General features: G+C 40.4%; 117 protein-coding genes, 1 other RNA gene and 1 pseudogene (1 of these 119 running past the window's edge). 25 read left to right on the top strand and 94 right to left on the bottom strand.

Annotation, left to right across the window (positions count from 1 at the left end):
• The 10 genes from parE to ACTWP7_RS04815 all read left to right on the top strand — a co-directional run.
• Positions 1 to 315 carry the 3' portion of a DNA topoisomerase IV subunit B gene (gene parE / locus ACTWP7_RS04860; RefSeq protein ID WP_443122238.1) on the top strand. Its footprint begins 1,641 nt before the window's first position, so only the last 315 of its 1,956 coding nucleotides appear in the window; its start codon lies off the left edge, out of view; the stop codon is at positions 313 to 315.
• A gap of 15 nt (positions 316 to 330) precedes the next feature.
• On the top strand, positions 331 to 2,790 hold the full coding sequence (parC, locus tag ACTWP7_RS04855) for a DNA topoisomerase IV subunit A (RefSeq protein ID WP_443122237.1): 2,460 nt from the start codon (positions 331 to 333) through the stop codon (positions 2,788 to 2,790).
• 137 nt (positions 2,791 to 2,927) lie between these two features.
• Positions 2,928 to 3,560 carry a TetR/AcrR family transcriptional regulator gene (locus ACTWP7_RS04850; RefSeq protein WP_443122236.1) on the top strand — a complete coding sequence of 211 codons (633 nt, stop codon included), beginning with the start codon at positions 2,928 to 2,930 and terminating at the stop codon, positions 3,558 to 3,560.
• A 70-nt stretch (positions 3,561 to 3,630) separates the two neighbouring features.
• On the top strand, positions 3,631 to 4,773 hold the full coding sequence (locus tag ACTWP7_RS04845) for an acyl-CoA dehydrogenase (protein ID WP_443122235.1): 1,143 nt from the start codon (positions 3,631 to 3,633) through the stop codon (positions 4,771 to 4,773).
• 24 nt (positions 4,774 to 4,797) lie between these two features.
• Positions 4,798 to 6,438, top strand: coding sequence for an AMP-binding protein (locus ACTWP7_RS04840; protein WP_443122234.1), 1,641 nt, complete (start codon positions 4,798 to 4,800; stop codon positions 6,436 to 6,438).
• A gap of 16 nt (positions 6,439 to 6,454) precedes the next feature.
• Positions 6,455 to 7,810 (top strand): acetyl-CoA carboxylase biotin carboxylase subunit, encoded by a 1,356-nt coding sequence (locus ACTWP7_RS04835; protein ID WP_443122233.1) that lies wholly within the window; start codon positions 6,455 to 6,457, stop codon positions 7,808 to 7,810.
• 13 nt (positions 7,811 to 7,823) lie between these two features.
• Complete coding sequence (locus ACTWP7_RS04830) at positions 7,824 to 8,036, top strand: acetyl-CoA carboxylase biotin carboxyl carrier protein subunit (protein ID WP_443122232.1); 213 nt, start codon at positions 7,824 to 7,826, stop codon at positions 8,034 to 8,036.
• A 14-nt stretch (positions 8,037 to 8,050) separates the two neighbouring features.
• Positions 8,051 to 8,953 (top strand): hydroxymethylglutaryl-CoA lyase, encoded by a 903-nt coding sequence (locus ACTWP7_RS04825; protein WP_443122231.1) that lies wholly within the window; start codon positions 8,051 to 8,053, stop codon positions 8,951 to 8,953.
• 16 nt (positions 8,954 to 8,969) lie between these two features.
• The gene (locus ACTWP7_RS04820) at positions 8,970 to 9,752 is read left to right on the top strand and encodes an enoyl-CoA hydratase (protein WP_014643404.1); all 783 of its coding nucleotides are present in this window, start codon (positions 8,970 to 8,972) and stop codon (positions 9,750 to 9,752) included.
• A 12-nt stretch (positions 9,753 to 9,764) separates the two neighbouring features.
• Positions 9,765 to 11,294: an acyl-CoA carboxylase subunit beta gene (locus tag ACTWP7_RS04815; protein ID WP_443122230.1), complete on the top strand. Its 1,530-nt coding sequence runs from the start codon at positions 9,765 to 9,767 to the stop codon at positions 11,292 to 11,294.
• Positions 11,295 to 11,336: 42 nt separating this feature from the next.
• Here ACTWP7_RS04815 and ACTWP7_RS04810 read toward each other — a convergent pair whose 3' ends face one another.
• Positions 11,337 to 13,298, bottom strand: a complete 1,962-nt coding sequence (locus tag ACTWP7_RS04810; RefSeq protein WP_443122229.1) for an AMP-binding protein — start codon at positions 13,296 to 13,298, stop codon at positions 11,337 to 11,339.
• A gap of 463 nt (positions 13,299 to 13,761) precedes the next feature.
• On the opposite strand from ACTWP7_RS04810, the gene ACTWP7_RS04805 reads away from it, so the two are divergent.
• From ACTWP7_RS04805 to ACTWP7_RS04795, 3 genes are all read left to right on the top strand, one after another.
• Positions 13,762 to 14,910, top strand: coding sequence for an NAD-dependent epimerase/dehydratase family protein (locus ACTWP7_RS04805; RefSeq protein ID WP_443122228.1), 1,149 nt, complete (start codon positions 13,762 to 13,764; stop codon positions 14,908 to 14,910).
• 13 nt (positions 14,911 to 14,923) lie between these two features.
• On the top strand, positions 14,924 to 16,087 hold the full coding sequence (locus ACTWP7_RS04800; RefSeq protein WP_443122227.1) for a glycosyltransferase family 4 protein: 1,164 nt from the start codon (positions 14,924 to 14,926) through the stop codon (positions 16,085 to 16,087).
• 1,913 nt (positions 16,088 to 18,000) lie between these two features.
• Positions 18,001 to 18,480, top strand: coding sequence for a site-2 protease family protein (locus ACTWP7_RS04795; protein ID WP_041601330.1), 480 nt, complete (start codon positions 18,001 to 18,003; stop codon positions 18,478 to 18,480).
• Here ACTWP7_RS04795 and ACTWP7_RS04790 read toward each other — a convergent pair.
• On the bottom strand, positions 18,477 to 19,349 hold the full coding sequence (locus ACTWP7_RS04790; RefSeq protein ID WP_443122226.1) for an aminoglycoside 6-adenylyltransferase: 873 nt from the start codon (positions 19,347 to 19,349) through the stop codon (positions 18,477 to 18,479). The two genes, ACTWP7_RS04795 and ACTWP7_RS04790, sit on opposite strands and share 4 nt — an antisense overlap.
• A gap of 102 nt (positions 19,350 to 19,451) precedes the next feature.
• On the opposite strand from ACTWP7_RS04790, the gene ACTWP7_RS04785 reads away from it, so the two are divergent.
• Positions 19,452 to 20,018 (top strand): hypothetical protein, encoded by a 567-nt coding sequence (locus ACTWP7_RS04785; RefSeq protein WP_443122225.1) that lies wholly within the window; start codon positions 19,452 to 19,454, stop codon positions 20,016 to 20,018.
• A gap of 19 nt (positions 20,019 to 20,037) precedes the next feature.
• On the opposite strand, the gene ACTWP7_RS04780 is transcribed toward ACTWP7_RS04785, so the two are convergent.
• From ACTWP7_RS04780 to msrB (ACTWP7_RS04755), 6 genes are all read right to left on the bottom strand, one after another.
• Entirely contained in the window at positions 20,038 to 20,955 is a 918-nt protein-coding gene (locus ACTWP7_RS04780; RefSeq protein ID WP_443122224.1) for an exonuclease domain-containing protein, read from the bottom strand.
• A gap of 242 nt (positions 20,956 to 21,197) precedes the next feature.
• Positions 21,198 to 21,755 (bottom strand): nitroreductase family protein, encoded by a 558-nt coding sequence (locus ACTWP7_RS04775; RefSeq protein ID WP_443122223.1) that lies wholly within the window; start codon positions 21,753 to 21,755, stop codon positions 21,198 to 21,200.
• Between the two features lie 73 nt (positions 21,756 to 21,828).
• The gene (locus ACTWP7_RS04770; protein ID WP_443122222.1) at positions 21,829 to 22,284 is read right to left on the bottom strand and encodes a GNAT family N-acetyltransferase; all 456 of its coding nucleotides are present in this window, start codon (positions 22,282 to 22,284) and stop codon (positions 21,829 to 21,831) included.
• Between the two features lie 31 nt (positions 22,285 to 22,315).
• Positions 22,316 to 22,720 (bottom strand): VOC family protein, encoded by a 405-nt coding sequence (locus ACTWP7_RS04765; RefSeq protein ID WP_443122221.1) that lies wholly within the window; start codon positions 22,718 to 22,720, stop codon positions 22,316 to 22,318.
• Between the two features lie 112 nt (positions 22,721 to 22,832).
• On the bottom strand, positions 22,833 to 23,846 hold the full coding sequence (locus ACTWP7_RS04760) for an ABC transporter substrate-binding protein (protein WP_443122220.1): 1,014 nt from the start codon (positions 23,844 to 23,846) through the stop codon (positions 22,833 to 22,835).
• Between the two features lie 173 nt (positions 23,847 to 24,019).
• Positions 24,020 to 24,604 carry a peptide-methionine (R)-S-oxide reductase MsrB gene (gene msrB, locus ACTWP7_RS04755; RefSeq protein WP_443122219.1) on the bottom strand — a complete coding sequence of 195 codons (585 nt, stop codon included), beginning with the start codon at positions 24,602 to 24,604 and terminating at the stop codon, positions 24,020 to 24,022.
• Between the two features lie 152 nt (positions 24,605 to 24,756).
• Between msrB (ACTWP7_RS04755) and ACTWP7_RS04750 the strand changes: the two genes are divergently transcribed.
• Positions 24,757 to 25,206, top strand: a complete 450-nt coding sequence (locus ACTWP7_RS04750; protein ID WP_443122218.1) for a YusW family protein — start codon at positions 24,757 to 24,759, stop codon at positions 25,204 to 25,206.
• 93 nt (positions 25,207 to 25,299) lie between these two features.
• Here ACTWP7_RS04750 and ACTWP7_RS04745 read toward each other — a convergent pair whose 3' ends face one another.
• The 16 genes from ACTWP7_RS04745 to ACTWP7_RS04670 all read right to left on the bottom strand — a co-directional run bounded on the left by ACTWP7_RS04745 (position 25,300) and on the right by ACTWP7_RS04670 (position 43,421).
• Positions 25,300 to 26,169 (bottom strand): CvfB family protein, encoded by an 870-nt coding sequence (locus ACTWP7_RS04745; protein WP_443122217.1) that lies wholly within the window; start codon positions 26,167 to 26,169, stop codon positions 25,300 to 25,302.
• A gap of 150 nt (positions 26,170 to 26,319) precedes the next feature.
• Positions 26,320 to 26,406, bottom strand: a complete 87-nt coding sequence (locus tag ACTWP7_RS04740) for a YjcZ family sporulation protein (RefSeq protein WP_087946078.1) — start codon at positions 26,404 to 26,406, stop codon at positions 26,320 to 26,322.
• A gap of 72 nt (positions 26,407 to 26,478) precedes the next feature.
• Entirely contained in the window at positions 26,479 to 27,489 is a 1,011-nt protein-coding gene (locus ACTWP7_RS04735) for an LLM class flavin-dependent oxidoreductase (RefSeq protein ID WP_443122216.1), read from the bottom strand.
• A gap of 41 nt (positions 27,490 to 27,530) precedes the next feature.
• Positions 27,531 to 27,911: a helix-turn-helix transcriptional regulator gene (locus ACTWP7_RS04730; protein ID WP_443122215.1), complete on the bottom strand. Its 381-nt coding sequence runs from the start codon at positions 27,909 to 27,911 to the stop codon at positions 27,531 to 27,533.
• Positions 27,912 to 28,076: 165 nt separating this feature from the next.
• The gene (locus ACTWP7_RS04725) at positions 28,077 to 29,078 is read right to left on the bottom strand and encodes a zinc-dependent alcohol dehydrogenase family protein (RefSeq protein ID WP_443122214.1); all 1,002 of its coding nucleotides are present in this window, start codon (positions 29,076 to 29,078) and stop codon (positions 28,077 to 28,079) included.
• A gap of 1,219 nt (positions 29,079 to 30,297) precedes the next feature.
• Positions 30,298 to 31,092, bottom strand: a complete 795-nt coding sequence (locus ACTWP7_RS04720) for a LysM peptidoglycan-binding domain-containing protein (RefSeq protein ID WP_443122213.1) — start codon at positions 31,090 to 31,092, stop codon at positions 30,298 to 30,300.
• A gap of 304 nt (positions 31,093 to 31,396) precedes the next feature.
• Entirely contained in the window at positions 31,397 to 33,016 is a 1,620-nt protein-coding gene (locus tag ACTWP7_RS04715) for an ABC-F family ATP-binding cassette domain-containing protein (RefSeq protein ID WP_443122212.1), read from the bottom strand.
• 75 nt (positions 33,017 to 33,091) lie between these two features.
• Positions 33,092 to 34,438: a DUF2252 domain-containing protein gene (locus ACTWP7_RS04710; protein WP_443122211.1), complete on the bottom strand. Its 1,347-nt coding sequence runs from the start codon at positions 34,436 to 34,438 to the stop codon at positions 33,092 to 33,094.
• 96 nt (positions 34,439 to 34,534) lie between these two features.
• A complete protein-coding gene (locus tag ACTWP7_RS04705; protein ID WP_014643428.1) occupies positions 34,535 to 34,741 on the bottom strand; it encodes a cold-shock protein in 207 nt (68 codons plus the stop codon).
• 74 nt (positions 34,742 to 34,815) lie between these two features.
• The gene (locus ACTWP7_RS04700; protein ID WP_014643429.1) at positions 34,816 to 35,016 is read right to left on the bottom strand and encodes a cold-shock protein; all 201 of its coding nucleotides are present in this window, start codon (positions 35,014 to 35,016) and stop codon (positions 34,816 to 34,818) included.
• 241 nt (positions 35,017 to 35,257) lie between these two features.
• A complete protein-coding gene (locus ACTWP7_RS04695; protein ID WP_443122210.1) occupies positions 35,258 to 35,761 on the bottom strand; it encodes a superoxide dismutase family protein in 504 nt (167 codons plus the stop codon).
• Between the two features lie 233 nt (positions 35,762 to 35,994).
• Positions 35,995 to 39,588 (bottom strand): dynamin family protein, encoded by a 3,594-nt coding sequence (locus ACTWP7_RS04690; RefSeq protein ID WP_443122209.1) that lies wholly within the window; start codon positions 39,586 to 39,588, stop codon positions 35,995 to 35,997.
• A 78-nt stretch (positions 39,589 to 39,666) separates the two neighbouring features.
• Positions 39,667 to 40,707: a C45 family autoproteolytic acyltransferase/hydolase gene (locus ACTWP7_RS04685; RefSeq protein ID WP_443122208.1), complete on the bottom strand. Its 1,041-nt coding sequence runs from the start codon at positions 40,705 to 40,707 to the stop codon at positions 39,667 to 39,669.
• 18 nt (positions 40,708 to 40,725) lie between these two features.
• Positions 40,726 to 41,559 carry an alpha/beta hydrolase gene (locus ACTWP7_RS04680; protein ID WP_443122207.1) on the bottom strand — a complete coding sequence of 278 codons (834 nt, stop codon included), beginning with the start codon at positions 41,557 to 41,559 and terminating at the stop codon, positions 40,726 to 40,728.
• Positions 41,560 to 41,572: 13 nt separating this feature from the next.
• On the bottom strand, positions 41,573 to 42,445 hold the full coding sequence (locus tag ACTWP7_RS04675; RefSeq protein ID WP_443122206.1) for a gamma-glutamylcyclotransferase: 873 nt from the start codon (positions 42,443 to 42,445) through the stop codon (positions 41,573 to 41,575).
• 34 nt (positions 42,446 to 42,479) lie between these two features.
• On the bottom strand, positions 42,480 to 43,421 hold the full coding sequence (locus ACTWP7_RS04670) for a P1 family peptidase (RefSeq protein WP_443122205.1): 942 nt from the start codon (positions 43,419 to 43,421) through the stop codon (positions 42,480 to 42,482).
• A gap of 78 nt (positions 43,422 to 43,499) precedes the next feature.
• Here ACTWP7_RS04670 and ACTWP7_RS04665 point away from each other — a divergent pair, with 78 nt between their 5' ends.
• Complete coding sequence (locus tag ACTWP7_RS04665; RefSeq protein ID WP_443122204.1) at positions 43,500 to 43,772, top strand: acylphosphatase; 273 nt, start codon at positions 43,500 to 43,502, stop codon at positions 43,770 to 43,772.
• A 47-nt stretch (positions 43,773 to 43,819) separates the two neighbouring features.
• Here the strand turns inward: ACTWP7_RS04665 and ACTWP7_RS04660 are convergent, their stop codons facing one another.
• The 7 genes from ACTWP7_RS04660 to ACTWP7_RS04630 form a co-directional block, all read right to left on the bottom strand.
• Positions 43,820 to 44,560 (bottom strand): SDR family oxidoreductase, encoded by a 741-nt coding sequence (locus tag ACTWP7_RS04660; protein WP_443122203.1) that lies wholly within the window; start codon positions 44,558 to 44,560, stop codon positions 43,820 to 43,822.
• 135 nt (positions 44,561 to 44,695) lie between these two features.
• The gene (locus ACTWP7_RS04655; protein ID WP_014643438.1) at positions 44,696 to 44,935 is read right to left on the bottom strand and encodes an indolepyruvate ferredoxin oxidoreductase subunit alpha; all 240 of its coding nucleotides are present in this window, start codon (positions 44,933 to 44,935) and stop codon (positions 44,696 to 44,698) included.
• A gap of 153 nt (positions 44,936 to 45,088) precedes the next feature.
• Positions 45,089 to 45,643 (bottom strand): histidine phosphatase family protein, encoded by a 555-nt coding sequence (locus tag ACTWP7_RS04650; protein WP_014643439.1) that lies wholly within the window; start codon positions 45,641 to 45,643, stop codon positions 45,089 to 45,091.
• 83 nt (positions 45,644 to 45,726) lie between these two features.
• Positions 45,727 to 47,322 (bottom strand): amidohydrolase, encoded by a 1,596-nt coding sequence (locus ACTWP7_RS04645; RefSeq protein WP_443122202.1) that lies wholly within the window; start codon positions 47,320 to 47,322, stop codon positions 45,727 to 45,729.
• 102 nt (positions 47,323 to 47,424) lie between these two features.
• Entirely contained in the window at positions 47,425 to 47,628 is a 204-nt protein-coding gene (locus ACTWP7_RS04640) for a DUF6501 family protein (RefSeq protein WP_041601333.1), read from the bottom strand.
• Positions 47,629 to 47,712: 84 nt separating this feature from the next.
• On the bottom strand, positions 47,713 to 48,321 hold the full coding sequence (locus tag ACTWP7_RS04635) for an alpha/beta hydrolase (RefSeq protein WP_443122440.1): 609 nt from the start codon (positions 48,319 to 48,321) through the stop codon (positions 47,713 to 47,715).
• 97 nt (positions 48,322 to 48,418) lie between these two features.
• On the bottom strand, positions 48,419 to 49,483 hold the full coding sequence (locus tag ACTWP7_RS04630) for an AbrB family transcriptional regulator (protein WP_443122201.1): 1,065 nt from the start codon (positions 49,481 to 49,483) through the stop codon (positions 48,419 to 48,421).
• Between the two features lie 57 nt (positions 49,484 to 49,540).
• Between ACTWP7_RS04630 and ACTWP7_RS04625 the strand changes: the two genes are divergently transcribed.
• Positions 49,541 to 50,209, top strand: coding sequence for a GNAT family N-acetyltransferase (locus tag ACTWP7_RS04625; protein WP_443122200.1), 669 nt, complete (start codon positions 49,541 to 49,543; stop codon positions 50,207 to 50,209).
• 38 nt (positions 50,210 to 50,247) lie between these two features.
• Here ACTWP7_RS04625 and ACTWP7_RS04620 read toward each other — a convergent pair whose 3' ends face one another.
• The 17 genes from ACTWP7_RS04620 to ACTWP7_RS04540 all read right to left on the bottom strand — a co-directional run bounded on the left by ACTWP7_RS04620 (position 50,248) and on the right by ACTWP7_RS04540 (position 65,020).
• Positions 50,248 to 50,829: a TetR/AcrR family transcriptional regulator gene (locus ACTWP7_RS04620; RefSeq protein ID WP_014643445.1), complete on the bottom strand. Its 582-nt coding sequence runs from the start codon at positions 50,827 to 50,829 to the stop codon at positions 50,248 to 50,250.
• 105 nt (positions 50,830 to 50,934) lie between these two features.
• A complete protein-coding gene (msrB, locus tag ACTWP7_RS04615; RefSeq protein ID WP_443122199.1) occupies positions 50,935 to 51,894 on the bottom strand; it encodes a peptide-methionine (R)-S-oxide reductase MsrB in 960 nt (319 codons plus the stop codon).
• A gap of 89 nt (positions 51,895 to 51,983) precedes the next feature.
• Positions 51,984 to 52,412: a VrrA/YqfQ family protein gene (gene vrrA / locus ACTWP7_RS04610; RefSeq protein WP_443122198.1), complete on the bottom strand. Its 429-nt coding sequence runs from the start codon at positions 52,410 to 52,412 to the stop codon at positions 51,984 to 51,986.
• Between the two features lie 153 nt (positions 52,413 to 52,565).
• On the bottom strand, positions 52,566 to 53,252 hold the full coding sequence (locus ACTWP7_RS04605) for a uracil-DNA glycosylase (protein ID WP_443122197.1): 687 nt from the start codon (positions 53,250 to 53,252) through the stop codon (positions 52,566 to 52,568).
• A gap of 129 nt (positions 53,253 to 53,381) precedes the next feature.
• Positions 53,382 to 53,630: a DUF2584 domain-containing protein gene (locus tag ACTWP7_RS04600; RefSeq protein ID WP_014643449.1), complete on the bottom strand. Its 249-nt coding sequence runs from the start codon at positions 53,628 to 53,630 to the stop codon at positions 53,382 to 53,384.
• A gap of 25 nt (positions 53,631 to 53,655) precedes the next feature.
• Positions 53,656 to 56,772 carry an AAA family ATPase gene (locus ACTWP7_RS04595; RefSeq protein ID WP_443122196.1) on the bottom strand — a complete coding sequence of 1,039 codons (3,117 nt, stop codon included), beginning with the start codon at positions 56,770 to 56,772 and terminating at the stop codon, positions 53,656 to 53,658.
• A 3-nt stretch (positions 56,773 to 56,775) separates the two neighbouring features.
• Positions 56,776 to 57,930: an exonuclease SbcCD subunit D gene (locus ACTWP7_RS04590; RefSeq protein WP_443122195.1), complete on the bottom strand. Its 1,155-nt coding sequence runs from the start codon at positions 57,928 to 57,930 to the stop codon at positions 56,776 to 56,778.
• Positions 57,931 to 57,966: 36 nt separating this feature from the next.
• Positions 57,967 to 58,188 (bottom strand): YozE family protein, encoded by a 222-nt coding sequence (locus ACTWP7_RS04585; protein ID WP_014643452.1) that lies wholly within the window; start codon positions 58,186 to 58,188, stop codon positions 57,967 to 57,969.
• 114 nt (positions 58,189 to 58,302) lie between these two features.
• Complete coding sequence (tatC, locus tag ACTWP7_RS04580) at positions 58,303 to 59,061, bottom strand: twin-arginine translocase subunit TatC (protein WP_014643453.1); 759 nt, start codon at positions 59,059 to 59,061, stop codon at positions 58,303 to 58,305.
• Positions 59,062 to 59,141: 80 nt separating this feature from the next.
• Positions 59,142 to 59,336: a twin-arginine translocase TatA/TatE family subunit gene (tatA, locus tag ACTWP7_RS04575; RefSeq protein WP_443122194.1), complete on the bottom strand. Its 195-nt coding sequence runs from the start codon at positions 59,334 to 59,336 to the stop codon at positions 59,142 to 59,144.
• 50 nt (positions 59,337 to 59,386) lie between these two features.
• A complete protein-coding gene (locus tag ACTWP7_RS04570; protein WP_443122193.1) occupies positions 59,387 to 59,572 on the bottom strand; it encodes a twin-arginine translocase TatA/TatE family subunit in 186 nt (61 codons plus the stop codon).
• 129 nt (positions 59,573 to 59,701) lie between these two features.
• Positions 59,702 to 60,298 carry a molybdenum cofactor guanylyltransferase gene (gene mobA, locus ACTWP7_RS04565; RefSeq protein ID WP_443122192.1) on the bottom strand — a complete coding sequence of 199 codons (597 nt, stop codon included), beginning with the start codon at positions 60,296 to 60,298 and terminating at the stop codon, positions 59,702 to 59,704.
• Positions 60,295 to 60,789, bottom strand: coding sequence for a dihydrofolate reductase (locus tag ACTWP7_RS04560; protein ID WP_443122191.1), 495 nt, complete (start codon positions 60,787 to 60,789; stop codon positions 60,295 to 60,297). The genes mobA and ACTWP7_RS04560 overlap by 4 nt, the downstream gene beginning before the upstream one ends.
• Positions 60,790 to 60,809: 20 nt before the next feature.
• Complete coding sequence (locus ACTWP7_RS04555; RefSeq protein ID WP_443122190.1) at positions 60,810 to 61,769, bottom strand: thymidylate synthase; 960 nt, start codon at positions 61,767 to 61,769, stop codon at positions 60,810 to 60,812.
• Positions 61,770 to 61,795: 26 nt separating this feature from the next.
• Positions 61,796 to 62,395 carry an HD domain-containing protein gene (locus ACTWP7_RS04550; protein ID WP_443122189.1) on the bottom strand — a complete coding sequence of 200 codons (600 nt, stop codon included), beginning with the start codon at positions 62,393 to 62,395 and terminating at the stop codon, positions 61,796 to 61,798.
• 8 nt (positions 62,396 to 62,403) lie between these two features.
• On the bottom strand, positions 62,404 to 63,258 hold the full coding sequence (locus ACTWP7_RS04545; protein WP_443122188.1) for a DUF72 domain-containing protein: 855 nt from the start codon (positions 63,256 to 63,258) through the stop codon (positions 62,404 to 62,406).
• 91 nt (positions 63,259 to 63,349) lie between these two features.
• The gene (locus ACTWP7_RS04540; RefSeq protein WP_443122187.1) at positions 63,350 to 65,020 is read right to left on the bottom strand and encodes a formate--tetrahydrofolate ligase; all 1,671 of its coding nucleotides are present in this window, start codon (positions 65,018 to 65,020) and stop codon (positions 63,350 to 63,352) included.
• Positions 65,021 to 65,439: 419 nt separating this feature from the next.
• Between ACTWP7_RS04540 and ACTWP7_RS04535 the strand changes: the two genes are divergently transcribed.
• The 3 genes from ACTWP7_RS04535 (at position 65,440) to ACTWP7_RS04525 (ending at position 66,881) form a co-directional block, all read left to right on the top strand.
• Positions 65,440 to 65,640, top strand: a complete 201-nt coding sequence (locus ACTWP7_RS04535; protein WP_014643463.1) for a cold-shock protein — start codon at positions 65,440 to 65,442, stop codon at positions 65,638 to 65,640.
• Between the two features lie 144 nt (positions 65,641 to 65,784).
• Positions 65,785 to 66,465, top strand: a complete 681-nt coding sequence (locus ACTWP7_RS04530; protein WP_443122186.1) for a queuosine precursor transporter — start codon at positions 65,785 to 65,787, stop codon at positions 66,463 to 66,465.
• A 14-nt stretch (positions 66,466 to 66,479) separates the two neighbouring features.
• Positions 66,480 to 66,881, top strand: coding sequence for a ribonuclease HI family protein (locus ACTWP7_RS04525; RefSeq protein ID WP_443122185.1), 402 nt, complete (start codon positions 66,480 to 66,482; stop codon positions 66,879 to 66,881).
• A gap of 318 nt (positions 66,882 to 67,199) precedes the next feature.
• Here the strand turns inward: ACTWP7_RS04525 and ACTWP7_RS04520 are convergent, their stop codons facing one another.
• The 4 genes from ACTWP7_RS04520 to ACTWP7_RS04505 form a co-directional block, all read right to left on the bottom strand.
• Positions 67,200 to 67,490 (bottom strand): DUF6123 family protein, encoded by a 291-nt coding sequence (locus ACTWP7_RS04520; RefSeq protein WP_443122184.1) that lies wholly within the window; start codon positions 67,488 to 67,490, stop codon positions 67,200 to 67,202.
• 476 nt (positions 67,491 to 67,966) lie between these two features.
• Positions 67,967 to 68,476 carry an isoprenylcysteine carboxyl methyltransferase family protein gene (locus ACTWP7_RS04515; RefSeq protein WP_443122183.1) on the bottom strand — a complete coding sequence of 170 codons (510 nt, stop codon included), beginning with the start codon at positions 68,474 to 68,476 and terminating at the stop codon, positions 67,967 to 67,969.
• Entirely contained in the window at positions 68,476 to 69,561 is a 1,086-nt protein-coding gene (locus tag ACTWP7_RS04510; RefSeq protein WP_014643469.1) for a type III polyketide synthase, read from the bottom strand. The genes ACTWP7_RS04515 and ACTWP7_RS04510 overlap by 1 nt, the downstream gene beginning before the upstream one ends.
• A 127-nt stretch (positions 69,562 to 69,688) precedes the next feature.
• On the bottom strand, positions 69,689 to 70,456 hold the full coding sequence (locus ACTWP7_RS04505) for an SDR family NAD(P)-dependent oxidoreductase (protein ID WP_443122182.1): 768 nt from the start codon (positions 70,454 to 70,456) through the stop codon (positions 69,689 to 69,691).
• 128 nt (positions 70,457 to 70,584) lie between these two features.
• Here ACTWP7_RS04505 and ACTWP7_RS04500 point away from each other — a divergent pair, with 128 nt between their 5' ends.
• Positions 70,585 to 71,145 (top strand): hypothetical protein, encoded by a 561-nt coding sequence (locus ACTWP7_RS04500; RefSeq protein ID WP_443122181.1) that lies wholly within the window; start codon positions 70,585 to 70,587, stop codon positions 71,143 to 71,145.
• 56 nt (positions 71,146 to 71,201) lie between these two features.
• Here ACTWP7_RS04500 and ACTWP7_RS04495 read toward each other — a convergent pair whose 3' ends face one another.
• The 7 genes from ACTWP7_RS04495 to ACTWP7_RS04465 all read right to left on the bottom strand — a co-directional run bounded on the left by ACTWP7_RS04495 (position 71,202) and on the right by ACTWP7_RS04465 (position 76,723).
• Positions 71,202 to 72,695: a carboxypeptidase M32 gene (locus ACTWP7_RS04495; RefSeq protein WP_443122180.1), complete on the bottom strand. Its 1,494-nt coding sequence runs from the start codon at positions 72,693 to 72,695 to the stop codon at positions 71,202 to 71,204.
• A 107-nt stretch (positions 72,696 to 72,802) separates the two neighbouring features.
• Entirely contained in the window at positions 72,803 to 73,939 is a 1,137-nt protein-coding gene (locus ACTWP7_RS04490) for a THUMP domain-containing class I SAM-dependent RNA methyltransferase (protein WP_443122179.1), read from the bottom strand.
• A 110-nt stretch (positions 73,940 to 74,049) separates the two neighbouring features.
• Positions 74,050 to 74,432: RNase P RNA component class B (gene rnpB / locus ACTWP7_RS04485), an RNA gene on the bottom strand.
• A gap of 98 nt (positions 74,433 to 74,530) precedes the next feature.
• A complete protein-coding gene (gene gpsB / locus ACTWP7_RS04480; RefSeq protein ID WP_422165329.1) occupies positions 74,531 to 74,839 on the bottom strand; it encodes a cell division regulator GpsB in 309 nt (102 codons plus the stop codon).
• A gap of 78 nt (positions 74,840 to 74,917) precedes the next feature.
• The gene (locus tag ACTWP7_RS04475) at positions 74,918 to 75,481 is read right to left on the bottom strand and encodes an SLOG family protein (RefSeq protein ID WP_443122178.1); all 564 of its coding nucleotides are present in this window, start codon (positions 75,479 to 75,481) and stop codon (positions 74,918 to 74,920) included.
• Between the two features lie 91 nt (positions 75,482 to 75,572).
• A complete protein-coding gene (locus tag ACTWP7_RS04470; protein ID WP_443122177.1) occupies positions 75,573 to 76,088 on the bottom strand; it encodes a CotD family spore coat protein in 516 nt (171 codons plus the stop codon).
• A gap of 227 nt (positions 76,089 to 76,315) precedes the next feature.
• The gene (locus ACTWP7_RS04465; protein ID WP_443122176.1) at positions 76,316 to 76,723 is read right to left on the bottom strand and encodes a cytidine deaminase; all 408 of its coding nucleotides are present in this window, start codon (positions 76,721 to 76,723) and stop codon (positions 76,316 to 76,318) included.
• A 199-nt stretch (positions 76,724 to 76,922) separates the two neighbouring features.
• Between ACTWP7_RS04465 and ACTWP7_RS04460 the strand changes: the two genes are divergently transcribed.
• A complete protein-coding gene (locus tag ACTWP7_RS04460; RefSeq protein ID WP_443122175.1) occupies positions 76,923 to 79,997 on the top strand; it encodes an efflux RND transporter permease subunit in 3,075 nt (1,024 codons plus the stop codon).
• A gap of 194 nt (positions 79,998 to 80,191) precedes the next feature.
• On the opposite strand, the gene ACTWP7_RS04455 is transcribed toward ACTWP7_RS04460, so the two are convergent.
• The gene (locus ACTWP7_RS04455) at positions 80,192 to 80,551 is read right to left on the bottom strand and encodes a YppE family protein (RefSeq protein WP_443122174.1); all 360 of its coding nucleotides are present in this window, start codon (positions 80,549 to 80,551) and stop codon (positions 80,192 to 80,194) included.
• A 58-nt stretch (positions 80,552 to 80,609) separates the two neighbouring features.
• Positions 80,610 to 80,870: a hypothetical protein gene (locus tag ACTWP7_RS04450; RefSeq protein ID WP_443122173.1), complete on the bottom strand. Its 261-nt coding sequence runs from the start codon at positions 80,868 to 80,870 to the stop codon at positions 80,610 to 80,612.
• A 485-nt stretch (positions 80,871 to 81,355) separates the two neighbouring features.
• On the opposite strand from ACTWP7_RS04450, the gene recU reads away from it, so the two are divergent.
• Both recU and ACTWP7_RS04440 read left to right on the top strand, forming a co-directional pair.
• Positions 81,356 to 81,967 (top strand): Holliday junction resolvase RecU, encoded by a 612-nt coding sequence (recU, locus tag ACTWP7_RS04445; RefSeq protein ID WP_443122172.1) that lies wholly within the window; start codon positions 81,356 to 81,358, stop codon positions 81,965 to 81,967.
• Positions 81,968 to 84,670 carry a PBP1A family penicillin-binding protein gene (locus ACTWP7_RS04440; RefSeq protein ID WP_443122171.1) on the top strand — a complete coding sequence of 901 codons (2,703 nt, stop codon included), beginning with the start codon at positions 81,968 to 81,970 and terminating at the stop codon, positions 84,668 to 84,670.
• A gap of 43 nt (positions 84,671 to 84,713) precedes the next feature.
• On the opposite strand, the gene nth is transcribed toward ACTWP7_RS04440, so the two are convergent.
• The 16 genes from nth to ACTWP7_RS04360 all read right to left on the bottom strand — a co-directional run bounded on the left by nth (position 84,714) and on the right by ACTWP7_RS04360 (position 99,320).
• On the bottom strand, positions 84,714 to 85,376 hold the full coding sequence (nth, locus tag ACTWP7_RS04435; protein WP_443122170.1) for an endonuclease III: 663 nt from the start codon (positions 85,374 to 85,376) through the stop codon (positions 84,714 to 84,716).
• Between the two features lie 10 nt (positions 85,377 to 85,386).
• Positions 85,387 to 86,091 carry a DnaD domain-containing protein gene (locus tag ACTWP7_RS04430; RefSeq protein WP_443122169.1) on the bottom strand — a complete coding sequence of 235 codons (705 nt, stop codon included), beginning with the start codon at positions 86,089 to 86,091 and terminating at the stop codon, positions 85,387 to 85,389.
• Between the two features lie 78 nt (positions 86,092 to 86,169).
• Positions 86,170 to 87,462: an asparagine--tRNA ligase gene (asnS, locus tag ACTWP7_RS04425; RefSeq protein WP_014643486.1), complete on the bottom strand. Its 1,293-nt coding sequence runs from the start codon at positions 87,460 to 87,462 to the stop codon at positions 86,170 to 86,172.
• Positions 87,463 to 87,483: 21 nt separating this feature from the next.
• Positions 87,484 to 88,668, bottom strand: coding sequence for a pyridoxal phosphate-dependent aminotransferase (locus ACTWP7_RS04420; RefSeq protein WP_443122168.1), 1,185 nt, complete (start codon positions 88,666 to 88,668; stop codon positions 87,484 to 87,486).
• A gap of 16 nt (positions 88,669 to 88,684) precedes the next feature.
• Positions 88,685 to 89,215, bottom strand: a complete 531-nt coding sequence (locus tag ACTWP7_RS04415) for a cell wall elongation regulator TseB-like domain-containing protein (protein ID WP_443122167.1) — start codon at positions 89,213 to 89,215, stop codon at positions 88,685 to 88,687.
• On the bottom strand, positions 89,172 to 89,342 hold the full coding sequence (locus ACTWP7_RS04410; RefSeq protein WP_065814010.1) for a YpmA family protein: 171 nt from the start codon (positions 89,340 to 89,342) through the stop codon (positions 89,172 to 89,174). Before ACTWP7_RS04410 ends, ACTWP7_RS04415 begins: the two co-directional genes overlap by 44 nt.
• A gap of 103 nt (positions 89,343 to 89,445) precedes the next feature.
• The gene (dinG, locus tag ACTWP7_RS04405; protein ID WP_443122166.1) at positions 89,446 to 92,238 is read right to left on the bottom strand and encodes an ATP-dependent DNA helicase DinG; all 2,793 of its coding nucleotides are present in this window, start codon (positions 92,236 to 92,238) and stop codon (positions 89,446 to 89,448) included.
• Between the two features lie 106 nt (positions 92,239 to 92,344).
• Complete coding sequence (gene panD, locus ACTWP7_RS04400; RefSeq protein WP_014643491.1) at positions 92,345 to 92,734, bottom strand: aspartate 1-decarboxylase; 390 nt, start codon at positions 92,732 to 92,734, stop codon at positions 92,345 to 92,347.
• Between the two features lie 25 nt (positions 92,735 to 92,759).
• The gene (gene panC / locus ACTWP7_RS04395; RefSeq protein WP_443122165.1) at positions 92,760 to 93,620 is read right to left on the bottom strand and encodes a pantoate--beta-alanine ligase; all 861 of its coding nucleotides are present in this window, start codon (positions 93,618 to 93,620) and stop codon (positions 92,760 to 92,762) included.
• Between the two features lie 12 nt (positions 93,621 to 93,632).
• On the bottom strand, positions 93,633 to 94,454 hold the full coding sequence (panB, locus tag ACTWP7_RS04390) for a 3-methyl-2-oxobutanoate hydroxymethyltransferase (RefSeq protein WP_443122164.1): 822 nt from the start codon (positions 94,452 to 94,454) through the stop codon (positions 93,633 to 93,635).
• Positions 94,447 to 95,439: a biotin--[acetyl-CoA-carboxylase] ligase gene (locus ACTWP7_RS04385; RefSeq protein WP_443122163.1), complete on the bottom strand. Its 993-nt coding sequence runs from the start codon at positions 95,437 to 95,439 to the stop codon at positions 94,447 to 94,449. Before ACTWP7_RS04385 ends, panB begins: the two co-directional genes overlap by 8 nt.
• On the bottom strand, positions 95,415 to 96,626 hold the full coding sequence (locus tag ACTWP7_RS04380) for a CCA tRNA nucleotidyltransferase (protein WP_443122162.1): 1,212 nt from the start codon (positions 96,624 to 96,626) through the stop codon (positions 95,415 to 95,417). Before ACTWP7_RS04380 ends, ACTWP7_RS04385 begins: the two co-directional genes overlap by 25 nt.
• Positions 96,619 to 97,746 (bottom strand): N-acetyl-alpha-D-glucosaminyl L-malate synthase BshA, encoded by a 1,128-nt coding sequence (bshA, locus tag ACTWP7_RS04375; RefSeq protein WP_443122161.1) that lies wholly within the window; start codon positions 97,744 to 97,746, stop codon positions 96,619 to 96,621. Before bshA ends, ACTWP7_RS04380 begins: the two co-directional genes overlap by 8 nt.
• Positions 97,747 to 97,750: 4 nt before the next feature.
• Positions 97,751 to 98,167 (bottom strand): methylglyoxal synthase, encoded by a 417-nt coding sequence (locus tag ACTWP7_RS04370; protein ID WP_443122160.1) that lies wholly within the window; start codon positions 98,165 to 98,167, stop codon positions 97,751 to 97,753.
• A gap of 15 nt (positions 98,168 to 98,182) precedes the next feature.
• Positions 98,183 to 98,986, bottom strand: a complete 804-nt coding sequence (gene dapB / locus ACTWP7_RS04365; protein WP_443122159.1) for a 4-hydroxy-tetrahydrodipicolinate reductase — start codon at positions 98,984 to 98,986, stop codon at positions 98,183 to 98,185.
• Positions 98,979 to 99,320 (bottom strand): nucleotide pyrophosphohydrolase, encoded by a 342-nt coding sequence (locus ACTWP7_RS04360; RefSeq protein WP_014643499.1) that lies wholly within the window; start codon positions 99,318 to 99,320, stop codon positions 98,979 to 98,981. Before ACTWP7_RS04360 ends, dapB begins: the two co-directional genes overlap by 8 nt.
• A 166-nt stretch (positions 99,321 to 99,486) precedes the next feature.
• On the opposite strand from ACTWP7_RS04360, the gene ACTWP7_RS04355 reads away from it, so the two are divergent.
• A complete protein-coding gene (locus tag ACTWP7_RS04355) occupies positions 99,487 to 100,347 on the top strand; it encodes a YitT family protein (RefSeq protein ID WP_443122158.1) in 861 nt (286 codons plus the stop codon).
• A 59-nt stretch (positions 100,348 to 100,406) separates the two neighbouring features.
• On the opposite strand, the gene ACTWP7_RS04350 is transcribed toward ACTWP7_RS04355, so the two are convergent.
• The 17 genes and pseudogenes from ACTWP7_RS04350 to ACTWP7_RS04270 form a co-directional block, all read right to left on the bottom strand.
• Positions 100,407 to 101,081, bottom strand: a complete 675-nt coding sequence (locus tag ACTWP7_RS04350; RefSeq protein WP_041601656.1) for a zinc metallopeptidase — start codon at positions 101,079 to 101,081, stop codon at positions 100,407 to 100,409.
• A gap of 71 nt (positions 101,082 to 101,152) precedes the next feature.
• A complete protein-coding gene (locus ACTWP7_RS04345) occupies positions 101,153 to 101,863 on the bottom strand; it encodes a sporulation protein YpjB (RefSeq protein ID WP_443122157.1) in 711 nt (236 codons plus the stop codon).
• Positions 101,864 to 101,901: 38 nt separating this feature from the next.
• Positions 101,902 to 102,504 carry a DUF1405 domain-containing protein gene (locus ACTWP7_RS04340; protein ID WP_443122156.1) on the bottom strand — a complete coding sequence of 201 codons (603 nt, stop codon included), beginning with the start codon at positions 102,502 to 102,504 and terminating at the stop codon, positions 101,902 to 101,904.
• A 303-nt stretch (positions 102,505 to 102,807) separates the two neighbouring features.
• A pseudogene (locus ACTWP7_RS04335) lies at positions 102,808 to 103,563 on the bottom strand (c-type cytochrome); the annotation flags it as partial.
• A 28-nt stretch (positions 103,564 to 103,591) separates the two neighbouring features.
• Positions 103,592 to 104,266, bottom strand: coding sequence for a menaquinol-cytochrome c reductase cytochrome b subunit (qcrB, locus tag ACTWP7_RS04330; protein ID WP_014643505.1), 675 nt, complete (start codon positions 104,264 to 104,266; stop codon positions 103,592 to 103,594).
• A 2-nt stretch (positions 104,267 to 104,268) separates the two neighbouring features.
• Complete coding sequence (locus ACTWP7_RS04325; protein WP_014643506.1) at positions 104,269 to 104,778, bottom strand: QcrA and Rieske domain-containing protein; 510 nt, start codon at positions 104,776 to 104,778, stop codon at positions 104,269 to 104,271.
• Between the two features lie 130 nt (positions 104,779 to 104,908).
• Positions 104,909 to 105,364 (bottom strand): YpiF family protein, encoded by a 456-nt coding sequence (locus tag ACTWP7_RS04320; RefSeq protein WP_443122155.1) that lies wholly within the window; start codon positions 105,362 to 105,364, stop codon positions 104,909 to 104,911.
• 95 nt (positions 105,365 to 105,459) lie between these two features.
• On the bottom strand, positions 105,460 to 106,020 hold the full coding sequence (locus ACTWP7_RS04315) for a ReoY family proteolytic degradation factor (protein ID WP_014643508.1): 561 nt from the start codon (positions 106,018 to 106,020) through the stop codon (positions 105,460 to 105,462).
• 30 nt (positions 106,021 to 106,050) lie between these two features.
• A complete protein-coding gene (locus ACTWP7_RS04310; protein ID WP_443122154.1) occupies positions 106,051 to 107,307 on the bottom strand; it encodes a tetratricopeptide repeat protein in 1,257 nt (418 codons plus the stop codon).
• Positions 107,308 to 107,325: 18 nt separating this feature from the next.
• Positions 107,326 to 108,198, bottom strand: a complete 873-nt coding sequence (locus tag ACTWP7_RS04305) for a hypothetical protein (protein ID WP_443122153.1) — start codon at positions 108,196 to 108,198, stop codon at positions 107,326 to 107,328.
• A 65-nt stretch (positions 108,199 to 108,263) separates the two neighbouring features.
• Positions 108,264 to 109,553 carry a 3-phosphoshikimate 1-carboxyvinyltransferase gene (gene aroA, locus ACTWP7_RS04300; RefSeq protein WP_443122152.1) on the bottom strand — a complete coding sequence of 430 codons (1,290 nt, stop codon included), beginning with the start codon at positions 109,551 to 109,553 and terminating at the stop codon, positions 108,264 to 108,266.
• 12 nt (positions 109,554 to 109,565) lie between these two features.
• Positions 109,566 to 110,666: a prephenate dehydrogenase gene (locus ACTWP7_RS04295; RefSeq protein WP_443122151.1), complete on the bottom strand. Its 1,101-nt coding sequence runs from the start codon at positions 110,664 to 110,666 to the stop codon at positions 109,566 to 109,568.
• A complete protein-coding gene (hisC, locus tag ACTWP7_RS04290; protein WP_443122150.1) occupies positions 110,667 to 111,761 on the bottom strand; it encodes a histidinol-phosphate transaminase in 1,095 nt (364 codons plus the stop codon).
• Positions 111,762 to 111,776: 15 nt separating this feature from the next.
• A complete protein-coding gene (aroH, locus tag ACTWP7_RS04285) occupies positions 111,777 to 112,139 on the bottom strand; it encodes a chorismate mutase (protein WP_443122149.1) in 363 nt (120 codons plus the stop codon).
• The gene (gene aroB, locus ACTWP7_RS04280) at positions 112,136 to 113,215 is read right to left on the bottom strand and encodes a 3-dehydroquinate synthase (RefSeq protein ID WP_443122148.1); all 1,080 of its coding nucleotides are present in this window, start codon (positions 113,213 to 113,215) and stop codon (positions 112,136 to 112,138) included. Before aroB ends, aroH begins: the two co-directional genes overlap by 4 nt.
• Positions 113,216 to 114,382, bottom strand: a complete 1,167-nt coding sequence (gene aroC, locus ACTWP7_RS04275; RefSeq protein WP_443122147.1) for a chorismate synthase — start codon at positions 114,380 to 114,382, stop codon at positions 113,216 to 113,218.
• Between the two features lie 269 nt (positions 114,383 to 114,651).
• Entirely contained in the window at positions 114,652 to 115,197 is a 546-nt protein-coding gene (locus ACTWP7_RS04270; RefSeq protein ID WP_443122146.1) for a transposase, read from the bottom strand.
• Between the last annotated feature and the right edge of the window lie 146 nt (positions 115,198 to 115,343).

The following is a 115,343-nucleotide window of genomic DNA, read 5'->3' as shown; positions in this document are numbered from 1 at the left end:
AAAGAAAAAACCGAATATGCCTGGGATGAAGAAGGCATGCATAAGCTTCTTAAAGAGTTCAAAAACGGCTATTCCATTCAGCGTTACAAAGGTCTTGGTGAGATGAATGCGGATCAGTTGTGGGAAACCACGATGAATCCGGAGTCCAGAACCTTGATCAGGGTAACGATAGATGATCTGGCACGCGCAGAAAGACGCGTAACTACATTGATGGGCGATAAAGTAGAACCTCGCCGCAAATGGATTGAATCCCATGTCGCTTTCGGTATGGAAGACGAAGCTAACATTTTAGAAAACGACAAAATTCAAACATAAAAGGGGGATATTCTGTTGGCAGAGGCAGAGAAGTATTTAGATTTACCATTGGAAGAAGTTCTTGGAGATCGTTTTGGACGGTACAGTAAATATATCATCCAGGAACGTGCTCTTCCCGATGCGAGGGACGGTTTAAAACCCGTACAGCGTCGTATTTTATATGCAATGCATCAGGAAAGAAATACACATGATAAGGCCTATAGAAAGTCGGCTAAAACAGTCGGTACTGTAATTGGTAATTACCACCCACACGGAGACTCTTCCGTTTATGAAGCGATGGTACGTCTAAGCCAGACGTGGAAATTGCGGAAACCTCTTGTGGAAATGCACGGAAATAATGGAAGTGTGGACGGAGATCCGCCAGCCGCTATGCGTTACACCGAAGCCAGACTTTCCGCTATTTCATCAGAACTTCTGAGAGATATTGAAAAAGAAACGGTAGAATTCATCCCAAACTTTGATGACACAATTGAAGAACCGACTGTTCTACCGGCTAAATTTCCAAATCTTCTTGTGAATGGTTCTACAGGTATTTCGGCTGGTTATGCCACCGAAATACCTCCTCACAATCTCGGCGAGGTTATTGATGCCGTAATTATGAAAATTGATAAACCAAATGCAGAAGTACCTGAATTAATGACTAAGCTGAAAGGTCCTGATTTCCCAACCGGAGGTACGATTCAGGGTGTGGAAGGCATTCAAAAAGCGTATGAGAACGGGAAAGGAAAAATCGTACTTAGAGGACGTGCAGAAATTCAGGAAGTTCGCGGCGGACGAGAGCAGATCGTAATTGACGAAATTCCTTTTGAAGTTAATAAAGCTACCATGGTTAAGCGGATGGATGAACTTCGCATTGATCGTAAAGTAGAGGGAATTTCTGAAGTACGTGACGAAACAGATCGGACGGGCCTCAGGGTCGTTATTGAATTAAAAAAAGACGCTAACAGTGAAGGTGTGCTTAACTATCTTTATAAGCATACGGATCTTCAAATATCGTACAGTTTTAATATGGTAGCTATTCATGATCGGACCCCTACACTTCTGAGTTTACCAACGATGCTGGATGCGTATATATCCCACCAGAAGGAAGTTGTCACCCGTCAGTGCGTCTATGATTTGAACAAAGCTAAAAGACGGGCACATATTGTTGAGGGGCTGATTAAAGCTATCTCGATTCTCGATGAAATCATAGCGACCATTCGTGGCTCTAAAGACAAGCAAGATGCCAAACAGCAATTAATGAATCAGTATTCGTTTACAGAAGCTCAGGCAGAGGCCATTGTCACGCTTCAGCTTTATCGTTTAACGAATACGGATATTACGGCACTTGAGGCGGAAGCAGACGAGCTGCGCAAACAAATATCTTACTTAGAGAAATTACTTGCCAGTGAACATGAGCTTATGAAAGTTATCAAGTCCGACCTTCGAAGCATGAAAAAACAATACAGCGAAGACCGGAGAACCAATATAGAAGATGAAGTACAAGAACTTAAAGTTGATCTTGAAGTAACGGTAGCCAGTGAAGACGTACTTGTTTCCGTTACGAAAGATGGATACTTGAAGCGTACAAGCCTCCGTTCATACGCAGCTTCCAATGGAGCGGATTTCGCTCTTAAAGATGGGGATCATCTTTTGAGACTGCTTGAAATTAATACAACGGACACCATTTTGTTGTTTACGAATCTCGGTAAATACCTATTCCTGCCTGTTCATAAACTTCCAGACATCAGATGGAAGGATTTAGGGCAGTATATTTCGAACATTGTCCAGGTGGAGAAAGATGAATATATTGTGGAAGCCATCCCGGTCCGCGAATTCAAGCAAGACCAATATTTACTTTTCTTCACCAAAAACGGGATGGTAAAGAAAAGTGAATTGAAGCTGTATCAGGCTCAGCGACATTCAAAGGCTCTCGTAGCTATTAATCTAAAAGGAAATGATGAAGTTGTGGATGTCCACGTCACGGATGGTCACTCCGAAATCTTTATTGCAAGTAACAAGGCTTATGGTCTATGGTATTCCGAAGAGGAAGTTAATGCTGTTGGCCAGCGCGCTGCCGGGGTGAAAGCCATTCACTTGAAAGAAGAAGAGGAGGTCATTTCAGGGCAGATCTTCCATAAAAATGAAGACCCTTCCGTGTTTCTTTCTACACATCGTGCTGCAGTTAAACGTATGCGTTTGAAAGAATTTGAAAAGGCTTCTCGTGCTAAACGAGGTGTCATTATGCTGCGTGAATTAAAAAATAACCCTCACCGCCTGATTGATGTTCATCTAGTCCATCGAGATGATCAGGTGATATTGAAAACGGAAAAAGAGGAATCGATTACGCTGAACGTAATGGACTTTAAAGCTAATGATCGGTACAGTAACGGCTCTTATGTTATGGATACAGACCAGCACGGAAAAATTTCAGAGGCCTGGATTAAACCTTGTTATGAAAATCCGTTTCAATCCCAGGACCCAGATAGCGATTAATGAAAAGACAGTCTCTTTAGAGACTGTCTTTTACTATATTCCCAAAGTTCTTTACTTCCAATATTTCCTTAGATTCGTTTGTATTTTCAAAAAATTATGCTAAAATGAATGTAAGTTCAGCAGATTGGGGATGGTGTATGAGAGATTTAAAAGAAGACATAATTCAAACCTCGCTTCAATTATTTGATCGCTATGGTTTTCACGGTGTGAGCGTCAATCAAATTGTAGAATTATCCCGTACGTCTAAAGGCGGTTTTTACCATCACTTCAGCTCTAAAGACGAACTCCTTTTTGTCATTCACGATACCTTTATTACATATGTATTGAAAGAAGCTCAATCGGCCAATGTCATTCACTCATCTCCTGTCATGAAGATTCAAGCTATCATTCATGCGTTTGTTCAAGTTTTTGATCTATACAAACCTCATATATCTGTCTTCTATCAGGAGAGCAATTATCTTAAACCTGAATACGAGCGACAGATTAAGCAAAAACGTGATGAATTTAAAAAGATGATTTTTCAAGTCATCGAAGAAGGACAGGAGTCAGGACATTTTCGCAAAGAACTGCCAGTGTCTATTACAGGTATGGCTATACTGGGAATGGTGAATTGGATTTATAAGTGGTATAAACGGGATGGTCCACATTCGATCCATGAGATTTCAGATGTTTTCACGGATCTGATTTTACATTTTTTACTGCCTGGGAAAGAAGAGACGGATTACTTGAACCAACTGCTCCACGTTCCTTTTTTTTATGAAAATAAGTAAACGCTTTCATTTATTTTTTTGACTACGTACCGACCAACCAGTCGGTCTTAATTCCCTGAGGAGGAATCATATGAATTTTGAATTAACGAAAGAACAGGAAATGACTAGAAAAATGGTTCGTGATTTTGCTGAGGAGGTTATTCATCCGCGTGCGGTAGACATTGATACAAAAGCGGAATTTCCAGAAGATATTTTTAAGGAGATGGGCAAGCTCGGGCTTCTTGGTATCCCATTTCCAGAAGAATATGGGGGATCCGGCGGGGACACGGTTACGTATGCTCTGGCTGTAGAAGAAATCGGCCGCGTCTGCGGTTCTACAGGCCTTAGCTACGCAGCGGCAGTTTCTCTAGGGGCCAGCCCCATCTATTATTTTGGTACAGAAGAACAAAAACAGGAATTCTTAACTCCACTGGCGAAGGGAGAGGCACTCGCTTCTTTTGGACTAACCGAACCGAATGCTGGTTCTGATGCAGGGGGGACGAAAACACGAGCTGAACTTAAAGGAGATCATTACGTCATCAACGGAGAAAAATGCTGGATTACGAATGCGGAATATGCTCGGTCTATTACCGTTACGGCGGTTTCAGGGAAACGGGACGATGGTAAAAACATTATTTCGGCTTTTATCATCCCTAAAGATACTCCAGGAATGAAGATCAGCAGTCCTTATGAAAAGATGGGCGTCCGGGGTTCCAACACTTCAGAAATTATCCTGGAAGATGTGAAGGTACCTAAGGAAAACCTGCTGGGCGATCCTGAAAAAGGTTTTAAACAGTTCCTTTACACACTTGATGGAGGGAGAATTTCCATTGCTGCACTTGCGGTCGGTATCGCGCAGGCTTCCCTGGATCGTGCTCTTTCTTACGCAAAAGAAAGAAAGCAATTTGGCCAATCGATTTCCAGTTTTCAAGCCATTCAGTTTAAATTAGCGGATATGGCCATGGAAGTGGAACTGGCACGTAATATGGTACTAAAATCCGCCTGGTTAAAAGATCAAGGGAAAAACTTCACGAAGGAATCAGCGTATGCTAAGCTGTTCGCTTCTGAAACCGCTTTCCGATCATCCAATCAAGCTATCCAAATACACGGAGGCTACGGTTATATGAGGGAATATGAAGTAGAGCGTTATCTGCGTGATGCTAAACTGCTTGAAATTGGAGAGGGAACGTCTGAGATTCAACGTTTGGTTATCGCTCGTCAGTTAGGCTGCTAATAAATAAAGAGGAGGAATTGGTATATGTCCCTTTTGGAAACAACTGTAGGAGAACTTTTAGAGGAAAAGGCTCGTCAATTTCCTGATCAGGAAGCTTTTGTTTACCCGGAGAAGAAGCTGCGAAAAACCTATAAGGAATTTAACGACATGGCTGATGAAACTGCTAAAGGCCTCATGGCATTAGGGGTAGAAAAAGGGGAACACGTAGCTATATGGTCTGATAATAAGCCGGAGTGGCTTCTTTCCCAGTTTGCCACAGGAAAAATGGGCGGAGTTCTTGTTACGGTAAATACAAATTACAGAGCACAGGAACTCGAGTACCTTTTAAAACAGTCAGATGCGACCACTTTAATACTAGCGGAAGATTTTAGAGGCACCTCTTATATTGATATTTTGAAAGAGATCTGCCCAGAGCTTTCCTCCTCATTAAAAGGAGATCTTCAAAGCGAGAGGCTCCCTCATTTAAAAAATATCATTACTTTAAGTGATAAGGAACATCCAGGGTGCTACACGTGGAATGACTTAATCGATATGGGCCGATCAACAAGTGATGAAAAACTTGAAGAACGTAAACGCTCTCTATCCTATCAAGATGTGATCAATATGCAGTACACGTCAGGAACTACGGGCTTTCCTAAAGGTGTGATGCTGAGCCATTATAATATCGTCAACAATGGCAATCAGGTAGCGGACTGCATGCGGCTTACCAATGAAGATCGTTTGTGCATCCCTGTTCCCTTTTTCCATTGCTTCGGCTGTGTATTAGGAACGCTTGCTGCGGTATCAAAAGGAGCCACTATGGTTATTCTTGAGCAATTTGAACCTTTACAGGTATTAAAGGCAGTAAAAGAGGAAGCTTGTACAGCGCTTCATGGAGTGCCTACGATGTTTATTGCCGAACTTAATCATCCTGAGTTCAATGACTGGAAGCCGACTACGCTGCGTACAGGTATAATGGCGGGTTCTACCTGTCCAATGGAAGTCATGAAAAGTGTGATCGAGGATATGGGTGCCGAGGAAATTACCATTGCCTATGGTCAAACGGAATCCTCTCCTGTGATTACCCAAACAAAGGCGGATGATCCGATTGAACTTCGTGTTTCCAGTGTCGGAAAGGCACATCCAAACGTAGAAGTGAAAATCATTGACCCGGCTATTGGAGATGAAGCAGAAGCGGGAGTACCTGGAGAACTCTGCACACGGGGTTATCTCGTTATGGAAGGTTATTACAAGAACCAGGAAGCTACAGAAACAGCCATTGATCCAGAAGGATGGCTTCATACCGGTGATATCGCGGTGATGGATGAGGATGGCTATATTGAAATTACCGGCCGAATGAAAGACATGATCATTCGTGGCGGAGAAAATGTCTATCCACGCGAAATTGAAGAGTTCTTATATCAGCATCCCGATGTGCTGGATGTTCAGGTGGTCGGTGTGCCCGATCAGAAATACGGAGAAGAGATCATGGCCTGGATTATTCCTAAAGAAGGTAAGTCAATCGAAGAAGACGATATACGGGATTTCTGTGAAGGACAAATTTCCAAGCATAAAATTCCAAGGTACATCATGTTTACCGATGAGTACCCGATGACAGCGAGCGGGAAAATCCAGAAGTTTAAACTGCGTGAAGATGCGCTGGACATGATGGATTTGAAATCGTAAAAAGGGGTGGATAATTGTGTTTACAAAGATACTCATTGCAAATCGGGGAGAAATTGCGGCTCGTGTCATTCGTACGTGTAAACAGATGAATATAAGCACCGTGGCAGTTTATTCAGAGGCCGATCAAGAGGCCCCCTATGTAAAAGAAGCAGACGAAAGTTATTTAATAGGTAAACCAAGGGTTAACGAATCTTATTTGAACATCGATAAAATTTTGAAAGTTGCCAAGGAATCTGGTGCAGAGGCCATTCATCCAGGCTACGGGCTTCTTAGTGAAAGTGCTGAGTTTGCTGAAAAAGTAACCCAGGCCGGGCTTGTATTTATAGGACCAAGACCAGAAGTCATTGCTAAGATGGGGGACAAAATTGCGGCTCGTCATGAGATGAGTCAGGCTGGTGTGCCGATTGTACCCGGGACGGATGAAGCGGTAGCATCTGCTGAAGCTGCCTTATCTACTGCTCGATCATTTGGTTATCCCGTTATGCTAAAAGCGGCAGCAGGTGGAGGCGGCATAGGAATGCAGGCGGTCTACTCTGATGAAGAGCTTGGAAAAGCCTTTGAAGGGAATTCCAAGCGTGCCCAGACGTTTTTCGGAGATGGGAAAATGTTTATTGAAAAACTAATTGAAAATCCAAGACATATTGAGATGCAAGTGCTCGCTGACCATCATGGCAATGCTGTGCACTTGTTTGAAAGGGAATGTTCAATTCAAAGACGACATCAAAAAGTGGTGGAAGAAGCCCCTTCACCGGTACTTTCTGAGGAAACAAGACGCCAAATGGGGGAAAGCGCATTAAAAGCAGTAGCAAGACTTGGTTATTCTAATGCAGGAACCATCGAATTTTTGGTAGACGAGCAGGAAAACTATTATTTTCTTGAAATGAATACACGTCTCCAGGTGGAGCACCCTGTTACAGAAGAAATTACAGGGGTAGATCTGGTCGAGCAGCAGTTAAGAGTCGCTTCAAACGAGATTCTTTCTCTTAAACAGGAAGACCTTTCGATTCAAGGTCACGCGATTGAGGTTCGTATTTATGCAGAGGATCCGAATACCTTTTATCCTTCTCCCGGACAGCTGACAAAACTGGAATTGCCAGAAGGTGAAAACATCCGGCATGAACTGGCTGTAAATGGAAGTTCGAAGGTTACCCCTTTCTACGACCCTATGATTGCGAAACTCGTAGTACATGGCGAGACAAGAGAGCAGGCGGTTGATCTGATGGCACAGGCTCTCCATAAATATGAAATTGAAGGAATTAAATCGAACTTAACCATGTTAAAACGGATTATTACGCACGATCAATTTAAAAAAGGAAATACAAAAACAACCTTTATCAAGGATTATTACTTACCTACGTTAACCAACCAATAAGGAGAGATGGATTATGAATGAAGTAAAAGCATCAATGGCAGGAAGTGTATGGAAATTAGTCGTACAGCAGGGCGAAGAAGTCAGTGAAGGGCAGGACATTGCTATCTTAGAATCTATGAAAATGGAAATCCCCATCCCTTCAGAAACCTCGGGAAGTGTAAAAGAATTAAAAGTCAGTGAAGGTGATTTTGTAAATGAAGGCGACGTTATTGCCATTATAGAATAACAGGAGCGGATAGTATGCTGGAGTTACCAGAAGAAGTGACGATCAAAGAGGTCGGCCCCCGGGATGGACTACAGAATGAGTCCAGGGAAGTTCCGACAGAAGATAAAATTTCCTGGATAAATCAGTTGTCAGAAGCCGGTTATTCCTACATTGAATTCAGTTCTTTCGTCCATCCGAAATGGATTCCCCAGTTAAAGGATGCCAAACAAGTAGCTTCATCTATTGAGAGAAACCCTGGTATAACGTACGCAGCACTGGTACCCAATATGAAAGGACTTGAAGCAGCGCTGGAAACAGATGTAGATGAAGTATCCGTGTTTATGTCAGCCAGTGAAAGTCATAATAAAAAAAATATAAACAAGTCGATTGAAGAAACTTATCCTGTCCTTAGGGAAGTCATTCAGGAAGCAAAGGGCGCGAGAAAAACGGTCCGCGGCTATGTATCAGCCGTCTTTGGTTGTCCTTATGAAGGGAATATTCCGATTGGACAGGTTATAGACGTCAGTAAACATATGCTGGATATGGGCATAGATGAACTTTCTTTAGGGGATACCATCGGGGTTGCCAATCCTAAGCAGGTGGATAAGGCCTTACATGAAATTCAGAAGCAGTTATCCTTCAAGGATATAGCTATGCATTTTCATAATACGAGAGGAATGGCTCTAGCAAATGTTCTGGTGTCGTTAAATCATGGGATTACCACGTTTGACAGTTCGCTGGGTGGACTCGGAGGCTGTCCCTATGCCAAGGGGGCTTCAGGCAATCTTGCTACCGAGGACCTCGTTCATATGCTGCACCAGATGGGTGTATCGACGGGAATAGATGAACATAAACTCAGACAGGCTGCTTTATTTATTCAAGATACATTAAATAAACCGCTATCCAGTCATGTGATGCAAATAGAAAGATCTAGGTAAGAAAGGAGGTTGTGAGATGAGCGAACTTGTTACGTTAAAAGAGGTAAATGAACACGTCTTATTACTAACTTTAAATCGTCCAGAAGCAGCAAATGCTCTTTCCAGGGAACTACTCGATCAGTTAGCAGCTCGAACAGAAGAAATTAACCAGCGGACCGACGTGCGGGCAGTATTGATTACTGGAAGCGGAACGAAAGTGTTTTGCGCTGGAGCTGACTTAAAGGAACGGGCGGATATGTCCGAGCAGGAAGTTATCCAAACGGTTGAAAAAATCGGTGATACCATCCAATTGATTGAACAAATCTCCGTGCCTACCATCGCCGTAATTAATGGGGTCGCTTTTGGAGGGGGGCTTGAACTTGCTTTAGCTTGTGATTTGCGCATTATGAGTAATTCAGCAAGAGTGGGGCTTACTGAAACCTCTCTTGGAATTATCCCTGGAGCAGGAGGCACCCAGCGACTCAGCCGTTTAATTGGACTCGGAAAAGCGAAAGCAATGATCTACACAGCACGCCCCATCGAAGCTCAGCGGGCCCATGCGATCGGACTTGCGGAATATGTGTACGAGCCTCAGTTGCTGTTAGAAGAAGCCAAGGATATTGCGTTCTCCATTGCACGCAATGCGCCTATTGCGCTTAGACAGGCTAAAAAAGCTATACATGACGGATACGATAAGGAATTATCTGCAGGGCTTCAAATTGAAAAGGAGTGCTATCAAAAGACGATTGACACGGAAGACCGTCTGGAAGGCCTGAAAGCATTTAAAGAGAAAAGGAAACCAGATTATAAAGGAAAGTAAGGTGGGGAAAAGATGGCGAAGAATCAGACGTTAGAAGAAAAAAGGAAGCATATTTCCTCGGGTGGAGCAGAAAAGTATCATGCTAAAAATGCAGAAAAAGGAAAAATGTTTGTACGAGAGCGCCTTCAGTTATTATTCGACGATGATATGAATATTGAAGATGCCTTTTTTGCCAATAATCAGGACGATAAACTTCCTGCTGATGGAGTGGTCACAGGCATAGGAAAAATCAATGGAGAACAGGTTTGTGTTATGGCCAATGATTCTACTGTTAAAGCAGGATCATGGGGAGCACGCACTGTTGAAAAGATCATTCGAATTCAGGAAACAGCTATGAAACTGCATCTTCCAATGCTCTACCTCGTAGATTCAGCTGGAGCAAGGATCACCGACCAAGTAGACATGTTTCCCAATCGAAGGGGAGCCGGCCGTATTTTTCATAACCAGATAAAGTTATCCGGTCGGGTTCCTCAAGTCTGTTTGTTATTCGGACCCTCAGCTGCTGGAGGAGCTTACATACCTGCTTTTTGTGACATCGTAGTTATGGTCGACGGGAATGCTTCGATGTACCTGGGATCACCGAGAATGGCGGAGAAAGTGATTGGAGAAAAAGTCTCCCTTGAAGAGATGGGAGGGGCAAAAATGCATTGCTCCGTCTCGGGATGTGGGGACGTACTTGCTAAGGATGAGAAGGAAGCTATATTATTCGCACGGAAATACATGAGCTATTTTCCGGCAAATTATCGAAAAGCTCCGGCTCAAAAAGAAAGTATTGACCCTGTAACGTTTGAAAAGTCCATAGAAGAATTGATTCCAGAAAATCAGAATGCCCCTTTTGATATGTACCAGTTGATTGACCGTATTATTGACGAAGATTCTTTTTGTGAAATTAAAAAGAAATTCGCTCCGGAACTTATTACCGGTTTATCGAGAATAGACGGTCGTGTGATCGGTATCATTGCTAATCAGCCCAGAGCGAAGGGCGGGGTGCTGTTTCCAGATTCGGCCGATAAATCCGCTAAATTTATTCAGCTTTGTGATGCCTTTAATATTCCTTTATTATTCCTGGTAGATATTCCAGGATTCATGATTGGAACGAAGGTGGAAAGGGCAGGTATTATTCGGCACGGAGCCAAAATGTTATCAGCCATGAGTGAAGCGACCGTTCCTAAGATCTCCGTTATTGTAAGAAAAGCTTACGGAGCTGGACTTTATGCTATGGCAGGTCCAGCCTTTGAGCCGGATGCATGTATAGCTCTTCCAACAGCCCAAATTGCTGTTATGGGTCCTGAAGCGGCTGTGAATGCGGTATATGCGAACAAAATAGCTGAACTTCCTGAAGAAGAAAGACCTGCGTTTATTAAAGAGAAACATGAAGAATACAAAGAAAATATCGATATTTATCGCTTAGCTTCTGAGCTGGTGATCGATGATATTATTCAGCCTGACCGGCTGAGAGAAGAACTTTCCATTCGATATGAAGCTTACCAAAATAAAGACGTAACCTTTACTGAAAGAAAACACGGAGTATACCCTGTATAAAAAAACAACTCCTGATCTAATTAGATCAGGAGTTGTTTTTATTTAAGTAGAAGAAGTAGCCTTTTTACCGATCGTCTGGATCTGTTCTATGGTGTTCGGGTTTTCAAGAGCACTTAAATCACCTGCAGGTTTATTTAAATAAGCAGATTTAATAGCTCTCCTCATTACTTTTGCATTTCTCGTTTTAGGCAGATCGTCAACGATGTACACTTTTTTAGGAGCAAGAGCTTTCCCTAACTTATCAGCTAAGTGACTTTTGAATTCACTTATAAGTTCCTCTGATTCTTTTACATTAGGATTAAGGACAACAAACGCTATAGCCTCTTCACCTTTAATTTCATGCGGAACGCCGATGACGCCAGCTTCTGTAATAGAAGGGTGTTCAACCAGCACAGATTCAACTTCTGCGGGACCAAGTCTCTTACCGGCTACATTAAGGACATCATCAGAGCGGCCTGTAATTGTATAAAAGCCTTCATCATCAAGGATGACCCAGTCACCGTGAACCCACGTATCTTTGAAGCGGTTCCAATAGGTATCTTCATATCGTTCATTTTCATTATAGAAGCCACTGGTCATGCCTACCCACGGTTTTCGTAATACTAATTCTCCTACCTGATTCTTGAGAGAACCCCCTGATTCATCATAAACATCTGCGTCCATACCAGGTAGAGCAGCATTGAATGTAACCGGCTGAATAGGCTTTACAAGCACATTCCCAAGGATTCCGCCAGAGATTTCGGTGCCGCCTGAATAGTTAAAGATGGGAATGTTAGAGTTACCTGCCTGCTTGAAAAGCCAGTACCATGGCTCAGGGTTCCAAGGTTCTCCTGTGGAGCCTATTAGTTTAAGAGAACTTAAGTTATGTTTCTTAATCCATTCTTCACCATGCTTCATCATCGACCGCACAAGTGTAGGTGAGATACCTAAATGGGTCACTTTATATTTTTCAACTAAACTCCATAAACGATCAGGGTTCGGAAAATCCGGAGTTCCTTCGAACATGACGATAGAGGAACCGTTAACCAGGCCGCCATAAACAAGGAAGGGACCCATCATCCATCCCATATCTGTGTACCAAAAAAGCGTGTCATCTTTTGTGACATCCATGCACACTCCAGCGTCAAAAGCTGCTTTAGTTGGGAAGCCTGAATGTGTATGCACAGCTCCTTTTGGTCTGCCTGTTGTACCAGATGTATAGATAATCATAAAAGGGTCATCTGCTTCCATGCTCTTCTTATTGTAAACGGTTTCATTTTCAAGCAAACGAGACCATTGGGTATCCCGGTATTCATTCCATTCAATTTCACAGGAAGCGCGCTCGACCACTATAACATGTTCTAAAGAAGGGCATTGATCACAGGCGAGGTCTGCCTCCATCTTCATAGGTATGGTCTTTCCTCTTCTATAAAAGCCGTCTGCTGTAATGAGAGCTTTGGAACGGGCTGCTTGAATTCTGGTAGCAACTGCATCTGCTTTATAGCCTGAAAAGGCAGGGGAGAATACAGCACCAATTTTGGAAACAGCAAGCATTGATATGAGAGTCTCCGGGATCATAGGAATATAAAGCGTAATAATATCACCTTCAACAATCCCCAGATTATTTAGTCCATTTGCGACTCGATTTACTTCTTTGTATAATTCCTCGTAAGTATATTGAATCGTGTCTCCATTATCACCCTCCCAATAGAGGGCAACCGCATGTTTTTTTGTGTCATCCAAAGCCCATTTATCAAGAGCGTTGTGAACTACATTCATCTTTCCTCCAGTAAACCACTTAGGATAAGCTATTCCACTGGATAAATCCACGGTTTTTTCATATGATTGATCCCATTCTATTCCTAGTTCTTTCAAGGCTTCATCCCAGAACCATTCAATATCTTCAATTGATTTTTGGTGGAATACATCATAGTTGTCATATCCTAGTTTTTGCATCCATTGAAACAGTCGTGTAGCTCTGATTTGACTTTCCAATGGAAACCAAGCTTTTTCATATGTACTCATTAAATTTCCGCCCCCAGTTTAATGTTCTGAAATATCTCACACTTCTATTATACCGGAGATTGAGCCTATAATGAACGATTGTACTTTTTTCACAAGGTTGATTCCTGGTCCAAATACTTCATTTGTATAGGGAGTATTTTACAAAAATATGGCTATAATAACTTTCAAAGATTCGAGACCGTATTCAGTGTTTTATTTTGTAAACGTCCGCTTTTTATAAATTAATTTCCTTATTTTGGACAAAAGTCGCCAAATGATTAAAATATCGACGTCATTCGAGCTACTTTAACAATTAATTAATTGTTTCAAACTAGAATTAATGGTAAAGTCAAAATCGAAGATATTCATTTCTATTGTAGAATAGGGCTCAAGAACAGGGATTAAAACATTACCATTCATTATTAAAAGAATGTTATTCTATAATGGGAACACGAGAAGGTTAGATGTAACTAGGAGGTAGATTATGAGAATTATTGTAGCAGGAGGAGACGGTTTTTGCGGTTGGCCAACGGCATTATACCTATCCAAACAAGGACACGATGTAACAATTGTTGATAATTTAGCACGCAGAAAAATTGATGATGAGCTTCATTCCAATTCAGTAACTCCCATAGCATCATTAGAAGATCGAGTGGCTAAGTGGAAAGAAGTAACAGGGAATGAAATCCGTACATTTATTGGCGATTTGAATCACTATGATTTCTTAAGAGAAGTGTTCCGCCAAGTAAAACCAGAAGCATTCGTTCACTTCGCTGAACAGCGTTCGGCTCCATATTCCATGATTGATCGTGAGCACGCTGCATATACACAAACCAATAATGTTATTGGAAACTTGAATGTATTATATGCAATTAAAGAATTTGCTCCAGAATGCCATTTAATTAAACTAGGTACGATGGGTGAATACGGAACTCCAAATATTGATATTGAAGAAGGATATATAGAGATTGAGCACAAAGGCAGAAAAGACACGCTTCCTTACCCTAAACAGCCTGGTTCCTTCTATCATCTTTCCAAGGTGCATGACAGCCACAATATTATGTTTGCATGTAAGATCTGGGGTATCCGTGCGACAGACCTTAACCAGGGTATCGTGTATGGATTACATACAGAAGAAACAAAACTTGATCCAATGTTAGTAAACCGCGTGGATTATGATGGAGTATTTGGTACAGCCCTGAATCGTTTTGCTAATCAGGCGGCCATTGGTCATGATATTACGGTGTATGGTTCAGGAGGTCAAACGAGAGCTTTCCTTAATATTGAAGATACCGTTCGATGTGTAGAAATCGCTGCAGAAAATCCAGCTGACAACGGTGAATTCCGAGTATTTAATCAGTTTACTGAATGGTTCTCTGTACAGGAATTAGCTGAGCGTGTACAAAAAATTGCACACGAAGAAGGATTGGATACACAGGTTAAGAAAATTGAGAATCCACGAATTGAGAACGAAGACCATTACTATAACGCGGTTAACACAAAACTTCGTGATCTTGGTTTAGAACCTCATTTGTTAACAGATGACGTCATTCGTGATATTCTGCGTACAGCAGTTGAACACAAAGACCGTATTATTGTCGAGAACGTATTACCATCAATCACTTGGAAGTAAGGAGTTTTCCACTTTGAAGATCGCCATCATTACTGAAACATTCCTCCCATCAACAGATGGAGTGGTAACCAGATTGAAGGAATCCATCAAATACCTGCAAAGTCAAGAACATCAAGTGGTCGTGATAGCTCCAGACCTTGGTGTGAAGGAGTATGAAGGTGCGATTGTAGAAGGGGTTAAAGCAACAAAATTACCTTTTTATCGTTCGAAAGAGTTCTCTTTACCTCAGCGTAAGGTAAAAGACTTACTGCAAAAACATAATCCAGATCTTGTCCATGTAGTAAACCCGGCAATCGTTGGTGTGTCAGGTGTATATTACGCAAATAAGCTCAATTATCCACTGATTGCTTCTTATCACACGCATGTGCCTAAATATCTGGATTTTTATCGACTGTATCCCTTCAAGCCTCTGGTGTGGTGGTATTTCCGTAAACTTCATAATTATGCTCACGTTAACTTATGCACCTCTCAAGCAATCAAGACTGAGCTGGACGATAAGAATTTCCATAATGTAAACGTGTGGGACCGCGGGGTTGCAGTAGATCATTACCATCCTAAGCATAAGACAAAAGAAATGCGTGAGCGTCTTTCTGGCGGAAAACCTGAAAATAAACTACTCGTATTTGTCGGCCGTTTAGCACCTGAAAAAGAAATTCAAAAAATCAGACCATTACTTGACCAAAGAGATGACCTTTCATTAGCTATTGTTGGGGATGGACCTGTTAAGGACGAACTTGAGTACACTTTTGAGGGCACCAATACCGTCTTTACTGGTCTTTTACATGGTGAAGAACTAAGAGAAGCATTTTCTTCATCAGACGCTCTGATTTTTCCTTCTGTAACGGAAACTTTAGGACTCGTCATCTTAGAATCCATGGCTTCAGGTCTGCCGGTTATTGCTGCAAAAAGCGGTCCTACGATGGAACAGGTGGAAGACGGTAAAACAGGTATACTGTTTGAAAATGAGAATACCGATAGTATGATCGATGCGATTAACCGTTTGGAAGACGAAGTACTTTATAAGTACTTATGTAAAAACGCAAGAGCCGAAGCAGAAAAACACAGTTGGCAAAAACCTTCTGAACAGATACTGGATTATTACCATGAAACTTTACGGGTATTTGGAGAAAACGAAGAGTACTCGACTAAAAAATCAAAGGTTAAAGTCACAGAGTAAATACTCTGTGACTTTTCATTTGAGCGGGCATTTTCCATTTAATTGGAGAGGTAGTACTACAAAATACTTAGTAGCAACTCCGAAATAAATCCCCAAACCAAGTTACATCAAACGTTCTTTATAACGAATTAATTAAAAAAAAGATGTGAATTTTATCATTTTCACTTAAAACTTAGTAGCAACTCCAACTATAATTTTAAAAAACAAAGTACATACTTAAACAAAGAAATATCGACAAACAGCAGTTCTAGAAGGGCGAAACATAAAAGCATATGGTGTTTATATGTGGGATCCAGATGACCTTAAAGAGTAAAGTCTAATAAAATGGTTTGGCTAAACCGGTTCATAAATTCCAGTTGATTCATAAACAGATCCATTAATAGGGAAGAAATAGACGAAATGGTTTGACTTAAAACTTAGTAGCAACTCCGAAGCTAAAATAAAAAAACAATCTATAATACAATAAACATTTTACAACAAAGAAATCTGGAGCAAAGAATTTAACAATTAAAAATTAATTCAGCGATAAAAGGTTCCAGAGAATATATATTATTGGATAGATACATAAAACGCAAACTCAGTATATAAATAGACAAACTACTGAAATGCTTGGCTGGAATGAATATAAAGTAGCGAACAATTAATAATTATTTAGATAACAATCGTACAGAGAGAATCTAAAGCCTGAAGATGATAAAACCGTGAAATATAAGTTTGTAATTTAGATATTATTTTGATTTGAACTTACTGATAACAAGCAGTGCAGTATGGATACCAGATAATTAATCTTAATCTAACGATGTTAAGATCTACGGTGAAATTTTCCTTTTGTCTCACTATCATAAGTAAACTTGAATTATGAGACAAAAATATACTTATTTCTTTTACTTCCTATAATATATATTATGTAAACTATAAAAATAAATTAATCAATAAGTGTAGAATTTCATTTAAGACCTACTCCGCCCACTAAAATATTAAGTAATTCTTCACGTTTAGCAATTCTTGTTAAAATCCTCATTATAAATCCTGGATCAACCAAGTCTTCTTTCTTATAATTTAACTTCAAGATTTCATGTTAAGAAAGCAAGTCATGCTAAGATCTGATATAATCACGTTCCTTTTATATTAGGTTGTTTCCATATTTCTTCTGAACTACTTTTCCTTAATTGTTTATGGATCTTGAATACTCTTCGAGTTTGTTCACTACATTCATCAATTACACTTCAAGCGAACATTTGTGCCCATCCCGTGATTTTAGCATTTTATTATATTTTAAAGCTAAATTCGCTACTGTATCTTGAGCAGTTAACCTCCTCATGGGAAAGCTTAAATATAAATTAGGATTTTAGCAGCTCCTGTACTGTTATTTTTATTATTAGCGCCATCTTTATTTTTCCTTTCAAAATATGGCATCCAGAAGTTTACATAAAGTACAGAATCCTTCCCTTTTGCTTCTAAAAATATTTCTCCTATATATTATGGCTGGTTTCTCTCGTTCGGCAGGCTTCTCATTAAAACTTTTTAAAACAGCTGGGCTAATTTGTTAAATAAATGAAGCAAAAAAAGTCACCCTTATTTAAAGGATGACTTTTTTTGGGTTAAAACAGAACATTTGTTCTACCCCCGTGAATTTAGCATTTCACCTGCATTTCATCTAAGAATATACAACAAACTAACCCACATTTACCATTTCTATATAATAAATAATTCATTATCCATTTCAAAAAATCTGAATTATAAGCTTTTTTTAAAAAAATATCCTATATTCGAAAAATAATCGGTGATATATTTCCTATTTCTAGCTGTTTTCGGTTTAAAATAGTTTTTATTTAAGAAATTGGGGTAAGCTTTGCCTTGTGCCTTATTATAATCGAGTCTTTTATAGATGTTAAAATATGGAGGTTTTGAAATTGTTTACTTTAAGTGATTTACCGATGTTCTTTATAAATTTCTTTTTTATATTACCTATCGTCACTCTCGTACATGAAGCAGGACACGTGTGGGTGGCCCGTTTGTTCGGAGGGAAGATTCATTTCTGTATAGGTACTGGAAAGACCATTTTCAACATTGGAAAACTAGAAGTCAAAAAGAAATATTTCATGGAAGGCTGGTGTCAGTATGAAGATCTAACCTATAACAAAACGTGGGCGCACGTGTCTATATATTTAGCAGGAAGTATTTTTAACATGATCGTAATTCTCACGATTAATTACCTTATCTTTGCAGATGTATTGCCCCCGGCTTTGTTTTTCTATCAATACTCTTATTTCTCAGTTTACTTTATTTTCTTTTCATTATTCCCTTACCGTGATGACGACGGGAAACCAAGTGATGGATTGGCTGTGTATGACGTTATCCGGTACGGGAAAGCAGAAGATCCGATTGATTAATATGAATTCTGTTGATCGGCTGAACTCTTATGTATATATTTTAAGTATTCAAAAACGTGAATTCCATCTGAATCTGCTTGAGGATAATTCAGTTGGGAAGTAACTTCTCTTGATAAAGTTATAAATAATTCACACATTAGGAATAAAGCCTTCCAATTGTTCGGGTACTCCCCATCTGCGTATGTTTTTTTATAATTATTCCAGATGTGATCTTCTAAAAAATATTCGAAATATTTTCCGGTACTGCCGACATTTACATGGAAGTTATTTTTTGCACCAATGTACCAGCTGATCATGCGTTTAAGCATCTCTCTTACGGGACCTTCCATCATTTCTTTGGCATACGGAAGCTGTAGCCGGGCCAGTCCTTTTGCTACATACGTGCTTACCCACCAAAATTCATTGGTACAGCTTTCAATATCATAAAGAGATGGTTTTTTAACTAGATAATCACTATCATCAGGTTCTCGTAAAGCTGGCAGTTTGTTGTCTTTATCCAGTAAAACAACGCTTAAACTATCTTGATTCTCAGGAAGGTGATTTCTTTGATATAACGTAAGATCGATGCGGTTTCCATCCATAAACTGCATTAAGTAGGTGAATTTTTGCTTCGGTTCTTCATCAATGGAATCCAATTGCATCTCATCAGGCATTTGCATGATGAGTCTTTTACCAAAAACGTCTATCCAGGAATGATCTGCAATAAAGGCGTTCAGCTCAGTAACCACATAGAGGATATCATAGTCTTGAAATAAATCAGGTGTTACATTCGGATTGACTCTTGAGCCATTCATGATTACCCCTCTAATATGAGGTTCTGTTTGAGCAACTGAAAGAATCAGTTCCATCATCTCTTCTTCTGATCTCATCCTGGGACCCTCCCAATATAAAATACCTTCCTTCCTAATCAAATCAAACTATTTATGTGATATCATGAATGTAAATATATCTATGACTAGAAAGGAAAAGTTATGAAAAAACGCCTATATTCAATTCTCTTAGCCGTTTTTGCAGGTGTAGCAGCCTATGCAGTAAAGCCAAGAAAAGCTCAAGCACCATCGAATGACAATACGGTATCTCTTACGTATCCAGGTACAAATGTAATCATAACCCCAGGCGATTTATTATTTACTCCCATCGGAAAAAGTGAATCGAAATATGCGGGCCACGTAGGAATAGTAAATTCCCGCAGAGAGGTTATTCACTCTATCCCTTCAGGGTTAATGAAAGACCCGGTAAACCGTTATTTTAATAAATTTCGATCGATTATGGTTTTTTCTGCTAAAGATCCCCAAATTGGCATGAAGGCCTGCGGATATCTTGACCATCTTCATACCACTTATCCAAAAGCTGCTTATAAAGTGTTCACACCGCTTGGCTATAGTGATCATGAACAATATTGTACAAAAATTGTATGGCAGTCTTATTATTATGGAGCAGGTATAAACTTGGGACGGCTGTCAGAACACTCCTTAGCCATTCATCCAATTTTATTAAAAGATAAAAGGCATTTGAACTGTGTAGCAAAAAACTTATAAAACCAAGATACCGTAAATCTTACAAATAATTCAGGAACTCATTTTCAGGAAGAATTTCTATGGAATGTCCCTGACTTAATAGTGTTTCTGTACGCTCTAGCTTACTGTTTTTCTTTCCATTTAAATATTGATCGTAGGTTTTGCTTCCTACAATTAAATAATTAGTAGTGCTCTCTACTGTCGAATAGGTATATCCTCCAAGGTTAGCAACTGTTTGAACAGCCTTCTCTCGATTCATAGCAGTTAACCTTCCAGTAAACGCAAAGGAAGCACCGTAAAAAGGATGACTGCGGTCAATTTCTCTGCTTGCTGCCACATAATTTATACTTTCAGGTCTTTTAGCTTTCTGTTTCTTATTCAATCGCGCAGGTTCATACTGCTGGTCATACATCATGCCGTTAGTGGTTTGTGTCTTCTCGACCAGGTCTTTTGTATTTTCAGCCTTTAACTCTTCACAAGCCTTAAGTAAGATATAAGCAGCGGCCTGTGCATCCTCAAGTGCGTGGTGATGATTAAAACGAAAACCAATATGGTTTGAAACAGACTTAAGATTATAACGTGGCAGCTCCCATGTTTTCTTTGAAATGTTTAAGGTGCAGTTATAAGCAAGCAGTGGATATGGTAGACGATATTCATCCAGAACTGCACGAAGCACTCCCATATCGAACTGAGCATTATGCGCCACTAGAAACTTCCCTTCAACCATTGGCTGGATTTCATTTTTCCATAAAATATCGAACTCATAAGCATCGGCTACATCATCTTTTGTTATGCCGTGAATGCTTATATTTTTCGGAGAAAAATAATTCTTTCGAGGTTTAACCAAACGATAATATTCATGTTTTACTTCATAGTTTTCATACTCTACTAAACCGATCGAACAGACACTTCCTCGAGAGGAGTTGGCTGTCTCAAAATCAAGCGCTACAAAATTCATTGAGAATCTCCTTTATAAATAACTTATCTATTATCATAAAACCAACCGGGCTATGAGTCTATCATATTGCCTCCAAGCCTCTAATAAAGCTTCGTCCTATGCCCGAAGGCTCCCCATCTTTTCAAATTAGTGACTTTTCCTTCAATAAAAGTAACCAGTTAGACAATGGCCAATAACCCTCTATTAATCTAACTCAGTCATTAGATTTAAAAAAACCTCCTTTTCAAAGGAGGTTTTTATCATTATTTCTTTTTATATACTGTAATTCTTTCTTCAATTGGAGTTCTTTGTTTAGTTTTCGGCACTTGATCAAAGTAACCTAGATGGAGAAATCCGACTATTTTCTCGCCAGGTTGCACACCTAGCATTTCACGAACCTTAGGCTCATGAATTTGAGGGTTCGTTTTCCAAACGACTCCTAATTCTCTTTCCCAAGCTAACAACTGAAAATTTTGTATAAGGGAACTGATCGCTCCAAAATTTTCTTCCCATTGTTTCTGACGAGGGTCTTCATCCATTACAGCAATTAAAAAAGCTGCCGGCTGGCTAAAATAATTTCTTCTATTTTCCTGTCTGTCCCGTGGAAAAGTCTGCACGATATCTTCCACAAAATGATCTTTTTCTTCTGTCGGAATAAATATAAAACGCCAGGGTTCTCTTAATCCGTGCGTTGGTGCCCACCGAGCATCATCTAAGAGCTCTTTAATTAATGATTCAGGAACTTCTTTAGCTAAATAACCACTTTTGACGGAGCGGCGCTCACGAATAATTCTGGCTAATTCACTTTTATTTTGACCCATGGTTTCACCTACAGTTCAATTATTTTCTATTCTACTACAAATGATAATCATTCTCACTATTAATGTCAACCAATTATCCAATGTACTTAGACATATTAATGTCTGTAACATCGTACATTGACTGTTGATAAAGATGTATAGCACGTTTGTTATGAGCAAAAACGTGGAGGGAAAGTTTTTTAGCGCCCTGTTGTTTTACATGCTTTTCTAAGGATTCTAAAGCTCTTCGCCCAAAGCCTTGTCCTCTGTATGATTCAAAGATTAAAAAGTTATAAATGAAAGCCTCTTTTTGAGGGTGACTTTCATCAAAGTGGTACCAGAAATAACCTACTACCTCATTCGTATCGGGGTTGCTTAAAGATAATAAAAAGTGATGAGTCGTCTGAAGACCATCGGGTAAAAGCTGTTGAAAAGCTTCTTTTGATTTTTGCAAAGATTCTTCTTTTGTCCAGGTTCCAGCTTTAACCTTTTCATCTGCATAGTTTTGAACTTCCATTTTCATTAGTTCATCGAAATCTTTTTGCAACATTACGTTTAAGTTAAGCATAAATTTCTTCCTCTCATATTCCCTTAGTATTCATAAGTACCAGGCGCCATCCATCCGGGTCTTCAATAGTTGTGCCTCTTTCTTCCCAATAAGGATTCTCTGGTTCTACCGGAAAGAATCCTTGATTAGCTAAGCGGTTTATTATGGTTTGGATTTTATCTTTTTCTTCTATGTATAGCACCAATAAATTGTCTTTGGTAGGAGCGGGACAGGGGCTTCCCTCTGCATGAGTAGTGAACTCTAAGTGATACTGGCTATCTGGCAGCCCAAAAATTACTCCATCGTACCCGGCATGGTTGGAAAATTGAGTTAGTTTTGGTAAACCTATTCCTTCTTCATAAAAAGTCACAATTTCAGTTAGTTGATCTGTTGGTCTCGCAATTCTAATTTGTGAAGCCGAAAACCCTTTGAACTTCATATAAAAAAACCTCCTCCTCTGTTAGTATAATATAATTATGATAAATGTAGGAAAAAACCTGATTAAATGGAAAGACCACTTTGGCAGTAAAAGTGGTCTCTCCTTACGAACATTATTTTTCTAATAGTGCATTGGCTATTTCCTTAGAAAATCTTTCGACTGATAGTGGTCCTGCAAAAGTTCCCATATCTCCCGGAAGCTTATAAGTTTGATCCTTTTCCACAAAATTAAGATTTGTCCATGCCGGGTTGTCCGCCAGGTTATCAAATATTGGATCGTCATCTTGGACTAAATAGAAGAAATGAGAGTCTTGATAATTCTGTAAAGCTTCAACATTTGTTGAGATAAAGCCATAAATCTCTGGTCCATCGGTTTTAACCGCATTACTTGCATTCATTTTATCTAGAACTCCAGCGATGACCGAATTATTAGTAAATAATCTCATTGTAGGCGTGTTTTGAGATGTAAAAGCCTGAGCAACCACAGCATTCAGGTTTCCAAACCCAGCCTCTTGAATACGTTCTCCCTGTTCTTTAAAGGTTTCTTCCATCTGTTTAATGTATTTTTGAGCTTTTTCCTCTTCATTGAATACTTTGGCTATAGTATTAAACTCATTTAATAAATGCTGATACTGATCCTCTGCACCCTCTTCGGAATATGGAGCGAATAAGGCGGTAGGAGCAATACTTTCCAATTGATCTTTAAAACTTTCATGGCGATATTTAGCTCCAATAATTAAATCGGGATCCAATCGGGAAATCGCTTCAAAATTGGGCTCTGATCTTGTGCCGACGTCTGTTACCGAGTCACCTAGAGGCTCCCCAACATTCACCCATTTATTATAGCCTTCCAGATCAGCTACTCCGACAGGTTCAACACCTAATGGCAATAAGTGCTCCACATATGTCCATTCTAACACGACTACTTTTTTAGGAACGCCATCTATAGTCATCTCACCTACTCCATCTTCAAATGTGATAGAGCCTGTATTAGTTTCCTCATTTGATTCAGACTCCGATGAAGAAGCGGCTTCTCCCTCAACTCCATTGGATTGATCGGAATTATCACTGCATGCTGCAAGAATCCCCAAAAATAAGACTAGTCCTAAAATGCTAAGCTTTTTCATAAAATCTGCTCTCCCTTTCTTGTTGATTAATTCAGTAATTATATGTACTACTGACTATTGATAAAGATTATCATTATCAATAGTCAGTATAGAGAAAAATAACTAGAAAGTCAATGATAATCATTATCATTTTAGCATGAAAAAAGAAGCAGGAATTTCCTGCTTCTTAAAACTTACTGTTCGAATTCATTCAAATATTTTTCGTAGCCACGTTCCGCCATTTCTTCTTTTGGAATGAATTCCAGCGCAGCTGAATTCATGCAATATCTTAATCCTGTTGGCTGAGGACCGTCTTTAAATACATGGCCAAGATGAGAATCTGCTTCCTTACTTCTCACTTCGGTTCGGGAACCAAAAATACCTGGATCTTTTTTAGTTACAATATTCTCTTCCGCAAGCGGTTGAGTAAAACTTGGCCATCCAGTTCCAGATTTGTATTTATCCACGGAACTGAACAAAGGCTCTTTGGAAATGATATCTACATAGATACCCTCGTCGGTGTTATCCCAATATTTATTTTCAAAAGCTCGTTCCGTACCATCTTTTTGCGTAACCTTATATTGAACTGACGTTAACATGTCTTTTAATTCCTTTTTAGAATAAGTGACAGTCTCTCCGTTGTAATTAGTCACGGTTAGATCACCTTCCTCTTCGTTCTGATGTTTCTCTTGTCCGGATAAGTGTCCACTTGCTACAGACACTGTAATGAATGACCCAATTAATACAAACAACATCCCATATAAAACTTTTTTCTTCATGGGCAGATTCTCCTTTTATAGTCTCAGAGAAATGACTATATCTTAATCATAACATGTGCATACTCTGCAGCTAACTATTGTGCTTGCATATAGATTATGAAAACCATCTTTTTTGGTAATCCTATGGATAATAAAAGAATGGAGTGATTTTTTTGAAATTATTAAGTACAAGTTTTATCTTGCTGCTTTTGTTGTTAGCAGGATGTAACAATGCGAACAATCAATCCAGTGAACCATCTCAAAATGAGCCAGCACCAGAAAGTATTTCTTATCAGCAGATTAATGAGTCACGGCCGTTTAACTTTAATAGGTTTGAGCTGGAAGTTGATTATGTAGATCGATTGTCTTATCACATTGACTACGTTAATTTGGAAAACAGAACAGAAGCACGTATTGACGATTTTGATCGGCAGAAAGTTACAGGTGAAGAAGCATTTAACCAGCTTTCCCCCCATTTTAGAGAAATGAGTTTTGATGAGAACACACCAAAAGACGATGTAATTAGCGAAGTGCTAACAGTTCTTGGACTCGAAGCTCCTTATAAGGAATTCAAATTAGAAGTAACCTACCAGGATGGTACCGAAGTAACATATGAGGATTAACGTATTAAAACCGCCAACTGTTATTACAGATGGCGGTTTTAATAGTATGGATGGTTTATTTTTTTATTTTGTGTTCGGAGTTGCTACTAAGTATTAATCAGAACTATGGAGTAATTTAGTGGCTCCATTTTTCTGCTCCACTTGATTTTCCTTCATTAATTTGCCCACGGCTCTTTTAAATGCTGACTTACTAATTTGAAAAGTATCACGTATCTTCTCAGGATCGCTGCTATCATCTAAATAGACGATCCCATCGTTTTCCTTCAAATAATCCAGAATGACATCAGCATCTTCTTTTCTACTTTCTTTCTTAAGTGGACGTAAAGATAAGTTAATTGATCCATCATCTTTTACATCAATTACCCTTGCGACTACAGTTTCTCCTAATCTTGGTTCCTCTCTTCGTTCATTGGGGTGAATAAACCCTCTATACCCTTCTTCTGTTAATACCGATGAGCCAGCTTTTGTTGAGCGGTACACTCTTCCTTGAGTCTCGGTATTTAAAATAGAAGCGGGTGCCGGCTCTAAATCATCCCAAACTTCCTGCTCTGTAATAGGTTCAGCCAAAAGCCGCCCTTTTTTATCTAATTCTAAGCTGACAAATAAAAAGTCGCCTTTCACCGGCCAGACTGATTTTAGCAATGGAAGGTCATCTGTTGAAACTAAAATCTCTTTATCCTCTAATCCTATATTCACGAATACACCCATGTTCGTCACCACTTCTTCTACTTCGGCCCATCCATAGGAGTGGCGGGTTACTTCAGGAATAGTCATGCTTGCAACAGCCTGTCCTTTTTTATTTGTGTATAGAAATACCTTTATAGACTGATCTAAATCAATCTCCTCATGTACTGCTTCATCTGGCAACAATATTTCTGTGTCGTTGTATTTTAAAATAAATCCATTAGTTATTTTCTTTGATACTTTACAACTCTGTATCGTTCCAATCAGGGAATGATCCATGGATATTGTTCGCTCCTTTGTAACGTAATGTAACCCATTATAGCCTAGATGAAAAATTTTTAAAACAAAGATCTTGAGAACTTAAGTTTATTCAGTCTAGTCGATTAGAAATCCATAGAAAAAGTGTGGCAAACGCCACACTTTCCACTATTAATACAACCATGCAGCTCCTACGATAATAAGGAGAATAAACAACACAACGATTAGCGCGAAGCCTCCACCATATCCTCTACTCACATTAATTCCCCCTTTCACTACTTATATATGCAGGAGCTTGAAAGGTGGTATGGGTGAATGGAGGAGTTTTTCTCAGTTAGGGTTTGCCCTGTTTGCAAATTCATTAGCAATCAATTGGTAAGAGTGTTTCTTTTTTTCAAAATCAAAAATGTTGGTGATCATTAAAAATTCGTTAATACGATACTCATCAGCAAGACTTTCTAATTGATCTACTACTTGTACAGGATTACCAATGATACATCTTCTTCGATTCTTCCGTATTTTATCCTGTTCGGTTTCTGTCAAAGTTTCATGACTAACTTCGTCCTGAGGAGGAATTCTAGTCTCCAGACCTTTTTCAACTTGTAAGAGCCACATATCCTGACTTTTAGCCATCTCTTCTGCTTCTTCTTCTGTATTTGCACATACAACAAACACACAAGCATTTACCTCGGGTTGACGGCGAGCTAAGGAAGGCTTGAATTTTTCACGATAGGTCTGCAATGTGTTGGCGGCATGATCAGGATTAATAAAATGACCAAAAGTAAAACCTGTTCCATGCATAGCCGCATGTTTTGCTCCACGTTCCGTTAAACCTAATACCCAGATTTCCGGCTGGTATAGACTATCTGGACGTGCCGAAACACCAAAATAGGGATCTCCCTTTTCCATAGACTGAAATAAAAACTTTTGAAGTTCTTTTACCTGCCGCGAAAAGGAACTCAACGGCTTTTCAATACCATCTGTAAGAGCTAATCTGGTTTTCTTGCCCCCGCCCGGTGAACGGCCCAAACCTAAATCAATTCTTCCGGGATGAAAATTTTCAAGCATTCTAAAATTCTCTGCTACTTTCAAGGGGCTATACTGAGGGAGTAAGACGCCTCCAGATCCCACACGAATAGTGTTAGTAGCTTGAGCGATTTGACCGATTAGAATCTCAGGAGAAGAACTCGCCAGACCATTCGTGCTATGGTGCTCAGCAACCCAATAGCGATAGTAGCCCAAATCCTCTGTAAACTTTGCAAGTTCAATCGAATGGTGAAGGGCTTCATTTGCAGTTTCCCCTTTAGAAATAGGACTCTGATCTAAAACACTGAGCTTCATGATGATCTTCCTTTCAAATAAACCGGCAGTTACGTAAAATTTTACTTATATACATCTTTCATGATTTGCTGTAAGATTTGTAACTGTTCCTCAAATAAGATTTTGTACCTCTTCTTTAATACATCAAATTCTTCTTTTCCTTTATCAGTCAGGTAATACCAGTACACTTTTTGTCTTTTCTTATCATGAGATTTATAATCTTCCCGTCTGTATAGGAGCCCTTCTTCTGTCATCTCGTGAAGAGTATCCAGTAATGTAGAAGGTGCAGGTATCCAGTTCTTTGTCAATTGTTTAAATTCTGTCTTGAAATGTTCGCTAATCATTGGTTGATGGATTTGAAGTAAATGCATAATATAAAACTTTGTAAATTGAGCGGCGCTCATGTTTAAGGCGAATCGCTTAGGATTATTTTTATGAGACATCCTTATCCACTCCTTAGGTATAAACTTCTTCCTCCATTTTACAATAAAGACTGGACGGTTTGTCTACTTTTACGCACATTCGTTCGGTTATTTTTGTTTTTTATTTATTAGTTCGGAGTTGCTACTAAGTTTTAAGAGAGAATAAATTAAATCCGCAGAACCCGTTTAATCTAAATTGAATGAAATTCCGATTTTTCCAAAGTTTTTAGTTTCTCTTAAGTATTCAAAAGCGTTTTTGTACTCTTCTAATGAAAACACACGATCGAGCTGAGGTTTTATGTTGTGTTTTTCAATAAATTGAATCATCTCTTTTAGCTCTTCTGCGCTGCCCATCGTAGAGCCAAGCAAGTTGTACTGTCCGTAGAAAAACTTTCGAATATCTAATTGAATTTGATCTTCTGTCGTAGCCCCAAAGGTTACGATGGTTCCTCCTTTTCGTATTATATTTAGTGATTTATCGAATGTAGCCTTGCCGATACTTTCAATTAATAAATCGATAGACTCATTATGAAGTGCTTCATTCCAGTCGTCTTCTGTATGAATGGCTCGATCTGCACCTAATGATAGCGCCTGTTGAAGTTTATCTTCAGAACGAGAAGTAACTATAACCCGCGCCCCCATAGCTTTTGCGTATTTTAAAGCAAATGTCAGTACACCGCTACCAATTCCAGGGAGCATAACGGTTTGATCTTTCTGCAAATTACCTCGAGTGAATAAAGCTCGATAAGCTGTTAAAGCAGCAAGAGATAATACTCCAGCTTCTTCAAAGCTTAAATGTGAAGGTTTAGCCTCGAAGTGATTCTCATCACTGGTATAGAACTGCGCAAATGTTCCGTGATCTGGGAGGCCTACGATTTCAAATCCTTCCGGAGGTGCGGAACTGTTTCTCTTCCAGCCCAATCCTGGGTTAACTACAACTTCATCACCGATTTGAAATCTGCTTACTTTTTCCCCGACTTCTATAACTGTACCTGCGGCATCGGAGCCTGGAATTAACGCAGGGTCTTCCGGCTGGTGTCGTTTAGTAATGACAGCCAAATCACGCCTGTTCAACCCGGCTGTATGTACCTTTACTTTCACTTCCTTTTCCCCAAGCATAGGCTCTTCCATTTCTTTTACTGTTAACCCTTCGACTCCAACTTTTTGTTCATGTACAATTGCTTTCATTTTCAGCACTCCTTCCAATGGATGATTCTTAACAAGTCTATCAATTAAGTACGGAACTATCCACCACTTACCATTGTTGAGGCTACTTTAAGAGGGTTTTTATGCTCGTTACTTTCAAAGAAGAGCATCTCGCTCTCCGTGGATAGCCTTTCTTTTCCTTTAGGCTCTTTTAAAGTTTATTGTTAATTTTCCATAAAAGGCTTATTACACAATAGGGCCGTTCACTTTAAGACTCAGTTTCGAGATATTTTGTAGAGAAAGGGGCTCCAGGGAACGACTCGCTTTCCGCGGGCATGTGGCGAGCTTCCTCAGGCTTTGCCTTCCGGGATCTCACCGATCATGTTCATCCCGCAGGAGTCTTCGCCGTTCCCTTCCGCCCCTTTGCGATCATTGAGAGCTCGAAGTTCTCTGCATACAGACCTTCCAATGAACAAGGATCATCTATAATCTACCTTGATTTTTACTGTTTGTTCACGTGTAGGAACCCTGTACTAGAAGCATTTGAGGCAGATACAGCTTGGCTCCTGTCATCTATAGCAGGGTCCGTTCACTAGATATCGTTGGGGTGGCGGAGGAAACGACGAGACTCCCGCGGGAGAAGGATCTAGGCGAGACCCCACAGGGAGTGAAACGACCGCGGAGGCTTCTGGTAAAAGGAGGATCGACTAAAGTCGCCACGTCCTGTGGCAACGTCGATCGACCCTACGTCTTGTAGGGCCGCAGGAAAGCGAGTTGTTTCCGTAGCCGCCCCATCCTTTTTTGGCATTGGACCCGAGTTATCTCGAAACTGAGTCTTCAAGTAATGGGAGCTTTACCTTAAAATCAACACGGAAGTTTAACAGAACCTTCTTTTAAAAAAGTGAAAGAAACAATTCCAATCTATAATGTCGTGAGGTCGAATACTGTAATTTCTATCCAAGAGCTGGTTTACATTTTTTCTTATGTATTGACTTTAAGATGAGCAGCATGTACAGCCATTAAAAACCTCTCTTTTATAAGAAAGATTTTGTTAAGACCTGATGAATCTTTTAAATAATTGACGACGTGCCCCAAAGGTAGCCCGTTGTGAACACCGCTGTTATTCCTGTATGCTTTCTCCTTTTACCTTACCTGTAAGCTAAATGACGCTACATAAATATATAAAAGCCCATCTCTGTAATAAACAGAAATGGGCTTATTTATAGAATAATAGCAATTTCAAAGGGGGAGAATGCTGGTATTATTCACTTAGGACTTTAACTTGCACAGACTGTCTGCCGAAATCAAGAGCATCTTCGCGCTCTGGAATAAAGACATCAATACGGTTACCATTGATAGCTCCGCCTGTATCTGCTGCAATAGCTTCGCCGTAGCCTTCTACATATACTTTAGATCCTAGTGGAATGACATCAGGATCCACAGCAATAACTTTTTGGTCAGGATTTGCACGAAGGTCCACACCTGTAGCAGTAACACCACTGCAACCAGTACAGAACGCGGTGTAAGCTGTAGCTTCTGCTGTAAATTCTTTCACTACATCACTGCTTGAATCACTAGATTCTTCTGATTTAGATTCAGAAGCTGATTCATTACTTGATGAATCATCGTTGTTGGATGAACTGGCTGAAACTTCAGGTTCAGAAGAAGCTTGTCCATTCACTTTAAACTTATCACCAGGGTGGATTAGAGTGGAATCAAGATTGTTCCAATCCATCAGATCATCTACGCTAATTCCATATTTGTTAGAGATTTTATATAAGGTATCACCGGACTTAACTGTATAAGTGGTGTCATTACTGCTTTTTTCAGAAGAAGAACTCGACTCTTTTGATACCGTAAGCTGCTGGTTAGGGTAAATTAAATTTGAATTCAAGTCGTTCCAAGATTTCAGTTGATTTACGGATACATCATATTTTTTTGAAATGCCCCAAAGCGTGTCACCTTTATCAATCGTATATTCTTCAGCACTCACAGAAGTTGCGAATGCACCTGTTAATGCTACCGTAGCTGCTACTGAGAAAATTTTCTTTTTCATGTAGTTAATGCCTCCTCTAATTAATTCCAAAAAATCACGAAGTGTTTATTTCACTAACTACAAGACTATCAGAATTTCTTTATATTTTAAGAACAAACACCTAACAGTTTGATTTCAAAGGTAACATCCATATTTCATAGAGATTACAAACCTCTGCATTAAAATTGTATACCAGTGAAATTATGACAAATACACCTTTTCCTAATGAGTGGCAAGAGAACTTTTCTATTTGTCCACAAATTTATGGTATAGTTCTAAAACCTCTCTTATCAAAAAAAGCCTGCCCTCATGGGCAGGCTTCTTACTATTCAGCTAATGCTGCTACTTGCTTTTGGACCTCTGGATCATTTAAATACTCATCATAACTCATTTCTTTATCCACGATACCATTTGAAGTAATTTCAATAATTCGATTCGCAATCGTCTGGATAAACTCATGGTCATGGGAAGCAAAGATGACCGATCCCTTAAAGCGAATCAACCCTTTGTTCAGAGATGTAATGGATTCCAGGTCTAAGTGGTTGGTAGGTTCATCTAATAGTAACACATTGGCTTTAGAGAGCATCATCTTAGAGAGCATGCAGCGAACCTTCTCTCCACCGGAAAGCACATTAGCTTTCTTCAAAGCTTCTTCTCCGGAGAACAGCATACGTCCAAGGAAACTTCTTAAGAACGTTTCTGTTTCGTCTTCAGGAGAATATTGACGAAGCCATTCCACCAGGTTCAAGTCAGATCTTTCAAAGAACTTCGAGTTATCTTTAGGGAAGTAACTCTGCGAAGTAGTGACTCCCCACTTATACGTTCCTTCGTCAGGCTCTATTTCACCCATAAGAATTTGAAAGAGAGTGGTCTTTGCAGTCTCATTAGCTCCGACTAATGCCACTTTATCGTCTTTATTAAGTGTAAAGCTGATATTATCCAACACTTTGACACCATCAATTGTTTTAGACAGATTCTCTACAGTTAATAGATCGTTGCCGATTTCACGTTCAGCTGTGAAAGCAATATAAGGATATTTACGTGAAGAAGGCTGAATATCATCGAGCGTGATTTTATCCAACAGTTTTTTACGTGATGTAGCTTGTTTAGACTTGGAAGCATTTGCGCTAAACCTGGCTATAAACTCTTTCAGATCTTTGATTTTCTCTTCTTTTTTCTTATTTTGTTCCTCAGCCATTTTTGTAGCAAGCTGACTTGATTCATACCAGAAGTCGTAGTTTCCAACATAAACTTGAATCTTGCCATAGTCGAGATCCGCAATATGCGTACATACATTATTCAAAAAGTGACGGTCGTGAGAAACTACAATGACCGTGTTTTCGAAATCAATTAAGAAGTCTTCTAACCATTGAATTGCTTTAATATCGAGGTGGTTGGTAGGCTCATCCAATAATAGAACATCTGGATTGCCAAACAGAGCTTGAGCAAGCAGGACTTTTACTTTTTCAGATCCTGCAAGTTCACTCATCTGTTTCTCCTGCAGGTCGTCTTTAATACCAAGACCTGTTAAAAGACGAGCGGCATCTGATTCCGCTTCCCAGCCATTCATCTCCGCAAATTCACCTTCAAGTTCAGCTGCACGCATGCCATCCTCTTCAGTGAAATCACCTTTCATATAAATGGCATCTTTTTCTTTCATCACTTCGTACAAACGAGTATTACCCATAATTACTGTTTCCAGAACTTGATACTCATCGTACTCAAAATGGTTTTGCTTTAAAACAGACAGACGCTGGTTATTCTTTAGAGAAACTTCACCAGTTTGTGGTTCTAGCTCTCCACTTAGAATTTTTAGAAAAGTCGACTTTCCTGCACCATTAGCACCAATTAGTCCATAACAATTACCTGGGGTAAACTTTATATTGACGTCTTCAAATAACTTTTGATCGCCGAAACGAAGACTAACATTATTTACATTTAACATTAAAAATCCTCCAGTATTCGAATGTATAACATTAAGACATTATATCATTCATCCGAAAGATATAACAGGTCTCACTTATGATTTAAAATAATCTTGTTCAATCAGCCATTCTTTAAATAGCTCAAAATCATTCTCCACAGTTTCTTTATAATGTCTGGACCACAAACTTAATTGATGGCGAAACAATTTCTGATTAGAGCCTATCGCTTTAAGGATGGCCTTTTCGCTATGATAATCCATAATCCCATTCTCGATATCTGCATCTGCGCGTGCGTGGATCTTCGCACTAATTTGAGCCATTGTTTTGATCGTCTGTGAAAATTTCTTATAGTCATCCAGGTTCTTTTCTCTTAAGTCCTTTGAGAAAGGTGACCTTTCACGCACATAGAAATCATGTCCATCCATTCGGAAGTACCCTAAATATGGGTCTGCCTGATGGTGCATGGCGTGCTGGGTGTGTGCGACTCTTCTTCCCTGATGTTTGTTATCTTCCCAAAATTGTTCATCATAAGGAAAGAAATAAGCTGGAATCGGAGAACGTGCCTCTTTGGCTTCTAGAATGATATCATCGTGGTGTACTTCATCCTCTTGTCCTTCTATCAGGATGTAATATCGCTTAAGACCTGTCGATCCAATACCTGAACCGTTTTTCTTTACAACATCTTTAATATTGTAGAATGAATCATACTTTTTCGTTTCTGGATTTAAAGATGACAGATACTCTTTCCACGCGGATTCAAGTTTGTTCCTTTCCTGTTTCGAGACGGATGAAAGTTTATCTTTTCCAATATCAAATGAGCGGATGGAGTTATGATCGACTACGGTTTGTTTATCAAGCTCATGAGAAGCATGTCTTTCTTCAATTTTTTTCAGAGTTTTTTTAATTGGACCTTTCGTATTATCGGAAGTAAATTGAAGATATTGCGGGTCTTCGTCTCCTTCTTGAAAGGCTTTCAGCTGCTTACGATACGTTTTTAAATATTGATCAACAAGTTCATCTTCATCTTTATCTGAAAATCCTTGCTTTTCAGACATAAGGCGGATGCTGACAACCATTCTGAGAATATCGTATAAATAAGACCCTAAATAACCTTCGTCAAAATCATCAACATCGAAAACAATGTCATGGTTTTCATTTAGGAAGGCACTAAAGTTGTCAAAGTGCATGTCTCCCATAATCCACGTGGGTTTATCTTTTGGAGTGTGAAAAGTAAAGGGGAATTCAGTAACATCAAAGAAGAATAAATATGCACTGCCTCTAAAAAAGCTGTAGGAATCTTCTCTCATTTTCTGATATTTCTTCTTGCGGCTGGACTGGGATAACTTCATAATACTTCCGTCGAATTGCTCAAGTATCGTGCCGAGTGTGTTTTTTCTGAGTTTTTTCTTGGTTGATAATATATGTTCCATCTTCGGATCCATATAGCACCCCTCCCATAATTAATTGTTGTCTTTTCCCGCTTCACGCTTCATTATAAACAAAAAAACGGCCGCTCGAAAGGCGGCCGCTTCGCTATCTTAATTTTTATAATACAAACTATTGTTCTCCACTACTTGCAGGACTTTATTTTCCTGTTTCATCGGATTGCCGCATTTAGGGCAAAGATTTTCTTCATTTGTTCTGAAGTTATCCCTCATCCAACAGTTACAGTCGTCAGATGTGCAAACCCAAATTTTAGTTTCTTCTTCTTTAATTTCTGCCTGATTCTTTTTACCGAAAGCCATGTTTGAAGCCTCCTCTAGACATAAATTATGTAAAAGAGACTGACTCTGAAGCCAGTCTCTTTCTATTTTTTAAATTATAATTTAGTTACGTTTGCAGCTTGTGGTCCGCGGTTACCTTCTGTGATTTCAAATTCCACAGATTGACCTTCTTCTAGAGACTTAAAGCCTTCTTCGTTGATCGCGCTGAAGTGTACGAATACATCGTCTTCTCCTTCAACCTCAATAAAACCAAAACCTTTTTCCGCGTTAAACCACTTCACTGTACCTGTTTTCATAGGAATGGATCCTCCAATATTTCTAAAATTAATATGTGCTTACCATACTGAAAAAATCACATATTATAAAAAGTACCAATAATGCTTGATCACTCTTTATAATAGGTGATTCTTATTAATTGGTAAGCGGTATTTCTTATATAGAATATAATACTATGACTCACCGGTTAAGTCAAGTAGTGCTTCTTAACATCCTATACAGTTAAGTATATCCATTTCGGATAAGATTTATTCCACTTTTTTACGATTTTTCTATAATGCCACAGGCAATTCTCTTTCCTGCATTCCCGCTAGGCTGAGACCGATAGTCATCCGGCTGTTGATGGATGATGACCGATTTTCCGATAATATCTTTGACCCGAAACCGGTCTGTAAAGAAAATCATCCGAGCTCTCCCCTGATTAGAAAACAACACTGGGAAGTCACCTGCATGGTTTCCATGTGGTTGCTGATCCGGGTTCCAATGCTCTCCGGCTGAAGAAAATGGATCTTTTCCTTCTCCTAATTCACAAATTCCTTTTTCATGAATGTGAAATCCATGAGGCCCCACCTGTGTTCCATCCTTTAAAATCTGAAATTCAGGCAGTCCTTCAACTTGAACAAAAACCTCTACCCCATATGGCATTTCGTAAAAATACATGGCCCCTTTTAAATCAGGAGCCAGCGGACTGCTCCTAAAAGTTACCTTGGCTGTCTGGGAAGTATAAGCTGACCTGTAAGGTGAGTAGGAATAATACGGATACATACTGTTCTACCTCCTTTGTCCTTATAAATATGATTAAACTAAAGACTTCATGATAGTAAATTCATTACATCGCAGCGGATGTTTTGATTATCATCATACAAACAGGGCCTGAAATAAGTTCAGACCCTTTACACAGATGTGACTTTCAAAGATTCGCTGTGTAAGAAGGAGGAAGAAGTCCTTACACGTAGATATCTTTTCACTTGATCTAGCTTATGAACACAATGCTCAGGTTAGACCAGTTTATTTATCTGTTCAAACTTTTTCTCTAGAGGACCAATATCGGGCGGGTTCTCTACACTATGAATCAGGCTATTGAAGGAAGCGTCAGTTTGATGGCGCCATTCATGTACATGATCTTCCAGGAGGTATTGCCATTGCTGCTCATAATAGTCTTTCATAATTTTATTTGCTTCATCTAGCTGATTTTTTAAGATGGGAGAAATGAGGTCAGCGAATTCATCTTTCATCTCCTCTTTTTCATTAAGCTCAAAAAAAGCACGTGGACTTTTGAACTTTTTCAATATAGATGAGGATTGCCGGTCATCGATCACAAGCTCTCCATGGAATGCAGGTAAAGGAATCGATGGCCATTCCCGGCGTTCCAGTCTAAGGTGTTTTCTTACTTTTTTCAACTCGGCTTCAGATTCCTGTTGTATTTGGTCAATCAAATCTTCAAGAAGACGCTCAATTCTAACACCTACCGCTTTGAACTCCTGATTCATCTCAAATTCTATTTCCTGAACCAATTCATCACGTGCTTCTCTAAGTTGATCCTGAATAGTTTGATCTTTTCCATTAATGGTGGCCGGATTAAAATGACGCTTAAAATAATCCGTGAAATTCAGCATCATTCGGTGATGGACATAATAGATCTGTTTGTCTATTTTATTCTTCAGTGATTCTTTTTCTTTCATGCGGTCGAAGTCTTTTATTACATCCAGGGCTTCCTTATGTTGAGCTTTTGCTTTTTTCAAGAACTGTTTCCGCTCTTTTTCGTTGAGTTGATTATTCTCAATAAACGTAGCAAGCGTCTCTTTCAATTCATTTAAGTTCCGCTCCATAGACTGAGTTAAAACCTCAGCGAGCTCCCCATGCAGAAACTGATTAAACTGAGCTTCAAACGCATTAATACCGGAAGATTGGCCTTGCTCTCCCTGTTTTTCTCGTAAACCTATTAGACTGGATAGTGAAAAAAGACGTGGCTTTCGAATATCGAAGCGTCCCAGCTGATCGGCTACATATTTTTCTACATGCTTTACTTCCTCTTCTGAAGAGGCCAGATCCACCGCATTTATAATAAAGAACATCTTATCCATAGCGAAACTATCTTTGACGCGTCCTAATTGCGTAAGGAAAGATTCATCGGCTTTGGAGAATGGGTGGTTATAGTATGTGACAAACAGGACAGCATCCGCATCCTTGATATATTCAAACGATACATCGGTGTGTCTGGCATTCACTGAATCCGCTCCTGGCGTATCCACCAGCGTAATTCCTGCCTCCGTGAAAGGGCAATCATAAAAGATTTCCACAGATTCGATGAAACACGATTTAGACTCTTCAGCTACGTACATAGAAAATTCATTCCACGGAATAGAAATGGACTGACCTAAATGTTCTTTCATCGAGTTATATCCATTTAAAAAAGCCTCTAAAAATGAAGTGGATCTGTGATCCAGACGGCTCAGGTCCTTTACACTCTCCAATTGTGTTACGTAACCGGAAAGAGTTTCACTTCGCAATTCCAACTTTGTAAAAATCGGTTCTAAATCATCTAAAAGTTCTTCTTCTTTCTTTACAATCGCCTGAATCGAACCATGAGGGTTTTCATCACTGGAAGGCGATATTTTATTGATGGTCGCCGTGGTGGGGTTCGGAGAGGCTGGTAACAGAGTATCTCCAAGAAGAGCATTAGCGAAGGATGATTTCCCTGCACTAAAGGCGCCAAATAACGCTACCGTATAGTGTCGGTTACGCAATCGGTCCTGCTTATCCCGAAGCTGATGAACTAACCCGTCAATGCCTTCAACATCCTCTACAATCGATAGTGCCTTCGTTACTCTTTGCAGTGTGGAATCGATAGAAGCTTGGCCCTCTGCGAGAGAGGGCTCCGGACTCAGATCTTCGTCAAGGTTACGTTCTACCGTCTGTTCCAACAACTCACTTGTAATCTGTTTATGCTGAACGCGTTTTTCGCGCTCCTCCAGGTCGTTCTTAATCAAATCCTCAACCATGGAAGAAAGCGTCTCATTTTCAAGGCTCTGGTACAAATTCTTTCGGTAGGAAGCAAGATCTTCCTCCATCTGTTCCAGTTCTTCCACAATCTGATCTTTTTCTTCCATAGCCTGGAAAACCGACTTGTTTTTTTCGTACTCCTTTTTCTTTTCATTTCTTATGTGCTTTTCGATTTGATTCCACCACTGATTCACGAACTGACGCATCTCTTTCTTGATATCATTGGACAACTGATCCGTATACCGAAGAATATATTGACCGGTGACAGAAGCACCTGGTTCTACCATATCCTGCAGTTTAGCCTTCTCATATATGAAGTTAAATCGCTGGATTTCATTCAGAAGCTCTTCATCAGTTATCGAAAGCTCTTCCGTAACTTCCAAAAGACGTTCTTTAAGCGGCCACTTTAAATTTTTTTCAATGCTCTCGAGGACCTGATCATAAAAAGCGGATTCTCTTTCCTCTTTAACTTCTTCCGTCTTTTTCTTGGTGAATAATACCCCTACTTTAAAGCCTCTCTGTCTGGATTCAAGAAATTTTTCTGCTTCGTCCCGTAATGAACTCGGCATGAGGTAAGCGTTCGGAATGAATGAAGATACACGCCGTTTAAAAAGATCCGCAGCTTCTGAAATGACTTGTTCTGTATCTCTTCGATCTTCCTGGGTAAGATGGCTCTCACTCATACTTTTATCTAAGTGCTCTTTACGATCTTTTAACTCCTGTTCCCGCTGAAAATATCCATCCGATCGATTATGTACGCTTTCCTCAATAATGGTTTCTGCAGCCTTGACAGCCTGCTCCTGCACACGAGCATAAGAAGAGGAATACAACTGGGTAAACGCTGCTTTTAATGCTTCATACTCATTCTTATCATAAGAAAAGTCCCTTAGAGAGATATAATATATGGCCTCAGGCTCAATCCCCCGACTAGAGAACGAGTGTTCGACACTCTTTTTAAAGTCTTCAAATGACAGTTCTGCTTCGTTGTGTTTATCAATTTGATTAATGACTACAGAGAATGGTGTCCCGCGTTCTTGCATCTCCATTAAAAACTTAACATTGACTTCGGATTGAACATGGTTATAATCCATCACATAATACAAAACATCCATCAGATGAAGAGAGGATTCTGTAATTAAACGGTCCGCATCATTTGTCGAATCTACTCCAGGAGTATCCAATACGGTAACATGTTCAGGCAGGCCGCAGTCAGGACGGCTGATCACTACTCTTGATATATCATTGCCATTCTTACACAAGGCCTGTATCGTTTCAAAATCCGTTTCCCCTTCATACTTTTCCGGAAGATCATGATGGAAGTAAGTCATCGTATAAGGTTCGCCAGCTGTGATTTCCACAATATTGGCGCTGGTTGGTATAGGGCTTGAAGGCAGCATTTGTTTATCCAGCAAATGATTAATTAACGTGGATTTACCAGCGGAAAAGTGCCCTCCAAACCCGACCATTACTTTTTCATGAATTAATTTATCAATTACATCCAGAACCTTCTCACTCTGAGCAGGATCTTCCGTTTTTAAGTATTGATAGAGATTCTGTAATTGTGCTACGGTCTCTCTCGTTGCTGTCATGCCATTTTCCCCTTTTTGAGTATAGTGTATCATGATATTACTTCGATGGAGTATGATTTACAAGATCATTCAAAAAATTCATTTGTCGATATAAGGAAGTGGTTCTTTGGTATCTAACTGCCCGAGAACTCGTTTAATTGGTGACCTGGTCCCTTTCATCCAATCGCTCAGACTGAATGTGACTGGAGTGCTATCTCCTCCAAGCCCAAAAAGCATAGTTAGAGACTCAGGGTAATAACACGCCGTATGAATAGTACCTGACCACTGGCTGTACCGCTTCGAAAAGACTGGATGCCTGCTTTCATTCAGGTACTTGAAAGCTTCTCTCCCTGTGGAAAGTTGATGATGGCCTTCTCTTAAGGAACGGAGGCGGGTATGGGATTCTTCCACGTGGCGACGGTTTTCCTGAGGAATGACTTCAAAGTGATTCGTACATACACTTTCCTGCCGAACACGAACCCCCCTGGGCGAACCCTCTACAATTCTTGAATTTCCGCTCCGATCATAAAGGACATAATTAAAGGAATGACGGTGGGGAAGCTCCTTTAACCACTCAATCGCTTCATCCGTGGTCTTACAATTTTCAAGTAATATTCGTGTTAAAAGACAACAGATCAAACCATCTCCTGGTTTAATTCGATTAACAAAATTATACCCTACGCAAAGACCGTATTCATTCATTCCATCCGTTCTACCGATGATACGTTGGGAAGGACCAATCAAAGCATGACCTTCCGAAGGCTGAAATAGAACAAGACGTCCTTCATAGGTTTTCGGGTGATAATCGTAGTTACGAGCAAAGAAGTTCTCTTTAGCCATAATGGAGCATCCTGAGTGTACCCAGTCCTGCTGCCAGCCGCTGAATTCATGAACAACCTCCTCCAGCGGCCATCCTAAACCGGCTGAAAGTCCTTCTAATTCAGCCCACAGCCCACTTGAATATTTCATAAAAAAAGCTTTGGCTTCCTTTTGATTGACCCTGTATTTACGCATGGATTTGGTTCTTCGGTTTCGGTACTTAGTAAGCAGCGGGTTTTCTTGCAGCTGCTCGGCCTGATAACGTCCAAATGCATAATGACTTCCCTTAAACTGGATAACGTCTGTATAAATCTGTTTCATTTTTTTCTCCTTGAGCCCCTATCCCTTAACCCACTCCCTAATAGAGTTGTGAAAAGCGGGATCGTGCAAAATATGATTATGATCGGTGTCTTTAACAATCGTCATGTTCATCCCAAACGTATCTTCATACCATTCGCTTAAACGCTCCGGATGAACTACTTCATCATGCTCTCCTACGTAAGTACGTACTCGGTCTTCCATTCCTCGAAATAAGTCTGTCGGCACTTCCTCGAGAAAGCGGGACATCATCAAGCGGAAGCTGAGCGATAGCCTTCCTGTATGATGGAATTCATCCGGGATCTGAGCAACCGTCCAATTCAAAATGCGCTTTACTCCTAATTTGTACAATACCATTAGAGATCCTGCTTTTTTCTGATACACAACATAATCCACATCTGTAGAAGGTTTAAATTGATCCGTAGCATCACTCCGGTAAACAGAAAGAGTGGGATGGAAAAAAGGAGAAATAAATAAGTAATGATCAGCTGCCTTAGGATTTCTATGAATCAGCCTTAACAAATTGGCACAGCCCATCGAGTGCCCCACTAATAAAATTTGATCATACCCTTTTTTCTTAACGAAATGGATGAAGTCAAATAAATCATCATCAAACTGCTCCATATAAGAAAGGTCCCCGCGAGGGTTCAATTGATCGTACCCTCTCAATATCGGTAAAAATACATCGGCTTCTATTTCCAGCGATTCAGCAAATTTTTCCTGGTGGTTCAACTCAGCGGTAATGCCATGGATTAGGATTACAGCTCGATTTTTAGGTCTGTCTTGTTCAAAAGAGACATAATGCAAATGAGAAAAATCTCTTGCCGTGTATGTTTTCCAGTTTGTTTTTACCATGTCTTGATCTCCTCTATTCCATTTGCTGGAGGTATTTTGTAAATTCATTCACAGGGAGCTCATGCTGAAGCCGCTGCTCCAATCGTTCCATGTAATTCTTACTTAAATAGTAACGTCCTCCGCGATGGATCTCTCTTGCGTAATGAAGGGGAGGAGTAAGACTTTCTTTTTTGTGAATAACGGTAAACGAGAGAGCTTCTACTACGGGGCCATTATGAAGAGTCACCTCAACTACTACCGGTCTGTAGACCTGGTTTGATACACCTTCCCGGCGAAATAAATAATTAAGAGCTTTCCCCGTAATGTTATAAACCACTCCCTCTACTGAGTCTCCGCTTCTCTCGATAATATCTGCTCGCCCTCCATCAGCACGGTGATAAGAAAAGCCCAGATGATATCCTTGCAGTTCAGCTCCACCTTCAATTTCCTGAAATAAGTTCTGAACACCACTTTTATAGAACCGCTCCTGGTCCATACATGATCCGAAAGCGAAATAATAATAGGATTCCTTCTTTAATAATTGTTCCACCTTCCAGTCCCGGTGAAGAACAGGTTTTCCTTCCGGTGGATGAGGATAATAATAAACGTACGCAGAATAACTCTTCTGCTGCGTATGAACCGCTGACGTTTCTCGTTTAAATAATGAAGCTGGATCTTTCTCACGATATCCTTCCAGTCGATCCAACTGTTGTAACATTCCTTCATCAATTTCGTACAATTCCCCATAAGCAAGAGAAGCTTCATTTTTTATTAAGAGGGGGTAATAAGAAGATCCTGAATAAAGCTCGCCGCTCGTCCAGGCTTGTTCGGATATAAGAGAAGCTCCTTCGAGGAAATGATGATTTTGTTCATTTTTGCGCAATGATCCATAAACAAACGCGTACAAATTCCTGCCTCCTTGTTTCTACATTAACTCAAATTCAACTGTCATTAATAGCTTGAGCACCTTGAATGGCACGAAGTACAGCCTGCTCCACCACATAAGCGGCTAAACTTGAAAGACCATTGAGATCCACCTCTACTTCATTTGTAGTTAATGTAAATAAAGTGTCTCCATCTACAAATGTATGAGAAGGACGTATGGTTCTTGCAAGTCCATCATGAGCAAGGGCAGCTATTTTATTAGCTTGTGGCTTGGTCAATTTAGCATTAGTTATAACAGATCCTATCGTTGTATTTCCACTAAATCGGTTTGTGTCTGTCTTTTCTATGGATTGAATCAGCACATTCTCCGTTCCTAAGAAGCGTCCTTCCTTCTGAACGCCCGCCACAATCTGTCCTGTTTCCGGATCAATGACGTCACCAAAGCTGTTCACAGCTACGACAGCTCCAATTTTCAAATTTCCAGCCTGTACCGCATAACTGCCTATTCCGCCTTTCATGGCATGATCTGGTCCCAGAACTTTCCCAACCGTGGCACCTGCACCTGCTCCCTCAGTGCCTTCCTTAAAAGGAATATGGGAGAATGCATTTGTACAGGCTTGATACCCCATCTTCAGGTCCGGACGAATCCCGGCTTCACCTGTATGAAGATCAAACAAAATCGCACCAGGGACGATCGGAACCCTCGCAACCTGCACATCAAAACCGATGTTATGTTCCTCAAGGTATTGCATTACTCCCGTGCCCACATCCAGCCCATAAGCACTTCCTCCTGAAAGAAACACGGCGTGTACTTCCTCCACCAGGTTTTCACTACGGAGCAGGTCTGTTTCTCTAGTTCCAGGCGACCCCCCGCGAACGTCTACGCCTCCCTTTGCCCCTTTTTCACAAATCATAACAGTGCATCCTGTCTTCGCATGAGAATCTTTAGCCTGACCGATACGGAAACCTTCTATATCCGTTAGTTCGATCTTTTTCATATCTTTCACCTCTTTTAGTTTTTATGTAGTAAAGAATGGGGAAAACTTCAATATACCAAATGCAGGAGGTGCTTCTAAATGGAAAGAAATCATTTAATTGTTCACGGCAGAGTACAGGGAGTAGGCTTTCGTGCCTCGGCCAAGCAAATTGCTGACCAGCTTGATATAACAGGCTGGGCTAAAAACAAGTCAGATGGAACGGTTGAAATTGATGCTGAAGGCGAAGGACGCCAACTGAAACAATTCATAGATAAAATAAATGAAGGTCCTACACCCTTTGCCAAAGTTCAAGCTTTGGATATAACCGAGAAAGAAGTAACCAATAGTTATGATAGTTTTCGGACCATTTAATAATCTTGACCGCAGGATATCCTGCGGTCAAGATTTTTTATTCCCTATTATTTTTTGTGCATTGGACGCACAATAACCTCATTCACATTGACATTAGAAGGCTGTGTTGCCGCATAAGCAACAGCGCGTGCAATGTCATTCGCTTCTAGAGGATCCATACTGCGGTCTTTGAACATATCAAGGACTTCACCATCTGTGATATGTTCGGTCAATTCTGTATCTACCGCTCCCGGTGAGATGTTTGTCACTCGAACTCCTGAGCGTGACAATTCTTTTTCCATACCCATGGAAAGAGCACGAACTGCATATTTCGTTGCACTGTAAACCGTACTTGAAGGAAAGACTTCATGGCCGGCGACAGAAGATACATTAATAATGTGTCCAGCATCCTGGTCCAGCATGACAGGAAGAGAGGCATGAATGCCAAACAGTACTCCTTTAATGTTCACGTCAACCATTTGCTCCCACTCATCTACGTGGTCATTTTTTAAGAAAGATAAAAGCATGACGCCGGCATTATTAATAAGGATATCGACGCTTCCGAATTGATCCTTCGTTTCTTTTACAAGCTGCTCTACATCTTCTTTTTTGGTGACGTCCGTTTCCACTACTTTAGCTTCTACATTATAGGATTCTGTAATTTCATTCGCTAATTCCTGTAATCTCTCGGATCGCCGAGCTGCAAGCACCACATTGGCACCTGTGTCAGCAAGATGATGGGCAATAGCTTTCCCTATTCCACTGCTTGCCCCTGTAATGATCGCTACTTTATTGCTTAGTTTATTCATAGTGTTCCCTCCTATTAAAAGCTTCTCAAGATATTTACCCTTTTTAATTCAATCTTATTCATACCCCGGACGATCGCAAAACCGTGAACTATAAAAAACCGTCTCTATAAATAGAGACGGTTTTAAGTATGGATGTTATTGCTCTTCAAAGAACTTACGGTTTAACTCGATGTATTTGTTTTCTTCTTCTGGTACTTCATCCTCTATATAAATCGCTTCAACCGGACATACAGCTTCACAGGCGCCACAGTCGATGCAAATGTCAGGATCAATGTAAAACATATCTTTACCTTCTTCTATACAATCTACAGGACACACATCCACGCATTCCCCGGCTTTTTCATCTTTACAAGGGGATGTAATAACAAATGCCATAGATATTCTCCTCCTTCTAGTTGTTAAGTGTGTTTAAATAACTATTCACGTTAATTAGTTTCGATAAACACTAAATTCCATGATAACGACTATAGAATAAATTAGCAATTACTTCCGCTAAAATTCGACTAAATTAAACAAATTTCCCGGGGGCTAGTAATTCTCCTGCCAAATTCGCTCTACCATGTATTCTCCCCCCTGCTTTTGCACTAAAAACATATCAGGGTTTGATAAACGTTTCCATTCATAAAAACCGATCTCCCGGTTATACTTTTGCAACAGCAAAGCGAGAAGATTGCCGTGTGTGACAAGAAGCACATTCCCGCAATCCTCTTGTTCAAGCTCATCCACAAGGGAAAGGATTCTCTTTTTTGCTTCCTGTGATGACTCACCGCCTGAAAATTTTAATTCGGGATCCTTGAACGTATCATGCAGAACTTCTTCCCAGTCATCCAGGGGTTCATGGCTTAAGATTCGCTCCTCTAGACGCTCATCCGTTTTTATGGACAATCCTTTACTTAAGGCAAAAGGCTTAATTGTTTCGATCGCTCGTAAAAAAGGGCTGGAAATAATATGATCAATTTCATAACCGGATTGATCAAGAAAATTAGCTAACACCTGAGCCTGGCGGACCCCTGATTTCGTCAGCGGAGAATCCTCGTGCTGCCCTTCTGTTTCACTATGGCGTACTAAAATCAATTTGTCCATTTTCTCCATCCTCCCCTTAAATTAACCTTATCCTTATTATCGCTGATGGGAGGAGTGTTGACAAGGAAGCTCAGGAGAAAATGTCACTTCTTATACACTCTTTTCCCTCTATGCCAGGTTTCTACAACTTCTATATTATTAATTTCTTCTATTGCAACCTCTTTGGGGTGCTGGTCTAATAGGATAAAGTCAGCCTGGTAATCCGCTTCTATTCTGCCCTTTTCTCTTTCACTGTATTCAAGTTCTGCCGGAGTATTGTAAAAACCTGAGAATGAGGCGTCCACCGAAAGTTTCTCCTGCGGCATCCAACCGCCAGGCGGCTGACCGTCCAGGTCCATCCGATTCACTGCCGTGTAAATGGACACGAGCGGATTAATAGCACCAATCGGAAGATCGGAGCTGAGTGTAATCGGAATTTGGGCTTTATATAAACTTTGAAATGCATCGCAATAAGGAACAAGTTCTTCAGGCGTCCACTTTTCTTTTTTATCCCATTCTCCTAACAAGAAAGAGGGCTGAGTTTCAATATAGGGTTTTAAATCTGTTAATCGACGAAGCAGATCAGGTGCAAGTGTCTGAGCATGAATAATTCGATGTCTTCGATTGCTTGTATCTACACCATCCTGTTCAAGGGCTTCTATGGCTTGTTCAATTGCCCTGTCACCGATGGCATGCATAGCTACCTGCATGTTGTTTTCGGAAGCAGTTCTTACCATGTCGTTTAACTCCGACTGGGAATAAATTAATGTTCCTTGTGTATCTGGCGCTTCAGGATAGGGATTTCTCATGGCTGCTGTGAACAAACGCTGCGTGCCATCAAGAAAGATTTTAACAGCACCAACTTTTACTTGATCCGTTCCATCTCCTGTTCGCATAGTGCTTGTATCCAAATAGTGATGAAGATCATCTATATTGAAAATATAATGGTGAAGTTGTGCATCGATCGGAAGCTTACCTTCCTGTTCTAATTCAGTATAAGCCTGCCATAGTTTCTCATAAGAACCAATAAAATTAATGTCGTCACTGTGAACGGAAGTAACACCTACTTCACTTAAGTAAGGTACTGCAGCTGAAATCGCCTCCTTGGCATCCTCTACTGAACGCCCCCAGAAATGGTGCTTAATGTAATGGACGGCAGTATCTTTAAATCGACCGGTCCAGTTCCCATGGTCATCTTTTTCCTTAAATTCTTCCGGCTCTTTCTCAAACCCTTTATCGTTTCTAAGTAAGTCCATAGCCTGCTCACTAATGACACATTCATGTCCATCCTGATGCATGAAATAAATATAGGAGTTTACCTGTATTTCACTTAAGTCCTTTGCTGTAAGTAAATAATCTATGTCATCGAATTGAGCATCATTAAAACCTTTTCCAAAAATCCAATCATATTCTTCCATTTCATCATAATGGTTTTCCACAAGGTTTTTCATTTCTCGCCAGCTGGTTACCTCTGTTAAATCTAATTCTTTTTTTAAGAGACCAAATCTCAACAGGTGCATATGGCTGTCATTAAAGGAAGGGGCCAGCACCTTCCCTTCTCCGTCTATGACATTTTTATTTCCTTTATAAGGGCTTTTATATACGGCCGTGATTTTATCTTCTTCTACGTCTACAGCATATCGGGTGTTTTCATCGTACTGTGATGATGGCTGGTAAATTCTAACATTATCAATTACCATATTCATTGCTCCTTTATACCTAATATTCTATATCCATAACTTCCCCATATACTGCTCACTAAACATAAAAAACCGGCAGCGCGTAAGCACTGCCGGAAGAGTTTATACTTCTTTAAAGTATTCTTTGTAAAAGCCGCCCATACGACCCGAATTATCAATAACAAAATAAAATTCTTCACTTTCATTTTTAACATCATACCTTTTACCAGGCGTTAAAACATTTTCTACGACGAATTTGGCCGCATCATTATGGACGCATTCAATCTGCTTAATTGTTGGGTTGTTTTCCCAAGTCTTGTGAATCATACTTTTCATCCTCCTTATTCTTCTGTATCCCTATCATACCTTGAAAAGGAAAGAGGACTCAATCGTTACAAACACTTTCATTCATTAGATTAGGTGTTTTTCATACCAGTTTCTTCCTGCCTTCACTTCTAATTCGGTCAGCTGATGTCCAGATCTTTCCCAGTGATCTGTCACCTGTGCCCCCGCATCTTCCAGCATCTGTTTTAAATCAACGGTTTCTTGAGCTGGACAAATGGGATCGTTTTCGCCGGCTCCAATAAAAACGGGCAAGGCTTTCTGAACAGGGAGCTGTATGCCTCTCCTTGGAACCATTGGATGAAACAGTAATGCACCTTCCAGGCTTTTTTCATAATGAAATAACAAACTTCCAGCTATATTGGCTCCGTTCGAATAACCAATAGCCACTACTTTATTGCGGTCAAAATCGTACGCATCTGCAGCTTCAGCAAGAAATTCGTTTAACTCTTTCGTTCTGTTGATCAGGTCTTCTTCATCAAAAACTCCTTCACGCAGACGTTTAAAGAAACGGGGCATCCCATTTTCTAAGATGTTTCCCCTGACTGATAAAATGGAAGCGTCAGGATCAATCATGGAAGCAACGGTAAGTAAATCCTTCTCCGTCCCGCCAGTGCCATGCAGCAACAGCAGTACACGTTCATTTCCAGGCTTTCCTTGCTCGAATATATGCTTCATTTTCATAGTAGATCGCTTCTCCTTTGCATTATTCTTCACCTAGCTTATCGTCGAATAACAGTTTATCTTTAATTCGAGATATTGTCAAAGAGAAGACCTATACGGTTTTGGGTAAGAACTTTTGGTAGAAAATAGGCAGAATAATCACAATGGTAAGTAGACGTATCATTTGCAATGAACTTACAATGGCCGGCTGTCCACCCGCCGCCTGAGCCGTAAGAGCCATTTCCACCAATCCTCCTGGAGCAAGACTTAGTACAGCGGTTACCAAATCCATACCTGTCCACCAGGAAAGCAAAAATCCAAGAACGATTCCAAATGCTATAATCATAATAGCCAACCCAAAATACAGCAGGCAGTATTTCCCTGCTTGTAATAGATCTCTTATAGAAACTGAATGGCCAAGATGGACACCTATCATAATTTGAGCAGCAATAAAAAATAAATCCGGCAATTGGTAGAGGGGAGTACCAATAGATTGAAGCAGCCCAATGATAAGCATAGGAACAATAACTAAAGCTGCCGGAATCCGAGCTTTAAGTAAGTGTGCGATAATATATACCCCGCCATAGATGACTATAGTCCATAACGATTCTTCCTGCGTTTTGGAGTTCATCATGGAAGAAGAAGATTGATAAAACCAATGGGTAGCTGCAAAGGGAATAATAAATAATACACTAACCAAGCGTATCGTATGAAAAATAGTAACGAGGACTGTATTTGCTTTTAATGATTCACTGACTGCCATCATGGCAGAAAGCCCTCCAGGTGCACTCCCAATTAAACTGGTTGAGATATCGATTGCTGTTTTTCTTGAGATGAGATAGGCTAAAAATAGGCTGAGAGAAATAAGCACAAGAGAGAGTAGTGTATAAGGAATAAAATAAGGAACGACTAAGGTGAACGTTTGTGTTGTAAAAGTGAGGCCTATCTGAATGCCAAGCAGTGCAAATGCTGCATTTCTTATCGATACGTGACTGGCTGTTTCATAATTGCACCAGTATTTCAGCATGACCAGCCCGGATACTGGACCAAGTATCCAAGGAAGAGGAAGCTTTAGCATCCAGAATATGATCCCGGCAGTTAGCGCTATCGTATAGGTAAGAATAGACTTTTGGATAGAAATATTTGGAACCTCCTCACTTCTCTCATTGTACTTCACAACCTGTTCTCACAACCCTATACATATCAAATAAGTTTGGAAAGGAGTCTCCCTAAAATGGATAAATGGATTTACGGTTACGACCGTGCTCGTTCCCGTTTTAATCATCTGCACCTGCGTAATTATTACGAAAATGACTTCGAAGATCTAATTCAAATTCAAAAAAAAGCGTTTCCTCCCCCTTTTCCACCAGAGCTATGGTGGAACAAAGAACAACTGGATAATCATTTGGAAATCTTCCCACAGGGATGTATTTGTATAGAGGTAGATGGGGTGGTAGCAGGTTCCATGACCACAATGATAACGGATATGACCAATGAAACCATTGATCATTCGTGGGATTCGATGACAGGTGAAGGCACTATGAGTACGCATAATCCAGAAGGAAATACTCTTTATGTAGTTGATCTGTGTGTGGACCCCGATTACCGTTCTTTGGGGCTTGGACGGCAGCTCACTCAAGCGATGTATGAGAACGTCGTTCACTTGAACCTTGAACGTCTCGTCGGTGGCGCAAGGATGCCGCTCTATCATAAATACCATCAGGAACTTACCCCTGAAGAATATGTGAATCTTGTCATCCGGGCAGAGATTAAGGACCCGGTAATAACATTTTTATTAAAGTCTGGTCGTTCTCCCATCAAACCGATGGCTGATTATATTAAGGATGAAGAGTCCTGCCATTACGGATTACTAACAGAATGGCGCAACCCCTTTTTCGGTTAATTCAGGAAAAAGCCGCTTCCAGTACAGGTAGCGGCTTTTTATTGACCAGGCTTATCGGCAACCCCGTGTTCAATCATCCCAAAAAGCTGAGAAGCTAATTCATCTACTCCCAGTCTCTTTCGGTTAGGGAATAAAATAGAGTGAAAAATCAAGTCACCGATCAAACCTGAATCTGTATTTTCATTCCATATACCCGTTTCTTTTGCATCGGAGATCCAATTCATCATCAAATCATAGGTTTTCATTAAATCTACATCCAATTCATTTTTGTAATAGATCGCCGCATTTTTATCGCTTGACTGCAGATCCTGAATCATTTTGTCAATTTGATAGATTTGAGCGTGTTCTAAAATAATTTGCAGCAATTGGAACAATTTGTGATTAGGGGGATCATCGGAAGGAATTCGATCAACTTTATCATTCATTTCCTTCATCATGTTTTTCATATAGGCCAGCAGAAGCTCATCTTTATTCTTGAAATATTCATAGAGTGTACTTCGTCCAACTTCAAGTAGATCAGCTATCTTTTTAAAATGAACACCATGTAAGCCCTCTGCTTGTAATACTTCGCCTGTTACATCTAATACATCCTGTTTCGTTAAAGCTTTCTTTCGTCCCAAAAAGAACCCCTCCCCTCTCATTTTATTATAGCATTTTCCTGCAAAACCAGAGGGAAGGAGGATAAAATCCCAATACGTGTTTAAAGGAACAGTTATTCTGGCTCTTTATTCAAATAAATGAGTTAAATATCCATATCCCTTTTCTTCCATGTCATGTTTAGGAACAAATTCTAATGCAGCTGAGTTAATGCAGTAACGCATCCCCCCCTGTGCTTTTGGCCCGTCCTCAAACACATGTCCAAGATGGGAGTCAGCGTATTCACTTCGCACCTCCGTTCGTCTCATTCCATGAGAAGTATCCATTTTTTCTTTTACTTCCTGGGTTTCGATAGGTTTCGTGAAACTCGGCCATCCGCATCCTGCATCATATTTGTCTTTGGAACTGAACAAAGGCTTCTTCGATACAACATCTACATAAATACCTTCTTCTTCATGATCATGATAAGCATTTTGAAAAGGTCTTTCCGTTGCATCTTCCTGGGTAACTTTGTACTGGATATCACTAAGACGCATCTTCAGCTCTTCCTGATCCTTTTTATAGCCCCAGTGTTCTTTAATAAAACTTGCACGTCCGGAACCTTTTTTATATCGCTTATAATGAAAAGCGTTTTTCTTATGATAATTCTGGTGTTTATCTTCTGCTGGATAGAATGTCTCAGCAGGAAGAATTGGGGTGACAATCGGCTGTCTGAATTTACTTGATTCTATAAGCTGCTGTTTGCTTGCTTCAGCGATTTGACGCTGCTCTTCATCGTGATAGTAAATCGCCGTCGTATAAGATTCTCCTCGGTCTGCAAATTGCCCGCCATCGTCCGTTGGATCAATTTGCTGCCAGAATAGTTCGACCAGTCGTTCGTATGGAAATACGGAGGGATCATACGTGATTTGCACCGCTTCCTTGTGACCCGTCTGTTCGGTGATCACATCCATATAGGTAGGGTTTTCCGTGTGACCTCCGGTATATCCGGAAACAATTGAGTCAATTCCTGGTCTTTCATCAAATGGCTCAACCATGCACCAGAAACATCCACCTGCAAATGTAGCTATTTTCAATTCATTGTTCATTAATAAGACCTCCAATGCGTAGGTTGTTACATGTAAGCATGTCCTTATTCTTGCTAATAAAAGAAAAAAAATCAAGCCACACGCACAGCCTAGATGTAAAGCTTGGGCTGTGATGTGCCTTGACGCCTTCTTTTAGAAGAAGAAGCGGTGCTTTTGGATTGACTGGACGACTCAGACTTCGCGCTTGAAATTGATTCAGACCCGAGACTTTCTTCTGTCTCTTCTCCGTCTTCTTCATCCGGTTCATTCATAATTTTCATCATATTAATCATGGCAGGAATATTCTTGACCATCGGTCCATACTGCTGAACCATAGGCGCGGCACTTTGCATGGCTTTTAATGCTGTCTGCATATGCCCTAACCATCCTGCTCCGCCTGCTTTAGCTGCATTGCCAGCCGCTCCTAAAGCTTGTGTCCCTAAACCAGCTCCCCCGAAACCTGGTGCACCGAATCCTGGTGCACCAAAACCAGGAAAACCTCCGGCACTTCTAACTCCTTGATTTAATAAGGGTGCCATTGATCTCATCATACCCTGTGGTGCCATGTAGGGCTGGGGTCCGGGAAACATACCCATAGGAGGGAAAGGCGGTTGACCTGTCGGAAACATTCATAACCCCTCCGTAACTTAAGATACTGTAGCATATGCCCGCTCCCGTAACTTGGTATGGGCTTACGAATCTTCGGGGTTTGCAGGAAGTGCCCAGTTAATGGGCTCCTCGCCAATCTCCTCCAGGTACTGGTTCGCTTGCGAAAACGGGCGGCTGCCAAAGAAACCTCGATGGGCAGCTAAAGGGCTCGGGTGAGGGGCTGTCAATACTTTATGTTTAGAGCGATCGATGGATTCCCCTTTCTTTTGAGCGTGTTTACCCCATAAAATGAAAACAATAGGTTTCTCCCGTTGATTTAACATACGGATCACTTCGTCCGTAAACCTTTCCCACCCCATCCCCTGGTGAGAATGTGCCTGGTGCGCCCTTACCGTTAATACATTGTTAAGTAAGAGTACGCCTTCTTTAGCCCAGGAGACTAAATGGCCATGAGACGGTGGTTCAATTCCAAGATCTTCTCTTAATTCCTTATAAATATTTTTCAGGGAAGGAGGAATGGTTATTCCTGGCTTAACAGAGAAACTGAACCCATGGGCCTGTTCAGGTCCATGGTAAGGATCCTGCCCTAAAATGACGACTTTTGTGTTTTCATAAGATGTATATTGCATAGCCGAGAAAATTTCATACATATCAGGATACACATCATAATTTCCATATTCTTTTTTTAATTTCTCCCGAAGATCCAAATAGTAAGGTTTATGAAATTCTTCTTCCAGAAGATTTCCCCAATCATTATCCAGGACTTTCATGGAAATAACCTCTCTTTCTATCAGAATATAATGGTGCGAAGGTGGAAAGTGAAATTATTTCCTTTATCATCGATCTACTATTTCCCGGGTAAGCGCATAATGCGACATCCACCCCTGCATATTTGATCACTAATTGACGGAATGTAGTGAAACGAGACGGTATTTACAATAAGTAAAATGATTTTTAAAGGTTAATTCCTCGATTATACCCGCCCCAAGCTGTTCTGATTTTAACGTGCGTTTAATTTCAAGCTTTTCATTTAAAGGAAATATTCGATACCCCTCAAACACGATTTCAAACAAATTATCCTCATCGTTTAATCTTTGTTCTTTTCCATTCGTAATCAAAATCCATTCCATAGATAAAGGTGTGGCCATCTCTTCTTCCCCTCTCTTCATTCTCTTATTGAAAGACAAATTCGACTGAGGAGCCAGCAGGTCCTGTTTGGATTTGCAATTTAGCCGGAATTTCTTCCTTCAACTGCGGCACATGAGAAATAATACCTAACATTCGGTTTCCATCCTGAAGACTTCTTAAACAATCAATGGCCTGCTCCAGCGATACCTCATCTAAAGTACCGAACCCTTCATCAATAAATAACGTGTCAAGCTGTACTCCTCCCGCGTGGGACTGGACAACATCAGCCATGCCAAGAGCCAGACTAAGTGAAGCTTTAAACCCTTCCCCTCCGGATAAAGTCCGTACGGAACGTTTTTGGCCCGTATGATGATCAATCACTTCGAGATCTAAACCGCTTTGAGCTCCCCGTTTAGCTAGAGCATCGCTGCGCACGAGCTGATAGCGATGATCTGTCATCTGATCAAGTCTTATATTAGCCTGAACGATGATTTCATCAAGAAAAGCAGCTAAAACATATCGTTCAAGTGACAAACGAAGATGATTATCCCCTCTGGATAGCTGAGCAAGTTCTGCAATGTCATAGTAGGCTTGAGCTAAATCCCCCTGTTCTGATAACAAAGTTTCCATGGTGGCATAAACCTGTTTATTTTGTGACAAAGCCATTTCCAGTTCATTCACGGTCTGCTGCTGTTTAGTCAGCTTTTGTTTTTCTTCTTCCCATTTAGTATGAAGAGCCTCTAAATCCGGTTTTTGCTGATCAGCCAGCTTTTCATTCAAACTATGCAGACGTTCCTGAATAATTGCTTTCTGCTGCTTATACTGATCAATCTTTTCCTGCTTTTCTTCAATAGATTCCTTAGATAGAAGAGAGTTTTGATAACTTTCGACATTGGAAAACTGAAATTGAACGAGCGTTTGATTAAACTTCTCTTTTCGAATTTCTTCTGCTTCTTGTGCCTGCTTCACATATTTATTTCCTTCTTCTTCAGCCACTTTAGCCTGCTGCAGCTGATCTCGCAGCTTAGAATAGCGTTTTTGAACGTCTTCCCACTTCTTCAGCTCTTCTTTATAGGAATCTTCTGCTTGTTCTGTGAGTTGTTTTAATTTTTGCGGATTGGTCGTTTCAAAAGAGTAGTTTTCCTCGAAGGACTCTTTTTGCGTCTGTAATCGAGTTTGTTCTTGATAGCTCGTATGCCACTCCTGCTGAGCTCTTTCAATTTTACTATTCAGCTCTTCCTCACGCTGTTCAATATTTTCAAGCTTTTTCACAGACTGTTCCATCTCTTCAGCTTGCCTGGTCAGATCTTCCGATAACTTCCTTTTCGTATTTAAGCTTTGCTCACTTTGCTTTAACGCGCTTTGAATAGAGGCTTCATCCATAGCACCTACCACTTTTTTATACTCCTCAAAAAGTGTATCCGTCAGTTGCCGCTGCGTTTCTCCTTTAGACTTGACTTGGACCGCTTCGTCCTGCATCTGCTGAAAGGATTTTTGTTTTTCATCTGCCTCTTGCTTTAACTGTTCAAGCCGGGTCTGACTGACAACTTGAGCAGGCTGAACAGCAGGCGCAGGATGATGGGAGTTTCCACAGACCGGGCAGGGGGACCCATTTTCCAATTGAAGAGACAGCGTATAAGCATGGTGCTCACGAATTTCTTCGAGCGCTGCTTCATAATAGCTTTTAGCATTTTTCTGCTCTTTTTCCATCTGCCTGAAATCTTTCATAAACTGCTGATAGGATGCTCTCATCTCTTTTAATACATCCCACTCTTTTGCTAAACGTTTTAAATCCTTAACCTGCTTCGTCAAATGTACAACTTCATTCTTAACTTCATACATTTGACTGGTAACTTTACGCTCATCTTTACTTATTTCTTTTAGTTGATGCCGTTCTGACTTTAGGCGCTTTAGCTCTTGCTCTAAAGCAGTTACCTGCTCCTTGCTTCTGGTAAGTTTTTGAGTCGTTTCAGTTAACTGGCTTTCGATTTTAAGGAAATGAGTTAATTTTTTTCTTTCTTCCTCTTTTTGCTCCCATTCTTTCTTTAAATTCTGGCGTTTCTCTTCCTTTTCTTCAAGTTCTTTATGCTCCTTTTCTATGTTAGAAAATTCAGCTTCTGTACGTATTCTATGCTGGGCCTTTGCCTCCTGGTCTATTTCAGCTTTCTTTCTCTCCTCTTCTCGATCTTTCCATTGTTGTTCAAACCCTTTCACTTCATCTGCCTGCCTCGCCCATTTGAGCTCTTCTTGAAGAGCACTCATAGAGCTTTCCTGTGATTGCAGTACCTTTTTCTCTTCTAAGAGTTTTTGCTGTTCAGTAAATTGTTCATGTAGTTGTCTGGCTTCATGGAACTGGGTCTGTAACTTATCCGCAGATGAAGACAATAGCTCTAATTGACTTTGTTCCTGTTTGATCAGACTATTCTGATGCTCCATTCGCTTGCCTAATAATTCGATAATTTTTCGCGGTTCTTCCTGCTCCAAAGTAACTTCCGCTTCCGTGCCCCAATGGATTTTGCCAACCTCCTGTTCAATTTTCCATTGAAATTGCTCAATTTCTTTCTCTAGTGTTTTGGACTGGTCTTTTAAGTAATCGGTTAACTCAGAGTAGAATTGTGTTTTAAATATTTTTTGCAGAATATCTTCCCGCTCTTTACTATTCTCTGAAATCAACTTTCTAAATTCACCTTGAGGGATCATGATCATTTTCCGAAATTGATCATAGTCAAGCCCCATCACTTCTTCAATGTAATCATTCACTTCTTTTACTTTAGTAGCCATCAGCTTTTCATTATCCAAATGTGTAATATAGAGTTCTGCTCTAGCCGGTTCTTCTTTCCAGCCCTCCCCGCGCTCTTTTCTTCTCATCTGCTTAGGCATGCGGACAATACGATACAACTTTCCTCTTAATTCAAATAGAAATTCAACATAGGTAGACTCTCCTTCTTGCGCAAAATGACTGCGCATGGAGTCTTGATCACGATCACTCCCGCTTGCACGCCCATATAAGGCGAAGCACATCGCATCAAATATCGTCGTTTTCCCAGCCCCTGTAGGGCCCGTAATTAAGAAAATGGCTTCTTCTCCAAGGGAAGAGAAATCTATTCTCTGTTTATCACGGTAGGGACCAAAAGCCTGGATGGTTAATGTAATAGCTCTCAAAGGTTACTGCCCCCTTTCTTCTTCTTTTAACGCATCAATTGCCTGACTGATTAAGTTCTTTCTATGTTCAGAAATCGTGTCTCCTTTAATATCTTCATAAAATGAGCGGAATAATTCTTCATGAGAAAGTCGCTGACGCTCTTTAACCTTATTTAATTCATCGATCTGCGTATTCACGGATGATCTTCGTCTCTCGAGGTGTAGAATATTCGGATATACTTTTCTTAGTTTCCCCATGGGATCAATAAGCTGACCGTCATCCAATAGTCTAATATGAAGATAATTATGAGGACTCGTCGCTGCTTCTCCAGAGAGTAAATCTTCAAAATACCCTTCAACTATTTCAAAATCGCGAAGGGGATAAAGTGGTTTCTTTTCAAAAGTAAGATCGTTTTCCTCCTGCAAATCTATAATTGTCACTGATTTTTGGTGATGCACCTCTGAAAAGGAGTATTTAAGAATGGAGCCGCTATATCGAATATGATCATAGGCCACTCTTTGAGGCTGATGAAGATGACCTAAAGCTACATAGGAAAAATCTTTAAAGAGATGTGCATCTATGTAGGGACTCCCGCCAATCATGGATAACCGTTCCTCCGATTCACTCTCCATTCCGCCTGCTAAGAAAGCATGACCGATCCACACGTGCCTTTCCGCCATGTTATACCTCTTCTGGATATCCTCTATTAATCTAGAGGCTGCCTCCTGGTGGCTCTTAATCTCTTCATCTTCAAATACGGCAGCTACTTCTGCAGGTTCTACATACGGAATAAGGTGAAAGTGGACAGGTCCTTGCGAATCATAAAGAGTGATCGGGTCACGAGATCTTTTTAACTTTGTATCCAGAAACAATCCTTGCCTCCGAAACAATTGAGAGCCAAACTCCAGTCGGTCGGGACTGTCATGATTGCCCGAGATCGCGAGCACAGGGATTTGAAAGTCATTGATTAATTTGGTAAGCACTTGATTCAGTAAATCAACGGCCTGCTTAGGGGGAATTGAACGATCGTAAAGATCACCGGCAATAATAATCACATCCGGTTGTTCTTCCTCCACAATCTCTATAAATCTATCCAAAATAAACGATTGATCGTCAGTCATATGGACGTAGTTTACAATTTTACCTAAATGCCAGTCCGCCGTATGCAATATTTTCATGTAAGCTGTACTCCTTCCTCGCAATCATTTCTCTTTTTAATTGTCTTCCTCAATCAAATAGGTGTCATATAAGCGATCAAATACCGATAGAGCACTAGGAAAAGGAATATTCCACTCTAAGTAGCGGCTGATCTCATCGTACGTCTTGGCTTGCTTAGGAAAACTGTGATCCTGGAACATCCAATCTGCAAGTTTTTTTTCGTCATTCTCTGTTCGGTTTCCTCGATAGCGCATCATATAGTGATAAAAGGATCTCATTAATTATTCCTCCTGAATTTTTGTATCTTAGTTTTATCATGGACACACCATAACTGCAAAATGATACCTATAAAAAAGAATCCTCGTTAAGTTTTTCAGAGGATTCTTACAGTGCTATTCTTCTTCTTTTTCCATATATTCCTGATGGTTTTTCAATTTATTTCGGTAAACGATACGCGATAATATAATACTGACTTCGTACAACACAATTAATGGCACAGCCACTACCAGCTGAAGAATAAAGTCAGGCGGGGAAATGATGGTACCAATAATCACTAGAACAAAATATGCGTATTTCCTGATTTTCACTAACAATACCGGGTTCACAATTCCAAGACTTGTCAGAAACATGGTCAGAATAGGAATTTCAAAGAGAACCGCAAAGGGAATCGTTACACGGAATAAAAACCGGAAATATCTTTCCACCGTGAAGATTTCATTGAACATCCCATCGTTTAATGATAAAAGGAACGGTAATATGAACTGAACAAACACCAGATACCCAAAAGCTAAACCACCTATGAACAATAGGAAAATAGCCGGAATATAAGACAGAGACACCCGTGTTTCCTTAGGGGTAAGCGCCGGTTTAACGAACAACCAGATTTGTAAAGTTAAAATAGGCAGCGTTCCTACAATCGCAATTAAACTGGCAATCGTAAAAACAATCCATATAATTTCTCCAGGGCTTGTCATATGAAGTTCAAAAGGAAGGTCATTCACAAAAAATCCCTGGATCGGCCTGACATAATACAGTCCAGCCGCAAAGAACGCTATAAAAAATACAAGCGTCCAAATAATCCGCTTTCTTAATTCGGTTAAGTGATCCGTTACATTCATTTCTATATCTTGACTAATTTTATTAGCTGCCAAATCATCCACCTCCAGGCCTTAAGACGCAGCCTGACAAAAAGAAGATGTAAGGATCAAGCCCTTACACCTTCTTTATTCATTTATTCGTCTTTATTTTTGTGTTCGGATTTATTACTGCTGTCTCCATCGGACATAATGTCCCCAGTCGCCTTTTTAAACTCTTTAAGAGAACTGCCAAAAGCTTTGCCGATTTCAGGCAGTTTTGAAGGTCCAAAGACAACCAGTGCAATAATTAATATCAGGATGAGTCCTGGCACACCAATGCTCGATAACATGGTTCATCCCTCCAATTCTTATGTTCTTTCATATGGTGCTAATTTAAGTATCAGTTATTTTTTTGGTCGGACGGCTTATCTTTTCCTTCATCTGTCAAGTCACGAGCGGAATTCTTAAACTCCTTTAGTGTTTCTCCCGCTGCTTTGCCAATCTCCGGAAGTTTCTTAGGTCCAAAAATAACAAGGGCAATGGTTAAAATTAATATTAAGCCTGGGATTCCAATACTTGAAAGCATATCTTTCACCGCCTTTTAAGAGTAAACCTGAATGATCAATCGTTTTATAAAAAAGAAAAACTACACATCCAATCGTCATTTAACGGTTCTTTTCCTATCATATCACGATCTTGTCCAAATGTCTTGGATTCATAAAATTTTGCAAATCTCCTGAGCTTTCCGGTAATCTTCCGGGGTATTCATATTAAAAAAATGACGATTCACAACTTCACTCGGAAAAGCCTGGAAATCATTTACATAAACCGATTGGACCTGCTCTAGCAAAAGGCTTACCTTGCGCTCTCCATTGTGAAGTAATGTTTCAATAATGGGAAGACAGGACTTACGGTAAATACCAGATAGCGGCTGAAGACGACCCTCATATTCCGGGATCACAGCATCAATCGTTTGGTCTAAGAAAGAGGATAAGTAGTTATAGACGCTCTCATGAATAAACGGCGTATCGCATGCTGATAAGAAAAACCATTCTTCCTCTCTAGCTGCCATTACTGTGTGAAGACCGCCAAGCGGCCCGGCGTCCTGATAAATATCCTGGATGGAGGGAAGGGGTAAATCCGGACCTTCATTCTGATTTATCACTACCGTTGAAACAGTCTTGTGCAGTTCATTTGCAATACGTACCGCTACGGTCTCTCCGCCCAGATTCAGCCAGGCTTTATCTTCTCCCATCCTCGTAGAGCTTCCGCCGGCAAGGACCACGCCGCAACCATTTAACTCTTCAATCATGTTTTCTTCCGATCGTAGGTTCTGAAATAATAATCGTAAGGGTTTTTTTCATCTTTTTTTCCCTTGTCTTCATCAATGAGCTCCCAATCTTCTATATTAAATTCAGGAAAATACGTATCTCCCTCGAACTCGGCATCAATATAGGTCAAATACATTCGGTCAGCATAAGGGTACATTTTCTCAAAAAGAACACTCCCTCCGATAACAAACCACTCTTTTTCCGGGTGTTCTTTTTCAAGCTTTACTATATCCTCAATTGAATGAATAACTTCACACCCACTATGAGAATAATCCTCGTTACTCGTTATAACGACATGCTTCCGCTCCGGAAGAGGTTTACCAAATGATTCAAATGTTTTTCTTCCCATGATAATCGTCTTTCCCCAGGTCTTGTCCTTAAAAAATTTAAAGTCGTTAGGAATATGCCACGGAAGATCATTATCCTTTCCGATCAAGCGATTTTTATCCATTGCAAAAATAAATGATATCATTACCTTCACCTCGTTTGATTTTATACAGCTATGGGAGCTTTGATTCCAGGATACGGGTCATACCCTTCTATGGAAATGTCCTCCATCTCGAAATCAAATACACGATCTTTTTCTGGATTTAATGAGATTTTTGGTAGTGCTTTAGGTGTTCGGTTTAACTGCTTCTGCACTTGTTCTATATGATTGCTGTAAATATGGGCATCTCCCAGTGTAAGAACAAACTCTCCAGGTTCCAGGTCACATTCACGTGCGATTAAATGGGTGAGCAGTGCATAACTAGCAATATTAAATGGAACGCCTAAGAATATATCCGCACTTCTTTGATATAACTGACAAGAAAGTTTCCCATCAGCTACATAAAATTGAAAAAGTGCATGGCAGGGCGGCAAAGCCATGTTCGATGGTACATCCTCCGGATTCCAGGCTGTTACAATATGCCGCCTGGAATCCGGATTTCTCTTAATTCCTTCAATAACGTTTTTCAATTGGTCGATCGTCTGGCCCTGAGAAGTTTTCCAAGCACGCCACTGCTTTCCATAAACGTTGCCCAAGTCACCGAATCGATCAGCAAACGAGTCTTCTGTGAGAATCTTTTCTTTAAAACGTTCCATTTGCTCATCATATTGACCTTTAAATGCTTCATCTTTTAAGCTTCTTCGTCCAAAATCGGTCATATCAGGGCCTTGGTAATCATCGCTTTCCACCCACGCCTGAAAAGCCCACTCATTCCATATGTTGTTATTATGCTGCAGAAGGTAACGAATGTTCGTATCACCTTTAATAAACCACAGCAATTCACTTGCCACTAACCGAAAAGGGATTTTTTTAGTTGTTAAAAGCGGAAAACCGTCCTCAAGGTTAAACCTGAGCTGGTGTCCAAATACGGAAAAGGTTCCTGTTCCTGTTCGATCTCCTTTTTCATGTCCTGCATCCAGGACGTGCCGGCATAAATCTAAATACGCTTGTTCATTTTTAACCACTATGCTTCCTCCTCTAGGTGAATATTCTAGTCCAGATGCTTTTCTCTACTAAATTCTAATAAGTATTTTTCCATAAAACGATGCCTGCGATCAGCTTCCTGTCGTCCACTTTCTGTATTCATCATCCCAGAAAGCTTTAATAATTTATCGTGAAAATGCTGGATAGAAGAGGAAGTATTCTCTTCTTCATTATCGATACTCTGCCCCTTCGCCCCCCCATAGGTAAATGCACGAGCAATACCGATAGCACCGATGGCATCTAACCGGTCTGCGTCCTGGACAACAGCGCCTAAATAGGAGGAAGGCTTTTTCCCTTTTCGGAAGGACACAGTTTCTATAGCTTTCTCAATCTCATTTTTTTGGCAAAGAGTGAAATTCAGTTCGAGTAGTAATCGATTCCTGTCTTTTAAAGCCTTATCAGGATTTGTAAATAACTTCTCATCGCCTATATCATGAAGCCAGCCCGCTGCTTCTGCAAGCACTGGGTCGACTTCCTCTTCACCAGCGAGCTTACAGGACCAAAGCGCCACACGCTTCATATGGTCAAAACCGTGTCCTGTCGTATCATGCTCGAACTGTTTTTTTACATACGTTTCAATTCTTTTGAGTCGATGGTCTTTCTCCATAAATCCTCCTAAAATTGAAACAGGTCCATTTGTCTAGGATTCAAATCGTCGTAAGTGACCCCTAAAATGTCCTGCATTTGTTTAGCGTTATCCGCAGCATCACCGCCGGAATTGTTATTGAAAAGTAATGTAATATCCGGGGTTTGCTTTTTTAATTCATGGATTCTTTCAGCCCATTCCCTCAGTTCTTCCTCATTATATCTATAAAGAAAACGAACTTTTCTCCAATCCTCTCTGCCGTTCTTATTCCATCCGTGAATATTACGTCCGTGAAAGCGGACAAGTGATTTACTCGGGTGGGTGGGCTCTAAAACGCGGGGCACAGAACCTTCTCCCGCTTGAGGTTCATCACAAATGGTATGAATCCACTGTTGATCTTTCATAAATGATAAGGTCTGTTCTTTATAATGGGGCTGGAACCAACTTTGGTTTCTAAATTCAAGAGCAAGGGGATAATCGGACATCCACTCTCTAATAAAGCGCAGTTTTTGTATATTTTGCTTTTTCACATCAAACCAAGGTGGAAACTGGAATAAAAGAGCATTGATTTTACCTTTTTCCCAGGCAGGCTGTATAGATTCTTCGTATTGCTTCATTAATTCTTTCGCTTCTTGTTTCGTACGCTCCTGCCTATCATGTCCCGTCAGATGACTAAAAGCTTTTATAACAAATCTAAATGATTCTGGGGTTTGTTTGATCCACTTTTCGTAATGAGACTGCGGCTGTATTGCGTAAAATGCGGTATCTACTTCTACCACAGGAAAGTGAGAAGCATATTCAGATAGTTTTTCGTTTCCTTTTGTTTGATCTGAATATAGGGAAGCATGATCTCCCCAACCGGTCACACCGATTTGAATAGCCAATCCTCTTCCTCCTTGTCCTCGTTTGTAATTAAAATCATTGTAGCAAAAAAAACATCCCCCTGACTAGAAAAAGCCAGGGGCTGACACTCTATTAAAATAAACCTTTAATTGTTCCATCCTCGGTAACATCCATTTGAAGGGCCGCCGGCTTTTTAGGCAGACCTGGCATTGTCATGACTTCACCGGTCAGAGCAACAATGAAACCAGCTCCTACAGAAAGTCTGAATTCACGTACTGTAATATGGAAGTTTCTCGGACGGCCTAGCTGAGAAGGATCGTCCGAAAGAGAATACTGGGTTTTTGCCATACAAATTGGCAATTGTCCATACCCTAACTGTTTTATTTGATGTAATTGCTTTTTCGCTTGAGTGGAAAATTGAACTCCTGCTGCACCGTACACTTTACCAGCAATCTTCTGGATCTTTTCCTCTATACTGTCGGATAAATCAAAGGTGTAAGTAAGAGGTGCAGATTTACTTTCACTGACCTTTACCACTTTCTCAGCTAGATCAATACCTCCTTCTCCTCCTTTTGTAAACACATCAATAACCGATACAGGGGCCCCCTGCGCCTCACACCATTTCCGTAAATAGTCAAGTTCTGCCTGAGTGTCAGAAGAGAACTGGTTGACGGCTACGATAAAGGGAAGATTGAATTGACGAATCGTTTCCAAATGTTTTTCAAGATTCTCCATCCCTTTTTCCAGGGCCCCCAAGTCCTCATGCTGCAAATCCTTTTTATTCAAACCACCATGCATTTTCAATGCTCTAATCGTAGCTACAATGACCACAGCATCAGGCTCAAAATCTCCCGCCCGAGTTTTGATGTCTAAGAACTTCTCTGCGCCTAAATCAGCCCCAAAGCCAGATTCCGTTACCACATAGTCACCTAACTTTGCAGCAATCTTTGTAGCCATTACACTGTTACACCCGTGAGCAATATTTGCAAAAGGCCCCCCGTGAATAATGGCAGGTGTGTTTTCCAATGTTTGGACAAGATTGGGCTTCATGGCGTCTTTCAGTAATAATGTTAAAGCACCCTGAAAACCCAGCTGATTAACCGTAACCGGCTCTTGTTGATATGTATAGCCAATAATAATTCTGGAAAGTCTCTTTTTTAAGTCTTGTAAATCGGCAGCCAGACAAAGCACGGCCATAATTTCAGAAGCCACAGTGATCGTAAACTCGTCTTCCCTGGGAACTCCTCTAACAGCCCCGCCTAAACCAACAACGACTTGACGTAAAGAGCGATCATTTATATCTAAAGCCCGCTTCCATGTAATTCTTCTCGGATCAATGTTCAGCTGATTCCCCTGATGAATATGGTTATCTATAAATGCGGATAACGAATTATTAGCAGTCGTGATCGCGTGGATATCCCCAGTAAAATGCAGGTTAATCTCTTCCATAGGAACAACCTGGGAATACCCACCTCCGCAAGCACCGCCTTTGAGTCCCATCGTTGGTCCAAGTGAAGGTTCTCTTAATGCAATAACCGCTTTTTTATTCAACTGGTTTAAGGCCTGCCCCAGTCCTACCGTTACAGTAGATTTACCCTCACCGGCAGGAGTAGGATTAATCGACGTGGTAAGAATAATCTTTCCGTTTGGTCGATCAGCCAGTTTATTTAGCAACTGGTCGGATAACTTGGCTTTATAATGTCCAAAAGGTTCCCAATCACCTTCTGCAAGCCCCATCTGTTCTGCGATAGAGGAAATAGGATTCATCTTTGCTTCAAGAGCAATTTCAATATCTGTCTTCATAGTTTCACTCCCTTTATCACCTATCTTACCTTTTTTTTACATCATTTCAAAAAGTTTAAACGATTCTTTTTAATAACGGACTGACTTTAAACTTACAGCCTCTGTATTATGGATAAAAATAAGAAAAGAACTTCCACAGCTCCCGCTCATTCAAGCGTAGGGGAGACTGAATAAACAAAGATCTAAACTTTTAACCAATACTCTGAAAAAAATCATATTCAGATTGTTGACGTCACTTTATCGATACGTTATATTGTAGTTAAGCAAATAAGGTGATCGGAAACATAAATGCAAGGTAGTTCCCATAGAAGTACTCTGGAGTTTATTTTTCCGAGTTTCTATGGATTTTTTATGTTATCATCATCAATTTGTAATTTATCACGTATTACGTGTAAGAAGTTTTTAGGAGGATTCATATCATGCAAAACGGTACAGTAAAATGGTTTAACGCGGAAAAAGGTTACGGCTTCATCCAAGTAGAAGGTGGAAATGATGTATTCGTACACTTCTCTGCAATTCAAGAAGAAGGTTTCAAATCTCTAGAAGAAGGTCAAACCGTTTCTTTCGAAATTGTTGAAGGCGACCGCGGACCACAAGCAGCTAATGTTGAAAAACAATAAATAAAATCCAAAGCAGCCTCTATAGAGGCTGCTTTTTTTATGTTCTCCTTGAAAAAATAAGCCCTCCCTCGTATAATTAACGGCTGTTGGTCTAACAGCGCGGTTCGAGAACTCCCGCGATATCAAAACTAAGGAGGCAGTTCTATGAGTAATGAATGGTTATGGATCTTATTCGCTATCATTAATTTCAGTTTATTACTAATGGTTTACCGCATCTTTGGTAAACCCGGGCTTTTTGTATGGATAGGAATGTCCACGGTAGTTGCCAATATTCAGGTAGTCAAAACAATTGAACTATTCGGATTGAACGCTACTCTTGGAAATATAATTTATGGAACAGCCTTTCTTGCAACAGACATCCTAAACGAAAAGTATGGAAAAAGAGATGCCCGTAAAGCAGTTTGGATGGGCTTTTCTACGCTAATTTCTTTGACTATCATGATGCAGCTGGCAATCCAGTTTACGCCAGGAGAAAATGATGTGGCCCAGCCTGCTCTTGAAAGTCTGTTTGGCATTGTGCCTCGCATCGCTCTTGGGAGCCTGACTGCTTATATTATCAGTCAGTATTTTGACGTATGGCTGTATGCACGTTTAAAAAAAGTATTCTCAAGTGATGGCACACTATGGATAAGAAATAATGGAAGTACAATGATCAGCCAGCTCTTAGACAGCGCAATTTTCTGCGCAATCGCATTTTTGGGAATCTACCCTTTTGAAGTTTGGCTGGAGATATTCTTGACAACTTATATTATTAAATTTATTGTAGCTGCTATTGACACCCCATTTTTATATGTAGCTAAAAAGTTTAAACATCCTGATAATTGAAGGAGTTGTTTGAATTGATTGAAGTTTATACAGATGCTGCAGCAAGCGGCGATCCAGGTCCGAGTGCTGCTGGCGTAATTATTAAACAAGGTGCGACACTTATAGAACATAGCTTCTATCTTAATGAAAGAAATAATCATGAGGCTGAATTTTTAGCCGTAATTAAGGCCCTTGAAGTATGCAAAGAAGATTTCCCTGATGAAATCATATCTATTCGATCTGATGCCAAAATTGTTATTGATACGATTGAAAAAGACTACACTAAAAATGAGAAATTCTCACCTTTACTGAAAACCATCCAGGAGTTGGAAAAAAACTTTCCTTACGTATTCTATAAATGGGTGCCGGAAAAGCAAAATAAAAACGCTGACCGAGTTGCAAGAGCCGCGCTCTTAAAGCATATGAAACTCAGCTGAAATAAGAATTTACACTTGTAGGGAAACGCATCGTTCTCTACAAGTTTTTTTTCTGTTTTATATTTTCTATTAAACAAAAATCTAACAAGGCTGCCGAATGTTTGTCGACAACCTTGTTACCAGGGTGAGAGTTATAATTATGGAGATCTGAAGTTTGAGAAGGATGATTATTCATGGCCGATTTGCAGCCAAGTATTAGGGGTAGGAAAAAACAAAAGGATAAGTAAGAGTCCTCAAGAAACGGTTCGAACTATTATGTCCTGCTTCATAACAGAGGTTTATTTCCATTTTACATATTAAAAAGAGAGTCAATGATCCTTATTGTAGAGGAAGTTTAGAAGATGAAACGCGTTCTTCTATAGATTGATAAGCCTGACGTTTCGATTTAATATTTGGCTTAGCTATATGTTCCAACACACTTATGAAAAAACTTGGGTCAAAAGCTTGTTGGAATTTTAAAGTGATCTTTACCGCAATAATGGTTTTCCACTCGGAAGCATTGGCTGAATTTTTACCAAAGTAAATAAATCTTACATCTTCATCGCTTAATTTAAATCCCCTCGTCCATAAATCCTCTAAAAAGTAGGCTAATGCATGGTTTTTTTTCATAAGTCACTCCTTACATTTTACTGCCTTTTAAATGGGTCCATTACGCTTAACGCTCAATATGTTTAAACGAGCAGCGCTTCTTCCATATAGGAACACGAAGGTAAGATTAAGCCACATTTTTACAGTTGTTCTAATGAATTAGACAGTAATCAGCTTTCGACATTTTTCTTTCTTTTTCTCTATTATAGCAAAAATAAAAAGCCAGGTGTATTTACCTGGCTGAAATTGTTCGTTCATATGATTTTCTATTTTGTGAAGGAGTTGGTTTTACATTCCCTTTTACCATATCCATAACCGAGCGAGCAGGTACTGACCCAACCTTTGCCAATATCCAAACCATCAAGCAACTATAAACAGCGACAACCAAAAAGATGATCACCATCATAATGTTCCCGCACCCTTCTAAATGATAATGATTTTCAATACTAATTAGATTATAGCAGACCTCTTCAGTAAAAAGCAACTGTCAATAAGTCTTAAACCCTCTCTTCCAAAGCCTTTTCTTCTGCTGGAATGCGTACCATGAGCACAAGCAAATGCAGAAATGGGAAAACAATTGCCGTTATATAGGCTTGGAAAAGCAGTGGAATAAATAGTAATTCAAAAAACACAATCACGTAATTGGGATGAGGAATATACCTATATGGACCTTTTTTGATAGGCTTTTCATCAGGCAAGATTAGAATTCGTGTATTCCATCTTCTCCCTAAGCTTGAAATACACCATATCCTTAAGACCTGAAGAAGGATAAACATGCTTAGAGAAAGATAAAAAAAACGACTGTAATGGTACGAAGTGAAAGCAAACTCTGAAAAAAGGGAAACAAAGAATAAACCATGGAGCACAATAAACAAAATATAATGATTTTCTCCTGATTCTATGGCTCCTCTGTTCAACATCCATTTTCGATTTGATCTGGCAAGAGCTAATTCTGCTAACCTTTGAATAACCAAAAAAGAAAACAGAATCCATAAAAACCCTTCCATTACACCCACTCCAAACTTACGATTTCTGAACTAAAACCAGGCCCGAGGGACGTCATACAGGACCTTGTACCTTTTTCAGGTTCACTCGCCATCGCCTCATTTAATACAAAATGAACAGTAGGAGAGGACATATTTCCGTGATTCCTCAGCACATTCTCTGAAAACTTTAACGTATGATCGGATAATTCAAATACTTCCTTGTAACCTTCCAGCACTTTTCTTCCACCGGGATGAGCAACGATAAATGGCAATTCATTGCTTTCCCAGAGGTTTTCAGCTAAAACTTCTTCCATATGGAGACTCCAAAATGATTTTACTAATTTGGGAATGCTTTTATTAAAAATTACTTCAAATCCTGTATCCACTACTCGCCATCCCATTACATCTGTACTGAATGGCTTTAGTCTTGAACTTGAATTCAATACCTTAGCCGTGGGCAAGCACGCCATTTCTCGAAGTTTTGAACGTTCTCCACTCATAAGTACCGCTGACGCACCGTCTCCAAATAAGGCAGTTCCTACAAAGTTACTTACTCGCTGATCAGTTAATTGGAAGGTTAAACTGCACAGTTCCACACATACTACTAGAACATTTTTTTCTGGATGACCTTGAAGCCATTCAAACGCTCGGGCCACTCCGCTTGTACCTCCAGCGCACCCTAAACCAAACATCGGCGTCCTTTTCACCGTTTCTCTGAAGTTTAAATCATTAATAAAGTAAGTATCCAATGTAGGTGTGTTGATTCCAGTAGAAGATACGAAGATAATATGATCTACCATAGAAGGACTCACTTGTTGCTTTAAGAACTGAAGATTAGATAAGCACGACTCAATAGCACCCTTCGCGTATTTCAACGCCTTTTCGTGAAATAATTCATTCCTCTCCTTTAATCCGTGTGGATGTTCAAACCACTCCATACTTGCTGAAAACTGTCTTTTATCTATTTGAGCATGTTCGAAGATTGGCAGCAGCCGTTTTTTTTCATGAGATTTGAGAGGGAAAAGGTTGTAAATAAGTGATTGTACTGTGTCTTGAGAATATTCGTACTCAGCTTCTTGCAGTCCGGTTGAAAGTATATACGCCATTTGACAACCTCCTTTTTTTTAATATGCACCTAATCCCACTTGATTATGAGCTTAAAGAAAGCTGCCTTCCAGTTTTCAACTTAAATTAAAAACGAGCAATTAACCGAAGTTAATTGCTCGTTTTTAATTAAAATCCATAAATCGTCATCCCGCCATCTACAAACAGAGTCTGGCCTGTCATATAGTTACCTGCGTCTGAGGCAAGAAATACTGCGGCGCCCGACACCTCTTCAAGCTTTCCTATTCGGTTTAATGGTGTTCTTTCAAGAATGGATTGCACATAATCTTCATCTTGTAGCAACTGCTCCGTTAATGAAGTCGGAAAGTACCACGGACCGATTGCATTCACATTAATTTGATACTTTCCCCACTCCAGGGCAAGATTTTTTGTCATTTGAATAAGTGCACTTTTTGTCATAGCATATACGACTCCGGTTCTTAATGCTGTATGACCGCCTACGGAAGAAATGTTAATAATCTTTCCTTGTCTATGTTGTTTCATTACCCTTCCCGCATATTGAGATAAGAAAAACGCACTTTTCATGTTAGTTGAAACAATCTGGTCCCATTCTTCCTCACTTACGTGTTCAGCTTCTGAGCGTATGTTCATCCCTGCATTATTGACCCAAATATCTATAGCTCGATCACCACGGATTTCTTCCACTTCCTCTTTAATCGCATCATATTGCTGGATATCTTTACAAATCGTATAAGCTTGCTGTCCTAGAGATTCAACTGTCTCTTTCATTTTTTTTAGCTGCTTTTCATTACGTGCAATTAAGATCACATCGGCTCCTGACTCGGCATAGGCAAGAGCAATTGCTTTTCCAATACCTTTGGTGCCACCCGTGACTACGGCAAGTTTATGATCTAATCGAAAATCTGGTAAATACATAAATAAGACCTCCCCGAGTAAATAATAAATAAAATTTTCAGTATATTATAACATTTTTGCAATTTCTTTACATTCATTCCTGCCTCCCCTAAAATAAACGTGATACATAACTCAAAGGGGGATTATACATGAAGAAATGGTTACTTATGCTGGGCATTGCAGGTACGCTGGTTATCGCCGGATGTAATAATGACTCTTCTGATGAATCAAACAGTGATTCTGAAAGTCAGACGGAAGACCAATCATCAACTGGAGAAGAAAGCAAAAACAATGACCAAGCAATGAAGAAAGAAATCATGAGCGTCCAGATGAATATGCAGGACACTTTCCAACCTTACCAATCTAAAATTGCCGCTTATGAAGAAGCCATGGTTGCTGAAGAGCCGGACCCAGAAGCTATTAAATCTGCTGGAGAAGAAGCTCAGACAGCCGCAGCAGAAGCTGCCGATGCAGCGTCAAATTATTCAATAGAAGCCGACCTGCCTGAAGATGTCATGACTACATATGAAGAAGCGCTTCCTTCTCTTCAATCTTACTATGAAGAAGTTGCAAGTGCACTAGAATCTAATGTAGAAGAGGCTGATTTATCGCAAGCTGATGAAAAATTCTCGGAGTTTACGGAACAAATTGCTCCTGTTTATGAAGATGCTGGATTATTAAAACCTGAATTAAAAAAAGAATTTTCTTAATTAAACAAAACCCAGCTGTCTTTACTGACAGCTGGGTTTTGTGACTCATCATAATATTAAAATTGATAAATGTGTTTATATTTATTGGTCAGATAGTCGACTAAATAATCAGGGTTTAACCCTTCCCCAGTCACTTCTTCCAGAAGTTCAAGAGGTTTTTTCATCTTCCCGTACTGATGTATACGAGACGTCAGCCACTCTTTAACCTGTTTGAAGTCGCCCTGCTCGATCACACGGTTAATATCAATTTCCTTACTCATTTGATTTTCTATTTGAGCTGCATACATGTAACCCAATGCATAAGACGGAAAGTAACCAAAATCTCCACCTGCCCAGTGTATATCCTGAAGCACGCCTTCAGAGTCCATTTCAGGCTTCACACCCAAATAATCTTCCATTTTTTTATTCCATAACTCCGGTAAGTCCTTCACTTCTATTTCTCCGCCTATCAAAGCCTTCTCAAGCTCGTATCGAACCATTATATGAAGACAATAGGTTAATTCATCAGCTTCAATACGTATAAATGACGGCTTCACTTCGTTAATCGCCCGGTAGAATTGATCCAGCGGCAACGATTCGAACTTTTCCGGTGCATACATTTTAAATAACTCGTAATGGTTCTGCCAAAAGGATTCCCGTCTGGATATAAAGTTCTCCCAAAACAGAGACTGAGACTCATGAATACCCATGGACGTTCCTGTTGCAAGAGGTGTAAAACTGAGTTTTGGATCAATGTTCTGTTCGTATAGAGCATGACCCCCCTCATGAATGGTACCAAATACAGCGGTTCTAAAATCTTTTTCATCGTATTTTGTCGTAACACGAACATCATTCCTATTTAGACCTATGGCAAAAGGATGAACTGTTTCATCTAAACGGCCGGCTTCGAAATCGTACCCCATCCGCTTCAGTATTTCTTCACTGAATTTTTCCTGCTGGGCTTTAGGAAAGTGCCCTTCAAGTACGGAAGGGTCTGGCTGGTTAGGAGCTTTTTTAATTTGATCTAACAAATCCGTTAACGCCTTTCGCACTCGTGGGAACACTTCTTCTAATTTGGATACGGTAATTCCAGGTTCATAGTTATGAAGGAGAGCATCGTAGCGATGTTCTTTGTAGCCCCAGTACTCCGCAAATCGCTTGTTGAATTCCACCAGTTCTTCTAAATATGGACGAAAACTTTCAAAATCGTTCTTATCTTTTGCTTCTGCCCACATAGATTCCGCTTTGGATTGGAGCGTTACATATTCCCGATATTCTTTTCCAGGAATCTTAGCTGTCTTATTGTAGGTTTCTTCTGCTTCTTCCAGTGACTTAACAAGTACTTGATCTTCAACTTGCCCTTTTAATTCATCGATATAAGATTTCATTTTGTCAGATGTTTGTATTTCGTGTACTTTTTCTGATAATACTCCTAAAACTTCAGAACGATTATCCATTCCTTTTTTTGGAGCTTTTGTGCGCATATCCCATGCCATTAAACCAATGGCTTCTTCATAAGATGATTGTTCTTTCAGAAGATCAAGAAATTTTTCTTTTACAGTTTGAGTCACTGCGGTCACCTCACCTTTACCTGAAGTATGTGATTTATACCGTTTTCAAATAAATCATACAAATAAAGAAAACTAATTCATGGGTGGTCAACTCCACCATTTTATATCTAACGTATCTTTTTTCCAAAGTATTGATAGTAATCAGTCTTGATGAATCCGTTGAATAGTTTACGCTTTTTCGTGGCTTCCTTTCCATAAAGTTTTTCAAAGCCTTCATGGGAAGTTAGGACATAAACGCTCCAGGAGGGATGATCTCTCATGATAACTCCTAGATCGCGATACATCTCTTCCACCTCAGGGCGTTCACCCATTCGTTCACCGTAGGGCGGATTAGAGACTAAATAACCATTTTCCTGCTTGGGTTTGAAATCCCTTACCTGCATTTGTTTCCAGGTCACTAGATCGCCAAGACCCGCTTCCATAGCGTTATTTTTAGCAATATCAATTAAGTCCGGATCTATATCTGAACCTGTTATGTTTAAAGGCTGATCATAATTGGCACATTCTTCAGCCTCTTGAAAAGCTTCATCCCAGGCCTTTTGTGGAATAAACGACCAATCCTCAGAAGCAAACTCGCGGTTAAAACCCGGAGCAATATTCTGTCCGATTAAGGCAGCTTCAATGGCTATTGTTCCTGACCCGCAGAAAGGATCTACAAAAGGTTCATCCGGATGCCAGTTCGTTACTTGCACGAGTGCAGCGGCCAGCGTTTCTTTCAAAGGTGCTTCCCCCTGTCCAACTCTATATCCTCGTTTATGAAGGCCGCTCCCTGATGTATCAATAGTTAGTAACGCTTCATCCTTGTGAAGAGCGATTTCCACACGATAAAATGCTCCCGTTTCTTTTAACCAGGAAGCCACGCCGTATTTTTTCTTCAAACGCTCAACTATAGCTTTCTTTACGATAGATTGGCAATCTGGGACACTGTACAACTTCGATTTTACGGATTTACCTACTACAGGAAATTCACCATCTTCTGTGATAAAGTTTTCCCACGGTAAAGCTTTCGTCTTCTCAAATAAGTCATCGAATGTAACAGCTTTAAACTTTCCAACCAGTAATTTCACGCGGTCAGCCGTTCTTAACCAGAGGTTAGCCCTTGGAATAGCTGATACATCTGCTGTAAATACTACCCGCCCGTTCTCCACTTGAACGTTTTCATACCCAAGTTCTTTTACTTCTTTACTAACTATCGCTTCAAGGCCCATAGCCGCAGTAGCAATCAAAGTAACCTGTTGATCCATTTTTCCTCATCTCCCCAAACTATGTATTCATAAAAAAACCCTTCTAAAAAGCAAAGATGGCTTTTCAGAAGGGTGTGTGCTGTAGTAATAATTAAAGTGACCTTTGAATACTCTGTAAGCCATGTTCTGTTCCATTGTACTGCAAACGGCGGTCAACCTCGTACTCCGGTGGCAATCATCTATCTGCCGACTATATGTCGGCCTCTCCGTTGGTTCATTTTCCATTAAGAGAGTGCCCCTACCTATATTTGGGTTGCTCACTCGCGGGGTTTACCTCGTTCCACCCAAAATATTTCTATTTTGGCTTCGTCACTGTGGCACTTTCAAAGTATTCATTCCTTATCTTAACAGACTTAGGAATTTTCCTTGCCGTTAGCTTTACATAAGCTACCCTGACTTATGGTTTCGTCAGGCACGAACACTACAGTCATCTCAGACTGTGCGAGCATGGACTTTCCTCTGTATGAAAATCATACAGCGATTACCCGAGTATTCAAAATTACTTTATGCATTTAATTCGTCAGCATCTTTAGAGACGCACTAAATAGTGTACCAGATATTCACCACGCTGTCACGTGGGAATTAGTGGAATCAATCAGCGAATTTATTTCCGAATACGGCTTTTTCCAGATTAGACACTCGTTTTAAAATATCGTAATTGACTTGATGATTATTATTGGCGGGTTGTTTTACACGTTGTGTCGATTCTCTGGATGACATACGTTTCAACCGGTCATTTTCCTGCTGTAACCTTTCCATCTCCTGTTGCATATGGTCGTAATCCTGGATGATTAAATCTAAATATTCATCCACTTCTTCTTGATTATAACCTCTCATGGACGTTTTAAAATCTTTTTCAAGAATCTCTTTACTTGTTAAGTGGATATTTTCTAAGTTCATTATCTTCACCTCTGTTCAGCACATTACGTTTATTTTTTCAAAAGCTGACGGAAATGTCAATTTTGTATTTAGAAAAAATTATTGGTCCCAGTAATCTGGGTTCGACATTCTCAGTTCTTCCACTATTTCATCCAAATCTAATGGAGTTATGTAGAGAATAGGATAAGTATGAGAAGCAGCATAATTTGAAGCCGCTGTTAAAAAGTAATCCGGGCTCCCCTTTGTCTCTTCATCATACAATACCAGGCATCCATCGGAATGTTCCACTAAAAACTGATCTTTAGCACGAAACTGATACGGGCCTTCATACCCTTTATTATATACCGGCTTATAAAAATCCGCCATCATCGTTACCTCTTCATATACCAGTTGGTAGGCTTCTTTCCACCTTTCCTGCTGATTTTCAAATGGCGGGATTATCCCCAGATTAATCGAGTACTCTTCTTTTAAATCAAGTACAACTTCTCCGGTCCAAAGTTCTACCCCCATTTGACCTGAAATCAGGACCCATTCCAGTCCTTCATCTAATAAGGATAGAATCCTTTTCTTAATGGCTTCTTTTATAAAGCTTACTTTACTATCTTCAGGGTTGAAAATTCCGAGTTCCATCGGTTTGTAGCCTGTAACAACAATCGTTTTCATGCTTTGTCTCCCTTTTGTTTAATTAGACAAGAAAAGAAGGATTTCATCTTCCTATATGAAAAAATAAGCCACGGCTAGTGGCTTATTTTAATTATTCCATCGGGCCCATTGGTCCTTGCGGCATCATTTGCATTTGTCCTTGACCCATTCCCATTTGACCTTGAGGCATCATTGACATCTGACCCTGACCCATTCCCATTTGATCCTGAGGCATCATCGGCATCTGACCCTGGCCCTGACCCATTTGATCCTGAGGCATCATCCCCATCTGGCCCTGACCCATTCCCATTTGGTCTTGAGGCATCATCGGCATCTGGCCCTGACCCATTTGGTTTTGAGACATGTAATCCATCCAGTTATAATCCGGTGAAGACCCTTGCGGAAAGGCGTAATCCTGAGTTTGGAAAGAATTAGCCTCCGAAGTCATATAAGGGAAGTAATGAAAATTATTTAGTAAATGATGGTTTTGAACTAATATGTGCGTCGGATGAATATAATCTTGATTTTCTACAAAGAAATTGTCTACTACACATTGCTGTACTGGGCAAACGATCGGACGCCTATTGCAGGATTGAGCGCCTTGACCTTGCATTGAATGCTGATGCATACAACTTTCACTCCTTATCGTCTATTCCTTATCAGCGTATGTCATGCATCTGCAAGATGTACTGGGCGAAATTATCATATTACTAAGAACTTCCCCATCGTTCATAAATGAAAAAGGAAGCTTACAAAGTAGTCAAGTACACATTCATATGGATTCCTAGCTAAAGACTAAAGAAAAGAAAAAAAGGAAGGATCGCATCCCTCCTTCTCTCTATGTAAAGCGATTACCTAAGAAGATTCCTCCGGCAGATCGGCGGATGAAAAAGAAAATGGCAGTAATTCATCCATAGACACCGTTCTGCATTCTCCCAAGAGATTAGAAGCATGAATCTTCACGTTGGAATCAAAGAATTCACTCATCACTTGACGGCATGAACCACAAGGTGGAACGGGACGCTTTGTATCTGCGACTACAGCCAGCTCCTGAAATTTAACGTGACCCTCTGAAATGGCCTTGAAAATGGCCACTCTCTCTGCGCAGCACGCCACCGGGTAAGCTGCATTCTCAATATTACATCCGGTGTACAGAGTGCCATCCGCTGTTAGAAGTGCTGCTCCTACAGGAAATTTAGAATAGGGAGTATAAGCCTTTTCCCGAGTATCTTTAGCATGTTGAATTAACTGTTCCTGATTCATATTATAACCTCCCTTTTATTGGGAAGATAATTATAAAACAATTCAACATATATGTAAAGCGATTACAAAAAGATCATAATCTTATTCAAAAAACACATTCAGGGCATTAATATTTGACACATGTGTCAAAAAAAAGTTTATACTTGATGTAATCAAAAAAATAGCTGATTAATTTTAATGGTAATAAGGAGGAACAGAGATGTCCAAAATACTGCAATTCAATAAGATCATTTGGGTTTTCATAATTCTGCTGATTTTCACAGGTATCTTTACTTATCTTCAGCTCCCAAAAAGAGAAATCCCAGAGATCAATGTTAATGTAGCATCGATTTCTACCGTATTCCCAGGGGCCACGCCTCAGGAAGTAGAACGAACCGTCATTAATCCATTGGAAACTGAATTATTAAACATCCAGGGGGTAGACCAAGTCACATCAGCATCAACCACTGGTTTTGGTTCTATTACCACTACACTTACCGGGGATGCTGAGCCGAATACAGTAAATTCAAAAATTCGACAGGTGGTCTCTGATGTTTCACGCGGGTTCCCCGAAGAGGTACAGGATCCTGATGTAAATACAGACCTTAATTCATCTTCTGTAGCTTCTTATCACTTACTCGCCGACAATGTGGAAGACCTTTATAATCTTAGAGATACACTAGAAACTTGGCGGACCGAATTAACTGAAATTACTGGCGTAGAATCTATTCTTATTAAAGGCTTGCCTGAGCAAAAAGTTTCCGTCAGTTTAGATAATACAGAGCTTAAAGAAAACCAATTATCTCCCTCACAGGTCATCTCATCCATCCAGAATGAAATTGCACCTGCAGCAATAGGAACTGAACAGGAAGATAACAAGATTTATCAGCTTATCCTTGATAAATACTCAAATATTGATGAATTATCTCAATTATCAATTGGTCAAAATAATGCAGGTGAAAGTGTGACCATTGAAGATATCGGCTCCATAAATGTGATCAATGAAGAAGTAGATGACCTTATCTCTTATGATGGAAAAGCCGCGTTATCTGTGACAATACTTGCCAAGGAAGGAGTAAATATATCTGCTTTACAGGATAGTATCACCTCTAGAATTAATACACTCTCGGGAGAATTACCAGCTGGTATTGAGGTCGATCAATTCTACACACAAAGTACGATTATAGAAGAAGTCTTCACAAATCTAATCACTTCGTTCTCCATCTCATTTTTTGCAGTAATTGTGATTATGGTGTTAGGTTTACCAATTTCTTCTGCTATTCTGGTAGCTTTGTCTATTCCGATTTCCATTATTATCGGTCTTATTCCACTCCCTTACGTGGGAGTAGATTTAAACCAGATATCCATTATTGGAATGATTATTGCCATTGGAATACTCGTGGACGATGCCATTGTAGTTAATGATAATATTCAGCGAAGGTTCCAGCTTGGGGATGGTGCTTTAGAAGGTACTATACGCGGAATTAAAGAGGTAAGAAAATCGATTGTTACCTCTACTCTTATGATTATCTTCAGCTTTTTCCCATTAACTTTCTTATCAGGTTCAAACGGTGATTTTATACGGGCTTTGCCAACCGTGCTAATCTTTACTATCCTTGCTTCAACTATCATCGCTTTAACCTTTATACCAACCGTTCAATATGCAAGAAAACGCCGGCAGAAAAAGCAGAATAAATCAAAGGCAGGTCTCCTTGGCGGGTTCTTTAATTGGATCGAACGTGTTTATGCCGACTCCATTTTGCCAAAGACTACTAAAAAACCGTGGCTCACTGCTCTTACAGGTTTAATTTTATGCGCACTGCTTGCCACACTGGTTGTTCGCATTCCTTTTGAGTTCTTTCCTTCTGCAGACCGTCCCGAAGTGACTATATCCGTAGAATATCCACAGGGAACGCCGATTGAAGAAACTCAGGAGCAGCTTGAAGAAATGAAAAACTTCTTAACAGGTCAGGAAGATAATATTACGGAATCCGCGATTTATACGGGTACAGGTCTTCCTAGTATCTTCAACTCATCCCTGACACGTTCAGGCGAAAATACAGGACAGCTTCTAGTTAGAGTAGACCGTGATGAAACCAGCGCTTCTACCTTCATTAATGATTGGGAAGAGCCTCTTAGAGAAGAGTTTTCGAATGCAGAAGTATTTCTGGAAACCATTGTGTCTGGTCCTCCTCCATCTCCACCGGTTCAGGTGAAAATTCAAGGACCAGAATTAGAGCCGCTCATTCAGGAAGCAAGAAATGCCAGAGATCAACTGGCTGACATAGATGAAGCAGAAATTGCAACCATTAATGCTGGATCTGGACAGCCATTTACCCAATTTAATCCAGACCGTGATAAGCTGGCTGATAATAATATACCGATCAGTCAAATTACTTCTCAGCTCCAGCTTGCTAACACAGGAGTGCCTCTTGGAACGTTTGATAATGGGGTCGAACGTCTTCCTCTGGAAATTATACTTGATGACGGAGATCCAAATGGGGTAAATTTAGAAAATTTAACGGTAGTCAGCCAGCAGAATCCAAGTGAAGGTCAACCACCTGCTACGTTCTCCTTAGATGAACTCATTTCTCAGGAAGAGGTTGAACAAGTTGGGGCTATTCCTCATCTGGATGGCAAACGTACGATTACAGTCGAAGCTTATCCAAAAGAAGGTGCCGAAGAAGCATTTACAAGTAAGTCCAATGAGGTTGTATCTGCAATTAAAGAAGACTTACCAGAAGGCTATTCTCTTGTAGAAAGCGGGGAGACAGACGCCCAGACAGAGTTCTTTGTTGAAGTTGCTAAACTGTTCGTGATCGTCTTATTCCTGATTTATCTGACCATCGCGATCCAATTCAACTCGTTATTAATGCCAGTATTAATAACCGGAACTGTATTTTTGGCAGTTACAGGAGCTATTATTGGTCTATTCGTCTCCGGCCAGCCACTAAGTTTCTTAGCAGTTCTGGGGATTGTATCATTATCAGGTATTGTCGTTCGTAATTCTGTTATATTGATTGAATTTATCGAACAGAATAAAGAAACCTACTCATCTACGATTGAAGCTGTAATAGAAGCAGGGCGTGCCAGAGTAAGGCCAATTGTACTTACTTCTCTAACTTCAATTGCAGCTCTTACGCCGATAATATTTACAGGGGATGTCTTGTTTAAGCCACTTGCGGTATCTATCGTGTCTGGCTTGTTATTTTCAACTATCCTCACCCTGTTACTTGTACCTGCATTCTATTTAATTATCGTAAAAATTACGGGAAAGAAAACAACACATGAATAAACTCCCTATGCTTTCAAGAAGAATTAACATTTCTATATAAACTTAGCTGCCGGTTAATCCGGCAGCTTTTTTTAACTTAACCCATTCAAACTCCTCCATTCTATTTACCGGAATAATAATCAGCCTCTTTCATCTGAGAAATTAGAGGAGATCAACAAAAAAACCTCAGTGGCTACACTGAGGTTTTTAGCTATTTAATACCTGTTATTTATATCGCTTAATATCATATCCAGAACGTAATGAACGGATTGATATAGTTCCTTAAACCTTTTCCGATGCACATCCACATAATAGCTGTGTAAAATAATCATTTCGATATTTTCATTCGTAGATTTAATCTGATTCGGATGTACGCTTGCCCCTCGATTTTTTACATACTCCTCAGCTTCTTCACTCCACCGACTGTTCAGGTCAAACATAGGTGAGGTCTCTTTCTTCACTTTTTCAAAAAAAGCGTGATTTTTTTTATCGACGGGACCCTCAGTTTCCAGAAATTGAGTATGGAGTCGATCGATCAGTTGTTTCAAATCTTTTGTATGTTCTTCTAACGACAAAATATGTTCACACCTTTTTAGTTTACCTTACCATGATTATATCTTCTATATCAACGAATTATATAGCTGAAACCTGGTCCTTTGGGTGATGATATTTCTCTCTAACCTGAGCTTCCCGTTCAGTCCTTACTTCTTCAATCTGCTGCTTTAAATGAAATAACCCATCATAAAGGTCATCCATTTCTTTTCTATGCGCTACAGCCATACTAAATACAGTCTCATCCGTTTTTGTGGCTACCTGCTTCTTTAAACCTGACATTTTATCTTTCAATTTAAGCAGCTGCTCCTCGAATTCTGAAGAAGTACGATATATTTGCACATTCATCTCCTCCTCTACCCTGATACCCTTTTAATTCTCCTGTTTATGTATAACTCCTTCCCCAATGACAAGACTAGAACTAATGCTACAAAACAAGTCAAATTGATCAAATACCTTCGACAGTAAAGGAGGACTTATTATGCCAAGAAAGAAAGATCAAAAACCTAAAAAACCTGAACCTGCAAAAACGGATAATCCGAAGCTTGCTGGTGAAAACCGTCCATCCACTTAATAAAAGGGCTGCTGCTGAATTAATTAGCAGCAGCTTTTTTTAATCCCCCTTAAACAAGTTCTTTTTTTCGAATAGAGTAATTAGTTCGGAAAATAAATGGTATAATTGTCCATGATTTGAACTTTTTGTCGAATGCTTAAAATAAATGAAACCTTTTAGTTGTCCATACGTCTAAAAAATTGAAGCCTTCACATATATCCTTGGAGGTTATTTTTTGGTATGATACTCTCATGGCTGCAGGGAGGTATAGTGAATGAAATATCCCAATGGAAAACGGTCGGCTAATGCAAAAAACGTTTCCGCACCTAAACAGCAAAAAAAGACGACGTTCAGTAATCGTGGAATGACACTGGAAGAAGATATCAGTGTAACGAACAAATACTACTTAGAGTCTCAAATCGCAGTAGTTCATAAGAAACCAACACCCGTCCAGATTGTAAATGTGGATTATCCCAAAAGAAGTGCTGCTGTAATAAAGGAAGCCTATTTTAAGCAAGCTTCTACCACAGATTTTAATGGAGTTTATCGCGGGAAGTATATCGACTTTGAAGCTAAAGAAACAAGAAATAAGACGTCATTCCCCTTAAGTAACGTCCATCAACACCAGATTGACCATATGAAAGCAGTGGACCAACAAGGTGGAATTTGTTTTATGATCATCAAGTTTGCTCCGTTGGAGGAAGTGTATTTACTCCCTTCTAAGCAACTATTTATATTTTGGGATGAGCAGTGGAAAGGCGGTAGAAAATCAATTCCCTACGCTTTTATTAAAAAGGAAGGTTACCACATTCCTTTCCATTTCCAGGCACGAGTTGATTACGCCGCTGCTCTGGATAAGCTTATTTCTGAATTGGAGGAGAACTAAATGGCAAACGAAAGCCAATCACGTACAGCAAGAAGAAATCAGATGAAGGCTTCTAAGAAAAAGAAAGGAAAGCCGTTGTTTAAGAAAATATTATTAACTATATTGATCGTTGGTCTTGTATTAATGATCGGTACCGGAGGATTGTTCGCTTATTATATTTCAAGTGCACCTAAATTAGATGAATCGCAATTATCCACTCCTTTTTCTTCAAAAGTTTATGATATGAACGATAACCTGATTACAGATTTGGCCGGAGCAGAACGAAGAACCAAAGTAACTTATGACGACCTGCCTCCAGTTCTTAAAGACGCGGTAATCGCTACAGAAGACTCAAGATTTTACGACCACATAGGTATTGACTTCAGAAGAATAGTAGCAGCTGTCGGAGCTAACATTACGAGCGGCTTTGGCGCAGAAGGTGCCAGTACCATTACCCAGCAGGTTGTTAAGAGATCATTTCTAACGAGCAAAAAGACGATTGAAAGAAAAGTACAGGAACAGTATTTAGCTATTAAGCTTGACCAGGAGTATTCGAAAGAAAAAATCCTGGAAATGTATATGAATAAAATCTATTACGGAGCAGGTGCTTATGGTGTTGCGGAGGCTGCCAAAACCTACTTCGGAAAAGAAAACTTAAATGAGTTAACTTTACCGCAGGCTGCTCTTTTAGCTGGTCTGCCTCAACGTCCATCGGCCTATAATCCACTTGAAAATCCCGATCTTGCGAAAGATCGAATCAATACGGTGCTTAATTTGATGGTTATGCATGGGAAAATTTCAGAAGAAGAAGCTGAAGAAGCTAGAAAAACAAATGTAGAAGATATGTTAAATAAAACAGAAGCGGAAAAACAAAAAACCCCATATGATGCTTTTATTAAAAAAGTTAAAAAAGAAGTAGAAGCGAAAATGGACGGGGCAGACATTTTCAAAGATGGATTAAAAATCTATACTACTCTTGATCCAAAGGCTCAGGAATCAGTTGAAGAACTGTTGAGCAGCGATGGACCTATTTCCTGGCCGGATGATGAACTAAAGACCGGTGTGGCTGTCACAGATACAAAATCCGGAGCCATTCGCGCCATTGGAGGTGGTCGTGATTATCAAGGGAGCGATCTGAACTATGCTACTGAAATCACGAGACAGCCTGGATCCACTTTTAAACCAATTATGGCTTATGGTCCCGCCATTCAGTACGACAAAATCTCAACCTATCACCAGATTAAAGATGAAGAATATGAAATTAATGGAAAAGAAATTAATAACTTTGATAACCGTTTTAGAGGATGGGTCTCTGCAAGGTATGCATTAAGTCGTTCCCTCAATATTCCGGCTATGAAAACCATGCAGGAAGTAGGTATGGACAAAGCAGAAGATTTCGCCTCAGGTCTAGGTATTTCTTATAATAATTCTAATATAGTCCCAGTAGATGCAATCGGTGGAAACATTGGCGTAAACCCTGTACAGATGGCAGGAGCTTACGCTGCCTTTGGAAATGAAGGTGTCTATAATGAACCTTATACTGTAAGAAAAATTGAAGTTCCCGGCGAAGATACTCTGGATACGAAATCGGAACCAAAATCAGCCATGGACAGTTATACCGCGTACATGATCAGTGACATGCTGCAGACCACTATGTCTGAAGGATCAGGACAGGCGGCTAATGTCTCCGGTCTCCCTGAAGCCGGAAAAACCGGAACGACAAACCGTGGGGATACTGCCCCAGATTCCTGGTTTAATGGATATACCACAAACTACTCTATATCCATCTGGACCGGCTATAATGACATGAAAGGTTTATCACAGGCCGGAAAAGATATACCTAAGCAGATCTTTAAACCGCTAATGACTCAATTATCAGAAGGTAAAGAAACAGCTGACTTTAATAAACCAGAATCTGTTGTACAAGTCGAAGTTGAAGAAGGATCTCGTCCAGCTAAGCTGCCTAGTTCGAATACCCCGCAGAGCCGGATTGTAACGGAGCTTTTCCACGTTGATAACCAGCCATCAAAGGTTTCTAAAACATTTAAGCAGCTGGATCCTGTGAATTCTCTAACAGGAAAATATAACGAAGGCTCAAATTCCATTGACTTAAACTGGTCCTACGGCGATACAGAGGATGTTTCATTTCAGGTCTCCGTATCAATTGATGGTGGAGATTATAGAGAATTAACTACGACAAAAGATAAAAGTGCCAGCGTTTCTAATGTTCAGCAAGGAGCAACTTATCAATTTGCCGTCAAGGCTGTAAGCGACAGTGGTGAAGCCGAAAGCAGTGAATCCACTGGAGAAAGAGTTCAAGTACCTGGAGTCCAAGGAAATCCATTAGAAACTCCTGAAGAGGAGTCTCCTGATGAAGAGCCTTCTACTGAGGAGCCTTCTGAGGAGGAAGAACAAGCTCCAGAGGAAAATAATGAAGATGCCCCAGCAAATGAAGAAGACACTCCGCCTGAAGAAAATACAGATGAAGAACCTCCTTCCCCTGAGGAAGGCAATGAAGAAGGTAATGAGAACAACCAGGGCGATAATGGCGAAGAAGGAAACAATCAAGAGAGCGAGAATCAGGGCTCAGAAAATTCCGGAAATAACAGTGAAAACGGAAATTCTGAAGGTTCTGAAGACAGCAATAATGAAGAAACCCCTGAAGAACCTGCCCCTGAGCAGCCTAATACGGACGAACAAGAACCTACAGAAGAAGCGGCTTAAAAAAAGCGAACTCCGAAATGGAGTTCGCTTTTTTCATTCATTATTATTGTTCTCTTGTTTCTTGTTTTCTCATTCGTTTTTTCCCTTCTCTGCATAAAACCAAGAGAGGACATTCTTCACAATTCGGTCTTTTGGCTTTACAGTGGTAGCGGCCAAAAAAAATCATACGATGATGCGTAACGCTCCACTCTTCTTTTGGAACTTTTCTCATCAGTGTTTTTTCCACTTCCAGAACGGAATCTTTCCAGCGGCATATGCCTAATCGCTTGGAAACACGCTCAACATGAGTATCCACAGCAATTGCAGGTTCATTAAATGCTACAGATGCTACGACGTTGGCCGTCTTCCTACCTACTCCTGCCAGACTTTCTAATTCCTCTTTCGTAGGCGGAACTTGACCATTAAACTGATCCACTAACGTTTGAGAAAGCTTTTTAATATTTTTAGCCTTATTTCGATAAAGACCAATGCGCTTAATATCATTCTGTAATTCTTCAAGAGACACCTCTATATAATCAAATGGTGTCCTGTATTTCTGAAACAATTCAGGTGTGACTTTATTAACAAGCGAGTCTGTTGCTTGAGCGGATAACACAACAGCCACGAGCAATTCGAAGGGATTCGAATGTTTTAATTCGCACTCTGCTTCAGGAAACATCTGTTTAAAAACGTCTAAACAATAACGTATTTGTGTTTTATTCAGCATAGTAGACTTTTTACGAATCCTCCTCTAACCAATTGTAGTATAAAGATACATCACGTTTTTTTTGCTTACTTTCCTCTTCTTTCTTTTTCGAACTATTGTTTCCACCCTGGCGGAATTGCTTTCCATGCTCACGTGCCTGCTCGACCGTATGAACCCCTTTTCTTTTCCATTCCCTTAAAATGCGGTCAATGTATTTGAAATTTAGTTTGCTCATTAATACCGCTTCCCGTAAGGCAGCTTTAATTAAAGCAGGGGATTGCTGTTCTTCATCAAGCCATATATTAATATTTTCTATCTCAAAAGGGGATAATGGCCTTCCGAATTCCTGTTCAAATAACGGGAAAATATTTTCATTAAACTCCTGAGCTTCTTCCCTCCGCCTTGGTGTGTAGCTGAACAGCTTATCCCAAAGAGGTTCAAGAGAATAACATTCCGTCAAGACCTGATGCTCGTTCTGCTGCTGCTCAATTTGCAGCAGCTGCTTTTGAATCAAGCTACGAAGAATGCGTGAACATTCTTGACTGGAAACGGATAGGTATTGGGCTAATTCCTCAGGTGTTGGGAATAAATTCCCTTCCGATCGAAAACGGTGAAGCTGAAGAAGTAAGAGAAGTTCTCTTTCTCCCATACCTAATTTTTGGTAATCCGTTAACAACTGCTTCGGTATCATCACTTGATTGTCTATCATTGTTTGAAAACTTTGATACTTAGCCATACGATTCACTCCCGATTATGATTTCAAAGAAAAACACCGATAACGCCATGAGGCGGGTAATCGGTGTTTTTCCCGTACTTAAGGATACAGTCGATTCAACAATCTAGGGAATGGAATAGTTTCACGCACGTGCTCAACACCGGCGATCCAGGCTACTGTTCGTTCCAATCCAAGCCCAAACCCAGAGTGAGGTACACTTCCATATTCTCGAAGCTGCAAGTACCAATTATAAGCATCACCCGTCAATCCGTGATCCTCGTACCTTTGTTTCATAAGTTCTAAATCATCAATTCGCTGAGATCCTCCAATAATTTCACCGTAACCTTCAGGGGCTATTAAATCAGCGCACAAGACCACTTCTGGTCTAGCTGGGTCAGGCTTCATATAAAAGGCTTTAATCTCTGCCGGATAGTTCGTGATAAAAACAGGCTTATCATAACTTTCAGCTATAGCTGTTTCGTGTGGGGCTCCGAAATCATCTCCCCACTCAATGTCATCAAATCCTTTTTCCTTCACAAGCTGGATGGCTTCATCGTAACTAATGCGAGGGAATGGAGCTTGGATCTTTTCTAACTGCCCGGTATCGCGCCCGAGCGCTTCCAGTTCAATTTTACAGTTCTTTAGTACAGATTGTACAACATGAGACACATACTGCTCCTGAACTTCCAGACTGTCTTCGTGATCCATAAATGCCATTTCAGGCTCAATCATCCAAAATTCAATTAAATGCCTACGGGTCTTTGATTTCTCAGCTCGGAATGTCGGTCCAAAACTGAACACCTTACCAAAGGCCATCGCTGCAGCTTCCATATACAACTGACCGCTCTGAGACAAATAAGCATCTTCTTCAAAGTATTTGGTATGGAAAAGTTCTGTTGTTCCTTCCGCCGAAGATCCTGTTAAGATCGGGGGATCAATTTTCACATATCCATTTTCATTAAAGAATTCATAAGTTGCCCGGATAATTTCATTGCGGATCTTCATGACTCCATGCTGTCGTTTAGAACGTAACCACAAATGTCTGTGATCCATTAGAAATTCAGTGCCGTGCTCTTTAGGTGTGATTGGGTAGTCCACAGCTTCATGAATGATCTCGAAATCCGTCACTTGCATTTCATATCCCAATGGAGACCTGGTATCCTCAACAATCGTGCCTGTTACATACATGGAGGATTCCTGAGTAAGTGCTTTTGCCTCCTGGAATTTATCTTCCCCTATATCGGCCTTTACTACGATCCCCTGCATAAATCCAGTTCCATCCCGTAACTGAAGAAAAGCAATTTTTCCGCTTGAACGCTTATTAGCAAGCCAAGCTCCTATAGTAACTTCTTCATTAAGATGTTTTGAAACTTGAGAAATTGTTGTTTTCACGCTTATACCTCCAGCTTAACTTTATGATTGATGATTGTTAACAAATTGTTTGATTCTATCTGCTGCCTTTTCAAGCTGATCCAGGGATGTTGCGTAAGATAAACGGACATTTTGCGGAGATCCGAATCCTGAACCAGGGACTAAAGCTACTTTTTCCTGATCAAGGAGAGCTTTCACCCATTCGTCTACATCTGAAAAGCCACCTGATTCGACCGCTTTTTGAACATTTGGAAACAGGTAGAAGGCACCGGACGGCTTCACACATTCTACTCCAGGAATAGATGTAAGTTTATCGTAAAGAACATCCAGGCGTTCTTTAAATGCCTCTCTCATTTTAGTTACATCCTCATCACTCCCGATGTAGGCGGCAAGCGCAGCATATTGAGCGATGGAAGTAGGGTTGGAAGTAGAGTGAGATGCCATGTTGGACATAGCTTTTATAATAGTTTTATTACCGGCAGCAAATCCGATTCTCCACCCTGTCATAGAATGAGATTTTGAAACTCCATTTATGATTACGGTCTGGTTATACAGTTCTTCTGATAATTGAGCAATAGAAATATGTTCTTCTGATGTGTACACCAGCTTTTCATAAATTTCATCTGAAATTATTAATATATCGTTATCAAGGCAAACTTGACCAAGGGCTTGTAATTCTTTTTCTGAGTACATCATGCCCGTGGGATTACTTGGGGAGTTGATCACAACCGCTTTTGTGTGCTCAGAGATCGATGCCTTCAATTGTTCAGGAGTAATCTTAAAGTTATTCGACTCATCAGCCGTTACAATGACAGGTTTTCCTTCTGCCAATTTGATCTGTTCAGGATAACTTACCCAGTAAGGAGCTGGAACGATAACCTCATCTCCCTTATTCAATAACACTTGAAAAAGGGTGAAAAGAGCGTGTTTTGCCCCCGTAGTAACAATGATTTGCTCATTCGTATAAGTTAAGTTTTGATCTCGTTTTAATTTTGCAGTTATGGCATTCTTTAACTCAGGTATCCCACCAGCTGGTGTATATTTAGTTAAACCTTCATCCATCGCTCTTTTAGCTGCATCTAAAATATGAGCAGGTGTATTGAAGTCAGGTTCTCCTGCTCCTAGACCTATCACATCATGACCCTCTGCTTTTAAAGCCTTAGCCTGTGCTGTGATCGCAAGGGTACTGGATGGCGTAAGGGATTGAACGCGGTTAGCTAATTCCATAATATCCACTCCTTTATTAATTTTGTTTAAATGCAAATCGCTGATCAAATCGTTCTCCATTAAGATTAAAATAATCAAATACATATCGATTCTGCGAGTCTACATACGTAATTTCATAGACCGGCTGCTCTTCTTCGTAACCTAATTGAATATTTTTATATATACAATTTTGACAATCCGCTCTCCAGCTCTGTTTCAGCTGTTGCTCAGCTATGATTTCCTGATTCATTTGTTCATTCAAGAGTTCATTCTTGGATAAATCGATGAAAACAAGCCCTTCTTTACCACCTTGAGTTTTTCCTTTCACAATATGTACCCTACTTTTACCGTGATAGATGCTTACATTTTCAACTGTAGCGATCTCCGTCTGATTAAGCGCCATTTCCCGGGCTGCTTCATCTCCAGCGTGAAGATCCCTATTAATACTCACGTACATCCATACAGCTAAAGCCCCGCTGATAAAGAAGAGAGCTCCTATAATAATAAAGCTCCACTTCAGCCAGCTAGGTACGGTAAATGGTGAAGACTGCGGTTTCATTGTCCTCATCATCAAGTGCCAACCCAAACATTAGATTTTTATCTTTCAAGGTACGGTTTAAAGTATCCACAATTTTATATAGGTCGTCAGATTTTTGAATACGGACCGTCGAAAGGGTTTCTACTTTATTTTCCACATGATTTCCCTCCATGATTCAGAAATAATATTTTTTTCTTTTTATCAAGCCCTTCCTAGTATAACAGTTTAAAAGGACCTTGTTGATTGAAATTACCTTTGGATTATAACCATTGTTCCATTTGATCGATCAGCTCCCGGGTAGACCGATAGCTGACGGGAACTTCTGGAATGGAATTTAAAAAGTACTTTCCATACCTTGCTTCCATTAACCGCTGATCACATATGAAAACAACTCCTCGATCCGTGCTGGACCGAATGAGTCTTCCAAATCCTTGTTTAAACCTGATAATAGCTTGTGGAAGTGACCTTTCCATAAAAGAGTTTCGGCCACTTTCTTTCATCTGAGCGTCTCTTTTGGACTGAACAGGCTGGTCTGGCGGTTGAAATGGCAGACGCACCATTACTAAACAGGAAAGGTCCTCACCGGGAATATCCACTCCTTCCCAGAAGGAACTGGTTCCTAATAGAATGGATTGCTCAAAGGACTGAAAATTCTTCTTCAATCGATCTCGGCTCCCGCTTGACACGCCTTGAGCGAATATCATGAATTCCTCCGGATCAATAATCTCCTTCAGCAAGCTGTAAGTTTTTCTTAGCATATCATAAGAAGTAAACAAGACAAGCATTCTTCCTTTGGTCACTTCGGCAATGGAATAGATCGCCTCACTAATGGCATCGATATATTCTTCAGGATTACGTTTAATATCGGGAAAATCATTGGGCACCATTACCTGAACCTGCCGATCGTAGGAGTATGGTGAAGGAATAATTGACTCCATCAAGTCCTCCTGATCTATACCCAATAATTCTTTCATATAAGAAAAAGAGCCATCTGTAGATAGAGTCGCACTCGTAAGCACTACACTCTCTTTTTTATGGAATAATTTCTCTCTCAGTATATCTGCTATGTTGAGTGGTTCACTGAACAGGTAAATCGAATTATTTGCTCCTTCTCCCTCTATTTCTATCCATTTCACTAGTTCTTCAGAATCAGTGTCAAAGTAATCCGTTAATTGCTTCCGGATTTGATGGCAAAGTTCAATCTGTCTATCGAGTCTAGTTATTAAAATCGGCAATGAGTGATCATCTGCCATACTTGCAGCCAATCGTAGTTGTTCACGCATATGATCCATTCCTGTAATTAACTTGAATAATAAAGCGGTAAAACGGTGTGACATCTCCCTGGCAGTTGACTGGAACCCTGATGACTCTCCCATTTTCATTCCATACTGAATGCGGCCAACGTCACTTTTTTTTCTGTTCCCTTTGTTTTCCCTTTTGATGCTTTGAAAAATATATTTGGAAAGTTGATTCAGTTCTTCTTTTGCTTCATCCACGGTTGCCTGACACTTTTTCGCCTCTTTGTAAAAGGATTCACGAAAAACCCATTGTCGATAGGTACTTTTCTTAAACATATCACTAAACTGACTTAGTTGTCTCTGCAGTTCCTTATAATTCATCCTTATTCCAAAGTAACGACTGGCTACAGGTTCAAGATGATGAGCTTCATCTATAATGGCACGGTCATAGGATGGCAGTCTTGGTTCTTCACTTACTAAGTCCATACAGAACAATGCGTGGTTCGTAATGAGAAGATCCGCATGAGAAGCTTTTTCTTGAGCCCAATGATAGAAAGAATCTTCCCCTAAATCTAAATCAACCGTCTTGGTGGATTGTTCAGCTGAGACCTTGTGCCAGAATTGCCTGCCATTGGAAGGCAATTGAATTTCATCCACATCTCCCGTGGTTGTTTCTGTAAGCCAAACTAGAATAATTGCTTTTGTAAGAGCAATATCATAGTTGTCCTGACGGGATTGCTCAAGTTCATAACTAAAGTGGATCAAACTGATATAGTGACTTCTTCCTTTATAAAGAACTGTACGAATAGGACGTTTAAATAAATGCTCTAAACTTGGAATCTCCTCTTCAAGCAGCTGTTGCTGCAAGCTAGTGGTATGAGTCGTTACAAGAACCCGCTGACCGTTTTGGACGGCATAATATAGGGAGGCTAATAAATAAGCGATGGACTTACCTGTCCCTGCTCCCGCTTCAATTAGTGCATGCTTGGATTTCTCCAACGATTCATACACTAGTTCAGTCATATCCCTTTGTCCAGTACGGGATTCATATTGCTTCATGACTTTTTTCATGCCTTCCTTATCTTCATAAGCTTCGTCTACCCATTCACTAAAAGGATGAAGTTGAGAGGAATTTTCCGCTTGAGGATGGCTCGATTTTTTTACTGGAATTCCATGTATTAACGTGTAGCCCTCTTCTTTCTCCAGAGAGTAACGTTTGTCGTCCCTTATTTTTGTTATAAAAGGACGCAGCTCACTTTTAAGCTTTTCTTCTACCTTCAGTAAATGAAACAAGGTCCGCTCAGGAAGACGACTCATTCGATTAAGAAGATAAATCAGCAAATCTCTCGTCACTTGTGCGTCAGATAAGGCTCTATGAGGACGATCATGTCCCATCCCTAATAGGTCAGCCAGCTGTCCCAGTTTGAAAGTGGGGGAAGTAGGTATTAAAATTCGTGCGAGTTCTACGGTGTCAATAACAGGATTATGTAATGCTTCGTAACCGCATCGTTTAAATTCACCATTAAGAAACCCAAGATCAAATTCAATATTATGGGCAACAATATAGCTGTCTTTAATAAGGTTATAAACCTCATCTATAATTTCTGAAAAAAAGGGAGCATCCAATACATCCTCTTCCTCTATCCCCGTTAAAGAGGTTATAAACGGCGGGATGCCCCTGTCAGGGTAAATAAGAGAAGAGAACTCTTTGATGACGGAGCCTGTCTCTGTCGTAATCACGATCCCTATCTCAATGATCCGATCTTCTTTAGCGTTTCCTGTCGTTTCTAAATCCACAATAGCAAATGTAGTCATCAATATCCCTCTTTCAAACTTCACTTAATAGCAAAAAGGAAGGACCCCGCCTTATATGAAGCCCTGGCAAAGATCCCCTCTGTACTAATGCAGCTCTATAAACTTACTAAAAAGGTAAAGCTGTAAGCGGTGGTTCTTCTTCCAGCAATTCGGCAATCTGATTATGATCATTCATTAACGCGATTTTAGGTTTAAAGTCCGCTAATTCATTCTCACTTACCATAGCATAAGACACGATAATAACAATATCATCAGGTTGAACAAGTCGAGCTGCAGCGCCGTTCAAGCATACGACCCCGCTTCCTCTTTCTCCAGCAATTACGTAAGTCTCTAATCTAGCTCCATTATTGTTATTAACAATCTGGACTTTTTCATGCGGCAGAATTCCTACCTCGTCTAATATATTTTGATCAATGGTTATACTTCCCACATAGTTTAAATTAGCTTCAGTTACGCGAGCGCGATGAATTTTCGACTTCATCATCGTACGGAACATATTCAGTCCTCCTCGAACCTCTTCATTAAGATATATCTCCCGGGTGGAAAACCGTATTATCTATTAATCGAGCATTCTCATAATAGACAGCAGCAGCAAGAATTACTTGCCGATCGAAGGTTTCAATAGGCTCCAGCTCAGGATACGACAATAACTCAATATAATCTATTTTACCACGAGTTTCCCTTTCAAGAAACTGCCGGGTTTCTTGTATAACTTCCTGTATGTCAGGGTTTAGAGTCTGCATGAGGCGGCTCCTCCCCTTTTGTAAAGCTTTCTGGATCGCAGGTGCTTCTGATCTTTCCTGTGGAGATAAATTAATATTGCGGCTGCTTTTAGCCAAACCATCGTCCTCTCTTACTGTTGGAACAGAAACCAACTGGACAGGAAAATTAAAGTCCTGAATAAGCGCGTCTACCACGGCCACCTGCTGAGCATCCTTTTGACCAAAATAAGCCTTTGTCGGAAGGCAAATATTAAATAACTTAGTCAAAATAGTCACTACACCCTCAAAATGTCCTGGACGGCTTCGTCCGCATAAGACGTTTGCTCTTTTGCTAACCGTCATTTCTATGGACAATGGAGCTGGGTACATCGTTTTATTTTCAGGCAGGAAAATGAAGTCTATATCATTTCTTCTCGCTATAGACAGATCATGATCAATATTTCTAGGATAATGATCCAGGTCTTCATGCTCTCCAAATTGCAGAGGATTAACGTAGATACTTAATATAACATAATCATTTTCTTTCCGGGCTTCCTGAAGGAGACGTTCGTGCCCTTCATGTAAATAACCCATTGTTGGTACAAACCCAATCGATTTCCCTGCCTGCGTAAGGTCAGCAGTCGTTTTTTGCATTTCTATTATCTCTTTTATAACTTTCATTTTTTATACCCCTTAAAGGTCTGGCAGACTGTCAGGATCCATCGTGAACGTGTGTTTAATTTCTGGGAATTCTTTTGATTTCACATCATTCACGTAAGATTGAACAGCTTCTCCCAGTACGTGGTTACTATCCATGTAAGGTTTCACAAATTTCGGTAAGCGGTCGACTCCATATTTTAATATATCGTGATAGACGAGGACTTGTCCATCACATTCTGCCCCTGCTCCTATACCAATCGCAGGAATAAACAATTCTCTTGAAATAACTTCTGCTAATTGTCTTGGGATACATTCCAGAACAATGGCAATGGCTCCTGCAGCCTCAATCTCTTTTGCTTCTTGAAGTAAACGGGCTGCTGTTGCCTTATCTTTCCCCTGAACTCTGTATCCTCCTAAAACGTGAACAGATTGTGGGGTTAAACCTATATGTCCCACCACCGGTATACCTGCGTGTACAAGTTTTTCCATCGTCTGAATGACTTCTCCGCTTCCTTCCAGTTTCAAAGCTTGAGCTCCTGTTTCCTGAAAAAGTTTCTTTGCGTTGTGTAAAGAATCCTGGGTTGACACGTGGTAGGACATAAATGGCATGTCTACCACCGTGAAAGTATCAGGAGCCCCTCTTTTCACGGCTTTGCCGTGATGAATCATATCAGCGATCGTAACAGGAATGGTAGAATCATACCCAAGTACCGTCATTCCAAGGCTATCTCCCACTAAAATCATATCTGCTTTCGCTTGTTCAGCAATTTTAGCCGATGGATAATCATAACTAGTAATCATGGCTATTTTGTCTTTCTCTTGTTTCATTTTTATGAACTGACTTTTATTAAGCATGGTATCCTCCTTCCCCCCAATGAATCTCGGCTGAATATAGTTTCTCCTCGTTTCCGTCCTTATCTCTGGCTCGTAGTGCTCCATCTGGCTCGATCCCAATAAGGGTAGCCTGCCATTTCCGCCTCATAGTCGATATGGTAACTTCCTCTCCAATCCGATAACCAAAATGCTCCCATTCCTTCTTTACTTGTTCAAACCCTTGCTCTACATAACTATCATATGTATTTTCAAATAGACGCAGGATCGACTGAATGGTTTCTTGGATATCCCATTCTTGACCGGACTCAATCTTTAAAGAAGAAGCCTTGTGCCGGATATCTTGCGGGATTTCATTCAACTGCTGGTTTACGTTCATCCCAATTCCTAATACAACATATTGGATTTGGTCATGTTCAGCTTGCATTTCTGTTAGGATTCCTGAGACTTTTTTATGGTCAATAAGCAAATCGTTGGGCCATTTTATCTGTGGGTGAAGATTAGTCTTCTCTCTTACCATCTTGGCAAGCACGGTAGCTGCAAGCAGTGTAAGTTGAGGGGCCCTCATAGGAGGAAGATCAGGACGCAGCAAAATACTCATCCATATCCCCTTTCCTTTAGGGGAATGCCAGTTCCTTGCCATTCTACCTCTTCCCTTTCCTTGTGCATCCGCTATTACAACCGTTCCATGAGGTTTACCTTGGCTTGCTAATTGATGCCCTATTTCCTGAGTGGATTCAACTTGATCGAAATGGATGAGCTTCTGTCCCAGCCATTTTGTCTCCAGCCCCCACTGAAGTGTATTGCCGCTGATCTTATCAGGAGATGAAAGAATTTTATATCCTTTCTTTCGAACTGCTTCAATTTGGTAGCCATCTTTTTTTAATTCGTTCATATGCTTCCACACAGCCGTACGAGAAATATTCAATGAGTCAGATAACTGCTGTCCAGATACATACCCCTTTTCCTTTTCCAATAAATCAATCAGTTGTTTTCGGGTGGATTCCACAGTAATGCCCACTCCTTTATTTTTTCATAATCATTGGGTAAATGTCTTTCAACGACTTGATGCTCTATTTCCTTCATGTATTCAGAAATCCAAGGCCCTTTTGGTTTATCAGCATATAAAGAAATGAGGTCCTGAGGCTGAAAGGCGAGCTCCTTGCTTGAGAGAATGGGTAAGTTCTTACATCCCTCTTTTAAAAGTATAAGAATGGACTCATCTGCAAGACCCTTAGCCTGTAAAACTCTAGAAAAAGCTCTTTGTAAGGGTTCAGGCAGGACGTACAAAAGCCAGGGGGTAACACGATTCTCAACTAGATATTCGTTTAACGCATTATTCAATTCTTCCGTTTCACGTCTCTCTTTATTGGAAAGCTTCCACCTTTTCATCCATTCTTTAATAGAAAACGAAGGGGCGTAAGCCAGGTAATAGGTGACCAGTTCAGGCCAGGAAGATAACCGCACAAGCGGCGCAACATTTGGGAAAGAAGCTATTGTATTAAAGATTGGCAAGTATGTAATCAGATTAGTATCACTCACCATCGAAATAGCTTTTTTGTATCCAAGCCCCCGATAAAGTTTCAGGGTTTCCACTGCAATTCTCTCCACGGATATATATCTAAGCAGACTGGACTTAGCTGAGATCGCCTGCCTCGTACCATTTTCCACTTCAAATTCTAGCTGGCTTGAAAATCGGGCAGCTCTCATCATTCTTAAAGGATCTTCGGTAAACCGATCAAAAGGATCACCCACAGCTTTTACTTGTCGGTTTTCAATCGCTGCAAGTCCAGAATAAGGATCTATTATAGTTCCATATCGATCCATAGCCATAGCATTGATCGTAAAATCACGCCTGGCAAGGTCTGCCTTTATATCACGTACAAATGTAACTTCATCAGGGTGGCGGTAATCTTCATATCCTTCTTCTGTGCGAAAGGTGGTTACTTCGTAAGAAACTGAGCGAAAACGGACAATTACCGTTCCATGTTCAATGCCTACAGGAATTACTTTATCAAACATCTTCTGTATATGTGAGGGAGGCTCAGACGTAGCAATATCTATATCTCCAAGTGGCCGGCCGGAAAGATAGTCTCTCACCGCTCCACCTACAATATAAGCTTCTCCTCCTCCCTCTTCTATTTTGGCTAATAATTCAAAGGCCGCTGCCAATTTTGTTTCGTTGCTTTCAGTCATTATTCAGCACCCGTTCATAAAGCTCTTCGTATTGAGTAAGAATTGTTCCCGAGGCAAATTTAGTTTCTACCATCTGCTTTGCATTAACAGAAAGCTTGTCCATTAAATCTTCATCAGTCAGCATCTTCAGGGCAAAATAAGCAACCTGATCAACGTTTCCCAATTCAGCAATATAGCCGGTTTCACCGTGGTCAATAACTTCTGGAATGCCTCCGATGTTAGAGCCTATGCACGGGACCCCGCAAGCCATAGCTTCTAGAAGAACGAGACCAAAGCTTTCTTTTTCAGAAAGAAGTAACTTTAAATCCGAGATGGACAGTAGGTCGCTTACATTTTCCTGTTTCCCAAGAAAAAGCACCTGCTCCTCCAGATCTAGATCTTTTACAAGCTGATGGACATCAGAATATTCAGGACCGTCCCCTACAAGCAGAAGCTTTGCAGGTACTTCAGCAGCAATTTTAGAAAAAGCATGTACAACTTCAGGAACTCTTTTCACCTTGCGGAAATTTGAAATATGAATAACTACTTTTTCCTCTTCTTTAATACAATAATCTTCTCTTAATGAATAAGAGGGCTTTTGATAATATTCTCTCTCATCTACAAAATTATAGATGACTTCTATCGGTTTATCTGTCGAAAGCTGATCTTGAGTCTGTTGAACTAAACTTTCAGAGACAGCTGTAACCTTATCGGATTGTTCAATACCAAATTTAATCATTTGTTTTAAGCTTGAATCAATACCAAGCACTGTAATATCCGTACCGTGAAGAGTTGTAATGATTTTTACATCACGTTCAGCCATTTGTTTAGCTAATATAGCACAGATAGCATGAGGCATGGCATAGTGCACATGGAGAATATCAAGTTCTTCTCTGTTTATGACCTCAGCCATTTTATTAGCTAACGCAAGATCATAAGGGGGATGCTGAAAAACCGGATAGTTACTGACTTCTACTTCATGATAATAGATATTTGGATACACACGATTTAGCCGAAAAGGAACTTGGGAAGCTACAAAATGAATCTCGTGCCCTTTTTCTGCCAGAAGCTTGCCAAGTTCTGTGGCGATCACGCCTGATCCCCCTACTGTAGGGTAGCAGGTAATTCCTATTTTAGCCATATGATCACTCCTGCTCTTTCTTCTGTTCTCTAATGATCTTCCGCCACTCTAAATCACCGCGATCGAGAGCGTGAATGAGTATTTCAGCTCCAGCCAAGTTAGTGGCAAGCGGAATCTGATGAACATCACACAGACGAAGCAGGGCACTGATATCTGGCTCGTGAGGCTGGGCAGTTAAAGGATCACGAAAGAAAATGACCATATCCATTTCATCTTCAGCGATTTTTGCTCCTATTTGCTGATCTCCTCCTAAAGGGCCTGATAAAAATTTAATAATGGGAAGACCTGATGCATCAGCGATGCGTTTTCCGGTCGTTCCTGTAGCAAACAGCTGGTGATTCTGTAATGTTTCTTTATAAGCTATAGCAAACTGTATAATATCCGTTTTTTTCTTATCATGAGCGATTAACGCAATATTCATCGTTCCGTCTCCCTTTTAGTCTAATAAATGTTCAAGACCATACACCAGGACTTCCAGGTGCATTACTTTTTCAGTGGCTAATTTAACACCACTCATAAATGACTCACGATGATGGGAATCGTGTTTAATTGTAAGTGTCTGCCCAAGTCCTCCAAAAACAACTTCCTGGTGAGCAATTAATCCAGGAAGGCGCATACTGTGGATTTTCATTCCATCAGAGTCTGCACCGCGGGCACCAGCTAAATTTTCCGTTTCATTAGGGTGACCTTGACGATGACTTTCTCTGACTTCTCTAATGAGCTCAGCGGTTTTTATAGCTGTACCAGAAGGAGCATCTAATTTCTGATCGTGGTGTTTTTCAATAATTTCGACGTTTGGAAAATGCTTAGCGGCCCATTTAGAGAATTGCATCATCAGGACAGCCCCTACCGCAAAATTAGGAGCGATCACAGCGCCAATTTGTTTTTCTTCCGCGAGCTGTTTCAATTCCTCTAATTGTTCGGGAGTAAATCCTGTAGTCCCTACAACAGGACGCACACCATGTTCCAGGGCAAGTTTTGTGTGCTTATAACCATTTTCAGGAGTTGTTAAGTCAATTAGCACATCCGCTTCTATTTCACTTAGACACTTCTCTGGATCCTCAAAAATAGGCGCATCCAGGTTTGGCAAATTCTCTATTTCGACGACATTTTTTCCTCCGTTTTTACGGTCTAAACAGGCTACGAGCGTTAAGTTCTCTTCTTTTTCAATTAGTTTCAGAGCTTCTGTCCCCATTTTACCTCGAGGTCCCGCTACTATCACCTTAATATTATTACTCATTTGAACTCTCTCCTTCTTTTCGTGTCCAACGGTCTTTGTCTCGTGTTTCAATTTTACTCATCGATTGTTCGAATGCTTCCGATAAATCCATGTCCAAAGAATTGGCAAAACAAGTTAAGACGAAAAGGACGTCCCCTAATTCTTCTTCTAATGCTTTGTTTTTCTCTGTCGATTTCTTTTGCTTCTCCCCATAATGATGGTTGATTTCACGAGCCATTTCACCAACTTCTTCAGTAAGCCTGGCTTGTAAACTTAATGGAGAAAAATAGCCCTCCTTAAACTGGGATATGTATTTGTCCACGCGCTTTTGAATATCACCTGTAGTGTAATTCACGTTATCCGCTCCCTTTTTACTTTAGTATCTCTATAAATGGTAGCCAAAAGGGGGCGATTTGACAAATTTTTTAACTAAAAACTTAGAATTGCCTGTTCATTGAGAAAACTCTATAATGAGAAACGTATAACATTTATGGAGGTGAGCAGGTATTAAAATCTTCGGATTGCGTCTTAAAAACATTTTATTCATTTTAATTGGTTCTGCTATTTTTTCATTTGGTCTTGTGCATTTTAACATTCAAAATGAACTTGGTGAGGGAGGATTCACTGGGATAACTTTATTGCTATTATACTTATTTAACTGGGATCCAGCCCTTATGAATATCATTCTCAATATCCCAGTTTTAATCATAGGCTGGAGGATACTCGGGCGTAATACATTCATATATTCATTAATCGGAATCCTTGCTGTATCCTTATTTATTAGAGTTTCCCAAGTATATATGATTGAATTTAATTTATCATCTGACCTCACGTTGGCTTCTTTATTTGCAGGTGTGTTTATTGGAGTCGGTTTAGGTATTATCTTTCGGTATGGCGGTACGACAGGAGGCGTGGATATTATCGCTCGCCTCATCAATAAATACTTAGGCTGGAGTATGGGGCGAGCCATGTTCTTATTTGATGCGGTTGTTATTTTTGTCTCCATTGTTACTTATTTAAACCCGATTAAAGGTATGTACACACTCGTAGCCGTGTTTATCGGCGCTAAGGTTATCGATTTTATTCAAGAAGGAGCCTACGCCGCACGTGGTACTACCATTATCTCTGGTAAAAGTGATGAAATTTCCAGAAAAGTTATGCAGGAAATGGATCGCGGCATTACTATACTTGAAGGACGCGGATCCTTCTCCGGTGAAAGAAGAGACGTTCTTTACTGCGTAATTGGCAAGAACGAAATTGTACGCTTAAAAACCCTTATTGATCACATAGACCCCCATGCCTTCGTAGCCGTCAGTCACGTTCACGACGTAATGGGCGAAGGTTTCACGCTGGATGAAAACAAAAACCCGATCAGGGACTAAATTGTAAATCTCCAAATAAAAAATGCCCCGCTTCCTGAGAGGCGGGGCATAACTTTTTATTATTCTTCTCCCATTCCGAAAAACATGAAAATGAAGCGAAGCAGTTCAGCTAGAGCTACAAGCGCACCAGCTACATAAGTCATAGCCGCAGCATTCAATACCTTTTTCGTCGGACGTTCTTCCTCATTTCTAATAACTCCCGTAGACACCAACTGAGTCATTGCTCGATTAGAAGCATCAAACTCAACGGGCAGAGTCACCAGCTGGAAAAGCACAGCAAAGGCAAAGAAGACAATGCCGGCAAAAATTAAGCCGGTCATTTGAAGAAGAGCTCCGCCAATAATTAAGAAAATAGAGATATTTGATCCGAAGCTCGCAACTGGTACTAGCGCACTGCGAAAACGTAAAAACGCATAGTCCTGAGCATCTTGAATCGCATGGCCTACCTCGTGGGCGGCAACAGCAGCTCCGGCAGCCGAACGCCCATGGAAATTATCCGTCGATAAGCGTACAACTTTAGAGCGAGGATCGTAATGATCAGATAGCTGCCCTCTGACTTCTTCAACAGCTACATTAAACAGACCATTATCATCCAATATTTTTCTAGCTACTTCTGCTCCTGACATGGATGAGGAGATAGCTACTTTTGAATACTTTTTGTAAGTGCTCTTTACTTTTGACTGAGCCCAAATCGGAATAATCAAAATCAGGGCGAAGTAAAGAATAAAACTCATCATGGTTCATTCCTCCGTCTTGGATGTAAATAAAGTTCTTAGGTCAATTTTAGTCAAACCAGCTGAAAAAATCAACTATTTTCTCTCTTAATTGACCCTTTCACAGTGGCAACGGCTTGATATTTCCTAAAAGCTACATAAGCAAGCGTTATTAATATTGTACCTCCAATAAGTAGTACCGTCCATAATAATGCTTCCATACTTAAAGCAGGAACAGCCTCAGGCAGCTGATTCAATTCAACTGCAAGGGTTTCACGGATTTGGTCGGAATCTCCATCTGCAAATTGTGAAAGTTGTTCAGCAATAGGAATTAACTGATCATAAGAATAATATGTCAGAAGGCTTGGAACAACCTTCTCCCATTCGCTTTGAAACTCTTCCCCTGTTAAGTAAGGATTTTCAGCCAGACTATTTTTATAGTTAAAAACGAGGGTATTTATATTCTCCGCATGGTTGTTAGCGCTTACCGTATCAATAAAAGTGAGCAATTGACCAATCTCAACTGAATTAGTTTTGGGCAGGTCAACCATTAATGATTGAAGCAATTCTTTCCCTATCTCTTCTTTTTGTGGAGATAGGCTCTCCATATAGTTTTCCAATTCAGCTCTTCGGTTATTCAACGCTTTTCCCGCTAATTCATATTTTCCATCCTGTATAAGAAGCTTGTACTGCAAGAAAAAGGCTGACCAATCTTCTGAATGTCCAGATAGGTAAAGGTGCTTATTCATCGGTGTGAGTGTGAAAATAACGGAACATAGTAAGACCAAAATTGCCCGTCCCATTCCACTTCTCCCCTCTCTTAAAAAGTCTTATAGAGAGTCTATGAAGAATGGGCAGAATTTAGACCGCTTGAGTTCCTCTGTGAAACTAGATAAGCTACCCCTATGCATCCAAGGCTTAACCAAAACGTAAAATATCCGATCTGATCCATATACTTCATGATCGCAGGGTATACAGGCATTTGTTCAAAAACGTAGTCAATAACATCATTATGCAGTGTCCATATGGCTGCAACAAGGACATGTCTTATTCGTATAGAATAAAACGGAGCATATAATAGACCCTGGAAGGCCATGGCAGCGTGAGACACGATAAGCATATAACCTGTCCATGGGAGAGAGCCGAATTCAACAAAAGTCAACCCGTTCATAACAACAGCCCAAAGTCCATACTTAAGAAGCGTTATAAGAGCCAGTGCCTCAATATACGGAACATTCCTATTGAAGATATAAAACCCTAAGAAAATTGTAAAAAACAGGCTGGCCGTAGGGCTGTCTGGGACAAATATTAAAAACTTAAGTTCTGTAACAGCTAACTGACTACCATACCAAATATATCCATATATTGTTCCGAGAAGATTGACGATAAATAGTAAAATTAAAAACCCACGATTCTTGAGTATGTAGGAGACTAAATCTTTCAACCTTGGTTCCCCCTATATAAATTAAGCCGCGCTCCTTGAGCGCGGCTATCATTTCAAAACTTATTCGCTTGAGCCTGATCCTTCACCTTCAGAAGAGTCTTCTCCTGAACCTTCACCGGATCCTTCGCCTTCAGAAGAGCCTTCTCCTGAACCTTCACCGGATCCTTCGCCTTCAGAAGAGCCTTCTCCTGAACCTTCACCGGATCCTTCGCCTTCAGAAGAGCCTTCTCCTGAACCTTCACCGGATCCTTCGCCCTCAGAAGAGCCTTCTCCTGAACCTTCGCCTCCGCCAGAGCCGGCGTTAGCGATGAATTCAGCTAATACTTGCAATTCTTCGTCAGAACCTCCGAAGACTCCTGCCGGCATCTGCCCGACTCCATTTACAGCAATATCTTTAATTTGGTCGACGGATAACTCAGCATCAATTAAAGATGGATAATTCCCTTGCCCTTGTAAAGAGTCACCATGGCAGCTTAAACAGTTCGCTTCATATAAAGCGTAGCCTTCGCCTGACTTATCGATCTCTGATTCTACAGCTTCTACGTTAACTCCGTATTTTTCAGAGCGGGTTTCATAGTCAGCGTGTTGAACCGATTCAAATGTCAGCCAGAAAGTTGCAATAAATCCAAGGAGCATTAATCCGACAGCGATCGGCCGTTTATGTGGACGTCGTTCAGGACCTCTGTCAAGGAACGGTGCCAGTAGTAAAGCTCCAAAAGCTAGTCCTGGCATAACAATTGCACCCAGTACAATAAATTCTCCACCTGCAAATTCATATTTCAAGAATTGGTATAAAAATAAGAAATACCAGTCAGGCAATGGAATATAACCTGCGTTGGTTGGATCTGCCTGTTGCTCTAAAGGTGACGGGTGAGCAGCAGTCAGAATAAGGAAACCGATTAGAAATACGGAACCTACGAGCCATTCCTTAAGAAGGAAGTTAGGCCAAAACGCTTCGGTACGGCCTGGATACTCTGAGTAGTCTTTTGGTAAATTGGCTTTAGATTCGGCGGTAATTCGAGAGTCACCGACGAACTTCATCCCTTTTCCCCTATGCACAGCTTTCCCTCCTTTTTTAACTTACATTTTATAGTGGACCGGAAATTCCTTGTTTACGGATTAAGATAAAGTGAAAGGCCATTAATCCGAACAATGCGGCCGGCAAGAAGAAAACGTGGATCGCAAAGAAACGGGTAAGGGTTTGAGCCCCAACGATCGATGGATCACCCGCAAGCAGCGTTCGTATCGCATCTCCTATAAATGGTGTTGCAGCAGCAATTTCAAGACCTACCTGAGTAGCAAAATATGCTTTGTTATCCCATGGAAGCAGGTATCCTGTAAAACCAAGACCAAGCATAACGAAGAACAATAGAACTCCAATTACCCAGTTTAGTTCGCGCGGTTTCTTATAAGCGCCTTGGAAGAACACCCGTAACGTATGTAAGAATAACATTACGATAACAAGACTCGCTCCCCAGTGGTGCATGCCACGTACGATTTGACCGTATGCTACTTCTCTTTGTAAATAATAAACGGATTTCCAAGCATTCTCAATATCTGGTACATAGTACATGGTCAGGAACATCCCTGACAAGATTTGAATGACTGTAATGAAAAAAGTCAATCCGCCAAAACAATAAACAAAAGCTGAGAAATGATGGGCTGGGTTAACGTGCTCCGGAACTTCGTGGTCGGCGATATCACGCCACAAAGGTGTTATATCAACACGCTCGTCCACCCAATCGTAAAGTCTTTGCAGCATTGTTAACTCCCCCCTCCTCTAGATTGTGCGTCTCCAAGGTAAAGCATGCCCTCTTCCACTTTGTGCTCAAAAACTGGAAGCGGAGCTGTTGGAGGTGTTCCCGGAACATTCACTCCATCCTTGGTGTAACGTCCACCGTGACATGGACAGTAGAATTGATTAGGATAGTCTTCCTGTGAAGCCCAGTCCACTGTACAGCCTAAGTGGGTGCAGATAGGAGAAAGTGCCACAATCTCATCATTTTCATTTCTGTACACCCAAGCTGTTTTCTGTACTTCCGATTCATACCAAGCATCTACCTGGTCAATGGTCCACTCCACTCTTGTGGGCTCATTTGTAATCTCATCAACAGATGCAACGGAATGCATATCTCCGCCTTCTTTGGTTTGCAATACTGGATCAATTGCGAACCGAACCATTGGTGCAAGCATTCCGGCTGCCATGAAGCCGCCTACACCAGTCAGTGTGTAGTTCAAAAATTGACGACGGGATACTCGTTTTTTATCGCTCATTCTTTTCCCCCCTCTATGCTGTCATCCATATGACATGGATATTTTACACACAGTTTACTAGGACATTACCATGATAGCGCAATCTCAAGGCGCGGTCAATAAATTATCAAGGCTTGTCGTAACTTTTCTATTACCAGTATGCCTGGATGAGTTCACTGATTTGTCCCGCCTGTTCTTTTACAAACGATTGCGTTTCTGTAGATTGGATATTCCCACTTTGGATAGCTGGAACCCACAACAATTTCCCTGTGAGTTCATCCTCGTGTTTTTTCCATTTAGCATCAAAAGTGAGAAGAAACACATGCGTAAAAGGCTGCTTTCTAAACTGACTGATCCAGCTGTTTAATCGTGGTACTTCTGTCTCTGCCGTTCCGCTTATGTAATAATACTCTGGAGCTAAAAATATACGTCCTCTATACTCTTTTTCAATCAGATTGGTAAAAATTTGATTGATTTCCCTTTGAAACGCTTGTTTCCCCATCATTTGATCAGAAGCTGGGTCAAAAGGAATCATTGGAATTAACAAAGTATCAATATATTCTTTTTCAGGTAAGTATTGTTTAATGTCTTTTTCTGTCCATCGCACGGGTCATCATCTCCTGTCTTTCTTCTCTCTATTGTACTAGATTGTCGAAAAAATAAAAGTCAGGAGCGATAAAAAATGCTCCTGACTAGTGCATATTATAAGAAGGTATTTAAATCCTGTTTCAGACTGCTTAATTCATTACACAATTCTTTAAATTTATTTCTTTCACCATCAATTAAAGCAGCATCAATTTTCCCTTCCAACTCTTTCTGTCTGTGTTTAAGAAGACTTAATGAGAGCAAGCGTTCCGCTTCGTTTTTATCACGCTCATTCAAATAATAATCTTTAGGAAGGTAAGGGTTTTCCTCTAATACAAGAGCGTATTTCGAACTTTGCTGAGCATTATCGAAATTCATTTGAATATAGACGGGTTCATCTTGATTCATTCTCAAATCGTGGAACGACTTCTCTGCATCATTCGTCATGACTTGCCCTTTATAAAATCGAAATGGGGGATCAGATACACCTTGAGCACTTATCTCCATACCTCTAGGACAGAACTTCACTTCCTGGACAAAATGAACACTGGAAAGTAAGGATTCATGATTCATCAAATAATTAAGGATCCATACACTTTCACGTTTCTTTAATTGATAATGATTTAAAAACCACCGGACGAAGTCTTTTTTTTCATCAACAGATATAGGTGTTTGCATATGCGCCCCTCCCGCGCCTCATTATTCAAATCATTCTTGCTCCATAAGCCTCGTCAAAAAGTCTTCAATTTCAGTATCCGCGGGGTCAATTGCTAAATATTCTCTAAATACTTCCTGTCCTTCCTTCATACGGCCTTCTTCAATCAGGAAGTATCCATAGGCTTTTAAGAATGCTGTATCCTCTTTTAATGAAGGGTAAGCCTGCTTATATTGCTCATAAGCTTCATCAAACTGTTCCTCTTCTTCATAAGCCTGGGCAAGTTCCCAAAGATAATTGGGATCTTCCTCTCCAAGAGAGATCAACTGATTAATAAGTTCAATAATGGCTTCATAGTCCGCGTCTTCTTTAAAGTTCTCTATTAGGAATAAAACCGCTTCCTTATAGCCTGGATCCAGTGCTACAGCTTCTCTCATAAGCCTGTAACCCTCATCTTTGTTTCCTTGTTTGTGAGTTAACGTACCTGCCAGATGATAGAGTTCTTTATTAAATTCATCTTTTGCCAGACCTTTCTTAGCCATATCCAGTGCTTCCTGTGGCATACCTTCTGAATCATAAGCCTGGGCCAGGTGAGGATAAACCGAATGAAAATAAGGATCTTTATCAATCAATTGTTCCCAGACTTTAATGGCTATATCATTACGATTTGCCTGAAAAGCAACAAAACCATAGCGGAACATTACATCTGGATTCTCTTCTTCCACGTTTTGGTAGTACTCAAGTGATTGTTCAAATTCACCATTGGCTGCATACGCTTCTGCTAAACGTGTAGCTACTTCTATATCTCCTATAACCGGCTGGTGGTGCATAGCGTTCTCGTAATAAGGAACACATTTTGAATATTCACCATTTGAGAAAGCCAGTTCGCCTAAAGCAAAGTCGATAATGGCTGAATTAGGTTCTACTTGCTTAGCAGTTAATAACTTCTGCTCAGCTACTTCGTATAACCCTTGAGCCTGGTATAAATCAGCTAATTGAACGAGTACTTGTAAATAATCTTCATCTTCAGGACCGAATTGATTTAATAGCTCTATCGCTTCATCATCTTCCCCTAAATCGATATGAATTTCTGCCATCATCACTTTCAATTCCTGCTCTTTTGGATAGCGTTGAATCAGTTCCTGAAGAACCATTTTCGCTTCATCCATCATTCCCCACTGAATGTAGAGTTCTGCAATGGTAAAGCGCTCTTCTTCATCCGCATGTGGTAAATATTGTGTTAGAGTTTCTATTGCATCTTCCGTCTTATGGGCTTCCATTTGACGAATTGCTTTTTGTATTTCCTCCATGATGACATCCTTTCTCTGTTAAACAAAATGCTTGTGAAGTTTCACTTGAATATGAGTGCCTGGTTTACGATCAACCAAGGTTTGATTGACTTGTTTAACCTGCCCATTCATAATCGTTACATTTGGAACAGGGTTATGATAAATGAATTTCTCCTGTTCATCAATCAAAGAATGTTGAGTCTTCCAAAACAAATTATAATCAGCCTGACCACCTGATGTTAAACGACCGCGACTAGGAAAAATCCCACTATCCTTTAGATTTTGAAACGAAACTATTTCATCATCCTGTAACTCTGATAACTTAATGATACCATACTGCTTACTAAGTGAAGACCATAATTCTGAATAGTTGTTCGACGTATTTTCAGAATCTTTGACACGGATAGTCAGCGGAATTCTCTTGTACGCCTGAGCCTGGACCAGCCATTCCCATGATACATTTTTCAAGTCATTGATCAAATCCACTTCAATACATAAAAAGGGGCATCCTTTTCTAGCGAAAAATCGGACCATCTCAGCTTTTATAAGCTTAGCGTTTATGACTGGAACCACCATATAGTTTACTGGAATTCCGGATAATTTATTTAAATATTCGTCATAAAGCTGACGATAGTGGCGTATGCTAGTCACTAGGTGTTGAATAAGAAGTAGTGAACACCCTCTTTTTATGTAATTACCAGCTGTTTCTTCAGGAGTAGAACTAAAGGAAATTGGCTCAAAGTTATCAAGCATTACGTACCCAGGTGTTACAAAGAAACCATCCGTATTCATGTGAACATAAGATTTGCTACCTGAATGATTACGAACAAACTTCTCTCCATAAACCAGTCGCTCCTCTACCTCTCCTCCGCCCTCTTTCTCTAGATAAGCACTAAACCAATAAGCTCCCATACGATTCAAACCTCCATCAGGCTTTTTATATCGTATGAGAGCTTACTGAAAACTATGAAAACTATTTAATTAGTCAGTTGGTTTAAATGGTCAAAAAAAGTCGGGTAAGAGATATTAATACATTCTTTGTCCTCAATCGTAACTGGGGCATCACAAACGAGGGATGCGATCGCTCCCATCATCCCGATTCTATGGTCCCCAAATGAATCGACTTTTCCGCCCTTTAGAGGAGTCGGGCCATGGATAATCATTCCATCTTCCTGTGGTTCTACATGAGCTCCGAGTGCTCTTAAATTATTCACAACTGCTGAAATTCGATCGGTTTCTTTAAACCTTAATTCACGGGCATCTTTTATAATAGTTGTCCCTTCTGCCTGCGTAGCTGCCAGGGCAACAATTGGAATTTCATCAATTAAATTCGGAATCATTTCCCCTTCAATTCTGACACCTTTCAGAGCAGAAGACTTAATATGAATATCACCGACGGGTTCATCGCCTACATAAGAATGTATGATAGCGTCCACAGAAGCGCCCATGTGTTCCATCACCTGAATAATTCCATCTCTAGTCGAATTAAGACCAACGTCTTTTATTGTGATCGAGCTGTTTGAGCTTATGGCAGCGGCAACAATGAAAAATGCTGCAGAAGAGATGTCTCCAGGAACCCTAAAATTAGAGGCTGTCGGCTGCTGCCCTCCCTGGATAGTAATCTTAGAGCCTTCTACATCGATATTAATTCCAAATTGAGACATCAGCATCTCCGTATGATTTCTAGTTACTCCAAGCTCCACCACCGTTGTTTCTCCTTCAGCAAGCATTCCGGCTAGAAGAAGAGCTGATTTCACTTGTGCGCTTCTTACTTGTAAATGATGCGTAGTGCCTTTTAATTTAGTGCCCTCAAATGCCAGAGGCAGCACAGAAGCATTCTTACGACCGGAAATACTCGCACCCATCTCGCGCAAAGGATGGACTACGCGATCCATAGGCCGCTTAGATAAGGACGGGTCTCCGTATGCTGAAGTAAATAGCAGAATACCAGCTAAAACTCCGCTCATCAAGCGGGCTGTAGTGCCTGAGTTTCCAAAATTTACTGGTAATTCAGCTTCCTTCAAATGTGGAATCCCTTTCCCATATACAGTCAACTCGTCCCCTGACTGCTCTATTTGAACACCAAGCTGTCTAAAAGCTTCCACCGTTCGCATGCAATCTTCACCTGTCAAGAAGTTTGTAATTTGGGAGACGCCTTGGCTCAAAGACGCGAATATTACTGCCCGGTGGGAAATAGATTTGTCGCCGGGTACAGTAAGACTACCTCTCAAATTTTTTTGTGGAGGACGTAACTCTATGGCTGACATATTAAACACCCCTTACTGTTGTACCATCACTTCATATTGATGGGCTTCAAGCACTTTTTTACTCTTCCATTGTTCGTCACTCGCAGCAAAACTAATTCTCAGCACCCCTGTAATCCCTTCTCGAATTTCCAGGATCTGAATATTTTTAATACTAATTTCCTCATCGGCTAATAATCCTATTACATGATAGATAGCTCCAGGCTGGTCATGAATATCCACATAAATATCATAAAAAGCAGGGATTGCGCCCCTATCTCTTACAGGCAGCCCATCACGGTAATGCTTAGCATCTAAAAGATATTCATAAGTCCTTTCACTCTCTTCATTTTGTAAAAAATCTTTTACCTTACCCATTTCCTTCATCCAATCATCCAGCATGGAAATTAGCAAATTACGATTCTGGAAGAAAATATCCTGCCAAAGTTTAGGGTTACTCGAAGCAATCCTCGTAATATCTTTAAATCCTCCCGCAGCCAGCTGTTCAATATAAGGATGAGTTTCCTGCCATTGTTTTGCCTGGTGGACCAGTGAAGAAGCAATTAGATGAGGAAAATGAGATATTACCGCTGTCATCTCATCATGCTCTTTTGTGGAAAAAGTTAAGAACCTTGCCTCCGTTTCAGAGAACAAGTCTTTCAGCCTTTCTGCCTCATGAACAGATGCATGAAGTGAAGGCGTAAGCACATAGATAGCATTTTCAAACAAATGAGGCTTAGCAGCGGTGTATCCCTGTTTATGGGATCCTGCCATTGGGTGTCCGCCCACAAAAGAGACTTTAGAATGACTTAAGTTATTTGCCGCTTCCAGTACATTGTTTTTTACAGAAGATACATCCGTTACCAGAAGGGATTTAGAAAGCTCGATAGATTCTAATTGTTTTAAATATTGAATGGTTATAGAAATAGGAGTAGCCAGTACACACACATCCGCTTGTTTCACGGCGTCACTAAAATCATGTGACGTACTATGAATAACTCCCTGCTTTCTGGCCATGCTTATGGTTTCAGGATCCTGATCGATGCCAATAACATGGACGTTTTCTTTTTTTGAAACGTTCATTGCAAGAGAGCCGCCTATCAGTCCTAAGCCCACGATTAATACTGTCTGCTTCATTTACTTTACTCCTGATGCTAATTTCTGTTTCATTTCTTCCTGGATAACAGCCATATCTTCTGAACGGCCAATTGTCAGACGGATTGTATTAGGAAGTCCCAATGCTTCTCCGGAACGCACAATAAATCCTTTAGCGAGCAGATGCTGGAACATTTCGTCACCACTGAACGGAAGATGGATAAGCAGAAAATTGGCTTGTGAATCATAGTAGGATAAGCCATTTTCATCACAAAAATTCATGAGAGCATTTTTATTTTTTTTATTCTCTTCAAGCGACATCTGAAGAAATTGCTGGTCATCTAACGCTAAGATGGCTGCCGCCTGTGACACGGTCGTCGTATTAAAAGGTTCACGAGAAGGTTCCAGCATGCGAATCACGTCGGGATGACCCACACCATATCCAATTCGCAGCCCGGCCAAGCCATAAGCTTTTGAGAATGTGCGAAGGACAACAAGGTTCGGATAGTTATCTAATGCACCTAAAGAATCAAAATAGTCATCTGTTTCCATATACTCAAAATAAGCTTCATCTAACACTACTAGAACATGGTCCGGACAAGTATCCATGACCCATTTAAGCTTTTCACGCTCAATATGTACCCCTGTAGGATTATTAGGCGTACAAATCCATAACACCCTCGTTTGATCATCGATCTGCCTTAGCATTTCCTCAAGGTCATGATGACCATCTACTAAGGGCACCTCTCTGACTTCAGCACCTTCTATTAATGCGTTGTGCCGATACTGCGGAAACGTAGGGGTAGCCATAATCGTATTAGCACCAGGTTCTAAAAACGTACGGCAAATAATTTGTACGACTTCATCAGATCCATTCCCAAAGATAAGCTGATTATCATTCACATTAATAAATCTAGCTACTTTTCTACGCACGGCCGCTGCATATCCATCAGGATAAATCTCTAAATTAGCGATCAGCTCAGGAAGTTCTTGTTTCACTTTAGGAGAAAAGCCGAATGGGTTTTCGTTAGAAGCAAGCTTAACAATTCGTTCGAGCCCGTATTCTTTCTTTACTTCCTCTATTCCTTTTCCTGGTTTATAAGGTTTCATATCTCTTAAAATATCTTTAGCTTTCATACAGGAACGCTCCTCTCAACTCTTTAAATCCGGCCGAAGCTTTTTGGCTTCATAGTGATAGATGTGTTTAATATGATGCTGTGCAGCATCGGTTTCAGCCGTTACCATTACTCGAATACATTTAGGTAAACTCCCGGGAACCGGGATTTCTCTCATACACATAACAGGGACATAAGTCCATCCCTTTAACTGCCTTAGGGATTTGGCGGGGAAACCATCGTTCAAATCCTCTGTTACTGTAAAATAAACGGATACAACCTGCTCTGGCTGAATTTGATTCTGATGAATAAGATCGTTCATTAGTTCTACAGATTTGTCTATGATCTCTTCTGATCTATTTACTGACACTGTAGTTGCCCCTCTGATACCTCGGATCATGTGGCACTCACCTCTTTAATAAATAGATTCAAGTCTGTTTGTATTTGCTGATCGCTTAATCCGACGACACATGGAGCGCCGATCTGATTCAACAATACATAATTAATTTCCTGATGAACGGTCTTTTTGTCCCATTTCATCCGTTTAAGTAAGGTACCTATCTCCAGGTTCTTAAGGATTTCCACAGGATAACGATTGGTCTTCAGCCACTCAGCATAGCGATCCACTGGCAGGGACGCGTCCAGTTTCCCTTGACTTACACGCAATGCAAACCATAAACCGATACCAACAGCCTCACCGTGAGTGATTTTTCCGTAACCAAGTTCAGCTTCGATCGCATGTGCCAGAGTGTGACCAAGATTTAAATACCTTCGTATTCCTTTTTCACGTTCGTCGCTCTCCACAATTCCAGCCTTTACCTTAATCCCTTTCATAAGGTCATCCTTTATTTGTTCACTCGATAGATTGCCTATCGAAGTTTGAAACAGATCATTACACCATTCAGGGCTGCTCAGGAAGGCGTGCTTAATGACTTCTCCATACCCAGAGCGGATCTCTTCTGCTGGAAGTGTCAGCAATGTTCCGGTATCATAAATAACCTTTACAGGATTATAAAAGCTCCCTATAAGATTTTTGCCTCTCAGATGGTTGATCGCAACTTTTCCACCCACACTGCTGTCATGCGCTAAGATTGTCGTAGGCATTTGGATGAAATCAATGCCTCTTAAATACGTAGAAGCCACAAACCCGGCGAGATCTCCAACCATCCCTCCACCTAAAGCAAGGATTAAGGAGCGGCGATCAAGCTGCGCTTCTACACAGGCATCCAGTAATCGTTCATACTGTTCCATACTTTTAGATGATTCTCCAGCCGGAACTATAGTAGTGTGAGTATCAAATTCACTTCCTAGTCCACCGATTACGTCCTCCAGGTAGATATTAGAAACTTTGTCATCTGTTATGATCAGTATTTTCTGATAGTCACTGGAAATATAATTTAGCAGTTCGTGCCGAATTCCTTCTTCGATTATGACCTCGTAATCATGGGAGTTTGCATGAATAGTCAAAGAGCTCATTTAAAACTCCCTGACTTCCTTACGATAATCATCCACGGCACGTTTTAATCTAGGAAAGTAATCTGATGGAAATTCTTCGGTAATAGCTTTAGCCAATTCGAAAGCTACAATATGCTCCATAACAACGGAGGCTGCAGGAACAGCACAGGAATCCGAACGTTCAATACTTGCGTTAAATGGCTCTTTCGTATCGATGTCTACACTTTGAAGCGGTTTGTAGAGAGTAGGGATAGGCTTCATGACCCCTTTGACCACAATTGGCATTCCAGTGGTCATACCTCCTTCAAACCCGCCTAAGCGGTTCGTACGTCTGTAATAGCCGCGTTCTTCACTCCAGAGAATTTCATCATGAACATCACTGCCATTTCGACGGGCAGCTTCAAAGCCAATTCCGAATTCTACACCTTTAAATGCGTTTATGCTCATAACACTTCCTGCAATTCTAGCATCCAGCTTACGGTCATACTGAACATAAGAACCAAGTCCAGGAGGCATACCTTCTACATAAACTTCGGCGACCCCACCGATGGTGTCTCCATCCTTTTTAGCGTCATCAATAGCTTTTTTCATTTTTTCAGCTGCGCTTTCATCAAAAGTACGCACAGGTGAATTCTCAGATATCTCCCTACGTTCCTTTAACGTAAGACTTTCATCTACATCACTTACGATACCGGCAATTTCTCTGACGTATCCAGCAACTTCAATCCCTAGTTCACTTAGCAATACTTTTGCCACGGCGCCTGCGCCAACTCTCGCAGCTGTCTCCCTCGCAGAAGAACGCTCCAGAACATTTCGCATATCACGATGGCCATACTTCATGCCACCATTTAAGTCAGCGTGTCCCGGTCTTGGTTTCGTTACTTTTCTACGTATTTTCGCATCTTCAGGAAGCGGATCCTCTCCCATGATATCGGTCCAGTGTTTAAAATCGTCGTTGTGGACAACCAAAGTTATAGGTGAACCCATTGTATAACCATGTCGCACTCCGCTGGTAACCTCTACTAAGTCTTTTTCAATCTGCATTCTTTTTCCACGGCCATATCCACCCTGCCGCCTTATTAAAGATTCATTTATCTGTTCGCTTAGCAAAGGTAAATGGGAAGGTACCCCTTCTATAATTGTTGTCAACTGCTTACCATGAGATTCACCTGCTGTTAAATAACGCATGGATAACACCCCTCCTGATCGTATAGTGAACTGAGCTAATCTCAGCAATAAATTTTACGTACTACTATATCATACGCATAAACGTTTGTGTCGCAAAATTGTTCGAATTTTTATAAAAAACCATTGAAAACGCTTACTAAATTTCAAATTCCGTTTTTTATAAGACTACCCTGAAAATAACTACCGCTTTAAGGCCGTACTAAATAAAGGGGATCTTCTTGCTTTTTAAAAAATCCCTGAATTCCTTTGTTATTTATGTCATCACTTGTCTAAGCCGACTGTGGCGATAAGTCGACTACAAAACCTAAGCGCTGAAGACTCTTAATGGCTTTCTGTTTTTTTGCTTCTAATGCTTGTTGATTATACTGGTTTGCCCCTCGTTCTTTGTACATTTCTCTTTTCGTTAATAGGTGATAAACAATCACAAGTAATGTCCGGGCAATGGCTACTCTCGCCTTTTTAGGTCCGCGGCGGAATTTAAGTCTTTGGTATTTGGCATGCAAATACGTACCTTTTTTACGAGTGGCGCTGGTAGCTGCTTCTACTAAAGCGTGACGAAGATATTTATTTCCATCTCTTGTACGTGTATTTCGTTTTTTACCTGCGCTTTCGTTTTGTCCTGGGGCCATACCGGCCCATGAAGTTAGGCGGGCTGCGCCTCCATATCGCCCCATGTCCGGTCCTAGTTCTGCCATGAGATGTTGGGCGGTTGATCGCCCGATTCCAGGGATGGAATCTAAAAGAGCGATATTTTCTTCAAAAGGGGCCATGCGGGTGTCAATTTCTTGAGAAAGATCTTCGATCTGTTTTTCCAAGAATTCAATATGGTCTAATTCTTCTTACGGAGGTTTCCTTTTGAATGTTGAGCCAGTACTTTCGCATTGGTATTTCCACTAATTAGATCGCGAAGGATCAGCCGTCCCGAAACTCCTAACACATCGGTAGCTACAGCACCCAATTT

Origin of the sequence: Halobacillus sp. B29, assembly GCF_052246755.1 — a bacterium.
In the GTDB taxonomy this organism is placed as follows: domain Bacteria; phylum Bacillota; class Bacilli; order Bacillales; family Halobacillaceae; genus Halobacillus; species Halobacillus halophilus.
This window is presented reverse-complemented; position numbering and strand designations above follow the sequence as displayed.

Coding starts and splice junctions, on each gene's coding strand:
- ACTWP7_RS04850 (WP_443122236.1), top strand. CDS start 2,928: ATGAGAGATTTAAAAGAAGACATAATTCAAACCTCGCTTCAATTATTT.
- ACTWP7_RS04845 (WP_443122235.1), top strand. CDS start 3,631: ATGAATTTTGAATTAACGAAAGAACAGGAAATGACTAGAAAAATGGTT.
- ACTWP7_RS04840 (WP_443122234.1), top strand. CDS start 4,798: ATGTCCCTTTTGGAAACAACTGTAGGAGAACTTTTAGAGGAAAAGGCT.
- ACTWP7_RS04830 (WP_443122232.1), top strand. CDS start 7,824: ATGAATGAAGTAAAAGCATCAATGGCAGGAAGTGTATGGAAATTAGTC.
- ACTWP7_RS04825 (WP_443122231.1), top strand. CDS start 8,051: ATGCTGGAGTTACCAGAAGAAGTGACGATCAAAGAGGTCGGCCCCCGG.
- ACTWP7_RS04820 (WP_014643404.1), top strand. CDS start 8,970: ATGAGCGAACTTGTTACGTTAAAAGAGGTAAATGAACACGTCTTATTA.
- ACTWP7_RS04815 (WP_443122230.1), top strand. CDS start 9,765: ATGGCGAAGAATCAGACGTTAGAAGAAAAAAGGAAGCATATTTCCTCG.
- ACTWP7_RS04810 (WP_443122229.1), bottom strand. CDS start 13,298: ATGAGTACATATGAAAAAGCTTGGTTTCCATTGGAAAGTCAAATCAGA.
- ACTWP7_RS04805 (WP_443122228.1), top strand. CDS start 13,762: ATGAGAATTATTGTAGCAGGAGGAGACGGTTTTTGCGGTTGGCCAACG.
- ACTWP7_RS04790 (WP_443122226.1), bottom strand. CDS start 19,349: ATGAGATCAGAAGAAGAGATGATGGAACTGATTCTTTCAGTTGCTCAA.
- ACTWP7_RS04785 (WP_443122225.1), top strand. CDS start 19,452: ATGAAAAAACGCCTATATTCAATTCTCTTAGCCGTTTTTGCAGGTGTA.
- ACTWP7_RS04780 (WP_443122224.1), bottom strand. CDS start 20,955: ATGAATTTTGTAGCGCTTGATTTTGAGACAGCCAACTCCTCTCGAGGA.
- ACTWP7_RS04775 (WP_443122223.1), bottom strand. CDS start 21,755: ATGGGTCAAAATAAAAGTGAATTAGCCAGAATTATTCGTGAGCGCCGC.
- ACTWP7_RS04770 (WP_443122222.1), bottom strand. CDS start 22,284: ATGTTGCAAAAAGATTTCGATGAACTAATGAAAATGGAAGTTCAAAAC.
- ACTWP7_RS04765 (WP_443122221.1), bottom strand. CDS start 22,720: ATGAAGTTCAAAGGGTTTTCGGCTTCACAAATTAGAATTGCGAGACCA.
- ACTWP7_RS04760 (WP_443122220.1), bottom strand. CDS start 23,846: ATGAAAAAGCTTAGCATTTTAGGACTAGTCTTATTTTTGGGGATTCTT.
- msrB (WP_443122219.1), bottom strand. CDS start 24,604: ATGAAGAAAAAAGTTTTATATGGGATGTTGTTTGTATTAATTGGGTCA.
- ACTWP7_RS04745 (WP_443122217.1), bottom strand. CDS start 26,169: ATGGATCATTCCCTGATTGGAACGATACAGAGTTGTAAAGTATCAAAG.
- ACTWP7_RS04735 (WP_443122216.1), bottom strand. CDS start 27,489: ATGAAGCTCAGTGTTTTAGATCAGAGTCCTATTTCTAAAGGGGAAACT.
- ACTWP7_RS04730 (WP_443122215.1), bottom strand. CDS start 27,911: ATGTCTCATAAAAATAATCCTAAGCGATTCGCCTTAAACATGAGCGCC.
- ACTWP7_RS04725 (WP_443122214.1), bottom strand. CDS start 29,078: ATGAAAGCAATTGTACATGAACAAAAAGTTGGAGTCGAAGGGTTAACA.
- ACTWP7_RS04720 (WP_443122213.1), bottom strand. CDS start 31,092: ATGAAAAAGAAAATTTTCTCAGTAGCAGCTACGGTAGCATTAACAGGT.
- ACTWP7_RS04715 (WP_443122212.1), bottom strand. CDS start 33,016: ATGTTAAATGTAAATAATGTTAGTCTTCGTTTCGGCGATCAAAAGTTA.
- ACTWP7_RS04710 (WP_443122211.1), bottom strand. CDS start 34,438: ATGGATCCGAAGATGGAACATATATTATCAACCAAGAAAAAACTCAGA.
- ACTWP7_RS04705 (WP_014643428.1), bottom strand. CDS start 34,741: ATGGCTTTCGGTAAAAAGAATCAGGCAGAAATTAAAGAAGAAGAAACT.
- ACTWP7_RS04700 (WP_014643429.1), bottom strand. CDS start 35,016: ATGAAAACAGGTACAGTGAAGTGGTTTAACGCGGAAAAAGGTTTTGGT.
- ACTWP7_RS04695 (WP_443122210.1), bottom strand. CDS start 35,761: ATGTATCCGTATTATTCCTACTCACCTTACAGGTCAGCTTATACTTCC.
- ACTWP7_RS04690 (WP_443122209.1), bottom strand. CDS start 39,588: ATGACAGCAACGAGAGAGACCGTAGCACAATTACAGAATCTCTATCAA.
- ACTWP7_RS04685 (WP_443122208.1), bottom strand. CDS start 40,707: ATGAAACAGATTTATACAGACGTTATCCAGTTTAAGGGAAGTCATTAT.
- ACTWP7_RS04680 (WP_443122207.1), bottom strand. CDS start 41,559: ATGGTAAAAACAAACTGGAAAACATACACGGCAAGAGATTTTTCTCAT.
- ACTWP7_RS04670 (WP_443122205.1), bottom strand. CDS start 43,421: ATGAAAAAGATCGAACTAACGGATATAGAAGGTTTCCGTATCGGTCAG.
- ACTWP7_RS04665 (WP_443122204.1), top strand. CDS start 43,500: ATGGAAAGAAATCATTTAATTGTTCACGGCAGAGTACAGGGAGTAGGC.
- ACTWP7_RS04660 (WP_443122203.1), bottom strand. CDS start 44,560: ATGAATAAACTAAGCAATAAAGTAGCGATCATTACAGGGGCAAGCAGT.
- ACTWP7_RS04655 (WP_014643438.1), bottom strand. CDS start 44,935: ATGGCATTTGTTATTACATCCCCTTGTAAAGATGAAAAAGCCGGGGAA.
- ACTWP7_RS04650 (WP_014643439.1), bottom strand. CDS start 45,643: ATGGACAAATTGATTTTAGTACGCCATAGTGAAACAGAAGGGCAGCAC.
- ACTWP7_RS04645 (WP_443122202.1), bottom strand. CDS start 47,322: ATGGTAATTGATAATGTTAGAATTTACCAGCCATCATCACAGTACGAT.
- ACTWP7_RS04640 (WP_041601333.1), bottom strand. CDS start 47,628: ATGATTCACAAGACTTGGGAAAACAACCCAACAATTAAGCAGATTGAA.
- ACTWP7_RS04635 (WP_443122440.1), bottom strand. CDS start 48,321: ATGAAGCATATATTCGAGCAAGGAAAGCCTGGAAATGAACGTGTACTG.
- ACTWP7_RS04625 (WP_443122200.1), top strand. CDS start 49,541: ATGGATAAATGGATTTACGGTTACGACCGTGCTCGTTCCCGTTTTAAT.
- msrB (WP_443122199.1), bottom strand. CDS start 51,894: ATGAACAATGAATTGAAAATAGCTACATTTGCAGGTGGATGTTTCTGG.
- vrrA (WP_443122198.1), bottom strand. CDS start 52,412: ATGGCACCCTTATTAAATCAAGGAGTTAGAAGTGCCGGAGGTTTTCCT.
- ACTWP7_RS04605 (WP_443122197.1), bottom strand. CDS start 53,252: ATGAAAGTCCTGGATAATGATTGGGGAAATCTTCTGGAAGAAGAATTT.
- ACTWP7_RS04600 (WP_014643449.1), bottom strand. CDS start 53,630: ATGGCCACACCTTTATCTATGGAATGGATTTTGATTACGAATGGAAAA.
- ACTWP7_RS04590 (WP_443122195.1), bottom strand. CDS start 57,930: ATGAAAATATTGCATACGGCGGACTGGCATTTAGGTAAAATTGTAAAC.
- ACTWP7_RS04585 (WP_014643452.1), bottom strand. CDS start 58,188: ATGAGATCCTTTTATCACTATATGATGCGCTATCGAGGAAACCGAACA.
- tatA (WP_443122194.1), bottom strand. CDS start 59,336: ATGTTATCGAGCATTGGTGTGCCAGGACTCATCCTGATATTAATTATT.
- ACTWP7_RS04570 (WP_443122193.1), bottom strand. CDS start 59,572: ATGCTTTCAAGTATTGGAATCCCAGGCTTAATATTAATTTTAACCATT.
- mobA (WP_443122192.1), bottom strand. CDS start 60,298: ATGATTGAAGAGTTAAATGGTTGCGGCGTGGTCCTTGCCGGCGGAAGC.
- ACTWP7_RS04560 (WP_443122191.1), bottom strand. CDS start 60,789: ATGATATCATTTATTTTTGCAATGGATAAAAATCGCTTGATCGGAAAG.
- ACTWP7_RS04550 (WP_443122189.1), bottom strand. CDS start 62,395: ATGGAGAAAGACCATCGACTCAAAAGAATTGAAACGTATGTAAAAAAA.
- ACTWP7_RS04540 (WP_443122187.1), bottom strand. CDS start 65,020: ATGAAGACAGATATTGAAATTGCTCTTGAAGCAAAGATGAATCCTATT.
- ACTWP7_RS04535 (WP_014643463.1), top strand. CDS start 65,440: ATGCAAAACGGTACAGTAAAATGGTTTAACGCGGAAAAAGGTTACGGC.
- ACTWP7_RS04530 (WP_443122186.1), top strand. CDS start 65,785: ATGAGTAATGAATGGTTATGGATCTTATTCGCTATCATTAATTTCAGT.
- ACTWP7_RS04520 (WP_443122184.1), bottom strand. CDS start 67,490: ATGAAAAAAAACCATGCATTAGCCTACTTTTTAGAGGATTTATGGACG.
- ACTWP7_RS04515 (WP_443122183.1), bottom strand. CDS start 68,476: ATGGAAGGGTTTTTATGGATTCTGTTTTCTTTTTTGGTTATTCAAAGG.
- ACTWP7_RS04510 (WP_014643469.1), bottom strand. CDS start 69,561: ATGGCGTATATACTTTCAACCGGACTGCAAGAAGCTGAGTACGAATAT.
- ACTWP7_RS04505 (WP_443122182.1), bottom strand. CDS start 70,456: ATGTATTTACCAGATTTTCGATTAGATCATAAACTTGCCGTAGTCACG.
- ACTWP7_RS04500 (WP_443122181.1), top strand. CDS start 70,585: ATGAAGAAATGGTTACTTATGCTGGGCATTGCAGGTACGCTGGTTATC.
- ACTWP7_RS04490 (WP_443122179.1), bottom strand. CDS start 73,939: ATGGATCAACAGGTTACTTTGATTGCTACTGCGGCTATGGGCCTTGAA.
- gpsB (WP_422165329.1), bottom strand. CDS start 74,839: ATGAACTTAGAAAATATCCACTTAACAAGTAAAGAGATTCTTGAAAAA.
- ACTWP7_RS04475 (WP_443122178.1), bottom strand. CDS start 75,481: ATGAAAACGATTGTTGTTACAGGCTACAAACCGATGGAACTCGGAATT.
- ACTWP7_RS04470 (WP_443122177.1), bottom strand. CDS start 76,088: ATGCATCAGCATTCAATGCAAGGTCAAGGCGCTCAATCCTGCAATAGG.
- ACTWP7_RS04465 (WP_443122176.1), bottom strand. CDS start 76,723: ATGAATCAGGAACAGTTAATTCAACATGCTAAAGATACTCGGGAAAAG.
- ACTWP7_RS04460 (WP_443122175.1), top strand. CDS start 76,923: ATGTCCAAAATACTGCAATTCAATAAGATCATTTGGGTTTTCATAATT.
- recU (WP_443122172.1), top strand. CDS start 81,356: ATGAAATATCCCAATGGAAAACGGTCGGCTAATGCAAAAAACGTTTCC.
- ACTWP7_RS04440 (WP_443122171.1), top strand. CDS start 81,968: ATGGCAAACGAAAGCCAATCACGTACAGCAAGAAGAAATCAGATGAAG.
- nth (WP_443122170.1), bottom strand. CDS start 85,376: ATGCTGAATAAAACACAAATACGTTATTGTTTAGACGTTTTTAAACAG.
- ACTWP7_RS04430 (WP_443122169.1), bottom strand. CDS start 86,091: ATGGCTAAGTATCAAAGTTTTCAAACAATGATAGACAATCAAGTGATG.
- ACTWP7_RS04420 (WP_443122168.1), bottom strand. CDS start 88,668: ATGGAATTAGCTAACCGCGTTCAATCCCTTACGCCATCCAGTACCCTT.
- ACTWP7_RS04415 (WP_443122167.1), bottom strand. CDS start 89,215: ATGAGGACAATGAAACCGCAGTCTTCACCATTTACCGTACCTAGCTGG.
- dinG (WP_443122166.1), bottom strand. CDS start 92,238: ATGACTACATTTGCTATTGTGGATTTAGAAACGACAGGAAACGCTAAA.
- panD (WP_014643491.1), bottom strand. CDS start 92,734: ATGTTCCGTACGATGATGAAGTCGAAAATTCATCGCGCTCGCGTAACT.
- panC (WP_443122165.1), bottom strand. CDS start 93,620: ATGAAAGTTATAAAAGAGATAATAGAAATGCAAAAAACGACTGCTGAC.
- panB (WP_443122164.1), bottom strand. CDS start 94,454: ATGCTTAATAAAAGTCAGTTCATAAAAATGAAACAAGAGAAAGACAAA.
- ACTWP7_RS04380 (WP_443122162.1), bottom strand. CDS start 96,626: ATGACTGAAAGCAACGAAACAAAATTGGCAGCGGCCTTTGAATTATTA.
- bshA (WP_443122161.1), bottom strand. CDS start 97,746: ATGGCTAAAATAGGAATTACCTGCTACCCTACAGTAGGGGGATCAGGC.
- ACTWP7_RS04370 (WP_443122160.1), bottom strand. CDS start 98,167: ATGAATATTGCGTTAATCGCTCATGATAAGAAAAAAACGGATATTATA.
- dapB (WP_443122159.1), bottom strand. CDS start 98,986: ATGAGTAATAATATTAAGGTGATAGTAGCGGGACCTCGAGGTAAAATG.
- ACTWP7_RS04350 (WP_041601656.1), bottom strand. CDS start 101,081: ATGAGTTTTATTCTTTACTTCGCCCTGATTTTGATTATTCCGATTTGG.
- ACTWP7_RS04345 (WP_443122157.1), bottom strand. CDS start 101,863: ATGGGACGGGCAATTTTGGTCTTACTATGTTCCGTTATTTTCACACTC.
- qcrB (WP_014643505.1), bottom strand. CDS start 104,266: ATGCTGCAAAGACTTTACGATTGGGTGGACGAGCGTGTTGATATAACA.
- ACTWP7_RS04325 (WP_014643506.1), bottom strand. CDS start 104,778: ATGAGCGATAAAAAACGAGTATCCCGTCGTCAATTTTTGAACTACACA.
- ACTWP7_RS04315 (WP_014643508.1), bottom strand. CDS start 106,020: ATGCAAACACCTATATCTGTTGATGAAAAAAAAGACTTCGTCCGGTGG.
- ACTWP7_RS04310 (WP_443122154.1), bottom strand. CDS start 107,307: ATGGAGGAAATACAAAAAGCAATTCGTCAAATGGAAGCCCATAAGACG.
- ACTWP7_RS04305 (WP_443122153.1), bottom strand. CDS start 108,198: ATGGGAGCTTATTGGTTTAGTGCTTATCTAGAGAAAGAGGGCGGAGGA.
- aroA (WP_443122152.1), bottom strand. CDS start 109,553: ATGTCAGCCATAGAGTTACGTCCTCCACAAAAAAATTTGAGAGGTAGT.
- ACTWP7_RS04295 (WP_443122151.1), bottom strand. CDS start 110,666: ATGAAGCAGACAGTATTAATCGTGGGCTTAGGACTGATAGGCGGCTCT.
- hisC (WP_443122150.1), bottom strand. CDS start 111,761: ATGAAAGCTAAAGATATTTTAAGAGATATGAAACCTTATAAACCAGGA.
- aroH (WP_443122149.1), bottom strand. CDS start 112,139: ATGATCCGAGGTATCAGAGGGGCAACTACAGTGTCAGTAAATAGATCA.
- aroB (WP_443122148.1), bottom strand. CDS start 113,215: ATGAGCTCTTTGACTATTCATGCAAACTCCCATGATTACGAGGTCATA.
- aroC (WP_443122147.1), bottom strand. CDS start 114,382: ATGCGTTATTTAACAGCAGGTGAATCTCATGGTAAGCAGTTGACAACA.